The organism is Klebsiella terrigena (assembly GCF_006539725.1).
GTDB classification, from domain to species: Bacteria; Pseudomonadota; Gammaproteobacteria; order Enterobacterales; family Enterobacteriaceae; genus Klebsiella; species Klebsiella terrigena.
The window spans coordinates 1-115,343 of record NZ_BJNO01000005.1; the positions used below are offsets into that span (position 1 = coordinate 1).

Sequence of the window (115,343 nt, forward strand, 5' to 3'; positions counted from 1 at the left end):
ATACCATCGATACTATGAAAGTATCGTTACCACGGAGGCGCATTCTAGTGGTTTTCAGCTATTCGTCAATAGTTAATTGTGCTGGCGGAATTGATTGTTGCAAAAAGGCGCGGCGGGAGGCGGTAAAAGGCCGGCGACGCGCGGTGACGTCGCCGGACGGTAGCGAGGCGTTATTTCTTCGCCTGGCGGGTCATCACGGTACGGTAGACCTTAAAGCGGCCGGTCTGCGCGAGAACTTCGTGGAAGCCGAAGATTTCGTCAAGCACGTCCGGATAAGGCAGGAAGGCGTTAGCGACAATGCGCAGCTCGCCGCCGCTGCCGAGGTGGCGTACCGCCCCGCGAATCAGGGTTTGCGCCGCTTCCTGGCTGGTCTGCAGGCCGTCATGGAACGGCGGGTTGGAAATGATCATGTCAAACCGGCCGTTAACTTCGGAGAAGACGTTGCTGGCGAAGACTTCACCTTCAATGCCGTTGGCTGCGAGGGTGGCGCGGCTGGCTTCTACCGCTGGCGCGCTGACGTCACAGAGGGTTAAGCGGACCTTCGGCGAATGACTTGCCAGTACGGTCGCCAGCACGCCCGCGCCGCAGCCGACGTCGAGCACTTTGCCCTTGGTATGCGGCGTCAGCGTTGAGAGCAGCAGTTGGCTACCGACGTCCAGCCCGTCGCGGCTGAATACGCCCGGCAGGGTTTTAATCGTCAGGTTGTCGAGCGGATATTCGCCCCAGTACTGCTCAGGATCGAAGGTTGGCTGTTTTTCCAGACGACCGTGATACAGCCCACAGCGGCGGGCGCTGTCAATTTTGGTCAGCGGCGCGTAGTCGGCCAGCATCTGCTCGGCGCTGCGCACGCCGCTGCGGTTTTCACCGACCACGAAAATATCGATACCGGTCGGCAGCAGCGACAGCAGGTTCATCAGCTGGAACTGGGCTTCCGGCTTGTTCTTCGGCCAGTAGTAAATCAGCGTATCGCAATCGGCGACGTCGCTGGCCTGCGCCACCAGGCCAAAGCTGGCGCTCTCGCCCATCTGGCGGCTCAGCACCTGCCAGTGGTGAAACTGCTGGGTGTGAACGCGGCTGGCGGCGGTGTCCAGACGTGCGGGCAGGTCATCCTGCAGGTCACCGGCAAACAGAACGCGGGCGGACTCGAAATCATCACTGTGGCGCAGCAAGACTTCACTTGCCGGGGTAAAAGCAGACATGAAACACTCCTTCATTAAGACTGGCGCCGATTATACACGTTATCCTTAGCGCTGCCTCTTTGTTGGCTGTCCCTGCGAGCATCGCCGTATTCTGCCGCCGACAGGGGCGGAGTTTGTTGGCGCAAATACGACGGATTTGCTATATTGCGCGCTTGATTAACAGGAGTGTTTCGCTATGACATCCCGACGAGACTGGCAATTACAGCAGCTGGGCATTACCCAGTGGTCGCTGCGTCGCCCCGGGGCGTTGCAGGGCGAAATCGCTATCTCACTGGCTGGGCATATTCGTCTGGTAATGGTGGCGGAAAATCCGCCGTCGCTCAGCGAACCGCTAATCGGTGATGTTCTACGGGCGCTGGCGCTGACGCCGGATCAGGTGCTGCAGCTGACGCCAGACCGCGTGGCCATGCTGCCACAGAACGGCCGCTGTAACAGCTGGCGGTTAGGCACGGACGCACCGTTGCTGCTGGCGGGCGCACAGGTAACCTCGCCCGCTTTTGATGAACTCCAGACCAGCGCGCCTGCCCGTATGGCGCTCTGGCAACAAATCTGCGCACATGAACACGATTTCTACCCTCAACACGGCTGATTTGCCCCGAGCCTGGCAAATAGAATCCCGCGCCCACGCTTTTCCGTGGAGCGAGCAAACCTTCGCCAGCAATCAGGGAGAACGCTACCTGAATCTCCAGCTGGCGGTCGATGGTGAAATGGCGGCCTTTGCCATTACGCAAATTGTGCTGGACGAGGCGACCCTGTTTAACATCGCCGTCGATCCGGCCTTCCAGCGGCGCGGCCTCGGCCGAGAGCTGCTGGAGCGGGTGATTGATGAGGTCGAAAAACGCGGCGTCGCCACGCTGTGGCTGGAGGTTCGCGCCTCTAACGCTGCGGCCATTGCGCTGTATGAAAGCCTGGGCTTTAACGAGGCGACCATCCGCCGCAACTACTACCCCACCGCCGACGGCCGTGAGGATGCACTCATTATGGCTCTACCGCTAAGCATGTAAGACAAGGTGATACGATGAAGTGGGACTGGATTTTCTTTGATGCCGATGAAACGCTGTTTACGTTTGACTCCTTCACCGGTTTACAGCGGATGTTCCTCGACTATAGCGTGACGTTTACCGCTGAAGATTTTCAGGACTATCAGGCCGTGAATAAGCCGCTGTGGGTGGACTATCAAAACGGCGCCATCACTTCGCTTCAGCTGCAGCACCAGCGTTTTGATAGCTGGGCCAGCCGCCTTAGCGTGCCGCCGGGCGAGCTTAACGACGCGTTTATGAACGCCATGGCCGAGATTTGCTCGCCGCTTCCCGGGGCGGTATCGCTGCTGAACGCGCTGCAGGGTAAGGTGAAAATGGGGATTATTACCAACGGCTTCACCTCGCTGCAGCAGATCCGTCTGGAACGAACCGGTTTGCGCGATCACTTTGATTTATTGATTATTTCTGAACAAGTCGGCGTCGCAAAGCCGGATGCACGGATCTTTGACTACGCCCTGGCGCAGGCGGGCCTCCCGGATCGTTCCCGCGTGCTGATGGTAGGGGATACCGCAGAGTCTGATATTCGCGGCGGCGTCAACGCTGGCCTCGCGACCTGCTGGCTCAACGCCCATCAGCGCGAGCTGCCTGAGGATCTCCGCCCGGACTGGACGGTAACCTCGTTAAGCGAACTGGAGCAGCTCCTGTGTAAACACTGATTGCCTCCCCCCCGTTGATGGGTAAAATAGCCGCAATTTTTCGTATTTAACATGCGTGGCCGGTTGCCGCGTTTACTAAGAAGATTCCATTATGACGTTGTCTCCTTATCTGCAGGAGGTGGCCAAGCGCCGCACTTTTGCCATTATTTCTCACCCGGATGCCGGTAAAACTACCATCACCGAAAAGGTGCTGCTGTTCGGACAGGCGATTCAAACCGCCGGTACCGTTAAAGGCCGCGGCTCCAACCAGCACGCGAAGTCGGACTGGATGGAGATGGAAAAGCAGCGTGGTATCTCTATTACCACGTCGGTGATGCAGTTCCCGTATCACGGTAGCCTGGTTAACCTGCTGGATACCCCGGGCCACGAAGACTTCTCTGAAGATACCTATCGTACGCTGACGGCGGTGGACTGCTGCCTGATGGTTATCGATGCGGCCAAAGGCGTCGAAGATCGTACCCGTAAGCTGATGGAAGTGACCCGTCTGCGCGACACGCCGATCCTGACGTTCATGAACAAGCTCGATCGCGATATCCGCGATCCGATGGAGCTGCTGGACGAAGTTGAAAACGAGCTGCGCATCGCCTGCGCGCCGATCACCTGGCCGATTGGCTGCGGGAAGCTGTTTAAGGGCGTGTACCATCTCTATAAAGATGAAACGTATCTTTATCAGACCGGTAAGGGCCACACTATTCAGGAAGTCCGCATTATTAAGGGCCTGAATAACCCGGATCTCGACAGCGCGGTCGGTGAAGACCTCGCGCAGCAGCTGCGCGATGAGCTGGAGCTGGTGCAGGGCGCTTCCAACGAATTTGATAAAGAGCTGTTCCTGGCAGGGGAAATCACCCCGGTCTTCTTCGGGACGGCTTTAGGTAACTTCGGCGTCGATCATATGCTGGATGGCCTGGTGGATTGGGCGCCCGCGCCGATGCCGCGTAAGACCGATACGCGCGAAGTCCGCGCGGAAGAAGAGAAGTTCACCGGCTTTGTGTTTAAAATTCAGGCCAACATGGACCCGAAACACCGCGACCGCGTCGCCTTTATGCGCGTGGTTTCCGGGCAGTACGAAAAGGGCATGAAGCTGCGTCAGGTGCGTATTGGCAAAGACGTGGTGATTTCCGACGCGCTAACCTTTATGGCCGGCGATCGCTCGCACGTTGAAGAAGCCTACCCTGGCGATATTATCGGCTTACATAACCACGGCACCATTCAGATTGGCGATACCTTCACCCAGGGCGAGATGATGAAGTTCACCGGCATTCCGAACTTCGCGCCGGAGCTGTTCCGTCGTATTCGTCTGAAGGATCCGCTGAAGCAAAAACAGCTGCTCAAAGGGCTGGTTCAGCTCTCTGAAGAGGGCGCGGTACAGGTCTTCCGTCCGATCGCCAATAACGATCTGATCGTCGGGGCCGTTGGGGTGCTGCAGTTTGACGTGGTAGTTGCGCGCCTGAAGAGCGAATATAACGTGGAAGCGATTTACGAATCGGTCAACGTGGCGACCGCCCGCTGGGTCGAATCGACCGACGTGAAGAAATTCGAAGAGTTTAAACGTAAAAACGAAATTCAGCTGGCTCTCGATGGCGGCGATAATTTGACCTATATTGCGCCGACGATGGTGAACCTTAACCTGACTCAGGAGCGTTACCCTGAAGTGATGTTCCGCAAAACGCGCGAGCACTAATCCCTTCTGGAGCGCGGCCTGTGCCGCGCTCTGCTCGATTTTCCCGCCGTCCCCGCCGCTAAAGAAAGTTCTTAATTTTTTCCGTTCGCCCATTTTTTTATGCATATTTCCCTCCTTCCTTGCGACCTTCTACTATATTTAATAAGCAATTTTCAAAATGCTGGCTTAATAAACTACTTATTCAGCTTTACCGATATAGAAATAACGAGGAGATCATCATGACAAGACGAAAGAATACCAGCAAGATGCTGGCGCTCTTCTTGGGCTCGGCTATGATCAGCGCCTCGGCATATGCGGACAACTCAACGACGGACAGCGCAAAGTCCGTTGCCAACAGCGCCGGGCAGGCTGTCGATAGCTCGATGAATAAAGTCGGCGACTTTATGGACGACAGCACCATTACCGCCAGAGTTAAGGCGGCGCTGATCGATGATAAAAGCATCCACAGCACGGATATCTCGGTGAAAACCGAGAATAAAGCGGTCACCCTGAGCGGCTCGGTAGAGAGTACCGAGCAGAAAGAGCAGGCGGTCAGAATAGCGAAAGAGGTTAAGGGCGTCTCGACGGTCAACGACAAGCTGAGCGTCGCCAACGAGCAGCCTGCAAGCCTGAAGGGCTACGCGGGCGATACGGCGATTACCAGTGAAATCAAAGCGAAGCTGCTGGCCGACGATATTGTCCCTTCGCGGAAGGTGACGGTTGAAACCAGCGCCGGCACCGTGCGTCTGTCAGGGACGGTGGCGTCTCGTGAGCAGGCAGAACGCGCCGTTGAGATAGCTAAAGCCGTCACCGGCGTAAAAACCGTGAAAAATGACCTCAGCGTCCAATAACACCGTTCACTAAATAAATTTTTCGGCGACTGCCGTTTAATCAGAGCACGACAGGGTTGGTGCCTGCGCGACCTGAGCGCGTAGAAAAGCGACCGTTATCCACTATGGTAAGGAGAGCATTATGTTTCGATGGGGCATTATTTTTCTGGTCATCGCCTTAATTGCCGCCGCTTTAGGATTCGGTAGCCTGGCGGGTACGGCAGCCTGGGCGGCAAAAATTGTCTTTGTCGTCGGTATTATTCTGTTCCTGGTCAGCCTGTTTACCGGGCGCCGGCGCCCGTAGATGCTAAGGCCAGAGTGGCATTAAGCGTATTGATGAAATAGTGTTTTACATAAAGCCAGTCTATATGACTGGCTTTTGCTGTATCAGGGGGTTAAAAATTGCGTTACCTTGAGGCGATAGAATAAGCAAACAGGAAGACAGAGTGGGGCATCGAATTCCCGTCACGCTTGGCAACATTGCGCCATTATCGGTTAAACCTTTTCACCCGGGCAAGCTTGGCCTGGTGTGTGAGGGGGGAGGACAACGGGGGATTTTTACCGCCGGGGTGCTGGATGAGTTTATGCGCGCCGGATTCAACCCTTTTGACATTATGCTCGGCACCTCTGCCGGGGCGCAAAATCTGTCAGCCTATATGTGCAACCAGCAGGGCTACGCGCGCAAGGTCATCACGCGTTACACCACCGCCCGCGAGTTTTTTGACCCAATGCGCTTCGTGCGCGGCGGAAATCTTATCGACCTCGACTGGCTGGTGGGGACCACGGCGCAAAAAATGCCTCTGGCGATGAGCTACGCCGAAGATCGGTTTGCGCAGGGCAAAGAGCTGTGGATGTGCGCCTGCCGCGGCGATGACTATACCCCTAACTACTTTTCCCCGACGCAGTCCACGTGGCTCGATCAGATCCGCGCCTCCAGCGCGATCCCCGGTTTTTATCGCAGCGGCGTGATGCTTGACGGTATCAGCTATCTCGACGGCGGCGTCAGCGACGCGATCCCGGTGCAGGAGGCCGCAAAACGCGGCGCGCAGACGATTGTGGTGATCCGCACGGTTCCGTCGCAGATGTACTATACCCCGCAGTGGTTTAAACGTATGGAGCGCTGGCTCGGCGAAAGCAGCCTGCAGCCGTTTGTCAATCTGGTCCAGCACCATGAGGCCACCTACCGCGCCACCCAGCAGTTTATTGACAAGCCGCCGGATAAGCTGCGGATCCTCGAAATCTACCCGCAGAAGCCGTTAAAAAGTATGGCCCTGGGGAGCCGGCTGCCGGCGCTGCTTGAGGACTATAAAACCGGCCGTCAGTGCGGCCGCTATTTCCTGGCAACGGTGGGCAAGCTGCTGGCCGACCGTCCGCCGCTGCTGCGGCATATGCCGCGTCTCGCGGTGCCCGCGCCGGTGGTGGTGCCGCCGGCTTCCGTGGCCAACGATGCGCACCAGGCAACCCTGATTGACGCCGCGCAGGCCAACGATGCCAGCTTCGATAATGAGGATCTGGCGTGATGCGACAATTTATCGATACCCACTGTCATTTCGATTTCCCGCCGTTTGCCGATGATGAAACGGACAGCATCGCCCGGGCCGCGCGTGAAGGAGTGATGCGGATTATTGTTCCCGCCACCGAGGCGGACAATTTTCCCCGCGTGCTGGCCCTGGCTGCGCAGCATGATGCGCTGTATGCCGCGCTGGGCCTACATCCGATAGTGATTGAGCGTCATGATGAGAGCAGCCTTCAGCGGCTTGAAGTGTGCCTGCAGCAGCGCAGCGCAAAGCTGGTGGCGATTGGGGAAATTGGCCTCGATCTCTATCGCGAGGATCCGCAGTTTGATCGCCAGCAGGCGGTGCTTGAGGCGCAGCTGCGGCTGGCGAAGCGCTATGATTTGCCGGTTATCCTTCATTCGCGACGCACCCACGATAAGCTGGCGATGCTGCTGAAAAAGCACGCTCTGGCGCGTACCGGAGTGGTGCATGGCTTTGCCGGCAGCCTGCAGCAGGCGGAGCGTTTCGTGCAGGCAGGATACAAAATTGGCGTTGGCGGCACCATTACCTATCCCCGCGCCAGTAAAACGCGCGAGGTCATGTCGCGTCTGCCGCTGTCGGCGCTGCTGCTGGAAACGGACGCGCCGGATATGCCGCTAAACGGCTTTCAGGGCGAGCCAAACCGCCCGGAGCAGGCGGCTCGGGTCTTTACCTCCCTGTGCGAGCTGCGCCAGGAGCCGGCAGATGTTATCGCCCAGGCTCTCCTGAGCAACACCGAAGCGCTGTTCGGCACGCTATAACATCTCGCTTAACAAGCGAAACCCGCCCTCTCGGCCGTCGCGGCGGCAAAACTCACGCTACGGTTCCTGTGTTTGTTAGAATTCCATCATTTCCAGGTTTTGATTAAAATCGTTGTTTTTCAATCTATAATCACGTAACCCCTCTTTCTTTAGCACAATATGTGCGCGCTGGTGTCGAGTTTTAGGCTGCTTGTATGTTATAATAATAACATTGTCGCGCGATGAGGAATTCTGATTATGCTTAAAGAAAACTTGTCGCTGAGATGGTGGGTACTGGTATTTTTATGTGATTTACATCTCATTATGGTTATGCAAGTTAGTAATTAGTTTTCATTAACTGTGATGGATGTCGAAGTGTAGCGGCGAGGTGATGTTACAATAGTAACAGACTCGCAAGGTGACAAACTATTGAACCGGCAATACGCCGTCGGAGTATGAAATGACTGATTTATCTGCAAGCAGCCTGCGCGCATTGAAGCTGATGGACCTGACCACCCTGAATGACGACGACACCAATGAGAAGGTGATCGCGCTGTGTCATCAGGCGAAAACGCCGGTCGGTAACACGGCGGCAGTCTGCATCTACCCACGCTTTATCCCGATTGCTCGTAAAACCTTGAATGAGCAGGGCACGCCGGATATTCATATCGCCACGGTGACCAACTTCCCGCACGGTAATGACGATATCGATATCGCCCTGGCGGAAACCCGCGCCGCGATCGCCTACGGCGCCGATGAAGTTGACGTGGTATTCCCTTACCGCGCGCTGATTGCCGGCAACGAGCAGGTTGGATTCGACCTGGTTAAAGCCTGTAAAGAGGCCTGCGCGGCGGCTAACGTTCTGCTCAAAGTGATCATCGAAACCGGCGAGCTGAAAGAAGAAGCGCTGATCCGCAAAGCTTCCGAAATTTCCATCAAAGCGGGCGCGGATTTCATCAAGACCTCTACCGGTAAAGTGCCGGTAAACGCCACGCCGGAAAGCGCGCGCATCATGCTGGAAGTTATCCGCGATATGGGCGTTCAGGAAACCGTAGGCTTTAAGCCAGCGGGCGGCGTACGCAGCGCGGAAGACGCGCAGCAGTTCCTGGCGATTGCCGATGAGCTGTTCGGCGCAGAGTGGGCCGACTCGCGCCACTACCGCTTCGGCGCCTCCAGCCTGCTGGCTAGCCTGCTGAAAGCGCTGGGCCACGGCGACGGTAAGAGCGCCAGCAGCTACTAAGGCGTAACGGTGACATAACCGTATCCCGGACGAGGCGCGCTAGCGCCGAGGCCGGGAGATCCCCGGCGGCGCAACGTGCGGCCGGGCTTCAGGATTTTAGCACGGGCGCAGATAACGCCGCCCGTCGTGTTTGACCTTATTCCTCAGGGGGTTACCTTGTTTCTCGCACAAGAAATTATTCGTAAAAAACGTGATGGTCACGCGCTGAGCGATGATGAAATTCGCTTTTTCATCAACGGGATACGCGATAATACCGTCTCCGAAGGGCAGATAGCCGCGCTGGCGATGACCATTTTTTTCCACGATATGACTATGCCAGAACGCGTTTCGCTGACCATGGCGATGCGGGATTCAGGAACCGTACTGAACTGGAAAAGCCTCAATCTTAACGGGCCGATCGTGGATAAGCACTCCACCGGCGGCGTGGGCGATGTCACGTCGCTGATGCTTGGCCCGATGGTTGCCGCCTGCGGCGGCTACGTGCCGATGATCTCCGGTCGTGGACTGGGACATACCGGCGGAACGCTCGACAAGCTGGAAGCGATCCCCGGTTTTGATATTTTCCCGGACGACGGCCGTTTCCGCGACATCATTAAGGATGTTGGCGTGGCTATCATCGGGCAGACCAGCTCGCTGGCGCCTGCCGACAAGCGCTTCTACGCCACCCGCGATATTACCGCGACGGTGGACTCGATTCCGCTGATCACCGCCTCTATTCTGGCGAAAAAGCTGGCTGAAGGCCTGGATGCGCTGGTGATGGACGTGAAGGTGGGCAGCGGCGCCTTTATGCCGACCTACGAACTCTCTGCGGCGCTGGCCGAAGCGATCGTTGGCGTCTCCAACGGCGCAGGCGTGCGCACCACCGCGCTGCTGACCGATATGAATCAGGTGCTGGCCTCCAGCGCCGGTAACGCCGTCGAAGTCCGCGAAGCGGTGCAGTTCCTGACCGGCGAATATCGCAATCCTCGTCTGTTTGACGTGACCATGGCGCTGTGCGTCGAAATGCTGATTTCCGGCAGGCTGGCCCAGAACGATGCCGACGCGCGCGCGAAGCTGCAGGCGGTGCTGGATAACGGTAAAGCGGCCGAGGTCTTTGGCCGAATGGTGGCTGCGCAGAAAGGCCCGAACGATTTCGTTGAAAACTATGATAAATATCTGCCGACCGCGATGCTGAGCAAGGCGGTCTATGCCGACGGTGAAGGGTTTGTCGCTGAAATGGACACCCGCGCGCTGGGCATGGCGGTGGTGTCGATGGGCGGCGGTCGTCGTCAGGCATCCGACCCGATTGACTATAGCGTCGGCTTTACCGATATGGCCCGCCTGGGCGATAGCGTTGACGGGCAGCGGCCGCTGGCGGTGATTCACGCGAAAGATGAATCCAGCTGGCAGGAGGCCGCCAAAGCCGTGAAGGCGGCAATAAAACTGGACGATACCGCACCGAAAGAAACGCCGACGGTCTATCGTCGCATTACTGAATAGCTGTATACTGATCTGATCGCTTTTTTGCAGCGCAAAAGGTACGGAGAATAATATGAAACGTGCATTTATTATGGTGCTGGACTCCTTCGGCATCGGTGCGACTGAAGATGCTGCTCGCTTTGGCGACGTTGGCGCAGATACCCTCGGACACATTGCGCAAGCCTGTGCCAAAGGGGAAGCCGACATCGGCCGTAAAGGCCCGCTGAATTTGCCAAACCTGACCCGTCTCGGTCTGGTAAAAGCGCATGAAGGTTCTACGGGTTCCATCGCGGCTGGAATGGATGGAAATGCGGAAGTTGTCGGGGCCTATGCGTGGGCACACGAACTCTCTTCCGGTAAAGACACGCCGTCAGGCCACTGGGAAATCGCCGGCGTGCCGGTGCTGTTCGACTGGGGCTACTTCCCGGAACACGAGAACAGCTTCCCGCAGGAGCTGCTGGACAAGCTGGTTAAGCGCGCAAATCTGCCGGGCTACCTCGGCAACTGCCACTCTTCCGGTACCGTCATTCTGGATCAGCTCGGCGAAGAGCATATGAAAACCGGCAAGCCGATTTTCTACACCTCCGCTGACTCGGTGTTCCAGATTGCCTGTCACGAAGAGACCTACGGTCTCGATAAGCTGTATGAGCTGTGCGAAATCGCGCGCGAAGAGCTGACCGAAGGCGGCTACAACATCGGCCGCGTCATTGCGCGTCCGTTTATCGGCGACAAGGCGGGTAACTTCCAGCGCACCGGTAACCGCCATGACCTCGCCGTTGAGCCGCCTGCCGCCACCGTGCTGCAGAAGCTGGTGGATGAGAAAGACGGCCACGTGGTGTCGGTGGGTAAAATTGCCGATATCTACGCGAACTGCGGGATCACCAAAAAAGTGAAGGCGACCGGCCTGGACGCGCTGTTTGACGCGACCATCAAAGAGATGAAAGAGGCTGGCGACAAGACTATCGTCTTCACCAACTTCGTCGATTTCGACTCTTCATGGGGCCACCGTCGCGATATCGCCGGCTACGCCGCGGGTCTGGAGCTGTTCGACCGCCGCCTGCCTGAGCTGATGGCGCTGGTCGGGGAAGATGACATTCTGATCCTGACCGCCGATCACGGCTGTGACCCAAGCTGGCAGGGCACCGACCATACCCGGGAACATATTCCGGTACTGGTCTACGGTCCGAAGGTTAAACCCGGTTCGCTTGGCCACCGTGAAACCTTCGCGGACATCGGCCAAACGCTGGCGAGCTACTTCGGGACTTCCGCGATGGACTACGGCAAAGCCATGTTCTGATGGATTTGGGCGGGAATTTCCCGCCCTTCATGCATTCAAATATAAAAGGATAAAACGATGGCAACTCCACATATTAACGCCGAGATGGGTGATTTCGCTGATGTTGTTCTGATGCCGGGCGACCCGCTGCGCGCGAAGCACATTGCGGAAACTTTCCTTGAAGATGTGCGTGAAGTGAACAACGTGCGCGGCATGCTGGGCTTCACCGGGACCTACAAAGGTCGCAAAATCTCCGTTATGGGCCACGGTATGGGTATCCCATCCTGCTCCATCTATACCAAAGAGCTGATCACCGATTTCGGCGTGAAGAAAATCATTCGCGTCGGCTCCTGCGGCGCGGTGCGCGCTGACGTGAAGCTGCGTGACGTGGTTATTGGTATGGGTGCCTGCACCGATTCCAAAGTGAACCGTCTGCGTTTTAAAGACCATGACTTTGCCGCTATCGCCGACTTCGGCATGGTGCGCAACGCCGTTGATGCCGCAAAAGCGCTGGGCGTTGACGCGCGCGTCGGCAACATCTTCTCCGCCGACCTGTTCTATACGCCGGACCCGTCGATGTTTGACGTGATGGAAAAATACGGCATTCTGGGCGTGGAAATGGAAGCGGCCGGTATCTACGGCGTGGCGGCGGAGTTCGGTGCAAAAGCGCTGACCATCTGCACCGTCTCTGACCATATCCGTACGCACGAGCAGACCACCGCTGCCGAGCGTCAGACCACCTTCAACGATATGATCAAAATCGCGCTGGAATCCGTTCTGCTGGGCGATCAAGAGTAAGATGAACGGCTCTCCCCCGACGTGGGGAGGGCCGCAGTTTCCGGCTAAGGCGCGAACGCCGTGGCCGGATAGCTACCTCCCGCCATTAGCGTACCGCACCCGCTATCCATGCGGACAGCTCGCCTAGCTCCTGTTCCTGCTCGGGGAAATCGGCCCGTAACGCCTCGCACGCCTGCTGCAGCGCCTCGGCGCGATACGCGCAGCCCTGCAGCCGCGCGGCCAGTGCTTCCAGCGGCGCCGGGTTCAGGCTGTCGGTAAATACCTGCGTACGGGTGATATGCCCCTTCTCGACGTCAAAATGCAGCTCGACGCCTCCCCAGCGAAAGCGCTCATCCAGCAGGTGAGAGAAGGCCGGTGCCTGGCCAAAATTCCACTCCCAGCTGCTCTGACGGGCGAAGGTTTCGGCAAAATTAGGCAGATCGGGGGTTTTATCCGGCGAAATGACTTCGGCTTCCACCCGCTCGCCGTAGTGTTTGAAAAAAGCCTCTTCGATGGCGGCGCAAACCTGACGGTGGGTGATGCCCGGCAGCAGCTCCACCAGATTGGCCACCCGGCCGCGTACCGAGGTTATCCCCTTGGCCTGCAGCTTTTTTTGGTCCGGATTGAGGTAGTTGGCGAGACGGCTTAAATCGGCGTTCAGCAGCAGCGTGCCGTGGTGAAAACCGCGATCCATGGTTTCACGGTAGGCGGAGCCGGAGACCTTGCGGTCACCTTCGGCGGTTTTCACCACCAGATCGTTGCGCCCGGAGGCTTCCGCCGCGACGCCCAGCGCGTTAAGCGCCTCCAGGACGATCCGCGTGGAGACGGTTTTATCGTACTCGGGCTTGCCCGCCATAAAGGTAAAGCAGGTATTGCCCAGATCGTGAAAAACGGCGCCACCGCCGCTGCTGCGGCGGGCCAGACGCACGTTGTCCTCCTCCATCCGGCGGGTGTTGCACTCTTTCCACGGGTTTTGCGCCCGGCCAATAACCACCGTATCGGCGTTGCGCCACAGGAACAGCACCCGCTGGGTTGCCGGCATCTGGCGGAAAATAGACTCCTCAACCGCGAGGTTGAACCACGGATCGTAGGAGTCGGAGAGCAGCAGGCGTAGCGTCGGCATCAGGGGGTTCCTTTTTTATCATCGTCTTCATCTTCCACCGGCTTATTGGCGGTAAGCAGGAATGGCGACTGCTGCCAGCGGGTGCGTTTGCCCTGCAGGAGGGTGCGGGTCAGCACGACGCCGATAGCCAGCGACAGCAGCAGCATCAGGCGGAGAATATTGGTGGTATTATCCACCTGTTTCGCCTCGGTCGCTAACGTATGGGTATCCAGCGTCAGGCGCAGGTAGCCGAGCGGACCGTTTTTGCCCTGGATAGGTTCGACGATTTGCTGATTAAAGTAGCCGCCGGCCTTTTTGCCGTCGAGGGCGAGCCTGTCGCGCACGTTGACGCCTTCGCCGGAGCGCGCCACCAGATCGCCCTGGTCGTCATAGACCCCGGCATCCAGGATGCGGCTCTGTCGGGTCAGCTGCTCCAGCAGCTGGCCGATGCGCTTTTCATCGGGCGTCTCGCTGCGCATCAGCGGCGCAAGATTTAGCGAAACCTGCTGGGCAAGCGTGCGGGCCAGTTCTTCCAGCTGCGGGTTACGCTGCTTTTGGCTGTTCTGGCTGAACCACGAGGCTCCCTGCATCAGGGCGACAAGAAGCGCCAGACAGATCAGAACGATGACGGCGCGATGCAGTCGGAATTTCAGTTTTGCGCGTACCATATTCCACCTTTAATATTTGCAGCTTAATGTTGCCAGAAGCGCTGGTTACAAGGTAGCCTCATGCGTTATTTTCCTCGCCTGAATGAAGAAATCTGGAGCCGTAATGCCGAACAGTTTGACCTGGTGCGATCTGCCCGAAGATGTTTCCCTGTGGCCTGGATTACCGCTTTCGCTGAGCGGTGATGAGGTCATGCCGCTGGATTATCACGCCGGACGCAGCGGCTGGCTGCTCTATGGCCGGGGCCTTAATAAGCGCCGTTTAACCGACTGGCAGCGTGAGCTGGGCGCGGCGCTGGTTATCGTCGCCTCCTGGGTCGTTGAAGACTATCAGGTTATTCGTCTGGCCGGCTCTCTGACCCTGCGCGCGACCCGACTGGCGCACGAAGCCGGGCTGGACGTCGCACCGCTGGGTAAAATCCCGCACCTGCGCTCGCCGGGGCTGCTGGTAATGGATATGGACTCCACCGCCATTCAGATTGAGTGTATCGACGAAATAGCCAAGCTTGCGGGAACCGGCGAGCTGGTATCGGAAGTAACCGAACGCGCGATGCGCGGCGAGCTGGACTTTACCGCCAGCCTGCGCCAGCGGGTGGCGACGCTGAAAGATGCCGATGCGAATATTTTGCTGCAGGTGCGTGACGCGCTGCCGCTGATGCCGGGGCTGACTCAGCTGGTGCTGAAGCTGGAAGCGCTGGGCTGGAAGGTGGCTATCGCCTCCGGCGGCTTCACGTTCTTTGCGGAGTACCTGCGCGACAAGCTGCATCTCGACGCGGTGGTCGCCAATGAGCTGGAAATCATGGACGGCAAGCTAACCGGCAACGTGACGGGTGATATCGTCGACGCTAAATACAAAGCCGCGACGCTGCGCAAGCTGGCGGAAAAATATGAAATTCCGCCGGCGCAAACCGTGGCTATTGGCGACGGTGCCAACGATCTGCCGATGATCAAGGCCGCGGGCCTCGGTATCGCCTATCATGCAAAACCAAAAGTCAACGAGCTGGCGGAAGTGACAATCCGCCACGCTGACCTGATGGGGGTATTCTGTATTCTCTCGGGCAGCATGAACCAAAAGTAAGAGGTTAACGTGGCGAAAGCTCCAAAACGCGCATTTGTCTGTAATGAATGTGGTGCGGATTACCCCCGCTGGCAGGGGCAGTGCAGCGCCTGTCATGCCTGGAATACCATCACCGAGGTGCGTATTGCCGCTTCGCCGCAGGTGGCGAGAAACGAGCGTCTGACGGGCTACGCCGGTAATGCCGGCGTGTCGAAAGTGCAGAAACTTTCGGAGATCAGCCTTGAGGCGCTGCCGCGCTTTTCCACCGGCTTTAAGGAGTTTGATCGCGTGCTTGGCGGCGGCGTGGTGCCGGGGAGCGCCATTCTGATTGGCGGCAGCCCGGGCGCGGGGAAATCGACGCTGCTGCTCCAGACCCTGTGCCGGCTGGCGGAAGGCATGAAAACCCTGTACGTCACCGGGGAAGAGTCGCTGCAGCAGGTGGCGATGCGCGCGCATCGTTTGGGGCTGCCAACGGCCAATCTCAACATGCTCTCCGAAACCAGCATTGAGCAAATTTGCCAGATCGCCGACGAAGAGAAGCCTCAACTGATGGTCATCGACTCCATCCAGGTGATGCATATGGCCGACGTGCAGTCCTCGCCGGGCAGCGTGGCCCAGGTGCGTGAGACCGCCGCCTACCTGACGCGGTTTGCGAAAACCCGCGACGTGGCGATTATCATGGTGGGTCACGTCACCAAAGACGGCTCGCTGGCCGGACCGAAGGTACTCGAACACTGTATTGACTGCTCTGTGCTGCTGGACGGCGACGCCGATTCCCGCTTTCGCACCCTGCGCAGCCATAAGAACCGCTTCGGCGCGGTGAATGAGCTGGGCGTCTTCGCGATGACCGAGCAGGGGCTGCGCGAAATCAGCAACCCTTCGGCTATTTTCCTCAGCCGCGGCGATGAGGTCACTTCCGGTAGCTCGGTGATGGTGGTCTGGGAAGGCACCCGCCCGCTGCTGGTGGAGATTCAGGCGCTGGTCGATCACTCGATGATGTCCAACCCTCGCCGCGTGGCCGTGGGGCTGGAGCAGAACCGTCTGGCGATTTTGCTGGCGGTGCTGCACCGTCATGGCGGCCTGCAGATGGCCGACCAGGACGTGTTTGTTAACGTCGTTGGCGGGGTGAAGGTGGCGGAAACCAGCGCTGACCTCGCGCTGCTGCTGGCGATGGTGTCGAGCCTGCGCGATCGTCCGCTGCCGCACGATCTGGTGGTGTTTGGCGAAGTGGGGCTCTCCGGCGAGATCCGCCCGGTGCCCAGCGGCCAGGAGCGCATCTCCGAGGCGGCCAAGCACGGCTTCCGCCGCGCCATCGTCCCGGCGGCCAACGTGCCGAAAAAAGTACCGGAAGGGATGCAAATCTTTGGCGTGAAAAAGCTTGCGGATGCGCTAAGCGTTTTTGACGACTTATAATTAAATATCCGTCGTCTTTCCGGCGGCAGGTGTGTTGGCGGCGATCGCTTACCGCCTTCCTGCCACCAGAAACCCAGAGGATATTTTTCAGTATTGCTCAAGCAGGAGGCTCTTGTGTCATCGTTCGACTATCTCAAAACCGCGATTAAGCAAAAAGGCTGCACGCTGCAGCAGGTGGCTGAAGCCAGCGGGATGACCAAAGGCTATCTGAGCCAGCTGCTGAACGCGAAAATTAAAAGCCCGAGCGCGCAGAAGCTGGAAGCGCTGCACCGTTTTCTCGGCCTTGAGTTCCCGCGTCGGCAAAAAAGCGTCGGCGTGGTGTTTGGTAAGTTTTACCCGCTGCATACCGGCCATATCTATTTGATCCAGCGTGCCTGCAGCCAGGTCGACGAGCTGCATATCATCATGGGCTATGACGATACCCGCGACCGCGCGCTGTTTGAGGAGAGCGCCATGTCGCAGCAGCCGACGGTGCCCGACCGCCTGCGCTGGCTGCTGCAAACCTTCAAGTATCAGAAAAACATCCGCATTCACGCCTTTAATGAAGAGGGGATGGAGCCTTATCCGCACGGCTGGGACGTCTGGAGCCGAGGGATCCGCGCCTTTATGGATGAGAAGGGCATTCAGCCAAACTGGATCTATTCCTCTGAAGAGTCCGACGCCCCGCAGTATCTGGAGCAGCTGGGGATCGAAACGGTACTGATCGATCCTAAACGAACCTTTATGAGCATCAGCGGCGGGCAGATCCGCGAAAACCCGTTCCGCTACTGGGAATATATCCCCACCGAAGTGAAGCCGTTCTTCGTGCGTACGGTGGCGATCCTCGGCGGCGAATCGAGCGGTAAATCGACGCTGGTCAATAAGCTGGCCAACATCTTCAATACCACCAGCGCCTGGGAGTATGGCCGGGACTACGTCTTCTCCCATCTGGGCGGCGACGAGATGGCGCTGCAGTATTCTGACTATGATAAAATTGCGCTCGGGCACGCTCAGTACATTGATTTCGCAGTGAAATATGCCAATAAAGTGGCGTTCATCGATACCGATTTCGTCAGTACCCAGGCGTTCTGTCTGAAGTATGAAGGCCGCGAGCATCCCTTCGTCCAGGCGCTGATCGACGAGTACCGTTTTGACCTGGTTATCCTGCTGGAGAACAACACGCCGTGGGTGGCGGACGGTTTACGCAGTCTGGGAAGCTCGGTGGATCGGACGGAGTTCCAGACCCTGCTGGTGTCGTTGCTGAAAGAGAACGAAATAAACTTCGTGCACGTGAAAGAGGCGGACTACGATACGCGCTTTCTGCGCTGCGTCGAGCTGGTGAAGCAGCTGATGGGCGAGCCGGGCTAACGGGCGCGATGGCCGAATTATGCGGCGGCGGCGATGAACAGAAAAACGGGTGGCCTGGGCCACCCGTTTTTTATTACCTGTTCTTATTACTTGGCAATACGCTTGTACTTGATGCGCTTCGGCTCCAGCGCATCGGCGCCGAGGGTGCGCTTCTTGTACTCTTCGTATTCGGTAAAGTTACCTTCGAAGAACTCCACCTTGCCTTCATCCTGGTAATCCAGAATGTGGGTCGCGACGCGGTCAAGGAACCAGCGGTCGTGCGAGATAACCATCGCACAGCCCGGGAACTCCAGCAGGGCGTTTTCTAACGCGCGCAGGGTTTCGATATCCAGGTCGTTGGTTGGTTCATCGAGCAGCAGAACGTTACCGCCAACCTGCAGCAGCTTGGCGAGGTGCAGACGACCGCGCTCGCCGCCGGACAGTTCGCCGACGCGTTTGCCCTGATCGACGCCCTTGAAGTTAAAGCGGCCAACGTAGGCGCGGCTCGGCATCTCGGTGTTGCCGATCTTCATGATATCCAGCCCGCCGGAGACCTCTTCCCACACGGTTTTGCTGTTATCCATGGCGTCACGGAACTGATCGACGGAGGCCAGCTTGACGGTATCACCCAGGGTGATAGAACCGGCGTCAGGCTGTTCCTGACCGGACATCATGCGGAACAGGGTGGATTTACCCGCGCCGTTTGGCCCGATGATCCCGACGATGGCCCCTTTCGGTACCGAGAAGTTCAGGTCGTCAATCAGCAGGCGATCGCCGTAGGATTTACGCAGATTGGTGACCTCAACGACTTTATCCCCCAGACGTGCTCCAGGCGGAATAAACAGTTCGTTGGTTTCGTTACGTTTCTGGTATTCAACGCTGTTGAGCTCTTCGAAGCGCGCCAGACGGGCTTTGCCCTTAGACTGACGGCCTTTGGCGCCCTGGCGGACCCACTCCAGCTCTTTCTCAATGGACTTGCGGCGCGCCGCTTCCTGAGAGGCTTCCTGGGCCAGACGCTGATCTTTCTGCTCCAGCCAGGAGGAGTAGTTACCTTCCCATGGAATGCCTTCACCGCGGTCGAGCTCGAGGATCCAGCCAGCGACGTTATCGAGGAAGTAACGGTCGTGGGTAATGGCCACAACGGTGCCTTCGAAGTCGTGCAGGAAGCGTTCCAGCCAGGCCACGGATTCGGCATCCAGGTGGTTGGTTGGTTCGTCGAGCAGCAGCATGTCCGGTTTTTCAAGCAGCAGGCGGCACAGCGCCACGCGGCGGCGTTCACCACCGGAGAGATTAGCGATTTTGGCATCCCAGTCCGGCAGGCGCAGGGCGTCGGCCGCGCGCTCGAGCTGGACGTTCAGGTTATGGCCGTCGTGCGCCTGGATTATCTCCTCGAACTTGCCCTGCTGGGCGGCGAGCTTGTCGAAATCGGCATCCGGCTCGGCGTACTTAGCGTACACCTCATCGAGGCCTTTCAGGGCGTTAACCACTTCGGCAACCGCTTCTTCCACGGACTCGCGAACGGTCTGCTCCGGGTTAAGCTTCGGTTCCTGCGGCAGGTAGCCAATCTTAAGGCCCGGCTGCGGGCGGGCTTCGCCTTCGATATCGGTATCGATACCGGCCATAATGCGCAGCAGGGTGGACTTACCGGCGCCGTTCAGGCCGAGAACGCCGATCTTCGCGCCAGGGAAGAAGCTCAGGGAGATATTTTTCAAAATATGACGTTTCGGCGGAACCACTTTGCCGACACGATGCATGGTATAAACGAATTGAGCCACGTTGGACTTCGCCTCTTTTATATACTCTTCATCCTTCAGGCTGCATCAGCGAGAATGATTTTGAGTAGGGTAGTGAATAGTTTTCAAAGGCGAAGTGTAGCCTTTTTCGCGCTTTAATCCCAGAGAGGCGATGGGATTCACAGAAGAGTAAAAAAATGTTCAGGACGTGGCGCGTTTGGCGTTGTCTGGTTAGCATATCTAAAGCGATACCGGAATATTTTAAAAGCGGCACGATGCTGCTCTGATGGACTTCAATAGGGGAATAGCTTGTGGAAAAGGCCAAAACTACGGCATGGCATCTTCTGGCTGCCAGCGTAAGTCTGCTGACGCTTAGCCAGCTGGCGCATGCGGATTCACTGGATGAACAGCGCAGTCGCTATGCCCAAATTAAGCAGGCGTGGGATAGCCGGCAGATGTCGGTCGTCGACGAGCTGATGCCCACGCTGTCGACCTATCCGTTATACCCGTACCTCCAGTACCGGCAGATAACCGATGACCTGATGAACCAGCCGACGCTGGTGGTGAAGAATTTTATTGAGGCTAACCCCACGCTTCCGCCCGCGCGCTCCCTGAAATCACGCTTCGTCAATGAGCTGGCTCGCCGCAGCGACTGGCAAGGTCTGCTGGCGTTTAGCCCCGACAAGCCGGTCAGCACCGAAGCGCAGTGTAACTATTACTATGCGAAGCTGAGCGTTGGCCAGGCGCAGGAGGCCTGGGACGGTGCAAAAACGCTGTGGCTCACCGGTAAAAGCCAGCCCAACGCGTGCGACGCGCTGTTTAGCGCCTGGCGCGCCTCCGGCCAGCAGGACCCGCTGGCCTGGCTCGAACGCATCCGCCTGGCGATGAAGGCGGGCAACACCAGCCTGGTGCGATCGCTGGCGCAGCAGATGCCGCCTGAGTATCTGACCATCTCTTCGGCGATCGTGGCGCTGGCTAACGATCCGAATACCGTGATGAATTTTGCCCGCACCACCGGAGCCACCGATTTCACCCGCCAGATGGCGGCGGTGGCCTTTGAGAGCGTGGCGCGTCAGGACGTTGAAAACGCCCGGCTGATGATCCCTTCGCTGGTCCAGGCGCAGCAGCTCAATGACGATCAAACCCAGGCGCTGCGCGATATCGTGGCCTGGCGCCTGATGGGCACCGACGTGACCGACGAGCAGGCGGCCTGGCGCGATGACGCCATTATGCGCTCGCAGTCCACGCCGCTGGTGGAGCGCCGCGTGCGCATGGCGCTGGGGACCGGCGATCGTCACGGCCTGAACACCTGGCTGGCGCGGCTGCCGATGGAGGCCAAAGAGAAAGACGAGTGGCGCTACTGGCAGGCCGATTTGCTGCTGGAGCGCGGGCGTGATGATGAAGCGAAAGCCATCCTCCGTTCGCTGATGCAGCAGCGCGGTTTCTACCCGATGATTGCCGCCCAGCGGCTGGGCGAAGCGTTCACCTTCCGTATCGACAAGGCGCCCGCCACCCTTGATTCGGCGCTGACCTCGGGGCCGGAAATGGCCAGGGTGCGCGAGCTGATGTACTGGAATATGGACAACACCGCGCGCAGCGAGTGGGCCAACCTGGTGACCAGCCGAACCAAAGATCAGCAGGCGCAGCTGGCGCGCTATGCCTTCAACCAGCACTGGTGGGATCTGAGCGTTCAGGCCACCATCGCCGGGAAGCTGTGGGATCAGCTGGAAGAGCGTTTCCCGCTGGCCTGGAACGATCTTTTCTCCCGCTACATCAGCGGCAAAGACATTTCGCAAAGCTACGCCATGGCGATTGCCCGTCAGGAGAGCGCCTGGAACCCGAAGGTCCGCTCGCCGGTTGGCGCCAGCGGCCTGATGCAGATTATGCCGGGTACCGCTACCCATACGGTTGGGATGTTTAATATTGCCGGCTACGGCGGCCCGTCGCAGCTGCTGGATCCGGAGACCAATATTAATATTGGCACCAGCTATCTGCAGTACGTTTATCAGCAGTTCGGCAATAACCGCATTTACGCATCCGCCGCCTACAACGCCGGGCCTGGACGGGTGCGCACCTGGCGGAGCAATAGCGCCGGTCGGATCGACGCGGTGGCGTTTATCGAGAGCATTCCGTTCTCGGAAACGCGCGGCTACGTGAAGAACGTGCTCTCCTATGACGCCTACTATCGCTACTTCATGGGTGAGAAAGCGGGCATGCTCACCGATGCGGAGTGGCAGCAGCGTTACTAACGCCGACGGCCTGCGGGCGGTATAGCATTTTGCTATGCCGCCCGAAATCCATAGAGTATTGACCGGAGTATGCTATGCTTTGTACTCGTTAATGAGTACACACGCTCGGCGGCTCGAGCCGTCGGCCTTAACATGGCGGCGCAACATGACCCAACAATCCCCTTATTCAGCGGCGGTGGCCGAACAACGTCATCAGGAGTGGCTTCGTTTCGTGGCCCTGCTTCAGCAGGCGTACGCCGACGATCTGCACCTGCCGCTGCTGCAGCTGATGCTGACGCCCGATGAGCGCGAGGCGCTGGGCACCCGCGTGCGGATTATTGAAGAGCTGCTGCGCGGAGAGATGAGCCAGCGCGAGCTGAAAAGCGAGCTCGGCGCCGGGATTGCCACCATTACCCGCGGCTCAAATAGCCTGAAATCAGCGCCCCCCGAGCTGCGACAGTGGCTGGAGCAGGCGCTGCTGAACGTTAACGATAAATAGCGTTATGAAACGGGCTAAGCGCCAGCACTACCGCCTGATGATAAACGCTGCTGCGCGTCAGCTTACCGGCGGTAAAAATGCCGATAGCCCCCTCTTTACGGCCAATTTCATCGATGCCGGTATGCTGTGACATCACCGGCCCTAAGGCTTCGCCGGCGCGGACCTGTTCGAGGATTGCCGCCGGCAGCGGCAGCGTGGCCGAGCGCGCTTCGCCGCGCTGCAGGCTATTTTCGATAACGACCCAGCTAAACGTACTGCCGTCGTCGATCCCGGCCTCAATGGCGACCCAGAAATCGGCATCCGGGCGCGCAGCCCGCGCGTTTACGACCCGATTTCGTGCGCCAGCGCGCGTTTCGTCGTTGCCAAACGGCTGTTCCGGCACGCCGCTCTCGACGGAGACGGACTCAATGTGGCAGGATCCTTCGCCGAAGATCTCGTTAAAAGCCTGCAGAATTGCCTGAATTTTGGCGGGATTAGTGGTAGCTGAGACAACATGGTGCATAATCAAACAACTCAGAATAAATTAACGTCATCGCAGTATACTCCAAATCGTTTTCGCTGCAGGCCACCGGCCCGCTAGCCGAAATTGTGAAGAGCACAGAACGGATAAAAAGCATGTTACAGGTACACCTTGTTCGCCACGGTGAAACGCAGTGGAACGCCGAGCGACGTATTCAGGGCCAGTCCGACAGTCCGCTAACCGTCCACGGTGAGCGCCAGGCCTGGCAGGTTGGCGAACGCGCCAGAACGCTGAACATTACGCATATTATTGCCAGCGATTTAGGCCGTACGCGGCGAACGGCAGAAATTATCGCGGAAGCCTGCGGCTGCAGCGTCGTCCTCGACTCACGCCTGCGCGAGCTGGATATGGGGGTTCTTGAGAAACGCCATATCGATTCGCTGAGCGCGGAAGAGGAAGGCTGGCGTCGTCGGCTGGTTAACGGCACCCCGGACGGGCGTATTCCGCAAGGTGAGTCGATGCAGGAGCTCAGCCAGCGTATGCACGCGGCGCTGACCTCCTGTCTGGAGCTGCCTGAGGGGAGTCGGCCGCTGCTGGTAAGTCACGGCATGGCGTTGGGCTGTCTGGTGAGCACGATTCTTGGCCTGCCCGCGCACGCTGAACGTCGGCTGCGCCTGCGTAACTGTTCCATTTCGCGCGTTGACTATCAGCAAAGCCCGTGGCTGGCTTCAGGCTGGGTGGTGGAGACCGCGGGGGATATTTCGCATCTTGATGCCCCCGCGATGGACGAACTGCAGCGCTAGCGGCGGATCGGGATCAGGTACTCGCAGCGTAGCTGAATCGGCGTATCCTGATCCCGGCTTTCATCCTCAGGGAAGAAGCGTTCGATATCCAGGCCCTTGCGGCGAGTGAGGTTCAGCATCGGCATACAGGTGCCGTACACCGTCAGGATAAACTCCTGCAGCCCGGTCCCTAATCCTTCATAGGTGAACATCACGTACTCACCGCCTTCCAGGGCGATCGGATGCGAATTGTGCAGGTGACCGTTAGCCATCTCCGGCGTTACGGCCGTGGTATAGAAGACCTCCTGCTCGTCATCTTTCTCAAGACTTGGGCGCGGCTCATGCAGGCCGTAAAGGGTAGGCGGAATCGACGGCGAATTGCCGAGGAAATCCCGCCAGAACTGCACGCGCATCTGGCTACGGAAATCAGAGATCTCCTCCAGCTTACAGGTATAGCTCTGGGTTACGCCAATCAGTGGCGTATTGCTCAGGGTGATAAACTCATGCTGTGGCATGGTGAATTCACCCAGTCGCAGGGGAGGACGCATACCGTAAGAGCTCCAGTCAGGGGAGCGGCGGTAGAGCGCAGGCGTCAGGGAGAACTGCTTTTTAAACGCGCGGGTAAAGGTTTGCTGAGAGTCGAAGCGGTACTGTAGCGCAATGTCGAGGATCGGACGCGCGGTCAGGCGCAGAGCCACCGCCGATTTTGATAAACGGCGCGCGCGGATATAGGCACCTATGGCATGGCCTGTCACGTCTTTGAACATTCTTTGCAAATGCCACTTGGAATAACCAGCCTTCGCTGCCACATTGTCCAACGACAGCGGCTGATCCAGGTGACCTTCCAGCCAGCTAAGGAGATCGCGAATAATCCCTGCTTGATCCATAAAATGTCCTCATCCTTAAACTTAGGTGCCTGCTACTAAGGTAGCGGATAATAGCATTTTTTGATGTTTTAGCATTCAGTGTTTTTTTTGCTTTTAAATGCGATTTGTCAGCGAACATCCCCGCTATTTTTGTAAAGCTGTGATCTATAAACCTTTTCCATTGAGCAGATAATCATCGCTCGGGGAAATTCTAAAAAATGGTAACAATATGAAATACAAGAAGTTAATGATCGGACTGCTTTTACTGGCCGGCGGCCAGGCGGCTCAGGCGGAACAGATTGGCTCGGTGGATACCGTCTTCAAATTCTTCGGCCCGGACCATAAGATCGTCGTTGAAGCCTTTGACGATCCGGACGTGCAGAACGTGACCTGCTATATCAGCCGGGCGAAAACCGGCGGCATTAAGGGCGGTCTGGGACTGGCTGAAGATACCTCTGACGCGGCGATCTCCTGCCAGCAGGTCGGGCCGATTGAAGTGACCGATAAGATCAAAAACGGCAAGTCGCAGGGAGACGTTGTGTTCCAGAAACGCACCTCGCTGGTGTTTAAAAAGCTGCAGGTCGTCCGTTTTTACGATAGCAAGCGTAACGCCCTGATCTACATGAGCTATTCCGATAAGGTCGTTGACGGATCGCCGAAGAATGCGATCAGCGCCGTGCCGATCATGCCGTGGAATAAATAACAGGGAACGACGATGCAGCAGCCGCAGATCTGGTTGGTGGAGGATGAGCAGAGTATCGCCGACACGCTTGTCTACATGCTCCAGCAGGAAGGCTTTGTGGTGAGCGTTTTTGAGCGTGGTCTGCCCGCGCTCGATGCCGCCCGCCACCGGATGCCGGACCTGGCCATTCTGGACGTGGGCCTGCCCGACATCAGCGGCTTTGAGCTGTGCCGTCAGCTGCTGGGCCGCAATCCGACGCTGCCGGTTCTGTTCCTCACCGCCCGTAGCGAAGAGGTGGATAAGCTGCTGGGCCTTGAAATAGGCGCCGATGACTACATCGCGAAGCCCTTCTCGCCGCGTGAGGTGTGCGCCCGGGTGCGCACCGTTCTGCGGCGGGTGCAAAAGTTTGCGACCTCTGGCGCAGTGCTGCAGGTGGGCGAATTTCAGCTCAACGAGGCCGCGGCGCGGGTCACCTGGTGCGGCCAGCCGTTAACCCTGACGCGCTATGAATTCCTGCTGCTAAAAACGCTCCTGCGCTCGCCGGGGCGGGTCTTTTCCCGCCAGCAGCTGATGGACGCGGTGTGGGGAGATGCGCATGAAAGCTTCGACCGCACCGTTGATACCCATATCAAAACCCTGCGCGCAAAGCTGCGCGAGGTTAATCCTCACCTCTCACCGGTTAATACGCATCGCGGCATGGGATATAGCCTGGGAGGCGCCTGATGCGTATCGGCATGCGGCTGCTGCTGGGCTACTTTCTGATTGTCGCGATTGCGGCATGGTTCGTGCTTTTCATTTTCGTCCAGGAGATCAAACCCGGGGTACGCCGGGCGACGGAAGGTACGCTGATTGATACCGCCACGCTGCTGGCGGAGCTGGCGCGAGAAGATCTGCTTTCCGATCAGCCGCAGCAGGGAAGGCTGGCCAGGGCGTTTCAGGCGCTGCACCAGCGGCCGATCGAGGCGAATATCGCGGGCATCAGCAAAACGCGTAACGAGTATCGCGTCTACCTGACCGATGAGAAGGGCAAGGTGGTATTCGATTCGGCGGGAGAAGCGGTGGGGCAGGACTATTCCCGCTGGAATGACGTCTGGCTGACCCTGCGCGGCCAGTACGGTGCGCGCAGCACCCTGGCCGACCCCAACGACGCGGGCAGTTCGGTGATGTACGTCGCCGCGCCGGTCACCGATGGCGGCCGTATTATTGGGGTGCTGAGCGTCAGTAAACCCAACCAGGCGATGGCGCCGGTGATTAAGCGCAGCGAACGGCGAATGCTCTGGGCCGGCGGGGCGCTGCTGGGGATCGCGCTGCTGATAGGCTCGCTGATGGTCTGGTGGATCAACTTCTCGATCGGCAAGCTGGTGCGCTACGCCGATTCGGTGACGGCCGACCGGCCGCTTCCGCTGCCGGAAATTGGCAGCAGCGAGCTGCGCAAGCTGGCGCTGGCGCTGGAAAGCATGCGCGTCAAGCTGGAGGGTAAGAACACCATTGAAAACTACGTTCACGCCCTGACGCATGAGCTGAAAAGCCCGCTGGCCGCTATTCGAGGCGCCGCAGAGATCCTGCGTGAAGGCCCCCCGCCGGAGGTCGCCGCGCGTTTTACCGGCAATATCCTGACGCAGAATGCGCGGATGCAGTCGCTGGTTGAGAAGCTGTTACGCCAGGCGAGGCTGGAGAACCGGCTGGAGATCGCCCTTGAGCCGCTCGCAATTGATAGCCTTTTCCGTCGCTTAGCCGAGGAGCGCGAGGCGGTACTGGCGGTAAAGAAAATCCGCTTACGCTGGCAGGAGAGCGGCCTGACGGCGGAGGCCGACGGCGAGCTGCTGGCGCAGGCCCTGGGCAATCTGCTGGATAACGCCATCGATTTTACCCCTGCGCAAGGGGAGATCGTCATGAGCGCAGAGCAGCAGCAGGCGGGCCTGGCGCTGACCATCAGCGATAGCGGCAGCGGCATCCCGGATTATGCACTTGGACGCATCTTCGAACGTTTCTATTCGCTGCCGCGTGAAAACGGCCATAAAAGCAGCGGATTGGGGCTGGCTTTTGTCCGTGAAGTGGCGCGGCTGCATCAGGGCGATATTCAGCTCAGCAATCGCCCGCAGGGCGGCGTACGCGCTGTGCTGATACTTCACCGTCCCTTCACATAGCTTCAAACTCCCCCCACATAGCCCGGCTAAGGTGAGCGCTTCACTGAGGAGAACGCTATGTTGAAATCACCGCTATTCTGGAAAATGAGCACCCTGCTGGGGTGCATCCTGTTGTTATCTATTCCCCTGATGATGGTCCGGCAGCTGATTGTCGAGCGGGCGGACTATCGTAGCGACGTTGTTGATGCGCTGGAGAAAAGCACCAGCGGCGCGCAAAAGCTGACCGGGCCGCTGATCGCGATCCCGGTTACCGAGACGTTGACCCGTCTTGAGGATAAAAAAGAGGTCGAGTATCAGCGGACCTGGGTGCACTACTGGCTACCGGAATCGCTGGCGATAAGCGGCAAGCAGAACGTGGAATCCCGACAGATAGGCATTTATGAGGGCCAAATCTGGCACAATACGCTCGGGATCAGGGCGCAGTTTGATACCTCCCGCCTGGCTGAACTTAAAAAAGACAATATTACGCTGGGCAGGCTCTTTGTGGTGGTCGGCGTCAGCGATGCGCGCGGAATTGGCGCGATTAACGCGCCGGAGTTCGGCGGTGAGACGCTGCCCGTGGAGCCTGGGCTGGGCCTCAGCGGCAGCGGAGAGGGGATTCATATGCCGCTACCGCCGCTGTCGGCGCAGCAGAAAACGCTGGACCTTGCGTTCACTCTCAACCTGAACGGAACGGGAAGTTTCTCGGTGGTGCCCGTTGGGCGCACTAGCGAGCTGCAGCTGGCAAGCAACTGGGCGCACCCCGGTTTTCTTGGCGATTTTCTTCCCGTTAGCCGCGAGATCGGCGCCTCCGGCTATAGCGCCCGCTGGCAAAGCAGCTGGTTTGCCAACAACATGGCGAAGTTCTTCGTTGACGATCGGGAGGTTGAGTGGCACCAGCTGCCGGCTTTCAACGTCAACGTCACTACGCCAGCCGACCAATATCAGCTGACCGATCGGGCGACTAAATATGCCATTCTTTTGATTGCGCTAACCTTTATGGCTTTCTTTGTCTTCGAAAGTTTAACGATGTACCGCCTGCATCCGCTGCAGTATCTGCTGGTTGGCCTGTCGTTGGTGATGTTCTATCTGGTATTGCTGGCGCTCTCGGAACACGTTGGCTTTACGCCATCATGGATTGCCGCCAGCGTCATCGGCGCGCTGATCAACGCCGTGTATCTGCACGCCGTGCTGAAAGGATGGCGCAACAGCCTGCTCTTCGTCTGCGCGCTATTATTGCTGGATAGCGTTATGTGGATGCTGCTGCGTTCGGAAGATAGCGCGCTGCTGCTCGGGACCGGCGTGCTGCTGCTGGCGCTAAGCGCGCTGATGCTGCTAACCCGCCACGTTGACTGGTATGCGCTATCGTCTCAGAAGCCAAAAAAGGCGGAGCAGCCCGACGGTGGGGGCGACGATACGTTCAGGATCTGGAAATAAAAAAACGGCGCCTTGAGCGCCGTTTTACGTTGATGCTGCGGGAATAGTTGATTATTCCTGCAGATCGCCACAGAAGCGGTAACCTTCACCGTGAATGGTAGCGATGATTTCCGGCGTATCCGGAGTAGATTCAAAATGCTTACGAATGCGACGGATGGTCACGTCTACGGTACGGTCGTGCGGCTTAAGCTCACGGCCGGTCATTTTCTTCAGCAGTTCAGCGCGTGACTGGATTTTGCCCGGGTTTTCGCAGAAGTGCAGCATTGCGCGGAATTCACTGCGCGGCAGCTTGTACTGCTCACCGTTCGGGCTGACCAGAGAACGGCTGTTGATATCCAGTTCCCAGCCGTTGAACTTGTAGCTTTCTACGCTGCGACGTTCTTCGCTTACGGTACCCAGATTCATGGTACGGGAGAGCAGGTTGCGCGCGCGAATAGTCAGTTCACGGGGGTTGAATGGCTTGGTGATATAGTCATCTGCGCCAATTTCGAGGCCCAAAATCTTATCAACTTCATTATCGCGGCCGGTAAGGAACATCAGCGCGACGTCCGCCTGTTCGCGCAGTTCACGCGCCAGCAGGAGACCATTTTTACCCGGCAGGTTAATATCCATGATTACCAGGTTGATATCATTTTCAGACAGGATCTGATGCATTTCCGCGCCATCGGTCGCTTCGAACACATCATAACCTTCTGCTTCGAAAATACTTTTTAACGTGTTGCGTGTTACCAACTCGTCTTCAACGATAAGAATGTGCGGGGTCTGCATGTTTGCTACCTAAATTGCCAACTAAATCGAAACAGGAAGTACCAAAGTCCCTGACCTGCCTGGTACATGTCGCAAATTAACATGTCCGGCGTAACATGACTAAAGTACGTAATTGCGTTCTTGATGCACTTTCCATCAACGTCAACAACATCATTAGCTTGGTCGTGGGTACTTTCCCTCTGGACCCGACGGTGTCAAAAACGGCTGTCATCCTAACCATTTTAACAGCAATATAACAGGCTAAGAGAGGCTGAACACCCAATAAAACTACGCTTCGTTGACATATATCAAGTTCAATTGTAGCACGTTAACAGTCTTGTGAAATCATCGTATTGAAATGCTATTTGTAGTTACAAATCTTACACAGCTCAAATGGTTGCGTGGGGAAACTGATAAATATGCTGAATCCAACGCCTGAAACGGTATCCGGAGCGAAATATCATTGGCAAACATATGGATAAAAGCGTTCTGTTAACATACCTCGTGTCGCGGTTGGTTGGAAATAGTTTAGTTTTTTTTATGGGTGTTCAAACGCAATTTTAGTGATATTTGTTGCAAATTTGTAAATTTTCGCCGCGTAAAATGAGGGGTAACTTTCATTTTCGCCCCCTGAGAGAGCAGAAGAGAACCACAATGCGCGTATCTATTGTATTAGTATCCCCGGCTCGGGCAGAGAACGTTGGCGCGGCCGCGCGAGCGATGAAAACGATGGGCTTTAGCGATCTGCGGATCGTCGAAAGCGATGCCCATTTGCAGCCTGCCGCGCGCTGGGTCGCCCATGGATCCGGAGATATTCTCGATAATATAAGCACTTATTCAACGCTGGAGCAGGCGCTGCACGATGTCGATTTTACGGTCGCCACCACGGCCCGCAGCCGGGCGCGCTTCCACTACTACGCCACCCCGCAGCAGCTCCTGCCGCTGATGGAGGAAAAGGCGCAGTGGATGAACCACGCGGCGCTGGTATTTGGTCGGGAAGATTCCGGCCTGACCAACGAGGAGCTGGCCCTTGCCGACGTGTTGACCGGCGTGCCGATGGTCGCCGACTATCCGTCGCTCAACCTCGGCCAGTCGGTGATGGTTTACTGCTATCAGCTGACCTCCCTGGTTCAGCAGGCGCCGGCCGTTTGCGCGAGCGTCGATGAAAACCAGCTGCAGGCGCTGCGTTTGCGAACCCTCGAATTATTGACCCGGCTTGGCGTCGCTGAAGACGTCAAACTCACCGATTGGCTACAGCAGCGGATTGGACTTTTGCAGCAGCGAGATACGGCAATGCTCCATCGTTTGCTGCACGATATTGAAAAAAACCTCCCGGAGTAAAGTTCTGTCATAAGTTTTATGTATGGTTTTTTCTGCTGATTGATGGCGTGAGGCTGCGTGAACAGGGATGAATGACCGCTGCATTTTGGCGCATTGCCCAGGTGTGCCAAAACCGGCGAAAAACAGAAATTCATTGACTTACGTCGGCAGATACTTTAACCAATATAGGCACAGGACACAGACAGATAAAAATTACAGAGTACACAACATCCATGAAACGCATCGGCATGATTACAACGATTATCACCACCACTATTACCACAGGTAACGGTGCGGGCTGACGCGTACAGGAAACACAGAAAAAAGCCCGCACCTGAACAGTGCGGGCTTTTTTTTCGACAAAAAATCTAGGGGTAACAACCATGCGCGTGTTGAAGTTCGGCGGTACATCAGTGGCAAATGCAGAACGTTTTCTGCGTGTTGCCGATATTCTGGAGAGCAATGCCAGGCAGGGGCAGGTAGCGACCGTACTGTCTGCCCCGGCGAAAATTACCAACCATCTGGTCGCGATGATTGAAAAAACCATCGGCGGCCAGGATGCGCTCACCAATATCGCTGACGCTGAACGCATTTTTGCTGAACTGCTGCAGGGTCTCGCCGATGCTCAGCCGGGCTTTGCGCTGGCACAGCTGAAAACCTTCGTCGAGCAGGAGTTTTCCCAGATAAAGCACGTGCTGCACGGCATCAGCCTGCTTGGCCAGTGCCCGGATAGCGTGAACGCTGCGCTGATTTGCCGCGGAGAGAAGCTCTCCATCGCGGTCATGGCCGGCCTTCTTGAAGCGCGTGGCCATAAGGTCAGCGTGATTAACCCCGTCGAAAAACTGCTGGCCGTGGGTCACTACCTCGAATCCACCGTCGATATTGCCGAATCAACCCGCCGCATTGCCGCCAGCCAGATCCCAGCGGACCATATGGTGCTGATGGCCGGTTTTACTGCCGGTAACGAAAAGGGCGAGCTGGTGGTTCTGGGCCGTAACGGCTCCGACTATTCTGCCGCCGTACTCGCCGCCTGCCTGCGCGCCGACTGTTGTGAAATCTGGACCGACGTTGACGGCGTTTACACCTGCGATCCGCGTCAGGTACCTGACGCCCGCCTGCTGAAGTCGATGTCCTATCAGGAAGCGATGGAGCTCTCCTACTTCGGCGCTAAGGTTCTGCACCCGCGCACCATTGCGCCTATCGCTCAGTTCCAGATCCCCTGCCTGATCAAAAATACCGGCAATCCGCAGGCGCCAGGTACGCTTATCGGCGCCAGCCTTGATGAAGACGGCCTGCCGGTTAAGGGGATCTCCAACCTCAATAATATGGCGATGTTCAACGTCTCCGGTCCGGGGATGAAGGGAATGGTCGGCATGGCCGCCCGCGTTTTCGCTACCATGTCCCGCGCCGGTATTTCGGTGGTCCTGATCACCCAGTCCTCTTCTGAGTACAGCATCAGCTTCTGCGTGCCGCAAAGCGACTGCGCCCGGGCAAAACGGGTGATGGAAGAGGAGTTCTATCTGGAGCTGAAAGAGGGGCAGTTGGAGCCGCTCTCCATCATGGATCGCCTGGCTATCATTTCCGTCGTCGGCGACGGTATGCGCACCCTGCGCGGTATTTCGGCCAAGTTCTTTGCGGCGCTGGCGCGCGCCAATATCAATATCGTGGCGATTGCCCAGGGCTCTTCCGAACGCTCTATCTCCGTAGTGGTCAGCAATGACGACGCCACTACCGGGGTACGCGTCACCCACCAGATGCTGTTCAATACCGACCAGGTCATTGAGGTGTTCGTTATCGGCGTCGGCGGCGTTGGCGGCGCGCTGATTGAACAAATCAAGCGTCAGCAGGGCTGGCTGAAGAACAAGCATATCGACCTGCGCGTGTGCGGCGTCGCAAATTCTCAGGCTCTGCTGACCAACGTCCACGGTCTGAATCTGGAGAACTGGCGTGCTGAGCTGGCCGAAGCGAAAGAGTCGCTTAACCTCGGCCGCCTGATCCGCCTGGTGAAAGAGTACCATCTGCTGAACCCGGTGATCGTTGACTGTACCTCGAGCCAGGCGGTCGCCGATCAGTACGCTGATTTCCTGCGCGAAGGTTTCCACGTGGTGACGCCGAACAAAAAGGCCAACACCTCATCGCTGGATTACTACCATCAGCTGCGTCACGCGGCGAGCAGCTCCCGACGCAAATTCCTCTACGACACTAACGTCGGTGCCGGTCTGCCGGTTATCGAGAACCTGCAGAACCTGCTCAACGCCGGTGACGAACTGCTGCACTTCTCCGGCATCCTCTCCGGTTCGCTGTCGTTCATCTTCGGTAAGCTGGATGAGGGGATGACGCTCTCCGCAGCGACGACGCTGGCGCGAGATATGGGCTATACCGAACCGGATCCGCGTGACGATCTTTCCGGCGTCGACGTTGCCCGCAAGCTGCTGATCCTGGCCCGTGAGACCGGTCGTGAGCTGGAGCTGTCGGACATTATCGTTGAGTCGGCCCTGCCTGAAGCGTTTGATGCCAGCGGCGACGTCGAGAGCTTTATGGCGCGTCTGCCTGCGCTGGATAACGAATTTGCTTCGCGGGTGGCGAAAGCGCGCGATGAAGGTAAAGTCTTGCGTTACGTCGGTAACATCGAAGAGGATGGAACCTGCCGCGTGAAAATTGCCGCGGTTGACGGTAACGATCCGCTGTTTAAAGTCAAAAACGGTGAGAACGCGCTGGCCTTTTACAGCCACTATTATCAGCCGCTGCCGCTGGTGCTGCGCGGCTATGGCGCGGGTAACGATGTGACCGCGGCCGGCGTATTCGCCGACCTGCTGCGTACCCTGTCATGGAAGTTAGGAGTTTAAGATGGTCAAAGTATATGCCCCGGCTTCCAGTGCCAATATGAGCGTCGGGTTTGATGTCCTGGGCGCGGCGGTGACGCCGGTTGACGGTACGCTGCTGGGGGACAACGTCTCGGTTGAGGCGGCCGCAAGCTTTAGCCTGCAAAACGTCGGTCGCTTTGCCAGCAAGCTGCCGGCGGCGGCGCAGGAGAATATCGTTTATCAGTGCTGGGAGCGTTTCTGCGAAGAGATTGGCAGGAAGGTTCCGGTGGCGATGGTGCTGGAAAAAAACATGCCGATTGGCTCCGGCCTTGGCTCCAGCGCTTGTTCAGTGGTCGCGGCGCTGGTGGCGATGAATGAATTCTGCGGCAAGCCGCTGAACGAAACGCGGATGCTGGCGCTGATGGGCGAGATGGAAGGGCGCATCTCCGGCAGTATCCACTACGACAACGTCGCCCCGTGCTATCTGGGCGGCATGCAGCTGATGATCGAAGAGAACGACATCATCAGCCAGCAGGTGCCCGGCTTTGACGAGTGGCTGTGGGTGCTGGCGTACCCTGGAATTAAAGTTTCGACGGCGGAAGCGCGCGCCATCCTGCCGGCCCAGTATCGTCGGCAGGATTGTATTGCGCACGGCCGCCACCTGGCGGGCTTTATTCACGCCTGCTACACCCGCCAGCCGCAGCTGGCAGCGAAACTGATGAAAGATGTGATTGCCGAACCCTATCGCACCAAACTGCTGCCGGGCTTCAGCGAAGCGCGGCAGGCGGCGATGGAGATTGGCGCGCAGGCCTGCGGGATCTCCGGCTCTGGCCCGACGCTGTTTGCGCTGTGCGATAAGCCGGAAACCGCGCAGCGGGTTGCCGATTGGCTGGGTACGCATTATCTGCAGAATCATGAAGGCTTTGTTCATATTTGCCGGCTGGACACGGCGGGCGCACGAGTAGTGGGATAACCAATGAAACTCTATAACTTAAAAGATCATAACGAACAGGTCAGCTTTGCGCAGGCCGTCACGCAGGGGCTTGGCAAGCATCAGGGGCTGTTCTTCCCGCACGACCTGCCGGAATTTAGCCTGACTGAAATTGATGACATGCTGGCGCTGGATTTTGTCACCCGCAGCGCGAAGATCCTGTCGGCATTTATTGCCGAAGAGATCCCGCAGGCGGTCCTGCAGGAGCGCATCGGTGCGGCCTTCACCTTCCCGGCTCCGGTCAACAAGGTGCAGGATGACGTCGGCTGCCTCGAGCTGTTCCACGGCCCGACGCTGGCGTTTAAAGACTTCGGCGGCCGCTTCATGGCCCAGATGCTGACCCATATCGCGGGCGACAAGCCGGTGACTATCCTGACGGCAACCTCCGGCGATACCGGCGCGGCGGTAGCCCACGCGTTCTACGGCCTGCCAAACGTGAAGGTGGTGATTCTCTATCCGCGCGGCAAGATTAGCCCGCTGCAGGAGAAGCTGTTCTGCACCCTGGGCGGCAACATTGAAACCGTGGCTATCGACGGCGACTTCGACGCCTGCCAGGCGCTGGTTAAACAGGCCTTCGACGACGAAGAGCTGAAAGTCGCGCTGGGCCTGAACTCCGCGAACTCGATTAACATCAGCCGTCTTCTGGCACAGATTTGCTACTACTTTGAAGCGGTCGCGCAGCTGCCTCAGGAAGCGCGTAATCAGCTGGTGATTTCGGTGCCAAGCGGCAACTTCGGCGACCTCACCGCCGGCCTGCTGGCGAAGTCTTTGGGCCTGCCGGTTAAGCGCTTTATCGCCGCTACCAACGCCAACGATACCGTGCCTCGCTTCCTGCAGGATGGCAACTGGGCGCCGAAGGTCACCCAGGCGACGCTGTCCAACGCGATGGATGTCAGCCAGCCAAACAACTGGCCGCGCGTAGAAGAGCTGTTCCGCCGTAAAACCTGGCGTCTTAACGAGCTGGGCTACGCGACCGTAGACGACGAGACGACCAAAGAGGCGATGCGCGAGCTGAAAGCTATCGGCTACACCTCCGAGCCGCATGCGGCCATCGCGTGGCGCGCGCTGCGCGACCAGCTGCAGCCGGGAGAATACGGCCTGTTCCTTGGTACCGCGCATCCGGCGAAGTTCAAGGAGAGCGTTGAAGAGATCCTGCAGGAGACGCTGCCGCTGCCGAAAGAGCTGGCGGACCGCGCCGACCTGCCGCTGCTGTCGCATAACCTGCCTGCGGACTATGCGGCGCTGCGCGAGCTGATGATGGCGAAAGCGTAACGGCAGCAGCAGACGCCGTTTATTACGTAAACCGGGCCCGGGTGCCCGGTTTTTTTACGCCCAAAAAAGGAGAAATTATGCATGAATTATCAATAAATGCCGGAGGCTGAAGAATAGGATTGCGGAGAATAACAAGCGCCGTTGCGCAGGGCTAACCTTGGGCTATCGACCCATTGCGGGCACTGTTAACAAAGGGGAAACCTATGTCAAAGCTGAAATCTGTGATCCTTGCGCTTTCGATGCTGCTGGTGGCTCCTGCGGCCGTCCACGCCGCTGAAATTACGCTGGTTCCGGCCATAAAACTGCAGATCGGCGATCGCGATAACTCCGGCAACTATTGGGACGGCGGCCACTGGCGCGATCGCGAGTGGTGGGGACGCCATTACGACTGGCGCGACGATCGCTGGCATCCGCATGACGATCGCCGTTATCACCAGCGCGAACGCCATGACGACGATCGCGACCGCGGTCCGGATCGCGACTGGCATCACCGCTAGGCGACGCTCCCGGCCGGCAGGTTTGCGGCCGGGAAGCGGGTTAGCGTTCGTGGCGTTTAAAGACCATCTCGCCTTTATCGGAAGCATCGGCGTCAAAGAAGTACCCGTCGCTGTCGAAGCGCGTGAGCTGCTCCGGCCGGGTTAAGCGGTTCTCAATGATATAGCGGCTCATCAAGCCGCGCGCTTTCTTGGCGTAGAAGCTGATCACCTTGAACTTGCCGTTTTTCTCATCGAGGAACACCGGCTTAATAATCTGCCCCTGCAGCCGCTTCGTCTTGACCGACCGGAAGTATTCGTCGGAGGCGAGGTTAATCACCACGTCGTCGCCCTGGGCCTTCAGCGCCTGATTCAGCGTATCGGTAATGGTTTCATCCCAGAACTGGTAGAGATCCTTGCCCCTGGCGTTTTCCAGCTTAATTCCCATCTCCAGACGATAGGGCTGCATCAGATCCAGCGGGCGCAGCACGCCGTACAGGCCGGAGAGCATGCGCAGATGCTGCTGGGCGAAATCGAAATCCGCCTCGTCGAAGGTTTCCGCCTGCAGCCCGGTGTAGACGTCGCCCTTAAAGGCCAGAATGGCCTGGCGGGCGTTTTTCGGCGTGAACTCGGGATGCCAGTCGTGAAAACGGGTGGCGTTCAGATCCGCCAGCTTATCGCTGATGCCCATCAGCTTGCCTATCTGCGGCGCTGAAAGCTGGCGCGCCACGCCGATAAGCTGTTGGGAATACTCCAGCAGCTCGGGCTGGGTGTAGCGCGTCGTCGCCAGCGGGCTTTGATAATCGAGCGTTTTAGCAGGTGAAATCAGAATCAGCATATCCAGTCCTTGCAGGAGATTTTCGGCGATTTTACCAAAAAAAGACCGCGGGGGGATCGATAGCTGCGATTGCTGCGCTATTCGCGCGGCGGCCCGTCCCAGGTTCCCGGCGCCAGCTGCTGGCGAATTTCCGGATAGCGCGCGGCGTCAAACGTGGGCTGCACGCCGAGCCGTCGCTGGTGAAGATAGTCGCTGGCAAGCAGCCGCACCGTGGGGGACAGCAGGAGGATGGCCGTCAGGTTGGTAATGGCCATCAGCGCCATAATAATATCCGCCAGCCGCCAGACTACCGGGAGGCTCATCATCGTTCCCGTTAAGACCATCAGGATGGTGATAATCCGCAGCGTCCAGATGCAGCGAGGACTGTTAAGGCGCAGAAAAATCAGGTTATTTTCAGCATAAATGTAGTTCGCCACGATGGAGCTAAAGGCAAAGAGCAGCACGATGACGGCGACAAAGCCGGCGCCCCAGCCGCCGACAAGCCCGCTCATCGCATGCTGAATGGCCTGAATACCGTTAGCGGCATCCTCTTCTCCGCGTGCGCGCGGTGCCAGCATGATAATCACCGCGCTGGCGGTGCAGATAACAACGGTATCGATAAACACGCCAATCATCTGGACGATCCCCTGAGCCGCCGGGTGCGGAGGCCAGGAGGCGGCGGTCGCGGCGGCGTTAGGCGTTGAGCCCATCCCCGCTTCGTTAGAGAACATTCCGCGCTGAAAACCGCTGGTTAGCGCCTGGCTGATGGTATAGCCCACCGCGCCGGCGGCGGCTTCCTGCCAGCCGAACGCGCAGCGGAAAATGGTGTTAAAAATTGCCGGCAGGGCGGTGATGTGCCACAGGCCGATAAGCAGGCTGGCGGCAACCCACAGCCCCGCCATCAGCGGGACGAACCATTGCAGGATCTTTGCCACGTTGCGCAAGCCGCGCACGATAACCAGCAGGGTGAGCACCGCCAGCACGCCGCCGGTGATAACGCCGGGCAGATCGAAGGCATAGGTCATCGCATGCGCCACCGAGTTGGCCTGAACGGTGTTAAAAATAACGCCATAGGCGAGCAGCAGCAGGATTGAAAACAGCACCCCCATCCAGCGCATCCCTAAGCCTCGGGACATATACCATGCGGGACCGCCGCGAAATTGCCCCTGCGCATCGCGTTCTTTGTAGAGCTGGGCAAGGGAGCATTCGGCGAAGCTGCTGGCCATCCCGAGCAGCGCAGAGACCCACATCCAGAATACGGCGCCCGGCCCGCCGGCGGTGATAGCCAGCGCCACGCCGGCCAGGTTGCCGCTGCCGACGCGGGCGGCCAGGCTGGTGCACAGAGCCTGAAAAGAGGTTAAGCCGTCGGGCTGGGGCAGGAGGCTTTTGCGCAAACTTTTCCCAAACTGGCTAACATAACGGAACTGAATGCATTTCGTCCGCCAGGTAAACCATACGCCGGCGCCCAGTAATAGATAAATCATTACCGAACCCCAGAGTATTTCATTGATAAATGAGAAAAAGTCAGGCATTAAGCATCCTCTTGTCCATGTTGGTAAGCTCGTGTAAGCGTTACCATTTTAGTGACAATCCTTTAACATTCAGAGAATTAATTCGTCCAGTTTATCACACTCTGCGCTCTTGCATGGTCCGCAGTTGCGCTGACCCGGCAGCGTGTTATCATCTTGGCAGACCGGTTACATCCCCTTAACTGCTGTTTAAGAGAACCCTATCATGACGGATAAATTGACTTCTCTGCGTCAGTACACCACTGTCGTAGCTGATACCGGAGATATTGCGGCAATGAAGCTGTATCAGCCTCAGGACGCCACGACTAACCCTTCTTTGATTCTTGGCGCTGCTCAGATCCCTGAGTACCGTAAGCTGATTGATGACGCTATCGTCTGGGCCCGCGCTCAGAGCAGCGATCGCGCGCAGCAGGTTATCGACGCTTCCGATAAGCTGGCGGTGAACATTGGTCTCGAAATCCTTAAGCTGATTCCAGGCCGTATTTCTACCGAAGTTGATGCCCGTCTCTCCTATGACACCACGGCATCCATCGCTAAAGCTAAACGCATCATCAAGCTGTACAACGATGCGGGCATCGGCAACGATCGCATTCTGATCAAACTGGCTTCTACCTGGCAGGGCATCTGCGCCGCCGAGCAGCTGGAAAAAGAAGGCATCAACTGTAACCTGACCCTGCTGTTCTCCTTCGCTCAGGCTCGCGCCTGTGCGGAAGCGGGCGTATTCCTGATTTCGCCGTTCGTAGGCCGTATCCTCGACTGGTACAAAGCGAACACGGATAAGAAAGAGTATGCGCCGGCGGAAGATCCGGGCGTGGTTTCCGTCAGCGAAATCTACGAATACTACAAGCAGCACGGCTATGAAACCGTCGTAATGGGCGCAAGCTTCCGTAACGTCGGCGAAATCCTCGAGCTGGCCGGCTGTGACCGTCTGACCATCGCTCCGGCACTGCTGAAAGAGCTGGCAGAAAGCGAAGGCGCTATCGAACGTAAGCTGACCTTCAGCGGCGAAGTGAAAGCCCGTCCGGAACGCATCACCGAATCTCAGTTCCTGTGGCAGCACAACCAGGATCCGATGGCGGTAGATAAACTGGCGGAAGGTATCCGTAAGTTTGCTATCGACCAGGAAAAACTGGAAAAAATGATCGGCGATCTGCTGTAATCATTGCGCGTGGCCGGGCTCCCGGTCACGCTACTTCTTTTGAGCCCTGTCTGTATCTCCTCCCAGCGTGTATTATTCCGTCTAACTGCACTATTTGAACGGAATAACGATGAATACCTTACGAATCGGCTTAGTTTCCATCTCCGATCGCGCCTCCAGCGGCGTTTATCAGGATAAAGGCATCCCGGCACTTGAAGAGTGGCTGGCGCGTGCGCTGACGACCCCCTTTGAGCTCCAGACCCGCTTGATCCCCGATGAGCAGGTGATTATCGAGCAAACGCTGTGCGAGCTGGTTGACGAAATGGGCTGCCATCTGGTGTTAACCACCGGCGGTACCGGCCCTGCGCGACGAGACGTGACGCCGGATGCGACGCTGGCGGTTGCCGATCGCGTCATGCCGGGCTTTGGCGAGCAGATGCGTCAGGTCAGCCTGCACTTCGTCCCGACGGCCATTCTCTCCCGCCAGGTTGGGGTGATCCGTAAGCAGGCGCTGATCCTCAATCTGCCCGGTCAGCCGAAGGCGATTGAGGAAACCCTCGAAGGGGTCAAAGATGCCGATGGCCAGGTGCTGGTGCACGGCGTCTTTGCAAGTGTACCGTATTGTGTACAGTTGCTTGAGGGGCCTTATGTCGAGACTGCGCCGGAAGTGGTAGCGGCTTTTCGGCCAAAAAGCGCGAGACGCGAAAGTTTATCCTGAATTTGATGCTTTCCTGACATAACCTGTAATCCTGGTGGTGTGCTGTTTTATTTACGATATAGTGTTTTTTACTTTACACACTGCGTGATAACACCTACAAACCTCTGGATGAACAGCTCGTTATGTCACAACATACCCGACCTCTGAATCGACAAGACTATAAAACTCTGACGCTGGCCGCCCTTGGCGGGGCGCTGGAGTTTTACGACTTCATTATCTTCGTCTTCTTTGCCGCCGTTGTCGGCGAGCTCTTCTTCCCGGCCGATATTCCGGAGTGGCTGCGCCAGGTGCAGACCTTCGGCATTTTCGCTGCCGGCTATCTGGCGCGTCCTCTCGGCGGCATTATTATGGCCCACTTTGGCGATCTGGTCGGGCGCAAGAAAATGTTTACCTTGAGCATTTTACTGATGGCGCTGCCGACGCTGGCGATCGGCCTGCTGCCGACCTATGAATCGATGGGGATCGTTGCCCCGCTGCTGCTGCTGCTGATGCGCGTGCTGCAGGGCGCGGCGATTGGGGGGGAAGTCCCCGGCGCCTGGGTGTTTGTTGCGGAGCACGTGCCGGAGAAAAAAATCGGTATCGCCTGCGGCACGCTGACGGCGGGCTTAACGGTGGGGATCCTGCTGGGGTCGGTGGTGGCGACGCTGATTAATACCAGCCTGACGCCGCAGGGCATCCACGACGGCGGCTGGCGTATTCCTTTCCTGCTGGGCGGCGTGTTCGGCCTGGTGGCGATGTATTTACGCCGCTGGCTGCAGGAAACGCCGATATTCCTCGAGATGCAGCAGCGCAAAGCATTAGCCCAGGAGCTGCCGGTTAAATCGGTGGTGCTCAAGCATCAGAAGGCCGTCGTGGTTTCAATGCTGCTGACCTGGCTCCTGTCCGCGGGCGTGGTGGTGGTCATTTTGATGTCGCCGGTGTGGCTGCAAAAGCATTACGGCTTTGCCCCGGCGGTGACCCTGCAGGCGAACAGTATTGCGACGATTATGCTGTGTGTCGGCTGCCTGCTGGCAGGCCTGGCGGCCGATCGCTTTGGCGCCAGCCGGACTTTTATCGTCGGCAGCCTTTTGCTCGCGGTCTCCAGCTGGGCGTTCTACCACCTTTCCGGCACTTCGCCTGAACAGCTTTTCCTGCTGTACGGCACCGTTGGGCTGTGCGTTGGCGTGGTCGGGGCGGTGCCTTACGTGATGGTTCGCGCCTTCCCGGCGGAGGTGCGTTTTACCGGAATTTCATTCTCGTACAACGTCTCCTACGCCATTTTCGGCGGCCTGACGCCGATTGCCGTCACTATGCTGATGGGCGTGTCGCCGATGGCTCCGGCGTGGTACGTGCTGGCGCTGTCGCTGATGGGGCTGGGGTTGGGGATTTGGCTGCGTCAGGGGCTGGGGGGGAATAGCGCCGCCGCGGCTGGCGAACTGCAGCGCCTGCCTTAGCGCGACTGCTCAATACCCTCGCCGTAAGGCGAGGGTATCTTCTATCAATGAGGCGCGCCGATTGGCAGAACGGTGCGACCAAACTGCTCGTTGAGTACTTCACCCATCGCCAGATAAATCGCGCTACCGCCGCAGACTAAACCAATCCAGCCGGCGATTCTAACGATGCCTTCGTTATCGACCAGGTGACCAATTGCCAGCAGGGCAAACAGGACGGTCAGGCTGAGGAAGACGAACTGCAGCATCCGTGCGGCTTTCAGGGTACCGAAGAACATAAACAGCGTGAACACTCCCCACAGTCCGAGATACATGCCCAGGAAGTGCGCATTCGGCGCCTCTGCCAGGCCCATTTTCGGCATGAGAAGAATTGCGACCAACGTCAGCCAGAAGGCGCCGTAGGACGTAAAAGCGGTTAAACCAAAGGTGTTACCCTTTTTAAATTCCAGCAGGCCTGCGAAAATCTGCGCAATACCGCCGTAAAAAATGCCCATCGCCAGGATAGCTACATCAAACGCGAAAAGGCCGCTATTCGCCAGGTTAAGCAGAATAGTGGTCATGCCGAAGCCCATAAGGCCCAGCGGTGCCGGATTAGCCAACTTAGTGTTGCCCATAATTCCTCAAAATAATGATTAGAAAGGGAAGCATTACCCCGTCGCTCAGCGGTGGGGCGCGGCATAATAATGAGGAGTCGTCAGGCTGTCTATGATCTGGCGAGGTATTTTTCACCAATTTTACACACTCTCTAAACGATGTCGGGCATTTGCCTGAGGCCAGGCGGGCAAAGGCATTCGTAAGGCTATGATCCGTCGAGCTTCTGGTCTTTCAACGCGGAGGTAGACTCGCTAAGCAGAGTCATCGTCTCTTTACGGGGACCCCAGCGGATGAACGCCGTGAAGCGCGCTTTTTTGCCTCATATAGGCAAAACTTCCTCGCCGACGGCCGGCTTCGTGGGACGATGAAGATAAAATTTTTTTTGCCTTCCCCCTTGATGAAGCGGTGGACGACCCCATCTTGTAGTCAACCGCAGTGAATGAACCTGAAAAAAAAAGATGTTGGGCAGTTGAAACCGCACGTTTCGCCCTTATTACAGGTTCACAACCACATGTTGACTGAATTTTTAGTGGAGACGTTTAGATGGGTAAAATTATTGGTATCGACCTGGGTACTACCAACTCTTGTGTAGCGATTATGGATGGCACTACTGCTCGCGTGCTGGAAAACGCCGAAGGCGATCGCACCACGCCTTCTATCATTGCTTATACCCAGGATGGTGAAACTCTGGTTGGTCAGCCGGCTAAACGTCAGGCAGTGACAAACCCGCAAAACACCCTGTTTGCGATTAAACGCCTGATTGGTCGCCGCTTCCAGGATGAAGAAGTTCAGCGTGACGTTTCTATCATGCCGTACAAAATCGTTGCCGCAGACAATGGCGACGCATGGCTTGATGTGAAAGGTACCCGCACCGCACCGCCGCAGATCTCTGCTGAAGTGCTGAAGAAAATGAAAAAGACCGCGGAAGATTACCTGGGTGAGCCGGTAACTGAAGCCGTCATCACCGTACCTGCATACTTCAACGATGCTCAGCGTCAGGCGACGAAAGACGCCGGTCGTATCGCGGGTCTGGAAGTTAAGCGTATCATCAACGAACCAACCGCAGCCGCGCTGGCTTACGGTCTGGATAAAGAAGTCGGCAACCGTACTATCGCGGTTTACGACCTCGGCGGTGGTACCTTCGATATCTCTATTATCGAAATCGACGAAGTTGACGGCGAGAAAACCTTCGAAGTTCTGGCAACCAACGGTGATACCCACCTGGGTGGCGAAGACTTCGATAGCCGTATGATCAACTACCTCGTTGATGAGTTTAAGAAAGATCAGGGCATTGACCTGCGTAACGACCCGCTGGCCATGCAGCGCCTGAAAGAAGCGGCAGAAAAAGCGAAAATCGAGCTTTCTTCCGCTCAGCAGACCGACGTGAATCTGCCGTACATCACCGCAGATGCTACCGGTCCGAAACACATGAACATTAAAGTGACCCGTGCGAAGCTGGAAAGCCTGGTAGAAGACCTGGTTAACCGCTCTATCGAGCCGCTGAAAGTTGCGCTGCAGGATGCTGGCCTGTCCGTATCCGACGTTCAGGACGTTATCCTGGTCGGTGGTCAGACTCGTATGCCGATGGTGCAGAAGAAAGTTGCCGAGTTCTTTGGTAAAGAGCCGCGTAAAGACGTTAACCCGGATGAAGCTGTTGCTATCGGCGCAGCGGTTCAGGGCGGCGTACTGACTGGTGAAGTTAAAGACGTTCTGCTGCTCGACGTTACCCCGCTGTCGCTGGGTATCGAAACCATGGGCGGCGTGATGACTGCGCTGATCAACAAGAACACCACTATCCCGACCAAGCACAGCCAGGTGTTCTCGACGGCAGAAGATAACCAGTCTGCGGTAACTATCCACGTGATTCAGGGTGAGCGTAAACGCGCCTCCGATAACAAATCACTGGGTCAGTTTAACCTCGACGGCATCAACCCGGCACCGCGCGGCATGCCGCAGATCGAAGTGACCTTCGATATCGATGCCGATGGTATCCTGCACGTCTCCGCGAAAGATAAAAACAGCGGTAAAGAGCAGAAAATTACCATTAAAGCGTCTTCCGGTCTGAACGAAGAAGAAATCGCTAAAATGGTCCGTGAAGCAGAAGCGAACGCGGAATCTGACCGTAAGTTCGAAGAGCTGGTTCAGACCCGCAACCAGGGCGACCATCTGCTGCACAGCACGCGTAAGCAGGTTGAAGAAGCGGGCGACAAGCTGCCGGCTGACGATAAAACGGCTATCGAGTCTGCGCTGACCGCGCTGGAAACTTCCCTGAAAGGTGAAGACAAAGCCGATATCGAAGCGAAAATGCAGGCGCTGGCCCAGGCTTCCCAGAAGCTGATGGAGATTGCCCAGCAGCAGCATGCTCAGCAGCAGGCTGGCGGTGCTGAAGCTTCCGAAAGCAACGCGAAAGACGACGATGTCGTTGACGCTGAGTTTGAAGAAGTGAAAGACAAAAAATAATCGCCCTTTGAACGGGTAAAACACTGGCACGGGCGAAGAGGTTTCCTCTCCGCCCGTGCACGCATGTTAAGGGGCTGAAAAACACCAATGGCAAAGCAAGATTATTACGAGATTTTAGGCGTTTCCAAAACAGCGGAAGAGCGTGAAATCAAAAAGGCGTACAAGCGCCTGGCCATGAAATATCACCCGGACCGCAACCAGGGCGATAAAGAGGCCGAAGCTAAATTTAAAGAAATCAAAGAAGCCTACGAGATCCTGACGGATGCCCAGAAGCGTGCGGCCTACGATCAGTACGGCCACGCCGCGTTTGAGCAGGGCGGCATGGGCGGCGGCGGCGGTGGTTTCGGCGGCGGCGCGGATTTCAGCGATATCTTTGGCGATGTTTTTGGCGATATCTTCGGCGGTGGCCGCGGTCGTCAGCGCGCGTCGCGCGGGGCTGACCTGCGCTACAACATGGATCTGACGCTGGAAGAAGCGGTTCGCGGCGTAACGAAAGAGATCCGCATCCCGACGCTGGAAGAGTGCGACGTCTGCCACGGCAGCGGCGCGAAATCTGGCAGCAAGCCACAGACCTGTCCGACCTGTCACGGCGCCGGCCAGGTGCAGATGCGCCAGGGCTTCTTCGCCGTTCAGCAGACCTGTCCGCACTGTCAGGGACGCGGTACGCTGATCAAAGACCCGTGCAATAAATGCCACGGTCACGGTCGCGTAGAGAAAACTAAAACGCTGTCGGTTAAAATCCCGGCAGGCGTAGACACCGGCGATCGCATTCGTCTGTCTGGCGAAGGTGAAGCAGGCGAGCACGGCGCTCCGGCCGGCGATCTGTACGTTCAGGTCCAGGTGAAGCAGCACGCCATCTTTGAGCGCGAAGGCAATAACCTGTACTGCGAAGTGCCGATTAACTTCACCATGGCGGCGCTGGGCGGCGAGATTGAAGTCCCGACCCTGGACGGCCGCGTGAATCTGAAGGTGCCTGGCGAAACGCAGACCGGCAAGCTGTTCCGCATGCGTGGTAAAGGCGTCAAGTCCGTACGCGGCGGCGCGCAGGGCGATCTGCTGTGCCGCGTGGTGGTTGAGACGCCGGTTGGCCTCAACGACAAGCAGCGGCAGCTGTTGAAAGAACTTCAGGAAAGCTTCGGTGGCCCGACGGGTGAGAACAACAGCCCGCGCTCTAAAAGCTTCTTTGACGGCGTGAAGAAATTCTTCGATGATTTGACCCGCTAATCATCATGCCGTGTAAAAAGCCACTTTATCGCGAAGTGGCTTTTTTATTTCTCGCCGTCTCTCCGTTAATGCTGCCTGAATTTCTCGATCGGACCCTTTTCTGACCCTTCTCTTCTCATTTCGTAAAAACCGATCGACAGAGCAATAATAAACTTATTTTTTCGAGCTGTTATGGCGATTAGAATAGTTTAAACGATGAATAATCCTGATAGAGAGAATAAAAAGTGAAACATCTGCAGCGTTTTTTAAGTAGCGATGCTTCCGGGGGCATAATCCTCATTTTTGCCGCCGTGCTGGCGATGCTGTTGGCGAATACCGATGCCACCAGCGGTCTGTATCACTCCTTTTTGGAAACGCCCGTTCAGCTGCGCGTTGGCGCGCTGGAAATCAACAAGAACATGCTGCTGTGGATTAACGACGCGCTGATGGCCGTCTTCTTCCTGCTGATCGGCCTCGAAGTGAAGCGCGAGATGATGCAAGGGGCGCTGGCCAGCCGTCGCCAGGCGGTGTTCCCGGTGCTGGCCGCCCTGGGCGGGATGATCGTCCCGGCGCTTATCTACCTTGCGTTTAACGCCCAGGACCCGATTGCCAGAGGGGGCTGGGCGATCCCGGCGGCAACCGATATTGCGTTCGCGCTGGGCGTGCTGGCGCTGCTCGGCAGCCGCGTGCCTGTGGCGCTGAAGATTTTCCTGATGGCGCTGGCGATCATTGATGACCTGGGTGCGATCGTTATTATCGCGCTGTTCTACACCAACGACCTTTCCGTGCTGTCGCTCGCGGTGGCGGCGGGGGCCATTGGGGTGCTGGCGCTGCTGAACCTGAGCGGGGTGCGGCGCACCGGTATCTATATTCTGGTCGGCGCCGTGCTGTGGACCGCGGTGCTGAAGTCCGGGGTTCACGCCACCTTAGCGGGGGTCATTGTTGGCTTTATGATTCCGCTGAAGGAGCAGGATGGCAAATCGCCGGCGAAGGAGCTTGAGCACGTTCTGCACCCGTGGGTTGCCTGGCTTATCCTGCCGCTCTTCGCCTTTGCTAATGCGGGCGTCTCGCTGCAAGGGGTAACGCTGGAGGGACTGACGTCGCTGCTGCCGCTGGGGATTATTGCCGGGCTGTTTATTGGCAAGCCGCTGGGGATCGGCCTGTTCTGCTGGCTGGCGCTGAAGCTGAAGTGGGCTTCGCTGCCGGAAGGGACTCATTTCCCGCAGATTATGGCGGTCGGCGTGCTCTGCGGGATCGGTTTTACGATGTCGATTTTTATCGCCAGCCTGGCGTTTGCCAGCACTGACCCCGGCTTAATCAACTGGGCCAAGCTTGGCATTCTGATCGGCTCGGTGCTATCGGCCGTCAGCGGATATATGCTGCTGCGCAAGCGCATAACGGTTCCCGCCCGCTCGGCGTAATACTTTCGGAGAGCCTGCAGAGGCTCTCCAGGACATTATCAGGGAGAGAAGCATGTCGCATATTAACTACAACCATCTGTACTACTTCTGGCACGTCTACAAGGAAGGCTCCGTGGTCGGGGCGGCGGAAGCGCTGTTTCTGACGCCGCAGACCATCACCGGGCAAATTAAAGCGCTTGAAGAGCGCCTGCAGGGGAAGCTTTTTAAGCGTAAGGGCAGGGGGCTGGAGCCGAGCGAGCTGGGCGAGCTGGTGTTCCGCTATGCCGACCGCATGTTCACGCTAAGCCAGGAGATGCTGGATATCGTCAACTACCGCAAGGAGTCGAATTTACTGTTCGACGTTGGCGTGGCGGATGCGCTGTCGAAGCGGCTGGTGAGCGGCGTGCTGGATGCGGCGGTGGTTGAGGATGAGCAGATCCACCTGCGCTGCTTTGAATCGACCCACGAGATGCTGCTGGAGCAGCTGAGCCAGCATAAGCTCGATATGATTATCTCCGACTGCCCCATCGACTCAACCCAGCAGGAGGGGCTGTTTTCGGTGCGCATCGGCGAATGCAGCGTGAGCTTCTGGTGCATGAATCCACCGCCGGAGAAGCCGTTTCCCGCCTGCCTTGAGGAGCGTCGCCTGCTGATCCCCGGCCGGCGTTCGATGCTTGGCCGCAAGCTGCTGAACTGGTTTAATTCGCAGGGGCTCAAGGTTGAGATCCTCGGGGAGTTTGATGATGCGGCGCTGATGAAGGCGTTCGGCGCGGCGCACAACGCGATTTTTGTCGCGCCAACGCTCTACGCGCATGATTTCTACCACGACGAGTCGATTATTGAGATTGGCAGGATGGAGAACGTGATGGAGGAGTATCACGCCATCTTTGCCGAGCGCATGATCCAGCATCCGGCGGTACAGCGTATCTGCAACCGCGACTACTCGGCGCTCTTCACCTCGCCGCCGCGCTGACGGGCGGCAGATTTCAGGCATAAAAAAACCCGCTTTCGCGGGTTTTTCTACAAAGCGATAACAACCAGGCGATTAAGCCAGTTTGTTGATCTGAGCGGTCAGGTTTGCTTTATGACGCGCAGCTTTGTTTTTGTGGATCAGACCTTTAGCAGCCTGACGGTCCACGATCGGTTGCATTTCGTTAAATGCTTTCAGTGCAGTAGCTTTGTCGCCAGCTTCGATGGCTGCGTATACTTTCTTGATGAAAGTACGCATCATAGAGCGACGGCTAGCGTTGTGCTTGCGGGCCTTTTCAGACTGAACGGCGCGCTTCTTAGCTGATTTGATATTAGCCAAGGTCCAACTCCCAAATGTGTTCTATATGGACAATTCAAAGGCCGAGGAGAATGCCCGTTTAGCCTTCTTTTGTCAATGGATTTGTGCAAATAAGCGGCGCTTAAAACAACGACGCTTTATTACGTAGTGATGGCGCAAGATTCTACCAGCTTGTTGCGGGCGAATACAGCCTTTCCACCATAAAAATCGACGGGCTCGCGTAGTTTTCCCCGCGTTCCAGCGCTGAGTTGATGAATTCTCGGGATCTTTCAACGAAGAGGTGCAATCGCTGGTTAACGTCGCCAGTTGTACAAGGTATACTCGGACGATTTTCACTGTTTTGAGCCAGACATGAAGCTGATACGCGGCATACATAATCTCAGCCAGGCCCCGCACGGGTGCGTGCTGACCATTGGTAATTTTGACGGTGTGCACCGCGGGCATCAGGCGCTGCTGCAGCGCTTGCGCGCAGAGGGTCGCCAGCGTGGCTTACCGGTGGTAGTGATGATTTTCGAACCGCAGCCGCTGGAGCTGTTTGCCGCCGATAAGGCGCCTGCACGCCTGACGCGTCTGCGTGAAAAGCTGCGCTATTTGGCTGAAAGCGGCGTCGACTACGTGCTGTGCGTGCGGTTCGACCGACGCTTTGCCGCCCTGACCGCTCAGGACTTTATCAGCGAGCTGCTGGTCCGCCGCCTGGGCGTGCAGTTCCTCGCCGTGGGCGATGATTTCCGCTTTGGCGCTGGTCGTCAGGGGGATTTCTTGTTATTACAGAAAGCCGGGGTGGAGTTTGGGTTCGACATCACCAGCACCCAGACCTTCTGTGAAGGCGGCGTCCGCATCAGCAGCACCGCGGTGCGGCAGGCGCTGGCGGATGACGATCTTGTCCTTGCAGAAACGCTGCTGGGCCATCCGTTTACCATCTCCGGGCGCGTGGTGCACGGCGATGAGCTGGGGCGCACCATTGGCTTCCCGACGGCGAACTTACCGCTACGTCGTCAGGTTTCCCCGGTTAAAGGGGTCTATGCGGTAGAAGTAACGGGGCTTGGCGACAAACCTTTGCCGGGTGTCGCCAATATTGGCACTCGCCCAACGGTCGCCGGCGTCCGTCAACAGCTGGAAGTGCATCTGCTGGACGTTGTAATGGACCTCTACGGTCGCCATATAGATGTAATACTGCGTAAAAAAATACGTAACGAACAGCGGTTTGCGTCGCTCGATGAGCTGAAGGCGCAAATTGCACGTGATGAGTTAACGGCCCGCGAGCTTTTTGGGCTGACCAGGCAGGCCTAAACCTGTTGGTGTTTATCAAACCGAAATACGGAACCGAGAATCTGATGAGTGACTATAAATCCACCCTGAATTTGCCGGAAACAGGGTTCCCGATGCGTGGCGATCTCGCCAAACGCGAACCGGGAATGCTGGCGCGTTGGACCGATGATGATCTGTACGGCATCATCCGTGCGGCGAAAAAAGGCAAAAAAACCTTCATTCTGCATGATGGCCCTCCTTATGCGAATGGCAGCATTCATATTGGTCACTCGGTTAACAAGATTCTGAAAGACATTATCGTTAAGTCCAAAGGGCTGACGGGCTATGATTCTCCCTACGTGCCGGGCTGGGACTGCCACGGTCTGCCGATCGAGCTGAAAGTGGAGCAGGAGTTCGGCAAACCGGGTGAGAAGTTCACCGCGGCCGAGTTCCGTGCCAAGTGCCGCGAATACGCCGCGACCCAGGTTGAAGGCCAGCGTAAAGACTTTATCCGTCTTGGCGTGCTGGGCGACTGGTCGCGTCCGTACCTGACCATGGACTTCAAAACCGAAGCCAATATCATCCGCGCGCTGGGTAAAATCATCGGCAACGGCCACCTGCACAAAGGCGCGAAGCCGGTGCACTGGTGCGTAGACTGCCGCTCCGCGCTGGCGGAAGCGGAAGTTGAGTATTACGACAAAACCTCTCCGTCTATCGACGTGGCGTTCCACGCCGTCGATAAAGCGGCGGTGCTGGCGAAGTTCGGCGTTGCCGACGTCAGCGGCCCGGTCTCCCTGGTTATCTGGACCACCACCCCGTGGACCCTGCCGGCTAACCGCGCGATCTCCCTGTCGCCGGAGTTCGACTATGCGCTGGTGCAGGTTGACGGCCAGGCGCTGATCCTGGCGAAAGACCTGGTTGAAAGCGTCATGAAGCGTACGGGCGTTGCGGATTACACCATCCTCGCGGTGGTCAACGGCGCCGAGCTGGAGCTGATGCGCTTTAATCACCCGTTCCTCGACTTCGACGTTCCGGCGATCCTCGGCGACCACGTTACCCTCGATGCGGGTACCGGTGCGGTGCATACCGCTGGCGGCCACGGCCCTGACGACTACACCATCAGCCAGAAATATGGCCTGGAAATCGCCAATCCGGTCGGCCCTGACGGCGCCTACCTGCCGGGAACCTATCCGTCGCTGGACGGCATCAACGTCTTCAAAGCTAACGACATCATCGTTGAGCTGCTGCGTGAAAGCGGCGCGCTGCTGCACGTTGAAAAAATGCAGCATAGCTATCCGTGCTGCTGGCGCCACAAGTCGCCGATCATCTTCCGCGCCACGCCGCAGTGGTTCGTCAGCATGGATCAGAAAGGCCTGCGCGCGCAGTCGCTAAAAGAGATTAAAGGCGTGCAGTGGATCCCGGACTGGGGCCAGGCGCGTATCGAATCGATGGTGGCTAACCGCCCTGACTGGTGTATCTCCCGTCAGCGTACCTGGGGCGTTCCGATGTCCCTGTTCGTGCATAAAGAGACCCAGGAGCTGCATCCGCGCACCCTGGAGCTGATGGAAGAAGTGGCTAAGCGCGTTGAGGTTGACGGTATTCAGGCGTGGTGGGATCTCGACTCCCGCGATATCCTCGGTGCCGATGCCGACAGCTACGAGAAAGTGCCGGATACCCTCGACGTGTGGTTTGACTCCGGCTCTACCCACTCCTCGGTGGTAGACGTGCGTCCGGAGTTTTCCGGTCACGCCGCCGATATGTATCTGGAAGGTTCCGACCAGCACCGCGGTTGGTTCATGTCCTCGCTGATGATCTCCACGGCGATGAAGGGCAAAGCGCCGTATCGCCAGGTGCTGACCCACGGCTTTACCGTTGATGGCCAGGGCCGCAAGATGTCCAAATCCATCGGTAATACCGTCTCTCCGCAGGATGTAATGAACAAGCTGGGCGCGGATATCCTGCGCCTGTGGGTGGCTTCCACCGACTATACCGGCGAAATGGCGGTCTCCGATGAGATCCTCAAACGCGCCGCCGACAGCTATCGTCGTATCCGTAACACCGCGCGCTTCCTGCTGGCGAACCTTAACGGCTTCGACCCGCTGACCGACATGGTGAAACCGGAAGAGATGGTAGTGCTCGATCGCTGGGCGGTGAGCTGCGCGAAAGCGGCGCAGGACGATATCCTCAAAGCCTACGAGTCCTACGACTTCCATGAAGTGGTGCAGCGCCTGATGCGCTTCTGCTCCATCGAAATGGGGTCGTTCTACCTCGACATCATCAAAGACCGCCAGTACACCGCGAAGGCGGACAGCGTGGCGCGTCGCAGCTGCCAGACCGCGCTGTTCCACATCGTGGAAGCGCTGGTGCGCTGGATGGCGCCGATCATGTCCTTCACCGCCGACGAAATCTGGGGCTACCTGCCGGGTTCCCGCGAGAAATACGTCTTCACCGGTGAGTGGTATGAAGGCCTGTTCGGCCTGGCCGACGATGAAGCGATGAACGACGGCTTCTGGGATGAACTGCTGAAGGTGCGCGGTGAAGTGAACAAGGTTATCGAACAGGCTCGTGCTGACAAGCTGGTGGGCGGCTCTCTTGAGGCGGCGGTCACGCTGTATGCGGATAGCGAGCTGGCAACCAAGCTGAACGCGCTGGGCGACGAGCTGCGCTTTGTCCTGTTAACCTCAGGGGCGAAAGTGGCCGATTACGCACAGGCGCCGGCTGATGCCTGGCAGAGCGAACTGCTGAAAGGTCTGCGGGTTGTGCTGAGCAAAGCGGAAGGCGATAAGTGCCCACGCTGCTGGCACTACACCAGCGACGTCGGCAAGGTGGCGGAACACGCGGAAATCTGCGGTCGCTGTGTCAGCAATGTCGCCGGTGACGGCGAACAACGTAAGTTTGCCTGATGAGTAAATCTGTCTGTTCAACCGGGCTACGCTGGCTGTGGGTCGTCGTCGCCGTGCTGATTATCGATCTGGGCAGCAAATTCCTGATCCTCCAGAACTTTGCTCTGGGGGATACGGTAGCGCTGTTCCCATCGCTGAACCTGCACTACGCGCGCAACTACGGCGCGGCTTTTAGCTTCCTCGCCGATAGCGGCGGCTGGCAGCGCTGGTTCTTTGCGGGGATTGCCCTCGGCATCTGCGTGATTCTGACGGTACTGATGTACCGCTCGAAGGCGACGCAGAAGCTCAATAACATCGCCTACGCGCTGATTATTGGCGGGGCGTTAGGCAACCTGTTCGACCGGCTGTGGCACGGTTTTGTCGTCGATATGATTGATTTCTACGTCGGTGAGTGGCATTTCGCCACCTTCAACCTGGCCGATACCGCCATCTGTATCGGCGCGGCGCTGATTGTGCTGGAAGGCTTTTTGCCCGGCGCTGCGAAGAAAACCGCGTAATCCCTGCCGGGTGGCGTTTACGCCAGTCCGGCCTACATTATAAGCGTACCCCGCCAGCGGTCTTGCCGCCAGGCGGGGTAAACGCAGAACCAACTTAGAGCAAACCTGCATGTCAAACTCTGTACAGAGCAACAGCGGGGTGCTGGTGCACTTCACGCTGAAACTTGATGATGGCTCCACCGCGGAGTCTACGCGCAATAACGGCAAGCCGGCGCTGTTCCGTCTTGGTGACGCTTCGCTCACCGAGGGGCTGGAACAGCACCTGCTGGGGCTGAAGGCGGGGGATAAAACCAACTTCTCCCTCGAGCCTGATGCCGCGTTTGGCGTACCCAGCCCGGACCTGATTCAGTACTTCTCCCGCCGCGAGTTTATCGATGCGGGCGAGCCGGAAATTGGCGCAATTATGCTCTTTACCGCAATGGATGGCAGCGAAATGCCCGGCGTGATTCGGGAAGTTAACGGCGATTCGATCACCGTTGATTTCAACCATCCGCTGGCCGGGCGCACCGTTCATTTTGATATTGAAGTGCTGGAAGTCGATCCGGCGCTGGAGGAGTAAAATGCAGATCCTGTTGGCTAACCCGCGCGGCTTCTGCGCCGGCGTTGACCGCGCTATCAGCATTGTCGAAAACGCGCTGACGCTGTATGGCGCGCCGATCTATGTTCGTCATGAAGTGGTGCATAACCGCTATGTGGTCGATAGCCTGCGCAAACGCGGCGCTATTTTTATCGAGCAAATCAGCGAAGTGCCGGACGGCGCGATCCTGATTTTCTCCGCCCACGGCGTCTCTCAGGCGGTACGCAACGAGGCGAAAAGCCGCGATCTGACGGTTTTCGATGCCACCTGTCCGCTGGTGACCAAGGTCCATATGGAGGTGGCTCGCGCCAGCCGCCGCGGCGAAGAGTCGATTCTGATCGGTCACGCCGGTCACCCGGAAGTTGAGGGGACGATGGGCCAGTACAGCAACCCGCAGGGGGGCATGTACCTGGTGGAGTCGCCGGACGACGTCTGGACGCTGGAAGTGAAAAACGACGCCAGGCTGTCGTTTATGACTCAGACCACGCTCTCCGTTGATGACACCTCTGACGTCATTGACGCGCTGCGCCAGCGCTTCCCGAAAATCGTCGGGCCGCGTAAAGACGATATTTGCTACGCCACCACTAACCGTCAGGAAGCGGTACGCGCGCTGGCGGAGCAGGCGGACGTAGTGCTGGTGGTGGGGTCGAAGAACTCCTCCAACTCTAACCGTCTGGCCGAACTCGCGCAGCGCATGGGGAAAGCGGCGTATCTGATCGATGATGCGGCCGATATCCAGGAGCCGTGGGTCAAAGCGGCCCAATGCGTGGGCGTGACCGCCGGCGCATCGGCGCCGGATATCCTGGTGCAGAACGTGATTGCTCGCCTGCAGGAGCTGGGCGGCGGCGACGCGGTGCCGCTGGAAGGGCGCGAAGAGAACATCGTCTTTGAAGTGCCGAAAGAGCTGCGGGTTGACGTCCGTGAAGTAGAATAAGTTCTTTACGCCGTCAGTATGCGAAGATGCCAGACTTAACGTCTGGCATTTTTTTTGGAGAATTTATGCGCTTACCGATAGTTCTTGATACCGATCCCGGCATTGATGATGCGGCGGCAATCGCCGCGGCGCTGTTCGCGCCCGAGCTGGATCTGCAGCTGATGACCACGGTGGCCGGCAACGTGTCGGTGGAAAAAACCACCCGCAATGCGCTGCAGCTGCTGCATTTCTGGAACGCCGACGTGCCGCTGGCCCAGGGCGCCTCAATGCCCCTGCTGCGCCCGCTGCGCGATGCGGCCTCCGTTCACGGCGAGTCGGGGATGGAAGGGTATGAGTTTGTCGAGCATCGCTGCCAGCCGCTGCCGAAACCGGCGTTTCAGGCCATTCGCGATGCGCTGATGCATGCCCCGGAGCCGATGACGCTGGTGGCCATTGGCCCGCTGACCAACATTGCGCTGCTGCTGACGCAGTATCCGGAGTGCCGGTTTAACATTCGCCGCCTGGTCATTATGGGCGGATCCGCCGGGCGGGGTAACTTCACCCCCAACGCGGAGTTTAACATTGCCATCGACCCGGAAGCCGCGGCGAAAGTGTTTCAGAGCGGGCTGGAGATCGTGATGTGTGGGCTGGACGTCACCAATCAGGCAATACTCGCCCCGGAATATCTCGCCACGCTGCCGACGCTCAACAGGACCGGCAAAATGCTCCACGCGCTGTTCAGCCACTACCGCAGCGGCAGCATGGAGAGCGGGCTACGCATGCATGACCTGTGCGCCATCGCCTGGCTGGTTCGTCCCGAGCTGTTTACCCTTAAATCGTGCTTTGTGGCGGTCGAAACGCAGGGGAGCTGGACGGCGGGCACCACGGTCGTTGATATCGAAGGCCGCCTTGGCCAGCCGGCGAACGCCAGCGTGGCGCTGGATCTGGACGTCGCAGGCTTCCAGCGCTGGGTCGCGGAGGTTCTGGCGCTGGCGCCATAGGCCCTTTAGCGGCGATAAATTTTCTCGCTAAGATAGTCAATCATGGCCCGCATCCTGGCGGGCATATGCTTATTTCCCGCCCACAGCAGCCACAGCTCGCCGGAGTAGCTGCTGATAAACTCCCACTCTGCCAGCACCTGGACTATCTCCCCGCGCTCCAGCGCTTCGCGGGCGGTAAACAGCGGCAGGCTGCCAATGCCTAAATTCTGCTTCACCGCATCCAGCCGCACGGCGGTGTGGTTGGCGGCGTAGCGCCCTCGGGTCTGTACGATTTCCGTTTTTCCTTCGCGACGAAATTTCCAGCGCGCATCGGCGGGCGTTTCGCCGAGGCTGATGCAGCTATGGTCGCGCAGATCCTGCGGATTTTGCGGCGCGCCGTGCTGGCGTAAATAGTGCGGGGTAGCGCAGATTACGTGGCTGACCGGCATCAGCGGCTTGCCGTGCAGCCCCGGCGAGGGCGAATGGGTGATGCGCAGCGCCAGATCGATCCCGTCGTCAATCAGGTCAAGATAGCGATCTTCGAGACGCAGGCAGACGTCAACCTGCGGAAAGCGGGCCAAAAACTCGCTCATCAGCGGATGGATAACAAACCGCCCGACGGCCTTCGGCACGCTGAGCGTCAGCTTGCCCTGCGCCACCTGCTGGGCGCTGCCGGCCGCATCCATCGCCAGGCGCGCGGATTCCAGCATCTCCAGCGCGTGGGCGTAAACCGTCTTGCCGGCATCGCTCAGGCGGAGTTTGCGCGTGGATCGGTGCAGCAGCTTGCTGCCCATCTCCCGCTCAAGGCGCGAGACGCTGCGGCTGACCGCCGAAGGCGTGGTTCCCGTAAGCCGGGCGACCGCGGAAAAGCTGCCCTGCTCGACGATTTGCACGAAGAGGGCCAAATCGGGAAGTAAGCTTAAGTTCATTTGTGCTCTCTAAGCAAAGGTGCATTGACGCAAGACGGGATTATCGCTGTACGTATTATCAATATACTGTGCGTAACGAGAGGAGAACAACCATGACCGAACGTCTTTATTACACCAGCGATGCCACCGAAGGGCGCGCGCGGGTGGTGGGCTGCGTAGAGCAGGCCGATGGCCGCTACGCAATCGAGCTGGACCAAACGCTGTTTCATCCGCAGGGCGGCGGGCAGCCGGCGGATCGCGGCTGGATAGCGGAGATCGCCGTCGAAGGGGTAACGGCGTTTGGCGACAGCATTCTGCACTTTGTCCCGCAGCCGCTGGCCCCGGGCGAGGTGACGATCCGCATTGATGGCGCAGCGCGGCGGCAGCATGCCCGCCTGCACTCGGCGGGCCACCTGATTGGCCTCGCGGGAGAGCAGTGCGGCTGGCAGCCGACGAAGGCCCACCACTGGCCAGGAGAGGGGCGAATTACCTTCACCTCAGGCGCCAGTGCGTCATTGCCGGAGGCCAGCGTGCTGCAGGAAAAAGTGGCCGGCTGGCGGGCGGAAAACCTGCCTCGCCATATCTCCGTGGTTGACGGGCTGCGCAGGGTGGGATTTGGTTCCCTGCCTGATTATCCCTGCGGCGGGACCCACGTTGCCAGCCTTTCTGAGCTGGGCGAAGTGCTGATAACCCAGCTGAAAATGAAAAAGGGCCAGCTGATTGTGAGCTACACGCTGGCGTGAAGATACCTTTGCAGCGCCGGCTGTGACGTGCGCTACAAAGTCGTCCGCTCGCCCTTGGGTTAATCGATTAATCTGCTAAGCTGATTCTGCTGTTCTCCTTGGGCCGGAGACCAATATGAATCCTGTTTTTTTCCAGCCACCGCAGGTGGCGTGGGCCAGCGGCCTGTTTTCCGACGGCCCGCTGCTGCGCAAGTCGACGCGTATTACGGATCTGATCGGCGTTTTTGCCGATGAGCGAACCCGTCTGACCATGGCGGGCGACCGGGTGGTGTACGAGGTTGAAATGCTTGATACCTCCTCCGCACCGGGCGCGCTCTATACCGGCGTCACCCACCTCTATCCCGGCAAGGTCGGGGATGAATTTTTTATGACTCGCGGGCACTTTCACGCCCGCCGCGAGCAGGGCGAAGTCTACTTCGGTCTGCGCGGCAGCGGCCTGCTGCTGCTGCAAAACGAGCGCGGAGAAACCCGTCTGGAGCAGGTTTTCGCCGGCTCGGTGCACGTTATCCCCGGCTATAGCGCCCACCGCCTGATAAACACCGGGGCCGATACGCTGTCGGCGCTGGCGGTGTGGCCCGCCGCTGCGGGACATGATTACGCGGCGCTGGACGGCGGCTTCAGGCTGCGGGTCGTCGAGGAGAACCGGACTATTCAGGCAAAAGAGGTGCAGAATGGCTGATTCTGCCCGCGCTTACGGCCTGGATATGACGATCCACCACCATCCCCCTGGTTTTAGCTACGGCGCGGACGTGACCGGGCCGATGCCGGAGATCCGTCGTCTCGATCAGATCCGCGCCTCGCTGCGCGATCCCCACTGCGCAGGGCCGGACGAGGTCTACGCGATCGCCATGGACGTGGCGCGCATGCAGGATCGCTATGAGCTAAAAAAGCGCATGCTGCTGTTTGGCGTCGTGACCTACGCCGCCGGAAGGCTGGGGGAAGAACCGGTGCGCAGCCAGGGTCATATCCACCGCATCAGTCAGCACAGCGGCTGGTCGCCGCCGGAGCTGTATGAAATCTGGCAGGGAAAGGCGATTATCTATATGCAGGAGCGGGTGGAAGACGATCCCGGCCGCTGCTTTGCGGTGATTGCCGAACCCGGCGATAAGGTGCTGGTGCCGCCGGGCTGGGGGCACGCGACGATTTCCGCCGATCCCGAGGTGCCGCTCACCTTCGGCGCCTGGTGCGATCGGGAGTACGGCTTTGAGTATGATGCCGTGCGGGCGCATAAGGGGCTGGCGTGGTACCCGCTGCTGCAGGATAACCACGTTATCTGGCAGCATAATTCACGCTATCTTCCCGGTCGCCTGCAGGCGATTACGCCGCGCCGGTACGTCGAGTTTGGCCTCACCTCCGCGCCGATTTATCAGCAGTTTATCGACGATCCCGCCCGCCTGCAGTTTATCTCCAGCCCGGACAGGGCGGCGGATCTGTGGCACAACTTTCATCCATAAAAAAACCGGGGCGATGCCCCGGTTCAGATATTGGCGGTACAGGCGGCGACCCCGGCCTGCAAACCGGGGTCGCGTTCGCGGCTAGCCGGCAAACAGACCGCTGGCGACGCCTGCCGCAGCCAGCAGCAGCAGCATGACCATCGCCTTCACCGGCGAAACGCCGCGCTTCGCCATTAAATACCAGGTCCCCAGCACCACCACCAGCGGCAGGAGCTGCGGAAATATGCCGTCCAGCATCTGCTGGACGTGGATATTGACGCCATCGCGGGTAATGAACTCCAGCCCGGTTCCCAGCTTCACGTAGCTCGCCGCGACGCCGCCCATCACGAAGACGCCGAGCAGCGACAGGGCCTCGCGCAGGCGGGTGGAGCGGCTGCTGACCAGCATCTCCACCGAGCCGGAGCCCATTTTGTAGCCCTTTAAAAACAGGAACCACGAGCCGGGGATAATAATCGCCAGCCAGGCGACGATATAGAACAGCGGCCCAAGGACGTTGCCGCCTGCCGCCAGCGCCATACCGATGCTCAGCAGGATAGGGATCAGCATCCCCGGGATCATCGAGTCGCCGATCCCGGCGATCGGCCCCATCAGGCCAACCTTCAGGGTGTTGATCGTCTCACCGTCGATGGGCTCGCCGTTGGCCTTTTTCTCTTCCAGCCCGAGCACCATTCCGTTAACGATCGCGCCGATCTGCGGCTCGGTGTTGTAGAAGGAGGCGTGGCGGCGCAGCATTTCCATGCGCTGGGCCGCGTCGGGATAGAGCTTTTTCGCCACCGGCAGCATGCTCAGGCAGAAGCCGAACGACTCCAGGCGCTCAAAGCTCATCGACGAGAGGTTGTGCATCATCCACGCCCGCCAGCAGCGGCGCAGATCTTTACGGTTCAGGGTACGTTCTTCCATCAGAATTCATCCTCATCATCGACGGCCGGCCTGCTGCCCGCGGCCTGCTGCGGTTCCGGCTTATAGTTGTAGTGGATCAGCGCCAGCAGCGAGCCCACGATCACCAGCGCGACCATATTGAGCTTTAAAAAAACGATGCAGACGAACCCGACGAGAAAATAGATCAGCATGCTGTAGTTCTTGATGATCTGTTTAAGCAGAATCGCGATCCCCACCGCTGGCAGAATGCCGCCCAGCACGTTCATCGTGGAGAGCACGATTCTCGGCAGGCTGTCCATAAAGCCGCTGATGTACTGGGCGCCAAAATAGACCGCAATAAAGGTGGGAACAAAGCGCAGCACGAAGTTACTGACCTGCGGCCAGATCGCGCTGTTCAGGTAAAGGCCGCGCTCATCGCCACGATCCAGCGCCACGTCGGCCCGATGGTTCCAGAAGGAGTTCAGCACCATCATCGCATTGAATAAAATTGTGCCGGCGATACCGATAGTCGCCGCCAGCGCCACCGCGACCTCCGGTCCCTTACCCGACAATATCCCCAGCGCAATCGCCGGCCAGGCGACGAAGTTGAGGTCGGCGGGCATTGAGCCGCCCGGCGTCACCATGGCGATATACACCGCCTGGACCGCAACGCCTATCATGATACCGGTCTTCAGGTCGCCTAAAATCAGGCCGACCAGCATGCCGGAGACCAGCGGCCGGGTAATCAGATACCAGCCGCCGGTCAGGCCTAAAAGCCAGGGGCTGCTGAGAGCCCCCAGGTAGCAAAGAATGCCAATCAACGTCGCTTCGATAATCATCATCCGCTCCTTATTTCAGCTTCTGCCGCGCGTCCTGCCAGCTGTAGCAGCTCGCATCCGGCACCAGACGGAACTCAACGTGATGCCCGCGCTGCACCAGCCAGTCGAAGGCGGCGATCTCGTCGGCATTAACCGACTGATTTGGCCCAATGGTGGTGGTGTCGGCGCGGGCGCTCATCGGGCCAACGTTGATTTTGCCGTTGGCATTTTTCAGGCTGATCCCCGCCGCTTCCAGGCGCTGTAAGGTGACCGGGGATTTGCCTATCACGAAATAGCGTTTCTCGCTGGCAATGACTTTGGGTAATTTTTCAATGGCCGTGGCGGTGTCGAACAGCCAGACCTTGAGGTCCTGCACGGCGCCTTTCATCACCGATGAGAGGAGCGGGTCGGCCGCGACGGCGTCGTCAATCGCCACGATACCGTCGCAGGGCAGCTCTTTGGCCCAGCGCGTCACGAGCTGCCCATGAATCACCCGGTCGTCAATACGTACAAAAGAGATACTCATAAGCGTTTTCCTCTAAAAATCATCTGGCTGAACGGCTAAAACCGGGGTGGCTTTAATCAGGGTTGGTACGGTTAACGCCAGCAGCCGTTCGGCAGCGGCGTGGACATCCGTCAGGTCGAGAATCTCTTCACACTGCAGCAGCATCGGGAAATTCACTCCCGCCAGCACGGCGACGGGGGGCGCTGTCTGCGCAGAGAAGGCGTGCAGGCAGGCGACGTTCCACGGCGTTCCGCTTTGCATATCGCACAGCACCAGTACGCCGTCGGCCTGCTGTCCGGACCACTCCAGCGCGCGGGCAAAATCCTGCTTAAAGCCCTCAATACCCGCCTGCTCGTCGAGGGTGACGGTGGAGATATAGGGCAGCTCGCCGTACACCATCCGCCCGCTGGCCAGCAGGGCGTCAGCCAGCGGGCCGTGAGTGGCAACAATAACGTTAATCATTTCTTATCCTCTTACCCAGGCTTTGATGGTAGCCAGCTGCTGTCCGCTGCCCTGACCTGACGGCGAAATGCGGTACTCCCCGACGGCGGCCGGAATGATAAAGGTCTCGGCGTAGCGCACGCTGAAGGGGGCAAAGGCGCCGCTCGGGCTGTCGACCACGGCTTCCGCGCCTTCCACCAGGTTGAGAACGTTAACCCCGCCGTGGGTATGGTGCGTGACCGGCGCGCTAAACCAGTGGCGGCGGGTTTCAATAAACTCGCGCTCGTGCATGCCCGTGCGCTCCTCCCGCCAGCCTTCGCCTTCGGCAACGGGCTCAATGCGGTTAACCAGGTTGTCGTTGACCCATTGGGTATCGCGCTGCCAGTCGATGACCTGTTCGCCGTGCTGCAGATGCACCGGACGAGGCAGTCCGTCTAAACCTAAACGCCCCCAGTCCCAGAGCTTGAAGGTGAAGATATACGGGGTCGCGCTGATTTCGAGCACCATCGTGCCGCTTCCTGAGCAGTGCACCGTACCGGCAGGGATAAGAAAGTGATCGTGCTTACGCGCCGGGATTTGGTTAACGAAGCGCCGATCGTCAAAGGCCTTCTCGCCGCGGCCGGCGGCCTGCAGATCGGCGAGCATCTCCTGCGGTTCGATCCCCGTTTTTGTCCCCAGATAGACGACGGCTTCCGGCTCCGCCTCGAGGATGTAGTAGCTCTCATCCTGGGTGTAGTGCATGCCAAACTGCTGCTGGATATATTCGGTTACCGGATGAACCTGGAAACTCAGGTTTTGCCCGCCGATGGTGTCGAGAAAATCAAAACGGATCGGGAACTCGGCGCCGAAGCGGGCGTGGACTTTTTCACCCAGCAGCGCGCGAGGGTGCAGCAGCACCAGGTCCTGAGAGGGGATCTCGATCCGTACGTCACCAAAACGCAGTAACAGGCTGTTCTCCTCGGGCACGCAATCAAAACACCACGCGTAGTTGGCGGCCGTAGGATCGAGATCGAATCGTTGCTTCATCCACTGGCCACCCCAGATGCCGGGATCGAAGAAGGGGACGACGCGGAACGGTTGAGCGGTGGTCTGCTGCAGCCCGGCACGCAGCGCTTCGCCGCTGACCAGGGCCGGGGCCTCTTTTACCGTGGTATCGAGTAAAAAATCGGCGCGTTTGAGCAGCGGCACCTTATGGCGATCGAAGACGCGCCATTCAATGAAAAAGGCGCGCTTGTAGCGGCGGAGAATATCTTCATCCTGGTTATCCGCCCCCCAGTTCCCCAGCCCGCTATGGCGCATGCGCTGCTGGATCTCCCAGCGCGGCATGTCGGCGTACACCAGCAGGTCGCCGGGATGAACCAGCGCCGCGCCGGGCCCGTAGATGACCACCACGCCCTCGGCTTCGGCGATAACCTGTTGGCGCAGCTGCTCCAGCTTATTGGGGTCAAAAAATTCCTCAAGGTGGTGGCAGGAGAGCACGCCAAACACGCGGTCGTCGGTAAGATTGCGCGCCAGCAGAGTGTGGATGGCCTGCTCGTCGCGGCGAGCGGACTCAACGTTAAGGGTCAGCGCGGCGCCGAGCGCCGGCAGCAGATGCTGTTCCAGCTCTTCCAGCCGCACGCCCGGATAGCAGTCGATAACCAGCACGGTTTTCGCGGCCGTCGAGGCTCTGGCGCTAAGCGCGGTACGGATGGACTCCCAGCCCTGGCAGGCGTGGTCGTCATAGCCCCGAACCGCAACCTCAGGGTATTTGTTATAGGTGGTGTGCATTTTCATTCTCCATATTGGCTAAATGAAGATTAATCGATTAACCTTATTTTGACAGTGTGGTTAACGCGATTAACCCGCCATAATCGACAAGTCAGGGGGTGAAATGGCCTTTAATGTGAAGGCAGTCACAGGGAAAAAACCAAAATTTAGGTTATTCGATTAACCTCGGGCGAATAAACGGGAGGGATGATGACAACAGTGACGCTGGCGCAGGTGGCAGAGAGGGCAGGGGTATCAACGGCGACCGTCTCGATGGTGCTGCGTAACCGGGGACGGATTTCACAGGCCACGCGCGAAAGGGTACTGAAGGCGCTGGATGACGCGGGCTATGTCTACAATCAGACCGCCGCCAATCTGCGCAACCGCAGCAGCAATCAGGTCGGGCTGCTGCTGCACGATATTACCAACCCCTTTTACGGCGAGATGACGGCGGGGCTGAGCCATGAGATGGAGCGGCACGATCTGCTGCTGTTTCTGGCTAACAGTGAAGAGTCCGGCGAACGCCAGCAGAAATTTGTCGATTCGCTGATGCGTAATAACGCCTGCGGCATGGTGCTGTGCGCCGCGCGGGAGACGCCGGCCTCATTTTTTGAAGCCCTGAAGCGGCGCAATATTCCGGCCATTATGGTGGTTCGCCCGCTCAGCGATCCGGATTTTGATTTCGTCGGCACCGACAACTTCCTCGGTACCCAGATGGCGACGCGACATTTGCTAAAAATGGGCCATCAGAATATTGCCTTTATCGGCGGCAGCCCGAGCTCAGGCACCCGGGCGCAGCGTATTGGCGGCTTTACCAGTACGCTGCTGGAAAGCGGGATCTCGCCGAATCCGAAGTGGATTGTGACCGCGCAGGCCAGCCAGATCGACGGCGCAAAGGTGGCGGAAGCGCTGCTCTCCCGCTATCCGGAGATCACGGCGGCGGTCTGCTATCAGGATATCGTGGCGCTGGGGGTGATGCAGGCGCTGCGCAAAACGGGCCGAGAGCCGGGGCGGGATTTTGCGCTGGTGGGCTTCGATGATATTACCGAAGCGGCGCTGGTCCAGCCGGCGCTGACCACCGTATCGGTGGCGGCGAAAGAGATCGGCCGTAAAGCGGGGGAGCTGCTGTATAGCCGTATTCAGGGTAATGATGAGCCGCCGAAACGGATCATCCTGCCGCCGGCGCTGGTCATCCGTGAATCATGCGGATTTCGCCGGGAAGAATCAGCGATATCAGGCCATTAGCGGCGTTTCTTGCGCGCTATCTGCTGGGAGAACGGCGCTTTCGCCAGACGATATTTCTCCTTCGCGCGATGACAAACATATAGTTTTTACTGATATCGACCGCGGTTTGTCATAAATTTCTAATTATCGGCGTTTTTGAGTAGCGGCCCATCGATGGGCTGGTTACTCTGAAAACAATTTACGTAAAGTTAACAAAAGAGAATAGCTATGCATGATGCACAAATCCGCGTGGCCATCGCCGGCGCGGGCGGCCGGATGGGACGCCAGTTAATCCAGGCGGTACAGCAGATGGACGGCGTGGCGCTTGGCGCGGCGCTGGAGCGCGATGGCTCCTCCCTGATCGGCAGCGACGCCGGTGAGCTGGCGGGCGCGGGCAAGATGGGCGTCACGGTGCAAAGCAGCCTGACGGCGGTTAAAGAGAGTTTTGACGTGCTGATCGATTTCACCCGTCCGGAAGGGACGCTGGCCCACCTCGCATTCTGCCGCGAGCACGGTAAAGGGATGGTGATCGGTACCACCGGTTTTGATGACGCGGGAAAACAGGCCATTCGCGATGCGGCGCAGGAGATTGCTATCGTCTTCGCGGCCAATTTCAGCGTCGGCGTCAACGTGATGCTCAAGCTGCTGGAAAAGGCGGCGAAAGTTATGGGCGACTACACTGATATTGAAATCATCGAAGCGCATCACCGCCATAAAGTGGATGCCCCGTCGGGCACCGCCCTGGCGATGGGCGAGGCGATTGCCGGTGCGCTGAACAAAGATCTGAAAGATTGTGCGGTCTACAGTCGCGAAGGTTATACCGGCGAACGCGTTCCGGGAACGATTGGCTTTGCCACGGTACGCGCGGGGGATATCGTCGGCGAACATACGGCGATGTTCGCCGATATTGGCGAGCGAATTGAGATCAGCCATAAGGCTTCAAGCCGGATGACGTTTGCTAACGGCGCGGTTCGCTCGGCATTGTGGCTGAAAGGCAAGAAAAGTGGCCTCTTTGATATGCGTGATGTCCTTGAACTGAACGCTTTATAAGATTTATTACCCATCGTGATGTGGTTATGGCATTCAATAAGTAATTGATTGCAGAGGGCAATATTTTATTGCCCTTTTTATTTTTAGCCTGTTTTTATGTCTTTTTAATTAAGAACGCTATAATTAACGCTTATCCTTCCTGTTGCTGTTATTTTTATGTAAATTTTGACCATCTGGTCTACTTTTCCGAATGGCTATGCCATATTTTACAATCCCGACGCTGCGCAAGCGTTTTCTAACGCTAGTTTGTTGATCTTTTTAGCTGTTAAAGCAGCGCTGATAGGCCAGTGGCGCAAAATGATATTAAAAATATGCGCTTTAAGTTGACTTTTCCCCGACATCTCTCCAGAATGCCGCCGTTTGCCAGAAATCCATAGGTAAGCAAATTTGCATTGATTCATGCTACGCGAATGCATTAATATGCAAATAAAGTGAGTGAATATTCTCTGGAGGGTGTTTTGATTAAGTCAGCGCTATTGGTTCTGGAAGACGGAACCCAGTTTCACGGTCGGGCCATCGGGGCAACGGGCACGGCGGTTGGGGAAGTCGTTTTCAATACTTCAATGACCGGTTATCAAGAAATCCTCACTGATCCTTCCTATTCCCGCCAAATTGTCACTCTTACTTATCCCCATATCGGTAATGCCGGCACCAACGCCGCCGACGAAGAGTCTTCCCAGGTACATGCTCAGGGTCTGGTTATTCGCGACCTGCCGCTGATTGCCAGCAACTTCCGTAATACCGAAGACCTCTCTTCTTACCTGAAGCGCCATAACATCGTGGCGATTGCCGATATCGATACCCGTAAGCTGACCCGCCTGCTGCGCGAAAAAGGCGCTCAGAACGGCTGCATCATCGTTGGCGATAGCCTCGACGCGCAGCTGGCGCTGGAAAAGGCAAAAGCATTCCCGGGTCTCAACGGGATGGACCTGGCGAAGGAAGTCACCACCTCAGAAACCTACGGCTGGACGCAGGGTAGCTGGACTCTGGAGGGCGACCTGCCGGAAGCGAAGGCGGAAAGCGAGCTGCCGTTCCACGTGGTGGCCTATGATTTCGGCGCTAAGCGTAACATCCTGCGCATGCTGGTGGACCGCGGCTGCCGCCTGACGGTTGTGCCGGCAAAAACCTCTGCGGAAGAGGTGCTGAAAATGAATCCGGACGGTATCTTCCTCTCCAACGGCCCTGGTGACCCGGCACCGTGTGACTATGCGATTGAGGCCATTGAGCAATTCCTCACCACCGATATTCCGGTATTCGGCATCTGCCTCGGCCATCAGCTGCTGGCGCTGGCGAGCGGAGCGAAGACCGTGAAGATGAAGTTCGGCCACCACGGCGGCAACCACCCGGTTAAGGATATTGATAATAACGTGGTGATGATTACCGCGCAGAACCACGGTTTTGCGGTAGACGAAGCCTCCATGCCGGCTAACCTGCGGGTGACCCACAAGTCCCTGTTCGACGGCACGCTGCAGGGCATTCATCGTACCGATAAGCCGGCCTTCAGCTTCCAGGGACACCCGGAGGCGAGCCCAGGCCCGCACGATGCCGCGCCGTTGTTCGACCATTTCATCGAGTTAATTGAGCAGTACCGCCAGTCCGCGAAATAATCAGGAGAAAAAAGCCATGCCAAAACGTACAGACATAAAAAGCATCCTGATTCTTGGCGCTGGCCCGATCGTTATCGGCCAGGCTTGTGAATTTGACTACTCTGGCGCCCAGGCCTGTAAGGCCCTGCGCGAAGAGGGTTACCGCGTCATTCTGGTGAACTCTAACCCAGCCACCATCATGACCGACCCGGAAATGGCCGATGCCACCTATATTGAGCCGATCCACTGGGAAGTGGTACGCAAAATCATCGAAAAAGAGCGTCCGGACGCCGTACTGCCGACCATGGGTGGCCAGACCGCGCTGAACTGCGCGCTGGAGCTGGAACGTCAGGGCGTGCTGGCCGAATTCGGCGTGACCATGATTGGCGCCACCGCCGATGCGATTGATAAAGCGGAAGATCGCCGTCGCTTCGACGTGGCGATGAAAAAAATTGGCCTCGACACCGCGCGTTCCGGTATCGCGCACACCATGGAAGAAGCGCTGGCGGTTGCCGCTGACGTGGGCTATCCGTGCATCATCCGTCCCTCCTTCACCATGGGCGGAACCGGCGGCGGTATCGCCTATAACCGCGAAGAGTTTGAAGAAATCTGTACCCGCGGCCTCGATCTCTCTCCAACCAACGAACTGCTGATCGATGAATCGCTGATCGGCTGGAAAGAGTACGAGATGGAAGTGGTGCGCGATAAGAACGACAACTGCATCATCGTCTGCTCCATCGAAAACTTCGACGCGATGGGCATCCATACCGGCGACTCCATCACCGTGGCCCCGGCGCAGACCCTGACCGATAAAGAGTATCAGGTGATGCGTAACGCCTCGATGGCGGTGCTGCGCGAAATCGGCGTGGAAACCGGCGGTTCCAACGTTCAGTTCTCGGTGAACCCGAAAGACGGTCGCCTGATTGTTATCGAAATGAACCCGCGCGTATCGCGCTCGTCGGCGCTGGCCTCGAAAGCGACCGGCTTCCCGATTGCCAAAGTGGCGGCGAAGCTGGCGGTGGGCTACACCCTTGACGAGCTGATGAACGACATCACCGGCGGGCGTACCCCGGCATCGTTCGAACCCTCTATCGACTACGTCGTCACCAAGATCCCGCGCTTCAACTTTGAGAAGTTCGTCGGCGCTAACGACCGCCTGACCACGCAGATGAAATCGGTCGGCGAAGTGATGGCGATTGGCCGCACCCAGCAGGAGTCGCTGCAGAAAGCGCTGCGCGGCCTGGAAGTGGGCGCAACCGGCTTTGACCCTAAAGTGAGCCTCGACGACCCGGAAGCGCTGACCAAAATTCGCCGCGAGCTGAAAGACGCCGGCGCCGAGCGTATCTGGTACATCGCCGACGCCTTCCGCGCGGGCCTGTCCGTCGACGGCGTCTTCAACCTGACCAACATCGATCGCTGGTTCCTGGTGCAGATTGAAGAGCTGGTGCGTCTGGAAGAGAAAGTGGAAGAGGCCGGCATCAACGGCCTTGATGCTGACTTCCTGCGGATGCTGAAGCGTAAAGGCTTTGCCGACGCGCGTCTGGCTAAGCTGGCGGGCGTGCGCGAAGCGGAAATCCGCAAGCTGCGCGACCAGTACAACCTGCACCCGGTCTACAAGCGCGTGGATACCTGTGCGGCGGAGTTCTCAACGGATACCGCCTACATGTACTCCACCTATGAAGACGAGTGTGAAGCGAACCCGTCGGTTGACCGCGATAAAATTATGGTGCTTGGCGGCGGCCCGAACCGTATCGGCCAGGGTATCGAATTCGATTACTGCTGCGTGCACGCCTCGCTGGCGCTGCGCGAAGATGGTTACGAAACCATTATGGTTAACTGTAACCCGGAAACCGTCTCCACCGACTACGACACCTCCGACCGCCTGTACTTTGAGCCGGTGACCCTCGAAGACGTGCTGGAAATCGTGCGTATCGAGAAACCGAAGGGCGTTATCGTCCAGTACGGCGGCCAGACTCCGCTGAAGCTGGCGCGCGCGCTGGAAGCGGCCGGCGTGCCGGTTATCGGCACCAGCCCGGACGCGATTGACCGTGCGGAAGACCGCGAGCGTTTCCAGCAGGCGGTTGACCGTCTGAAGCTGAAACAGCCGGCGAACGCCACCGTAACCGCGATTGAAATGGCCGTTGAGAAGGCCAAAGAGATTGGCTACCCGCTGGTGGTGCGTCCGTCCTACGTTCTTGGCGGTCGGGCGATGGAAATCGTTTACGACGAAGTCGACCTGCGTCGCTACTTCCAGACCGCGGTAAGCGTCTCTAACGACGCGCCGGTGCTGCTGGACCGTTTCCTTGACGATGCGGTAGAAGTCGACGTTGACGCTATCTGCGACGGCGAGATGGTGCTGATTGGCGGCATTATGGAGCACATCGAGCAGGCCGGCGTTCACTCCGGCGACTCCGCATGCTCGCTGCCGGCCTACACCCTGAGCCAGGACATCCAGAACGTGATGCGCGAGCAGGTGCAGAAGCTGGCCTTCGAGCTGCAGGTTCGCGGCCTGATGAACGTGCAGTTCGCGGTCAAAAACAACGAAGTGTATCTGATTGAAGTGAACCCGCGCGCGGCGCGTACCGTACCTTTTGTCTCCAAGGCCACCGGCGTTCCGCTGGCGAAAGTGGCGGCACGCGTAATGGCCGGCCAAACGCTGGCTCAGCAGGGCGTGACCAAAGAGATTATCCCGCCGTATTACTCGGTAAAAGAAGTGGTGCTGCCGTTCAACAAGTTCCCGGGCGTTGACCCGCTGTTAGGGCCAGAAATGCGCTCTACCGGGGAAGTGATGGGCGTCGGCCGCACCTTTGCGGAAGCGTTCGCCAAGGCGCAGCTGGGCAGCAGCTCGACGATGAAAAAACAGGGTCGCGCGCTGCTCTCCGTTCGTGAAGGCGACAAAGAGCGCGTGGTGGACCTCGCGGCTAAGCTGTTGAAGTTTGGTTTCGAACTGGATGCTACCCACGGGACCGCGATTGTCCTCGGTGAAGCCGGGATCAACCCGCGTCTGGTGAACAAGGTGCATGAAGGTCGTCCGCATATTCAGGACCGTATCAAGAATGGCGAATACACCTACATCATCAACACCACCGAAGGTCGCCAGGCGATTGAAGACTCCAAGCTGATTCGCCGCAGCGCCCTGCAGTACAAGGTGCACTACGACACCACCCTGAACGGCGGCTTCGCCACGGCGATGGCGCTGAACGCCAACGCTATGGAGAAGGTGACCTCGGTTCAGGAAATGCACGCGCAAATCAAAAAATAAGCCGTGCCGGCGCTGCCGGATACGCAACAAAGCGGGCTGACGTTATCGTCGGCCCGTTTTTTTTATGTCGGTCATCTTCGGAGAGTTCTGCTTTTAACTTCCTCCCGGCTCGGGCTAACTATAATTAGCACGATAACAATACTCATTGATGGAAAAACAGGAGGATACAATGCGGAACAAAATTCTGGTGGCATCCGCGCTGGCAGCGACGGCGGTGTTGTTTGTGGCGGGGTGTTCATCGAACCAGTCGCTGAAAACCACCGATGGCAGAACCATCGTCACCGACGGCAAGCCGCAGGTGGATAGCGATACCGGCATGGTCTCGTACAAAAATGCCGCAACCGGCCGCACCGAACAGATCAATCGCGATCAGGTGAAATCGATGGACGAGCTGGATAACTAATCGTTATCCATGGCCCCGCGAGGGTGAGTGCGGGGCCGGTTATCGCGAATGGTTTTACAGCAGGGCGTGGTCTATTTTGACGATAATTTTACGCAGCGGCGCGCCGGCATCCATGGCGCCCATCGGCCGATGAAGCTCGTCGGGAAACAGAATCGCCAGCTCCTCAGGATGTAAGTGAATCAGCGTTTCGCTGCTAATTTCTGTGCAAAAGCCAATATCATGGGCGTCCTTAAACGGCCCATCCGCGGTGATGGTTAGCCCTTTATTTCCCGCCCCAATAATCTCAGTCCCTGCCAGCACGATATGAATATCGATGTACTGACGATGGTACTCCGGACGCTGTTCCGCCAGCGGGCGCGTCTGGCCTTCGACGACGGTGAAAAACAGGTTATCGCCATCGACCGTGTATTTCCCCGGCGGCAGGGAGTGCGGGTCCTGCTGGGCGACGGCCTGCAGCGCCTGGCGAATAACCGACGGATAGAACGTATTTTTGGCCGCGGCGGCTAAGGTATCAATAATCATGCCGGCATTCCCTGTAGTGATTGAGGCTCAAGTAAATTTAATGACTGCGCCACGATGCTGGCGACGTCGGGGGCAATATCAACGGCTAAAATATCGCGCTCGCTGGCGTCCGGCGCCTCCAGGGCGGCAAACTGGCTGCGCAGCAGCGCCTCCGGCATAAAGTGCCCCTTACGCTGCTGCATCCGCTGCAGAATGCATTCGTACTCTCCGGTCAGCCACAGAAAGCGCAGACTGCCGCTGCCTTCACGCAGCCGATCGCGGTAGCGCTTCTTCAGCGCCGAGCACACCAGCACGCCCGATTCATTCTTCTGCTCAAGGCTGAATATCACGTCCGCGATCCGCTCCAGCCACGGTCCCCGGTCTTCGTCATTGAGCGGCTGGCTGGCGGCCATTTTGACGATGTTCTGCCGCGGATGAAGATCGTCTCCGTCGATAAATTTTGCGCCGAGCGCCTGGGCTAACGCCTGGCCGACGGTGGTCTTTCCGGTGCCTGAGACACCCATCAAAATAATGCATTGCCCTGCCATAATGCGCTCCTTACTTAGACTGCAACCAGCATCCCGCCGTCGACGAACAGCAGATGACCGTTGACGAAATCAGAGGCTTTAGAGGACAGGAACACCGCGGCGCCAACCAGCTCCTGCGGATCGCCCCAGCGGGCGGCCGGCGTGCGCTTGCACAGCCAGTCGGTGAACGCTTTGTCATCAACCAGCGCCTGGGTCATGGCGGTTTTAAAGTAGCCCGGCGCGATGCCGTTGACCTGGACGTTATAGCGCGCCAGCTCGACGCACATGCCGCGGGTCAGCATTTTTACCGCGCCTTTGGCGGCGGCGTACGGCGTGATGGTGTCGCGACCAAGCTCGCTCTGCATTGAGCAGATATTGACGATTTTCCCGCGCTGGCGAGCGACCATCCGCTTCGCCACCGCCTGGGAGACGAGAAATACCGCGGTTTGGTTCACGGAAATAACATCGTTCCATTCCTGCACCGGAAACTCGGTAAACGGATGGCGTCGCTGAATGCCCGCATTATTAAATAATACGTCGATGGCGCCAATTTCTTCTTCGATTTTACCAATGGCCTGCTCGACGGAATCAGCATCGGTAACATTAAATACCGCCGCATGAGCGATGGCACCTTCATCACGTAATTTCATGACCGCATCATCTGCACGGGGGGCAGAAATATCGTTGATAATAATTTCTGCGCCATATTGTGCAAGGCCCTGGGCCATGACAAAACCAATACCTTGCCCGGCGCCAGTAATTAAAATGCGTTTGCCCTGTAAGCTGAAAAGATCTTTCATCTTGATATCCTGATTAACGGCTGAATATAAATGACGGTGTACGCTTTTATTCCTGATTCACGAAAAGGTGAAGCGGAAGAACCTGTGCTCTATCTCACGGATTTTTGCCGGGTAAAACCGTGATCGAGATCACTCAAAACGGTGTTACGAAAAGGGGTTACATTAAACGTGAAGCCGGGCGTAAATTCCCGTTACTCAAGGGGTTAACGAGAGTGAGGTTCGATTCTCTTTTTGTTCATCGGCAGGCATAATAACCTGATGCAGTGGACGTATTTGACGGGCAGGTAGATGAAAGCACAACGCATAACGCTCAATGATATTGCAGCGCTGGCTGGCGTAACCAAAATGACCGTCAGCCGCTATTTACGTACGCCGGATAAAGTTAAACCGGAGACGGCAGAGCGCATCGCCAGCGTAATTGCTGAAATTGGCTACGAGCCCGACCCCGACAACCCGGCGATGATCGGCGCCGTCGTGCCGCGCATTGGCGTACTGATCCCCTCCTTTCATAACCAAATCTTTGCTGACCTGCTGGCCGGTATCGAATCGGTTACCGCCGCGCACGGCTATCAGACGCTGGTGGTGAACTATGATTATGACCGCCAGCGCGAAGAGGAGCAGATAGCCGCCGTACTGGCCTTTAACGTCAAGGGCCTGCTGCTGACCGAATCGGCTCACACCCTGCGGGCCGATAAGTACCTCAATGCGGCGAAAATTCCCGTTGCGGAAGTGATGGGCCTGACCGACAACCCGGGGCGTATCAACGTGGGCTTTGACAACTTCAAGGCCGGTTTCGATATGACCAATATGCTGCTGGCGAGCGGCAAACGGCAGATCGTCTATTTTGGCGCGATGTCCGACGTGCGCGACGAGCAGCGCTACGCCGGCTACTGCGAGGCGATGGAAAATGCCGGGCTGACGGTGGGGCGCATCGCGCCGAATAAGGTGTCGTCGGTATCGATCGGTACCGGGATGATGACCCTGGCGCGCCAGATGTATGCCCGCATGGACGGCATTCTGTGCACCAATGACGATCTGGCTGTTGGCGTGTTACAGGAGTGCCTGGCATCAGGTATCAACGTGCCTGAAGAGCTGGCGATAGCCGGTTTTCATGGCCTGGAAATCGGCCAGATTATCTCCCCGCGTCTGGCGAGCGTCCTGACGCCGCGCTTTGAAATGGGTAAGGTCGCAACCGAGATATTAATCAAAAAAATCAAAGGGCTGCCGACCATTGAAAAGGTCGATCTGCACTATCGCCTGTCGATGGGAGAGACCATATAGCGCCGCCGGCATGGCGATGACGCCGTGTTAGCAGAAAGTTAACGTACTATCCGCTCGAGACCCGCAATCCGCGGGTTTTGTCTTATCGATCACGGACGGTGTAACAGCTATTTTTAACACGATTCAGCGTGATGCAGATCGCAAAACGCTGCGACAAAAACCCGTTTGATAGTGGCTACAGTCGTTATGAAACTTCAAACAGGTGATCCGATGAATAGTGCTATTACCCGATCCGTCCTTTTAGTAGCCCCCGTTATTGAGACCCTACAGGAGCAGCTGGCCGCCGAATTCCCGCTGCTGCGCCTGTATGAGCAGGACGATCCGATCGCCTTTTTGCGCGAGCAGGGGGAGAACGTGGCGGCCGTGGTGACCCGCGGGGACGTCGGCGTGCAGAACGGGGTGCTGGAGCTGCTGCCGCACGTTGGCCTGATCGCTATCTTCGGCGTCGGCACCGACGCGGTGGATTTAGAGTACGTCCGCTCCCGGCAGATTGCCGTCTCCATTACCTCCGGCGTGCTGACCAACGATGTCGCCGATCTGGCGATGGGGCTGCTGCTGGCCGGCTCGCGCCAGCTGTGTCAGGGGGACCGTTTTGTGCGTGAAGGCCGCTGGCTGAACGGCGGCCTGCCGCTGGCAACTCAGGTCAGCGGCAAGCGTATCGGCATTCTGGGGATGGGCAACATCGGCCAGGCCATTGCCCGCCGCGCCCGCGGTTTTGATATGCAGGTGCTTTATACCGACCGTAAGCAGGTTGGCGGACTCGATTATCAGTGGTGCGCCGACCTGCATACCCTGGCCCATGAAAGCGACTTTTTGGTGATCGCCGCCTCCGGCGGTGAAGCCAACCGCGGGATTATCGATGCCTCGGTCTTTAACGTGATGCCGAAACGGGCGTGGCTTATCAATATCGCCCGGGGGGCGCTGGTCGATGAAAAGGCGCTGATTCAGGCGTTACAGGACGGTGTTATCGCCGGGGCCGCTCTCGACGTCTTTGAGGATGAACCGCGGGTTCCCGCCGAGCTGATTGCGCTCGACAACGTGGTCCTGCAACCGCACGTCGCCAGCGCAACCCATGAAACCCGCCAGAAAATGAGCGACGTGGTTTTTGCTAACGTCGCCGCTTATTTTTCCGGTAAGCCGCTGCCTAACGCTATTCATTAATTAGCGCTCTTCTTTTTGTACCCAGCGCTAATGAGAACCTGGTGGGACAGGTTCTTAAATGACAACGATAACCTCTGCATAGAGAGTGCGAAATATGAATGATAAAATTCCCAGCACCCGCTGGCTGCGTATTATTACGCCGGTGTTGATCGCCTGTATTATTTCGTTTATGGATCGGGTTAATATTAGTTTTGCTTTGCCCGGCGGCATGGAAGAGGATTTAGGTATTACCAGCCAGATGGCCGGTGTTGCCAGCGGTATATTTTTTATTGGCTATTTATTCCTGCAAATACCCGGTGGGCGGATTGCGGTTAACGGCAGCGGAAAACGTTTTATTGCCTGGTCGCTGGTAGCCTGGGCGATCGTGTCGGTGGCGACCGGCTTTGTGACCCATGAATATCAGCTGCTGGTTCTGCGCTTTATTCTCGGCGTTTCCGAAGGCGGGATGCTGCCGGTGGTCCTGACAATGGTCAGCAACTGGTTCCCGGAAAAAGAGCTGGGCCGGGCCAACGCCTTCGTCATGATGTTTGCCCCGCTGGGCGGCATGCTGACCGCTCCGGTCTCCGGCGCTATTATTGCCGCGCTCGACTGGCGCTGGCTGTTTATTATCGAAGGGCTGCTGTCGCTGGTGGTGCTGGCGGTGTGGTGGTACATGATTAGCGACCGTCCGGAAGAGGCCCGCTGGCTGCCGGAGAAGGAGCGCGACTATCTGGTCACCACCCTCGCTGCCGAGCGGGCGGCAAAGCTTGCTGAAGATGCGGTGAGCAACGCGCCGGTAAAAGACGTGTTCCGCAATTCCGGACTGATGAAGCTGGTGATCCTCAACTTCTTCTACCAGACCGGCGATTACGGCTACACCCTGTGGCTGCCGACCATTCTTAAAGGGCTGACCGGCGGTAACATGGCCAGCGTTGGCCTGCTGGCGGTGCTGCCGTTCGTCGCCACCCTCGCCGGGATCTACGTGATTTCATTATTTAGCGATCGCAGCGGCAAGCGCCGACTGTGGGTTCGCTTCTCGCTCTACAGCTTTGCCGCCGCGCTGGTGGCGTCGGTGGTGCTGCGCGAACACGTGGTCGCCGCCTATATCGCGCTGGTGATTTGCGGCTTCTTCCTTAAATCGGCCACCAGTCCGTTCTGGTCGATGCCGGGGCGGATTGCCTCAGCGGAAGTGGCCGGCAGCGCGCGCGGGGTGATTAACGGCCTCGGGAATCTCGGCGGCTTCTGCGGCCCCTACCTGGTGGGCGTGATGATCTATCTCTACGGGCAAAACGTGGCGGTCTGCGCGCTTGCCGGATCGTTGCTCATTGCCGGAACCATGACCTTCCTGCTGCCGAAGCGCTGCGACCTTGCGGTCAGCGAGCCCGAGGTCAGCGTCAGCAAGCAGCCACGGAGCGCGTAAGCTAAGGCGACATAAATCACAGTTATCATTGTAAGCGCTTCGATTAACTGACTACACTCTTGCAGATTACAACAAGAGTTAACGCAGGCTAATCAATGATTCTGATAATTTATGCCCATCCCTATCCGCATCACTCGCATGCGAATAAGCGGATGCTTGAGCAGGCAGGGACGCTGGACGGCGTAGAAATACGCTCTCTTTATCAACTTTACCCCGATTTTAATATCGACGTCGCCGCCGAACAGGCGGCGCTGGCCCGCGCGGATCTGGTTATCTGGCAGCATCCCTTACAGTGGTACAGCGTCCCGCCACTGCTGAAGCTGTGGATGGACAAGGTGCTGTCGCACGGCTGGGCCTACGGTCATAACGGCATCGCGCTGCGCGGTAAATCGCTGATGTGGGCGGTCACCACCGGCGGCGGCGAAAGCCACTTCGATATTGGCTCCTTCCCCGGTTTTGAGGTGCTGGCCCAGCCGCTGCAGGCCACCGGCCTGTACTGCGGGATGAAGTGGCTGCCGCCGTTTGCGATGCACTGCACGTTTATCTGCGACGATGAAACCCTCCAGGCGCAGGCGCGCCACTATCGACAACGCTTAATCGAATGGCAGGAGGCGCACAATGGATAGCCATACGCTGATACAGGCGCTGATCTATCTCGGATCCGCCGCGCTTATCGTACCGATTGCCGTGCGTCTTGGCCTCGGCTCGGTGCTGGGGTATTTGATCGCCGGCTGTATTATCGGCCCTTGGGGCCTGAAGCTGGTGACCGACGCCGAGACGATCCTCCACTTTGCCGAAATCGGCGTGGTGCTGATGCTGTTCGTTATCGGCCTCGAGCTTGACCCGCAGCGCCTGTGGAAGCTGCGGGCCTCGGTATTTGGCGGCGGGGCGCTGCAGATGGTGGTTTGCGGGGCGCTGATTGGCCTGTTCTGCATGCTGCTGGGAATGCGCTGGCAGGTGGCAGAGCTTATCGGCATGACGCTGGCGCTGTCGTCTACGGCGATCGCGATGCAGGCCATGAATGAACGTAACCTGACGGTTTCGCAAATGGGGCGTAGCGCCTTTGCGGTGCTGCTGTTTCAGGATATCGCGGCCATCCCGCTGGTGGCGATGATCCCGCTGCTCGCCAGCAGCGGCGGCTCAACCACGCTGTGGGCATTCGCCCTGTCGGCGCTGAAGGTGGCGGGCGCGCTGGCGCTGGTGGTGGTGCTCGGTCGCTACCTGACCCGACCGGTGCTGCGCTTCGTTGCCCGTTCCGGCCTGCGGGAGGTGTTCAGCGCCGTAGCCCTGTTCCTGGTCTTTGGTTTTGGGCTGCTGCTGGAGGAGGTTGGGCTATCGATGGCGATGGGCGCCTTCCTGGCCGGGGTGCTGCTGGCCAGCTCTGAGTACCGTCACGCGCTGGAAAGCGATATTGAACCGTTCAAAGGCCTGCTGCTGGGGCTGTTCTTTATTGGCGTCGGGATGTCGGTAGATTTTGGCACCCTGGTGAGTCATCCCCTGCGCATTTTGATTCTGCTGGTCGGTTTCCTGGTTATTAAAGGCGTCATGCTGTGGCTGATTGCGAAACCTCTCGGCGTACCGCGCGCCCAGCGCCGCTGGTTTGCGGTGCTGCTGGGGCAGGGGAGCGAGTTTGCCTTCGTGGTATTCGGCGCCGCGCAAATGGCCGAGGTGCTGGATAGCGAGTGGGCCAAGGCGCTGACCCTGGCGGTGGCGCTGTCGATGGCGGCGACGCCGATTCTGCTGGTGCTGCTGACCCGGCTGGAAAAATCATCCTCCGGGCAGGAGCGCGAGGCCGATGAGATTGATGAGGAGCAGCCGCGGGTGATTGTCGCCGGCTTTGGCCGCTACGGACAGATTGCCGGCCGCGTGCTGCTCTCCGGCGGCGTGAAGATGGTCATCCTCGACCACGATCCAGACCACGTTGAGACGCTGCGTAAATTTGACATGAAGGTATTCTACGGCGACGCAACGCGGGCCGATCTGCTGGAGTCGGCGGGAGCGGCAAAAGCGGAAGTGCTGATCAACGCCATCGACGATCCGCAGGCCAGCCTGCAGCTGGTTGAGCTGGCGAAAGAGCACTTCCCGCATCTGCAAATTATCTCGCGGGCCCGCGATATCGATCACTATATTCAGCTGCGCCAGGCCGGGGTCGAGGCGCCCGAACGTGAAACCTTCGAGGCGGCGCTGAAATCCGGGCGCATGGCGCTGGAAGCCCTCGGTCTGGGTGCCTACGAGGCGCGCGAGCGCGCCGACCTGTTCCGCCGCTTCAATATCAAAATGGTGGAAGAGATGGTGGAGATGGCGGAAAACGATTCGGCTTCCCGCGTGGCGGTCTTTAAGCGCACCAGCGATATGCTGACCGGCATCATCAACGAAGACCGCACCCATCTGTCGCTTATCCAGCGCCACGGCTGGCAGGGTACGGAAGAGGGCAGGCACACGGGGGACATCGCCGATGAGCCGGAGAATAAACCTTCAGCGTAAGGCATCGCTTAGGGTATAGCGCGTCGTTCTAATCTGGCGGCTCACAAGGCTGACGTGGGCTCGCCAGCAAATCCGAAAATTTTCGTATTCTTTACCCTCCGTCCAGTCGACGAAGTATTATGCTTTCCGTATAGTGGCGGCAATTTTTTGTATTTGGGAAATATTCAATGATCAGTCTGATTGCGGCGTTAGCGGTGGATCGCGTCATTGGTATGGAAAACGCCATGCCATGGAACCTGCCTGCCGATCTCGCCTGGTTTAAACGTAATACGTTAAACAAGCCGGTGATTATGGGTCGTCTGACCTGGGAATCTATCGGTCGTCCGCTGCCTGGCCGTAAAAATATCGTCATCAGCAGCCAGCCAGGGAGTGACGATCGCGTGCAGTGGGTTAAATCGGTTGATGAAGCGATTGCCGCCTGCGGCGACGTTGAAGAGATGATGGTGATCGGCGGCGGCCGCGTGTACGAGCAGTTCCTGCCGAAAGCCCAGAAGCTCTATTTGACGCATATTGATGCTGAAGTGGAAGGCGATACCCACTTCCCGGATTACGACCCGGACCAGTGGGAGTCGGTATTCAGCGAATTCCACGACGCCGACGCGCAGAACTCGCACAGCTACTGTTTCGAAGTTCTCGAACGTCGCTAAGTCCGTCCCCGGTAGCGCCGAGCTTCCTGGAACAGGGCTTCTCAGATTACCCGGATAGCGTGCAGCTATCCGGGATCTTTCTCAGGAGGCAACCGCCTCACCTTCATGCAGATCCTTCTGCCGGTTCGACGGCTGGGTGAAGTACGCCTTGTCTTCCCAGCGCAGGCAGGTGAGATCTCCCCCCCAGCAGCAGCCGGTATCCAGGGCATAAATGCCGTCAGGCGTCCCGCGCCCCTCCAGCGAAGCCCAGTGGCCAAAGGCAATGCTGTACTCGTTCGCTACCGGTCCGGGGATGGCAAACCACGGCTTCAGGGGCGCCGGGGCGTCCTCCGGCGCTTCTTTGGTATACATATCCAGCTGCCCGTTCGGGAAGCAGTAGCGCATGCGGGTAAAGGCGTTGGAGATAAAACGCAGTCGCGCAAGGCCGCTCAGCTCGTTGCTCCAGTTGTTGGGCATGTCGCCATACATGGCATCGAGGAAGAACGGATAGGAGTCGCTGGAGAGCACCGCTTCAACATCGCGCGCGCACTGCAGCGCCGTTGGCAGATCCCACTGCGGCGTGATGCCGGCATGGGCCATCACCAGCTTTTTCTCTTCATCAATCTGCATCAGCGGCTGGCGGCGCAGCCAGTTGAGAAGCTCATCGGCATCCGGCGCTTCCAGCAGCGACTTGAGGCGATCTTTCGGCTTGTTGCGGCTAATGCCGGCGAAGACCGCCAGCAGATGGAGATCGTGATTGCCGAGGACAATACGCACGCTGTCGCCCAGGGATTTTACGTAGCGTAAAACCTCCAGCGAGCCCGGGCCGCGGGCGACCAAATCGCCGGTGAGCCACAGCGTATCGCTGCCGGGAGCAAAAGCAACCTGCTTTAATAATGCGATCAGTTCATCGTAGCAACCGTGAACGTCGCCAATAAGGTATGTAGACATGGTTTTAGTGAATGAGCGTTGGTACTGCGAGACGGAAAACAGGGATGTCGACGGAGAACGGCGCACCGTTCACGTCGATCATAGCGTAATGTCCCTGCATGGTGCCCAGCGGCGTTTCAATAACCGCGCCGCTGGTGTATTGAAACTCCCCGCCAGCGGGAATATGCGGCTGCTCGCCGACAACCCCTTCACCCTGAACCTCAGTCTCACGACCGTGACCGTTGGTGATAAGCCAGTAGCGGCCAAGTAGCTGAACCTGACTCCGCCCCAGGTTGCGGATGGTGACGGTATAAGCGAAGACGTAACGATCGTTTTCCGGAGAAGACTGCGATTCGATATAGACGCTTTGTACCTGTACACAAACTCGGGGCGAATTGATCATGGTTAGCTCTCCTTGGTGGGCGAGTTTTCAGTTAACCAGTTAGCTAGCTGACAATACTGCGCCACGGAAATATTCTCTGCACGTTTCGCCGGGTCGATGCCCAGCTCGGTCAGCACTTCAACGCTGAACAGATTGCCGAGGCTATTACGAATCGTTTTCCGGCGCTGGTTGAACGCTTCGGTGGTGATTCGGCTCAGTACGCGAACCTCTTTGACCGGATGCGGCAGCGTGCGATAGGGCACCAGGCGCACCACGGCGGAATCGACTTTAGGCGGCGGCGTAAAGGCGGTCGGCGGGACTTCAAGCACCGGGATTATCTGGCAGTAATACTGCGCCATGACGCTCAGTCGACCGTACGCCTTGCTGTTCGGACCGGCAACCAGGCGATTGACGACCTCTTTTTGCAGCATAAAGTGCATGTCGGCAATGGCATCAGTATAGCTGAACAGGTGGAACATCAGCGGCGTGGAGATGTTGTAAGGCAGGTTGCCGAACACGCGCAGCGGCTGACCCATGTTCTGCGACAGCTCGCCGAAGTTCATGGTCATGGCATCCTGCTGATAAATGGTCAGCTTTGGCCCTAAGAACGGGTGCGTTTTCAGGCGGGCGGCCAGGTCGCGGTCCAGCTCGATAACGGTGAGCTCGTCCAGACGTTCGCCTACCGGCTCGGTCAGCGCGGCCAGGCCCGGGCCGATTTCGACAATCGCCTGACCTTTCTGTGGATTAATGGCCGAGACAATACTGTCGATCACAAACCGATCGTTGAGAAAGTTTTGCCCGAAGCGTTTACGGGCTAAGTGGCCCTGATGGACTCGATTATTCATTGCGTATTAACAATCATTTTAATGGCGAGATTAAGCGCCGTGATAAAACTGCCGACATCCGCTTTCCCCAGGCCCGCCAGTTCCAGCGCGGTACCGTGGTCAACGGAGGTTCGAATAAAGGGTAAACCGAGCGTAATGTTCACGCCACGGCCGAAGCCCTGGTATTTTAGCACGGGAAGACCCTGATCGTGGTACATCGCGAGCACCGCATCGGCGTGGTCGAGATATTTGGGCTGAAAAAGGGTATCAGCCGGCAGCGGCCCGCTGAGATTCATCCCCAGGGCGCGCATCTCTTCCAGCACCGGAATGATGGTATCGATCTCTTCCGTGCCCATGTGGCCGCCTTCTCCCGCGTGCGGGTTCAGGCCGCAGACCAGCACGTGCGGATGGGCAATGCCAAACTTGTGCCGCAGATCGTGGTCAAGGATGGTGATGACTTCACGCAGCAGGTCGGGGGTAATGGCGTCACTGATCGCTTTCAGCGGCAGATGCGTGGTCGCCAGCGCGACGCGAAGCTCTTCCGTTGCCAGCATCATCACCACTTTACTGGCCTGTGCCCGCTCTTCAAAGAACTCGGTATGCCCGGTGAAGGCGATCCCGGCGTCGTTGATATTGCCTTTATGGACCGGCCCGGTAATTAATGCCGCAAACTCGCCGTTCAGGCAGCCGTCGCAGGCGCGCGCCAGGGTTTCCACCACGTAGCTGCCGTTGCGCACGTCCAGCACGCCGGGTGTTACCGGGGCGTTCAGCGTGACGGGAAGCAGGGTCAGGGTGCCGGCGCGCTGCGGGGCGGCGGGGCGGGACGGGTCGTAGGGCTGAAGCAATAAAGGAAGACCGAGCCGTTGGGCTCGGTCAGATAACAGTGCGCCATCGGCGCAAACCACCAGTTCAACCGGCCAGTCGCGCTGCGCAAGCTGCGCGACGAGGTCAGGGCCAATCCCGGCAGGTTCCCCGGGAGTGATGACAACACGATTCATACACTTCATCCTTCAGGCTATTTCCTGGTTGGCTACGCCGTTGGCGGTTCATCCATGAGCCTTGCCCGTTTGGGGCCGTCGCAGGCAACGTTAGGGAGCGGCATCGCCCCGCGGGCTCATCGGTCGGCCCGGGGGCGCTATGCGCTTGCCGCCCGATACGCGTGGAACGTCTGGCGTATCGGGCGGTAAATTAGTTACTCAGAACTTTGACGTAAGCGCTGGCGCGCTGTTCCTGCATCCAGGTCGCCGCTTCTTCCGAGAACTTACGGTTCATCAGCATCCGGTAGGCGCGATCTTTCTGCGCCGCGTCGGTTCTGTCAACCTGGCGGGTGTCCAGCAGCTCGATCAGGTGCCAGCCAAAGGAGGAGTGCACCGGAGCGCTGGTCTGGCCTTTGCTCATGTGCATCAGCGCATCGCGGAACGCCGGGTCGAAGATATCGGTGGTTGCCCAGCCCAAATCGCCGCCCTGGTTAGCAGAGCCCGGATCTTCAGAAAACTCTTTCGCTGCTTTAGCGAAGGTGGTTTTCCCGCTCTTAATGTCCGCTGCAATCTGCTCCAGCTTGGCCTTCGCCTGGGCATCGTTCATGATCGGCGACGACTTCAGTAGAATGTGGCGAGCGTGGACTTCGGTCACGGAGATATTCTTGCTTTCGCCGCGCATATCGTTGATTTTCAGGATATGGAAGCCAACGCCGGAGCGGATCGGGCCGACGATGTCGCCTTTCTTCGCGGTGCTCAGCGCCTGGGCGAAGATCCCCGGCAGCTCCTGAATACGACCCCAGCCCATCTGGCCGCCTTTCAGCGCCTGCTGGTCGGCAGAGTAGCTGATCGCCAGCTTGCCGAAGTCTGCGCCGCTGCGCGCCTGCTCAACGATAGAGTTCGCCTGCTCCTGCGCGGCAGCAACCTGGTCAGAGGTTGGGTTTTCCGACAGCGGAACCAGGATGTGGCTCAGGTTCAGCTCGGTGCTGGCATCGTTCTGATCGCCAATCTGTTTTGCCAGAGATTCAACTTCCTGCGGCAGCACGGTAATGCGGCGACGCACTTCGTTATTACGCACTTCTGAAATCAGCATCTCTTTGCGGATCTGATTACGGTAGGTGGCGTAGTTCAGACCGTCATAGGCCAGACGGCTGCGCATCTGATCCATGCTCATGTTGTTCTGCTTTGCGATGTTGGCAATCGCCTGATCGACCTGGTCGTCAGAGATTTTCACGCCCATCTTCTGGCCCATCTGCAAAACAATCTGGTCCATAATCAGTCTTTCGAGGATCTGATGACGTAGGGTGGCATCATCCGGCAGCTGCTGGCCGGCCTGGCCGGCATTAAGCTTAACCGATTGCATCAGGCCATTGACGTCGCTTTCAAGAACAACGCCATTATTGACGACAGCCGCTACTTTATCGACCACCTGTGGGGCAGCGAAACTGGTATTCGCGATCATGGCGATACCGAGAAGCAGCGTTTTCCAGTTCTTCATACTTTTTCCATTTCAATTAACCGCAAATGCGGATTACGTTTTAAACCAGCCACATCACAGGGAGTTCTGGTACGGTAAAATGTTCGAACGCAGCATCTGCTGGGTGCCGAGACCGTAGTTGGAGCTCAGGCCGCGTAGCTCAATGTTGATGCCAAAGGTGTTATCGTATTTGCTCTCGCCGTTGCCGTTGTTATCCCAGCCGTTGATCTTACGTTCATAGCCGAGACGAATCGCGTAGCAGCAGGAGTTATACTGCACCCCTAACATCTGGTTGGCGCTCTTTTTGGTATTGGTATCAAAGTAGTATGCGCCGACGACGGACCAGCGATCGACTACCGGCCAGCTGGCGGTCATACCCACCTGAGAAATACCGTTTTTGTACTGCTCAGCGGTTGAATACGAAGGCAGCGTGGCCTGAATGTATTCCGGGCTGGCGTAACGATAGTTAAGTTGGACTAAGCGGTTTTCGTCGCGACGGTATTCAACGGTGCCGTTACCGGTTGCGACGTTATCCAGACGTGTATCGTACTGAATTCCCCCGCGTAAACCCCAGTCATCGGCGATGCGCCAGTAAGTATCTCCGGCCCAAACCAGTGAACCCCTTGTGTCGTTATTCTCCCAGTTGATGTTGTCATCACCGGTACGTGACTCGGTGAAATAATAGATTTGACCAACGGAAATATTAAAACGTTCAACGGCGGCTGCATCATATACGCGAGACGTGACGCCGGTGGATACCTGGTTTGCGGATGCAATACGGTCCAGGCCGCTGTAGGAACGGTCGCGGAACAGGCCGCTGTAGTCCGATTGCAGCAGGGTGGAGTCGTAAGAACCGATGTTGCTCTGGTCGCGATACGGGATGTACAGGTACTGCACGCGCGGTTCGAGAGTCTGGGTAAAGCTCTCCTGCATATCGCGCTCGAAGACCATTTTGCCGTCGATTTTAAACTGCGGCATCACGCGGTTAACGGACTCTTTGTAGTCCGTATTGTTGGCTGCGTTGTAGTCGTCGAGGTTGCTCTGCTGATAGTGGGTCGCCAGCAGCTTGGCTTCGGTATTGATGCTGCCCCAGCCGTTAGACAGCGGCAGATTGATCGTCGGCTCAAAGTGGACGCGGGTCGCTTCCGGCATGTTGCCGTTAGTATTAACGAAGTGCACCGCCTGACCATAAAGATGGGTATCAAACGGACCGACATCGTTCTGGTAGTAGTTAACGTCCAGCTGCGGCTGAGCGGCATAAGAGTTGCTCGAATCGCGGTTAAAGACCTGGAACTGTTTGGTCGACACGGTGGCGTCGAAGTTCTGGTTGACGTAGCCGGCGCTGAATTTCTGCGTGGCGTAGCCGTCGGTACTGGAACCGTATTTCGAGCTGAAATCGTTAAAGTAGTCCGGATCGCTGACCTTGGTGTAGTCGGCGTTAAGGCGCCACACCTGGTCGATGACCCCGGAGTGGTTCCAGTAGAACAGCCAGCGGCGGCTGTTGCTGTCGCTGGAGTGATCGTCCTGGTAGACCTTATCGGACGGCAGGTAGTCAAACTCGAACAGGCCCGTGCCGGCTTTGGTCAGATAGCGGAATTCGTTTTCCCACATCACGCCGCCGCGCTTGTTCATATAGTGCGGCGTCAGGGTGGCGTCGAAGTTAGGCGCGATATTCCAGTAGTAAGGAAGCGAGAACTCGACGCCGTTTTTAGTGCTGTATTTGGCGTTCGGGATCAAGAAGCCGGAACGACGCTTATCCCCGACCGGCAGCTGCAGGTAAGGGCTGTAGAAAATAGGCACGGAGCCGAGCTTAAAGCGCGCGTTCCAGATCTCCGCCACCTGCTCTTCGCGGTCGTGGATAACTTCGCTTCCGACGACGCTCCAGGTGTCAGAACCCGGCAGACAGGAGGTAAAGCTGCCGTTTTCCAGAATGGTGTAGCGGTTTTCACCGCGCTGCTTCATCAGATCGGCCTTGCCGCGGCCCTGACGGCCGACCATCTGGTAGTCACCTTCCCAGACATTGGTATCTTTGGTGTTCAGGTTTGACCAGCCTTTCGGGCCTTTCAGGATCACCTGATTATCGTCATAGTGAACGTTGCCCAGTGCATCGACCGTGCGCACGGGCTGAGGCTGGCCCGCTGCCTGCTGCTGATGAAGCTGAACCTCATCCGCCTGAAGACGGCTATTCCCCTGATTAATGTCGACGTTACCCGTGAACGTGGCATTATCCGGATAGTTGCCCTTCGCATGATCGGCATCGATCGTCACCGGCAGCTCGTTAGTTTTACCTTCAACGAGGGGACGATTATAGCTTGGGACGCCAAGCATACACTGCGTGGCGAGATCGGCAGCGAGGCCCTGTTGGCTATACAAGGCGCTGGCAATCATGGTGGCCAGGAGGCTGGGAATACGTTTTTTCATACGTTGTATTTGTTGTTCCGTCATCTTGTGGCAGCGGCTTGCAAACGGTCAGAGCCTAACGTACTCATCTTCATCGCGCTAGTGTTAATCCTGCCCGTTTCAATCCCGAGCGTTAGGCACCGTGTAGAATGACGAGTATGATAAAGCAAATTATAGGCTATGTCCCACAATTGACCGAAGCGTCAGTGCTTTGTAACGTGCGGTCATATATAGCTTAACTGGCGGCATAAAGTTTGGGGAGTCTATGCAGTATTTGGGAAAAATAATTGGGGTTGCGGTTGCGCTGATGATGGGCGCGGGCTTCTGGGGCGTGGTGCTGGGCTTATTGGTCGGCCATATATTCGATCGCGCGCGCCGTCGGCGGATCAACGTTTTTGCTAACCAGCAGGAGCGACAGTCGCTGTTCTTTTCCACCACCTTTGAGGTGATGGGCCATCTGACCAAATCGAAAGGACGCGTGACCGAAGCCGATATTCACGTTGCCAGCATCCTGATGGATCGCATGAATCTGCACGGCGAGTCGCGCACGGCGGCACAGCAGGCGTTTCGCGTAGGGAAATCTGATGATTACCCGCTGCGCGAGAAAATGCGTCAGCTGCGCAGCGTCTGTTTCGGCCGTTTTGATTTGATTAGGATGTTTCTGGAAATTCAGCTGCAGGCGGCCTTCGCCGACGGCGAATTACACCCTAATGAACGTGAAGTTCTGTTCGTCATCGCTGACGAGCTGGGGATCTCGCGCGCCCAGTTTGAGCAGTTCCTGCGCATGATGCAGGGCGGAGCCCAGTTTGGCGGCGGCTCGCAGCAGCACTCCTCCAGCCAGGGCCGCGGTCAGGCCGGCTGGCAGCAGGCGCAGCGCGGGCCGACCCTTGAGGACGCCTGCAACGTGCTGGGCGTGAAGCCGACCGACGACGCGGCCACCGTCAAGCGCGCCTACCGCAAGCTGATGAGCGAGCACCATCCGGATAAGCTGGTGGCGAAGGGCCTGCCGCCGGAAATGATGGAGATGGCGAAGCAGAAGGCTCAGGATATTCAGAAGGCCTGGGAGCTGGTCAAAGAGCAGCGCGGCTTCTGATTTGCCGACCTCTCCCGCCGGGGAGAGGTTTCAGGACGGGCTCCTGGCGCGGCGGTACATCCGCCGCGGATGGCCAATTTTACCGTACAGCATTTCCACTTCCAGAAAGCCCGTTTCCACGCAGTGCTCCAGGTAGCGGCGGGCGGTCGTTTTACTCAGGCCGGCGTCGTTCACCACCTCATCGACCGAAAAGCAGTGCGCTTCCCGCCCGTTAAACAGGTTCTGCACCAGCGCCAGCGTTTTTTCCTCAATCCCTTTGCTACCGCTATCGGCGCGAAAGTTTTTCGCCTGCAGCTGGTACAGCGAATCAACGTTTTGCTGATCGACAATCTTCCACTCCCTCTGCTGGTCGTAAAACTGAACGAAGCGCTCGAGAGACTGGCTCAGCCGTTTCCAGGAGACCGGCTTCAGAATGTAGTCGAAGGCCCCGTTGCGAATGGCCAGGCTGCAGGTTTCCATGTCGCTGGCGGCGGTAATAAAGATAACCGAGCAGTTGGCGCTTGCCAGCAGCGGGTCGGTCATCAGCGTCACCCCTTTACCGTCGGGTAAATAGTTGTCGAGCAGCACCAGCTGCGGCGGGCTGGCGTTGAGCATCTGCCGCGCCTGGGTGAGCGAGGCGGCCATGCCTGCCAGCCGCATGCGCGGGTGTTTTTGAATCAGCTCGGCGTGCAGTCGCGCCAGCTCGCTCTCATCTTCGACGATCAGAACATCGACCAGGTCATGATGCATAGTGTGCCCCTTGTGGCGGGTGGGCCGGACCGTCGGCGGGAATAAACAGCGTAAAGATGGCCCCGCGCGGCGTGTTATCGGCAACCTCGATGGTGCCGCCAGCCTGAGTGACATAGTGTTCAATAAGATACAGGCCGATGCCGTGATCGCCACGGGTTTTAGTGGTGACGCCGCGTTCGAAAATTCGCTCGCGGATCTCCGGGCGGATGCCGACGCCGCGATCGGCCACTTCAATCATCAGCTCCCGGGCGTTGAGCTGAATCAGCACCTCTACCGGCTCGTGCGGCAGCTCGGCGCGCTGGGTGGCTTCGATGGCGTTATCCAGCAGGTTGCCGATAATCGAGATGAGCTCTGATTCGATTAACGACGGCAGCGGTCGGTCGATGTGGCAGGCGGGGTCGAAGCTCAGCTCGACGCCTTTCTCGCGCGCCCGGGCGGCTTTACCCAGCAGCAGGCCGCAGAGCGTCGGCGAGCTAAAGCGGGATGAAATAAAGTCCAGCAGCTCCTGGGCATGCTCCGACTGCGCCTGAATATAGCGAATGGCCTCGTCGTAGTGGCCCATGTGCAGCAGGCCGGAAAGCGTCGTCATGCGGTTCAGCTGCTCATGGCGCATGATGCGCAGGTTATCGACATAGCGTTTCACCTGGCTGAGCTGGGCGCTAAGGGAGTTGATTTCGTCCCGGTCGCGGAAGGTGATCACCCAGCCCTGCAGCGAGTTTTCCAGCATGATGCGCACCCGGCTGGCGAGGACGGTGAGCTGATTGAAGCGGCATAGCTCGTCGTGCGTGTCGCTTTCCAGCATCTCGCCGCTGGCGAAAAACGGCTGCGGTACGATGACGCTATCGATCGACTGCCCGCGCAGCCGGTGTGCGGGCTGGGTCAGGCCGAGCAGGCTGCGGGCGGCGTGGTTAATGACCTTGATGCGGCGGGTGTGGTCGATAACGATAACCCCTTCATAGATCGATTCCATCATCGCCTTTTGCTGGCGCACCAGCAGGCCGATTTCCCGCGGCTCGAGGGAGAAGATCTGCTTCTTGATGCTGCGGGTGAAGTACCAGGAGAAGATAAACAGCGCAACCAGCAGCAGCACGGCGGCGACGAAGATATTGATGACTTTTTGCAACGTAATGCTGTCGAGGTAGCTGGTCAGATAGCCAACGGAAACAATCCCCACCACCCGGCCCGCGTCGTCACGCACCGGCGCCTTGCTGCGCAGCGAAATCCCGAGCCCGCCTTTGCGGATGGTGGTAATGGTTTTCCCTTCCAGCACCGCCTGATTATCGCCGCCAACCAGCCGGGTGCCGACCCACTCCGGGTGCACGGAGTGGAACAGATGCACGCCCTGCGCGTCGCCAATAACAATAAAGCTGGCGTCGCTGTGGGCGGCGATTTCCTGCATAAAGGCGTTTATCGCCTGCGGATCTTTGCGGGCAACCTGCTGGCGTAAATTGGGCATCAGGGCGATCTCTTCGGCCTGTATTTTGGCGCGAGTGCTCATTTCCTGATAAAGCTGATGGCTGGCATCGAAATAGTAATACACGCCCAGCAGGGCAAAGAGGATCGAGAAAAATGCCACCAGGGAAATAAACAGCTTAAATTGAAAGGAAACTTTCATAGGCCTTGTACAGAGTCTCAGTAAGGCGGGCAAGTCACGAGCGGCCGCTTACGCCGGGGTCAGGGAACAGAATCGATCCGCGAAACCTATTTATAAATGATCTCCAGGGCTGCGACAAAAAACCATAAAAACCACGCTAATAAATCAGAGATATATCACGCCGGGAATAGAAACCATAAAAACCATAGTGCCCATTAAAACTTCATTTTTAATCTGGCGACCCTCACATTAAGTCGGCTTATTCCCCCCTAGTCTGAAGATGAATAATAACTAAAGGGCTAAACCTATGAGCACCACCGACGAAGCATTCTCTGCGACCCTCGACCCCATCGATACCCCAAAGGCCACGCTGAAGCAGCGCTGGTGGCACGTTATGGACAACCGTAAAGTCGGGATTATCCCGCTGCCGCTGTTCCTGCTGGCCGGGGGCTTAATTGCTCTGGACTGTCTGGGCGGCAAGCTGCCGAGCGACATTGTGGTCATGGTGGCGACGCTGGCCTTTTTTGGCTTTGCCTGCGGCGAGTTTGGCAAGCGCCTGCCGGTTCTCGGCAAGCTCGGCGCGGCGGCGATCTGCGCGACCTTTATTCCCTCGGCGCTGGTTCATTACGGCCTGCTGCCGGACGTGGTGGTGGAATCCACCACCAAATTCTACAAGTCGACCAATATTCTCTATCTCTACATCTGCTGCATTATCGTCGGCAGCATTATGAGCATGAACCGCACCACGCTGATTCAGGGGTTCCTGCGCATTTTCTTCCCGATGCTCTGCGGTGAAGTTGTCGGCATGCTGGTTGGCGTTGGCGTCGGGACCGCGCTGGGCCTGGAGCCGTTCCAGGTCTTCTTCTTTATCGTCCTGCCGATTATGGCCGGCGGCGTAGGGGAAGGGGCGATACCGCTGTCGATTGGCTACGCCGCGCTGATGCATATGGACCAGGGCGTTGCGCTGGGCCGCGTCCTGCCGATGGTCATGCTGGGCAGCCTGACGGCGATTGTTATCTCCGGTAGCCTGAATCAGCTGGGCAAGCGCTTCCCGCATCTGACCGGCGAAGGCCAGCTGATGCCGAACCGCAGCAACGAAACGCATCATGAAAGCGTCGGCGACGAAAGCGCTGACGGCAAAACGGACGTGGCGACGCTGGCATCCGGGGCACTGCTGGCGGTACTGCTCTATATGCTGGGGATGCTGGGGCAAAAGATGATTGGCCTGCCGGCGCCGGTGGGGATGCTGTTTCTGGCGGTGCTGCTGAAGCTGGCTAACGGCGTATCGCCGCGCCTGCAGGAGGGCTCGCAGGTGGTGTATAAGTTCTTCCGCACCGCGGTGACCTATCCGATTCTGTTTGCCGTTGGCGTCGCGATTACGCCGTGGCAGGAGCTGGTTAACGCCTTCACTGTCACCAATCTGCTGGTGATTATCAGCACCGTCTCCGCGCTGGTGGCGACCGGGTTCTTCGTCGGTAAAAAAATCGGTATGCATCCGATTGACGTGGCGATTGTCTCCTGCTGCCAGAGCGGCCAGGGTGGGACCGGCGACGTGGCGATCCTCACCTCCGGCAACCGCATGAACCTGATGCCGTTCGCCCAAATCGCCACCCGCATCGGCGGAGCGATCAATGTCTCTCTGGGCCTGCTGTTTCTGAGCCACTTTATGGCGTGATTTAGTTCTGTGCTAACAGGAAAAACTGCTATTTCCCACCACGGGACGAAGAAAATTTCTTTGTCCTGTATCCTAAATTCTGTGCATTTAGCGATACAATCAGCAGCGAAATCCGTTATCGCGACGGCCCCTGCCGCCGTTATTTTATTCAGTGAAGGAGAGGAATTAATGTCCGTGGATACTCCCGCCCGTGCGGGCGCCAGCGTTGAAAACCTGCTGGCGGTGAAAGCGCAGCGTGAAGCTCGTCAGAGCGAGTTGTTAACCCATTATCAGCAGCCGGTTATTTCGCTTACCCTGGTGACGCCGGGCGCGGAGAAAGACAGCATCCGCTATCGCAACATGATGGGCGTGGCGCTGCAGGCTTTCGATCAGCTGCTGTGGAAACACCGTTGGCAAACGCTGGACCGCCAGGTTAAGTGGCTGCCAACCGGGCCGGAAGCGCTGTGGTGCGTTGAGCACTCGGCCAGTGAAATTAACGCGCTTTGCACGGAGCTGACGCAATCCCATCCGCTGGGGCGTTTATGGAATATCGAAGTGATTTGCCCGACGGAGGGCCTGCAGGGCCGCTCGTCTGCCGCTGAGAGCAACGATCGCCACCCGCAGCAGTCGGCCGCTCACGTAGAGCAGATGATTGACGCGTGGTTTGCCCGCGACTAACGGATGATAGCGTGAGGAGCCCCGTTCCTGCTGCGCTTAGCGCAGGGGCGGGGAGGGTAGCCCGGGCAAGGCGTTTAAACCGTCGCCCGGGAAATCAGAAGTTAGCAACCCGTCGTCAGAAGTCGACCGGCGCGCGGAAGGTCATCGCGTTGCCGAAAGCGGGATGGGTGATAGTCAGCATCTCCGCGTGCAGCAGCAGGCGTGGGGCCATGGCCAGCGCTTCCGGCGTCGCATAAAAGCGGTCGCCGAGAATCGGATGACCGAGGGCCAGCATATGCACGCGCAGCTGGTGCGAGCGCCCGGTAATCGGCTTCAGGCGCACGCGGGCGCTGTTATCGTCCGCGTACTCCAGCACCTCATACTCGGTTTGCGCCGCCTTGCCGGTTTCGTAGCACACCTTCTGCTTAGGCCGGTTCGGCCAGTCGCAAATCAGCGGCAAATCCACCAGACCTTCTGCTTTCTGCGGGTGACCCCACACGCGGGCGACGTACTGCTTCTTCGGCTCACGCTCGCGAAACTGACGCTTCAGCTCGCGCTCTGCCGCTTTGGTCAGCGCCACCACAATCACGCCGCTGGTGGCCATATCCAGCCGGTGAACCGACTCGGCCTGCGGAAAGTCGCGCTGCACGCGCGTCATCACGCTGTCTTTATGCTCCTCCAGGCGCCCCGGCACGGACAACAGGCCGCTCGGCTTGTTGACCACCATAATGTGCTCATCCTGATAGAGAATGACCAGCCAGGGATCCTGCGGCGGATTGTAGTTTTCCATCGCCATATTCGCGTTCCGTTACTGGTGAGTGACGACGATTAAGCGCAGCGCATCGAGACGCCAGCCGGCCTGGGCCAGCGCATCCATCACCTGCTGACGGTTGCTCTCAATGGCCGACAGTTCGTCATCGCGGATGTTCGGGTTCACCGCCTTAAGCGCTTCCAGACGCGACAGCTCCGCCGACAGCTTGTCGTTAGCCTCATCGCGCGCCGCGTCGATCAGCGCCTGAGCGGCTTTCGCGACCTGCGCTTCGCCGAGCTGGAGGATCGCGTGAACGTCCTGCTGTACCGCGTTGACCAGCTTGCTGCCGGTATGGCGGTTAACGGCGCTCAGCTGGCGGTTGAAGCTCTCAAACTCCACCTGACCGGCGAGGTTGTTGCCGTTCTTATCCAGCAGCATGCGCACCGGCGTAGCCGGCAGGAAGCGATTAAGCTGCAGCTGCTTCGGCGCCTGCGCTTCGACGACATAAATCAGCTCGAGCAGCAGCGTGCCGACCGGCAGCGCCTTATTCTTCAGCAGCGAGATGGTGCTGCTGCCGGTATCGCCGGAGAGGATCAGGTCCAGACCGTTGATAATCAGCGGATGCTCCCAGGTGACGAACTGCGCGTCTTCGCGGGAGAGCGCGACGTCGCGCTCGAAGGTGATGGTGCAGCCGTCTTCTGGCAGGCCCGGGAAGTCCGGAACCAGCATATGATCGGACGGGGTCAGCACGATCAGGTTCTCGCCGCGATCGTCCTGGTTGACGCCGACGATATCAAACAGGTTCATGGCAAAGGCGATCAGGCTGGTGTCGTCATCCTGCTCTTCAATGCTTTCGGCGAGCGCCAGCGCCCCTTCGCCGCCGTTGGAGTGGATCTCCAGCAGGCGGTCGCGGCCCTGCTCCAGCTGCGCTTTCAGCGCGTCGTGCTGCTGGCGGCAGGATTTAATCAGCTCGTCGAAGCCGTCGGTGGTTTCCGGCGCGGCAAGATAGTTAATCAGCTGGTCATGGACGCTATCGTAAACGGTACGGCCGGTCGGGCAGGTGTGCTCGAAGGCATCAAGCCCTTCGTGATACCAGCGGACCAGCACCGACTGGGCGGTTCTTTCCAGGTACGGCACGTGGATCTGAATATCGTGCGCCTGGCCGATACGGTCCAGACGGCCAATACGCTGCTCCAGCAGATCCGGGTTAAACGGCAGATCGAACATCACCAGGTTGCTGGCGAACTGGAAGTTGCGGCCTTCGGAGCCAATTTCAGAACACAGCAGCACCTGCGCACCGGTGTCCTCTTCGGCAAACCACGCGGCGGCGCGGTCGCGTTCGATGATCGACATGCCTTCGTGGAAGACCGCGGCGCGAATACCTTCACGCTCGCGCAGCACCTGCTCCAGCTGCAGCGCGGTGGTGGCTTTCGCGCAGATCACCAGCACCTTCTGCGAACGGTGGCTGGTCAGGTGGCCCATCAGCCACTCGACGCGCGGGTCGAAGTTCCACCAGGTTCCGCTATCGCCTTCAAACTCCTGATAGATCTGCTCCGGATAGAGCATATCGCGAGCGCGCTCTTCGGCGGTTTTACGCGCGCCCATAATGCCGGAGACCTTGATGGCCGTCTGGTACTGCATCGGCAGCGGCAGGCGAATGGTGTGCAGCTCGCGTTTCGGGAAGCCTTTGACGCCGTTACGGGTGTTACGGAACAGAACGCGGCTGGTGCCGTGGCGGTCCATGAGCATGGAGACCAGCTCCTGACGCGCGGACTGGGCTCCGTCGCGATCGCTGTTGGCGGTCTGCAGCAGCGGCTCGATATCCTGCTCGCCGATCAGCTCGCCAAGCATGTTCAGATCGGCATCGCTCAGCCTGTTGCCTGCCAGCAGCAGAGCGACGGCGTCGGCGACCGGGCGGTAGTTCTGCTGCTCTTCAACGAACTGGGCGAAGTCGTGGAAACGGTTTGGATCCAGCAGGCGCAGACGGGCGAAATGGCTCTCCATCCCCAGCTGCTCCGGCGTGGCGGTCAGCAGCAGGATCCCCGGCACGCGCTCGGCCAGCTGTTCAATCGCCTGATATTCACGGCTCGGCGCCTCTTCGCTCCACACCAGGTGGTGCGCCTCATCGACGATCATCAGGTCCCATTCGGCATCGCACAGGTGCTCAAGGCGCTGCTTGCTGCGGCGAACAAAATCCAGCGAGCAGATAACCAGCTGCTCGGTTTCAAACGGGTTGTAGGCATCGTGCTGCGCTTCGGCATAGCGCTCGTCGTCAAACAGCGAGAAGCGCAGGTTGAAGCGGCGCAGCATTTCGACTAGCCACTGGTGCTGCAGGGTTTCCGGAACGACGATCAGCACGCGCTCGGCGGCGCCGGCAAGCAGCTGCTGATGCAGGATCATCCCGGCTTCGATGGTTTTACCGAGCCCGACTTCATCCGCCAGCAGCACGCGCGGGGCGTGGCGACGGCCAACGTCGTGGGCGATGTGCAACTGGTGCGGGATCAGGCTGGTGCGCTGGCCGCGCAGGCCGCTCCACGGCATCCGATACTGCTCGCTCTGATATTTACGCGCGCGGTAGCGCAGCGCAAAGCGGTCCATACGGTCGATCTGCCCGGCGAACAGGCGATCCTGCGGCTTGCTGAAAACCAGCTTGCTGTCGAGCAGCACTTCACGCAGGACCACGTTGGCTTCTTCGGTATCCAGACGGGTACCGGTATAGGCCAGCAGGCCGTTCTCTTCATTTACTTCGTCAACCTGGAGCTGCCAGCCTTCGTGGCTGGTGATGGTGTCGCCCGGATTAAACATCACGCGGGTGATCGGGGAGTCGTTGCGTGCGTACAGACGATTTTCGCCGATGGCGGGGAAAAGAAGGGTAACCATGCGCGCATCCAGCGCTACGACCGTCCCTAATCCCAGTTCGCTCTCTGTGTCGCTAATCCAGCGTTGACCAAGTGTAAAAGGCATATGTGTTCGGCTCTTTAGTTCTTAAATTGCAGGCAATAGTTGATCATCTCCGAATAGGCTGGAGAGGGATCAAGATTGGGTCCAGGAGTGGAAAGGGCGCTATGGTACTGGATGCCGCGGTGATAGTCACCTGTCAAAATAGCCCCAGCTGCCCTGTCACTATTGTAGCAAAATCATCGTCGACAAAGGGAAGAATTCCTTCCGCGACCGGCTGTAATTGTTTCGACAAATAGTGATCGTAATCGAGCGGCGACTGCTGATAATCGACCGGCTCCGGGCCGCCGGTGGTCCAGACATATTTGATGCTGCCGCGCTGCTGGTACTGCTGCGGCCTGCCCAGCCTGACGTTGTGCTCGTCGGCAAGCCTTGCCGCGCGGACGTGCGGCGGAACGTTGCGCTGATATTCCGCCAGCGGCCGGCGCAGCCGCTTGCGGTAGATAAGCCGATCGTCGAGCTCGCCGTTCATCAGCCGATTAATCGTCTCCAGAACGTAGTCGCGATAGGGCTGGTTGCGGAAAATGCGCAGATATAGCTCCTGCTGAAACTGCTGCGCCAGCGGCGTCCAGTCGGTTCGCACCGTCTCCAGCCCTTTAAAGACCATTCTCTGCTCCTGCGCCTCCTGAATCATCCCGGCGTAGCGCTTTTTGCTGCCGGTATCGGCGCCGCGGATAGTCGGCATTAAAAAGCGGCAGAAGTGGGTTTCAAACTCCAGCTCGAGGGTGCTGGTGAGGCGCGATTTCCCCAGCTCGGTGGCCCACCAGTCGTTGACGTAAGCCACCAGCGACCGGCCGATGTTCGCCGCCTCCTGTTCATCATGGGCGCGCCTGAGCCAGACAAAGGTGGAGTCGGTGTCGCCGTAGATAACGTCATAGCCCTGCGACTCAATCAGCGCTTTGGTCTGGCGCATGATGGCGTGGCCGCGCATGGTGATTGACGAGGCCAGGCGCGGGTCGAAAAAGCGGCAGGCGCTGGTACCGAGCACGCCGTAAAAGGCGTTCATAATGATCTTCAACGCCTGCGATAGCGGCTTGTTTTTATGCCGCTTGGCGTCGTCGCGCCCGTGCCAAATCTGGCCGACGATATCCGGCAGGCAGTGCTTCTCGCGGGAGAAGCGCGCGCCGAGAAAGCCTTCTGTGCTGTGCTCGTCATCGGGCTGGGCGCTGCCTTCGACGAGCCCCACCGGGTCAATCAGAAAGGTGCGGATAATCGAGGGGTACAGGCTTTTGTAGTCTAGGACCAGCACCGAATCGTACAGGCCGGGACGGGAGTCCATCACGTAACCGCCGGGGCTGGCCTGCGGCGGCACTTCGCCGAGATTGGGCGCAACGTAGCCCAGCCGGTGCATGCGCGGAAAATAGAGGTGGCTGAAGGCGGCCACCGACCCGCCGTGGCGGTCGGCGGGCAGGCCGTTAACCGTGGCGCGCTCCAGCAGAAAGGGCACGATCTCCGTTTTCTGGAAGATGCGCGTCACCAGCTCGCAGTCCTGCAGGTTGTAGGTTGCCAGCGCGGGCTTATCCTCGCTGAAGCGGCGGTCGATTTCGTCCATCCGATCCCAGGGATTATCAATCGCTTTGCCTTCACCCAGCAGCTCGCGCGCGACCGTCTCAAGCGAAAAAGAGGGGAAGTTCCAGAACGCCGATTTCAGCGCCTCAATGCCGTCGATAATCAGCCGCCCGCTGGCCTGGGCGAAGAATACGCCATTTTTAAAACCGTGCTCGCGCCACTCCAGCTCGCTGTTGCCGCGGCCGAGCAGCAGCGGAATACGGTAGCGCTCGGCGTGTTTTTGCAGCACGCGCAGGTCGAACTGGACGACGTTCCAGCCGATCAGGATGTCCGGGTCGTGGGCGGCAAACCAGGCGTTGAGCTTTTCCAGCAGCTGTGGGCGGCTGGCGACATACTCCAGCTGAAAATCGACCGCGGGAGCGGCCGCCGGCTCTGGCCCGAGCATGTAGACAACCCGCTGGCCGCAGCCCTCCAGGCCGATGCAGTACAGCTCGCCGTGGCGGCTGGTTTCGATATCCAGCGAGACCCATTTCAGCGGCGGCCGGTAGAGCGGGCTGGCCTTCATGCGGGCGTTGATCAGCCGCGCGCCGCGCGCTTCGCCTTCGACCCAAACCGGCGCGGTAATAAAGCGCTCCATCAGATAGCGTTCCGGGGGGCGGACATCGCCTTCGTAGACGGTCACGCCCTGTTCGCGCAGCTTCTTTTCCAGGCGCATCAGCTGGCGATGGGCGCGGCAGTAAAGGCCGAAAACCGGCTGGCGGTGAAAGTCTTTCAGGGTGAGCGGGGCGAGGCGCAGGCCATTTTCGCCCTGCAGCAGGCGCTCAGCCTGGGCGCGCTGCGCTTCGGGGATAAAGGCCACGGACTCCTGCGGCGGCAGGGTGACCTGAAGGGGACCGTCGTCGGTTGCCAGCCAAAAGGTCAGCTCCGTGCCCTGGGGGGTATCCCGCCAGTGACGGGTCAATAAAAAACCTTCTCGTGGCTGAGTCACGCCGCGCTCTCATCAAGTCAAACCAGGCCTGAGTATAGCCTGGTTGATGACAAGGTGCTGGGGTTTTATACAGTCATTTGACGCTACTGCCCGTAATAGGCCTTCGCGCCGTGCTTGCGTAAATAGTGCTTATCCAGCAGGGTTTGCTGCATCTCCGGCAGCTGCGGCGCCAGCTGGCGGCAGAAAATTCCCATATAGGCGATCTCTTCCAGCACGATGGCGTTATGCACCGCATCTTCCGCGTTTTTGCCCCACGCGAACGGGCCGTGGGAGTGCACCAGCACGCCGGGCATTTGCGCCGGGTCGATGGCGTTCTCGCGGAAGGTTTCGACGATAACGCGCCCGGTTTCCCACTCATACTCGCCGTTGATTTCGCTGTCGGTCATCAGGCGGGTACAGGGAACCGCGCCGTAGAAGTAGTCGGCATGGGTAGTGCCGGTTGCCGGGATGGACTGGCCCGCCTGCGCCCAGATGGTCGCATGGCGCGAATGGGTATGGACGATACCGCCGAGGGTCGGGAAGGCCTGGTACAGCAGGCGATGGGTTGGGGTATCCGACGAGGGTTTCTTTTTCCCTTCCACCACTTCGCCGGTTTCGAGGCTCACCACCACCATATCCTCAGCGCTCATCGCGCTATAGTCGACGCCCGACGGCTTGATCACCAGCAGGCCCCGCTCGCGGTCGACGGCGCTGACGTTGCCCCAGGTTAAGGTCACCAGGTTGTGCCTGGGCAGCGCGAGGTTTGCTTCCAGCACCTGACGTTTCAGATCTTCTAACATTGTGTACTCCGAATTGCGGGTCAGCGCGGTTTCCCCTTTTCTCCTCTTTGCCGCGGCGCAGAGGGTGAAAAGGGGACGACCTTTTAACGTTTACCGGCGTAATAAACTTCGTTCCAGCGCAGCGCGTCTTTGAAAGAAGGCAGGCGGGTTTCGCTATCAATCACGGTCAGCTCGATATCATGCAGCTCCGCAAACTGGCGCATATCGTCGAGCGTCAGGGAGTGGCTGAAGACCGTATGGTGCGCGCCGCCGGCAATGATCCAGGCTTCGGACGCGGTGCGGAGATCCGGCTGCGCTTTCCACAGCGCGTTGGCCACCGGCAGCTTCGGCAGTTCGTGCGGGGTCGGCACCGTTTCAACGGTGTTAACCAGCAGGCGATAGCGATCGCCGAGATCGATCAGGCTGGCGACGATCGCCGGGCCGGTCTGGGTGTTGAAGATCAGGCGCGCAGGGTCGGCTTTACCGCCAATGCCCAGCGGCTGGACGTCGAGGATCGGTTTTTCCGCCGTGGAGATGGTTGGGCAGACCTCCAGCATATGCGAGCCGAGCACCAGATCGTTGCCGTTGTCGAAGTGGTAGGTGTAATCCTCCATAAAGGAGGTGCCGCCCTGCAGACCGGTTGACATCACCTTCATGATGCGAAGCAGGGCGGCGGTTTTCCAGTCGCCTTCGCCCGCAAAGCCGTAGCCCTGCTGCATCAGACGCTGCACGGCGAGGCCCGGAAGCTGCTTCAGGCCGTGTAAATCTTCAAAGGTGGTGGTGAAGGCGTGGAAGCCGCCCTGCTGCAGGAAGCGTTGCATGCCCAGCTCGATACGCGCGGCATCGAGAACGTTCTGCCGCTTATCGCCGTGCACCTGCGCTGCCGCGGTCAGGCGGTAGCTGCTTTCATACTCATCAACCAGGGCGCTGATCTCGCCTTCGCTGATGTCGTTGACCACCTGCACCAGATCGCCCACCGGCCAGGTATTGACCGAGAAGCCGAATTTGATCTGCGCGGCGACCTTATCGCCATCGGTGACCGCCACTTCGCGCATGTTATCGCCAAAGCGGCAGACTTTCAGATGACGGGTATCCTGCTTCGAAACCGCCTGGCGCATCCACGAGCCGATGCGCTGATGGGCGTCGCGATCCTGCCAGTGGCCGGTCACCACGCTATGCTGCTGGCGCATACGGGCGCCAATAAAGCCAAACTCGCGGCCGCCGTGCGCGGTCTGGTTGAGGTTCATAAAGTCCATATCGATGCTGTCCCACGGCAGCGAGGCGTTGTACTGGGTGTGGAACTGCAGCAGCGGTTTATTGAGGATGGTCAGGCCGTTAATCCACATCTTGGCCGGAGAGAAGGTGTGCAGCCACACCACCATGCCGGCGCATTTATCATCGTAGTTAGCGTCGCGGCAGATGTGGGTGATTTCGTCCGGCGTGGTGCCCAGCGGCTTTAATACCAGCCGGCACGGCAGTTTTGCCTCGGCGTTCAGGCTGTTCACCACGTGCTCGGCATGCTTCGTAACCTGACGCAGCGCTTCCGCGCCGTACAGATGCTGGCTGCCAATCACGAACCAGACTTCATAGTTATCAAAAATCGTCATTTTGGTGTCCTTAATGGGTGAGAGCTGGCTGAGATTGCGAGGCTTTTTCCGCCTGTGCAGCCGAAGGGAGATACTGTTGTTCAGCGCTGACTGACCATTGCTGGTAGCGCTGATAGAGCTGTTCGAAGCGCTGGGCCTGGGCCGGGCGCGGCTGCAGGGTGCTTTCGACCCGGCTTGCCATATGCTGCTGGGCCGTTGGAATATCGCGATACACGCCGGCGGAGACGGCGGCAAAGATGGCCGCACCCAGCGCACAGCACTGATCGGAGGCGACAATCTGCAGCGGTCGGTTCAGCACGTCGCAGCAGGCCTGCATGATGACCGGGTTTTTGCGCGCGATGCCGCCCAGCGCCATCACGTTGTTGACCGGGATCCCCTGGTCGGTGAAGCACTCCATAATGGCGCGCGCGCCGAAGGCGGTGGCCGCCACCAGGCCGCCAAACAGCGCCGGCGCATCGGTGGCGAGATTCAGATCGGTGATGACCCCTTTCAGGCGCTGGTTAGCGTTTGGAGTACGCCGTCCGTTGAACCAGTCCAGCACCACCGGCAGATGGTCGAGGGAGGGATTTTTCGCCCACGCCTCGGTCAGCGCCGGCAGCAGCTGCTTCTGGCTGGCGCGGATCGGCTCTTTCAGCTCCGGATGGGCAAGCGCCAGCTGCTCCAGCGGCCAGCCGAGAATGCGGCCAAACCAGGCGTAGATATCGCCAAAAGCCGACTGCCCGGCTTCCAGACCGATAAAGTCAGGCACTACGCTGCCGTCGACCTGGCCGCAGATGCCTTTCACCGTGCGGGAGCCAACGCTGTGCTTATCGGCAATGAGGATGTCGCAGGTGGAGGTGCCGATAACCTTAACCAGCGTATTCGGCTGTGCGCCGGCGCCTACCGCGCCCATATGGCAGTCGAAGGCGCCGCCGGAGATGGTCACCGTTTCCGCCAGGCCCAGGCGCTGCGCCCATTCGGCGCTGAGCGTGCCGACCGGCACGTCGGCGGTCCAGGTGTCGCTAAACATCGGCCAGCTGAGGTGCTGATTGATAACCGGGTCGAGTTCGTCGAAGAAGCTGGCCGGCGGCAGGCCGCCCCAGTCGGCGTGCCACAGGGATTTGTGCCCGGCGCTGCAGCGGCCGCGGCGTATATCCTGCGGGCGGGTGGTCGCGGAGAGCAGCGCTGGAACCCAGTCGCACAGCTCGATCCATGAGGCTGCTGCCTGCGCAACGGCGCTATCCTGACGGGTGACGTGAAGGATCTTGGCCCAGAACCATTCGCTGGAGTAGATGCCGCCGATATAGCGGGAGTAGTCCTCTTTGCCCGGCTGGTGGCACAGGCGGGTGATAGCCTCCGCCTCTTCCACCGCGGTATGGTCTTTCCACAGCACGAACATCGCATTCGGGTTGTTGGCGAACTCTTCCCGCAGGGCCAGCACGTTGCCGTCGGCGTCAATCGGCGCCGGCGTCGAGCCGGTGCTGTCAACGCCGATACCGACGACGGCGGCGCGCTGCTCGGGGCTCAGCAGCGCCAGCACGCTTTTCAGCGCGGCTTCCATTGATTCAATGTAATCACGCGGGTGGTGGCGAAACTGATTATTCGGGGCGTCGCAAAACAGCCCCTCCTGCCAGCGCGGGTACCACTCTACGCTGGAGGCGAGCTCTTCGCCGGTGGCGCATTCCACCGCCAGAGCGCGAACTGAATCACTACCAAAATCGAGGCCAATCGCAATTGCCATGCTGTTACTCCATGCTGAAAACCATTCATGGTGAAACAGTAGATATCCTCAGGAAAAACCGTCAGGCCGTATTCGCTAATCTTATGGATTATATTGCTATGCCATCGCAAAGTGTGACGCCGTGCAAATATTCAATGTGGACTTTCCTGCCGTATTTATAGACACTTTTGTTATGCGCTGGAATGGCTTACATTGAGCGTTGTTGTCGATTTTTGCTGAAATCAGGCGGGTTTTAATTCGAATTTCAACCCGCATCCCATTACGGGAAGCGCGCTTAGCGATAAAATAACGAATATGGACAATTGGTGTCCAGTACCTCTCCGGGAGAGCTGAGTTTATGGCTGAAACACAAAACGATCCTTTGCTACCGGGCTACTCTTTTAACGCCCACCTGGTGACGGGGCTGACGCCGATTGATGCGGAAGGCTATCTGGATTTCTTTATTGACCGCCCGCTCGGCATGAAAGGCTTCATCCTCAATCTGACGATCCGCGGTGAAGGGGTGATCAACAACCAGGACGAGCAGTTTGTCTGCCGGCCTGGCGATATTTTACTCTTCCCGCCGGGGGAGATTCATCACTACGGCCGCCATCCTGATGCCCGCGAGTGGTATCACCAGTGGGTCTACTTCCGTCCGCGGGCCTACTGGCATGAGTGGCTGAACTGGCCGACGATTTTCGCCCACACCGGCTTTTTCCGTCCCGATGAGCAGTGGCAGACGCGCTTTGGCGAGCTTTTCGGCCAGATCGTTGACGCCGGACAGGGGGCCGGGCGCTACTCTGAGCTGCTGGCGATCAACCTGCTGGAACAGCTGCTGCTGCGCCGCATGGAGGCCATTAACGAATCCCTCTATCCGCCGCTGGATAACCGGGTCCGCGACGCCTGCCAGTACATTAGCGATCACCTGGCGGACAGCCATTTTGATATTGCCAGCGTCGCCCAGCACGTCTGCCTGTCGCCGTCGCGGCTGTCGCACCTGTTCCGCCAGCAGCTGGGCATTAGCGTGCTGGGGTGGCGGGAAGATCAGCGGATCAGCCAGGCCAAGCTGCTGCTGAGCACCACGCGAATGCCCATCGCGACGGTGGGACGCAACGTTGGCTTTGAAGATCAGCTCTATTTCTCGCGGGTATTTAAAAAATGCACCGGCGCCAGCCCGAGCGAATTCCGTGCGGGATGTGAATAAAACGTAAATAAAGTGAAATGATGCCCCGGAAAATTGTCACAACCAGTAAACTATTCAGACAATTGATGGCTTGACGAAGGCGCGACGGCTCTGGAGAATCCGTGCTTCGTTTTTAAACCGGGCACACTATGCAAGCATTGCTGGAACATTTTATCACCCAATCCACGGTCTACTCGCTGATAGCCGTGATGCTGGTCGCCTTTCTTGAATCGCTGGCGCTGGTCGGGCTGATACTGCCGGGCACGGTGATGATGGCCGGGCTGGGCGCGCTGATCGGCAGCGGTGAGGTTAACTTCTGGCAGGCGTGGCTGGCGGGTATCGTCGGCTGTTTATTCGGCGACTGGATCTCATTCTGGCTCGGCTGGCGGTTTAAAAAACCGCTGCATCGCTGGTCGTTTATGAAGAAAAACAAGGCGCTGCTTGATAAGACCGAGCACGCGCTGCATCAGCACAGCATGGTCACGATCCTGATCGGGCGCTTCGTTGGGCCGACGCGGCCGCTGGTGCCGATGGTTGCCGGGATGCTCGACCTGCCGGTGGCGAAATTTATTCTGCCGAATATTATCGGCTGCCTGCTGTGGCCGCCGCTCTACTTTTTACCGGGCATTCTTGCCGGCGCGGCCATTGATATCCCCGCCGATGAGAACAGCGCCAGCTTTAAGTGGCTGCTGCTGGGTGCCGCGCTGCTGGCGTGGCTGGCAGGCTGGCTCTGCTGGCGCCTGTGGCGTAGCGCGAAAACAAGCGATCGCTTGACCCGGCTGCTGCCGCGCGCGCGCCTGCTGTGGCTGTCACCCCTGGCGCTGGTGCTGGCGGGCGTGGCGTTAACTCTGGTGGTTCGCCACCCGCTAATGCCGGTCTATCTCAATATTCTGCACCACGTTATCGCGCGCTGATCCCGAGCAGATGCGAGGCGCTGCTGTTGCCGCTTAAGAGCGCATCGGTGGCGCCATCCCAGGCGATGCGCCCGTCGGCCACCACCAGCGACCGAGGGGCGATGCGGGCGGCATCCTCCACGCTATGCGACACCATCAGCAGCGTCAAACTGCGGCGCTGGCACACCTCCGCAACCAAAATCAGCATCTCCTGGCGCAGCGCCGGATCGAGCGCGGAAAACGGCTCATCCAGCAGCAGTACCGGCTGCTCGCGCACCAGACAGCGCGCCAGCGCCGCGCGCTGGCGCTGGCCGCCGGAGAGCTCGCCGGGAAGCCTCTCCAGCAGGGAATCGATGCCCATCTGTTCGGCAATGGCCAGCAGGCTGGCGTTTTGCCCGGCGCTCAGCTTGAGGCCAGGGTGCATGCCGAGGCCGATGTTCTGCCGAATGGTGAGATGGTTGAAGAGGTTATTTTCCTGAAACAGCATTGATACCGGGCGACGGGCGGGCGGCGTCGCGGTATGCGGCTCGCCGTCAATGACGATGCTGCCGCTCGCCGGCGGCAAAAAGCCGGCGATCAGGTTCAGCAGCGTGCTTTTTCCCGCCCCGCTGGGGCCGAGCACCGCAATGCGTTCGCCCCGCTGCACGGAAAGGGTGAAACGCATTGGCAGGTGCTGGTACAGCCAGGTTACATCATTCAGTTTTAACATCACGCCCCGGTAGCTTCTCAATCACGGTAAAGAGGACAAAGCACAGCGCCAGCAGCAGCAGGGCGGTTACGGCACCGTCCTGGCTACGATAGGCGCCAATCTGCTGATACAGATAGAACGGCAGGGTGCGGAAATCGTCGTTGCCGAACAGCGCCACCACGCCGAAATCACCGATCGACAGCACGCAGGCAAAGGCCAGCGCCTGGGCCAGCGGGCGCTTCAGGGCGCGCAGCTCAACGACCCTCAGGCGGGTAAAGCCGCTTATTCCCAGCGAATTGCAGAGCATGCCGTAGCGCACGGCAACGTCGCGCATCGGGTTTTCCAGCACCTTCAGCGCATAGGGGATGGCCATCAGCGCATTGGTGAAGATAACGATGCCGTCGGCGGAGTCGGGCAGGCCAACGCTATTATTGAGCAGTAAAAAGAAGCCGGTCGCGAGCACAATCCCCGGCATGGCGAGGATCAGCATCCCGCTGAGCTCCAGCGCCTGGCCGGCCAGCGGGCGGCTGCGGATACGCAGCTCGCGGCTGCTCCACAGCAGCATCATCGTTAGAATCACGCTGAGTATCCCGGCGGCCAGCGCGATGCGCAGGGAGGTCGACAGGGCTTGCCATAGCTCAGGCTGGGCCAGTACCCGCGCCAGATTGTTATTCAGGCCATCAATGATGACCGCCAGCAGAGGCGGCAGCAGCAGCAGCAGCGCGACGGCAATCAGCACGAAGTCGGTGAGGCGGCTGTGCAGGCGATCGTCGGGGTCGCGCCAGCCGCGAACGTGGGTCACGCCGATCGCCACGGCCTTGCTCAGGCGCTGGCTGAGCAGCACCAGCCCGAGGCAGCAGCTCATCTGGATCAGCGCCAGCATCGCCGCGCGGGCCGGATCGTAATCAAAGCTTAGCGCCTGATAGATTGCCAGCTCAATGGTGGTGGCCCGCGGGCCGCCGCCAAGAGAGAGGACGGTCGCGAAGCTGGCGAAGCAGAGCATAAAGATCAGCGCCGCCACCGGAGGAATTTGCCGCCGCAGCCACGGCCACTCGACGAAGCGGAAAAAGTGAAAGCCGCGCATGCCAAGCTGGGCCGCAATTTGCCGCTGTTCGCCGGGGATATTCTCCAGCGCCTGCAGCAGCAGGCGGGTCGCCATCGGCATATTGAAGAAGACGTGCGCCAGCAGGATCCCCTGCAGCCCGTAGGGCGAGAAATCCCACTGCCATCCCAGCGCGTTAAATGCCGCCGCCAGCCAGCCCTGGCGTCCGTAAACGCTCAGGATGCCAAATACCGCCACCAGTACCGGCAGGATGAGCGTCATCGCGCACAGGCGCAGCAGCAGCGTGCGGCCGGGAAAGCGGCGCCGGTAGAGGGCGCGGGCAAGAAATATGGCCGGCACCACCGAGAGCAGCGCCGAAAGAAACGCCTGCCAGAAGGAGAAGCGAACGACGTGCCAGAGATAGCTATCGCCGACGATAGTCATCCAGGCCGCCTCCGGCGCGCTGCTCCAGAGCGCCAGAAAAGCGGCCAGCGCCACCACGACCAGCACGGTGGCGGCCGTCAGGCCCGGCAGCAGCCAGCCGATGGTTAGCGGCTGACGGCGCGTTGCCATGCGTTAATCCAGTTCTGCCGTTCGCCAGCGACCTGCTGCGGAGTGAACTCCAGGGTGGTCTGCGGTTTGATCAGCGTGTCAAAGCCGGCAGGGAGCGTCACCTGAGTGACCGGGTACATCCAGTTGCCCGCCGGAATCGCATTCTGGAACCCCGGAGAGACCATAAACTTAAGGAACTTCTCCGCCAGCTCCGGCTGCTTGCTGGCCGCGGTGCGGGCCGCCACTTCGACCTGCAGGTAGTGGCCTTCGCTGAAGCCGGCCGCCGCGTAGTTATCTTTTTTCTCTTCGATGATGTGATAGGCCGGAGAGGTGGTATAGCTCAGCACCAGATCGCTTTCCCCCTTCAGGAACAGGCCGTAGGCCTCGCTCCAGCCCTTGGTGACGGTGACGGTTTTCGCCGCCAGCTTCTCCCACGCCTGCGGGGATTTATCGCCGTACACCTTCTGCATCCACAGCAGCAGGCCGAGGCCCGGCGTGCTGGTGCGCGGATCTTCGTAGATCACCCGCCATTTCTGGTCGCTCTCAACCAGCTCCTTCAGGCTTTTAGGCGGATTTTTGAGCTTGTTTTTATCGTAGACGAAGGCGAAATAGCCGTAATCAAAGGGGACGAAGGTATCGTTGTTCCAGCCGCCGGGTACCCTGAGCGCGTCGGTCGGCACGTTGCTTTTGGCGAATAGCTTGCTTTGCGCCGCCGCTTCCAGCAGGTTGTTGTCCAGTCCGAGCACCACATCGGCTTTGCTGTTTTTGCCTTCCATGCGCAGGCGATTCAGCAGCGAAACGCCGTCTTCCAGCGCCACGAACTTCAGCTCGCAGCCGCAGTCGGCTTCAAAGGCCTTTTTGACGGCCGGACCCGGGCCCCAGTCCGCAGAAAAGGAGTCGTAGGTATAGACGGTGAGAACGGGTTTAGCCAACGCGGGAGCGGCGACCAGCACCAGCAGCGGGAGTAATTTTTTCAACACTTTGCACCTCACAAAAAAGGGGTGGCAAAGGATTTTGAGTGAGCCTCAAATCCCTTCGCCGGCGTTATCCGGATCAGGTTCGACGGGTATTTTCTCAGCCCATACGCTGCATCCTGCAGGCTGTCACGATGCAACCTGAATGAAGCGGCGTATGTTTATTAGCACCCCGTTGAGAACGGCGACTAGTGTAATGATTTTGTTAGCGGACCGAAAGTGCTTAAGCGCCCGCTGGGGAAGGCGCTAGGGTTCCGGCGGCGCAAACCACGCCGATTTAAAATCAAACCAGCCGAGGGTATTCATCCTCACGCCGCGCATGCTGCGCTGGCCCTGGATCATCAGCCAGTGGTGGATCAACGGGACGATCGTCTGGTTGGCCAGCAGCTGCTGGCTCCAGGTCGCAGGGTTTAACTCGCCCGCATGCCAGCGGCCAGCGTCCTCCTCCCAGTCAATCGGGATGCAGTGGCGAATGAGCGGGACTTCATACAGCCAGGCGAAGAGGGAGAAGTCGATCGGCAGGGTAAAGTTGGCGCTGTTTAGCCAGATGTCGCTGACCACCTCGCCGCGGTGCCACTCCGCGTATTCCAGCTCGCGGATCTCCAGCCTGACCTGATGCTCGGCTAACAGCGTCGCCATAATGCCGCCGATCGCGCGATGCTCAATGTGGTCCTGATAATAGGTCAGCGTCACCGACTCGAGGCCCGCGGGCTTCTCGCAGGCGTGGCTGCGCGCGTGGTGCCAGCGCGGCAGCAGGCCGTAGGCCGGGAACCAGTTGCCCTGGTAATGTTCGCCCGCGTGGTAGAGCAGGTTCGCCGGCTGGAACAGATAGCTCAGCCACTGGCGGACGGCGGCATTGGCGCCAAGCGGGCTGCGGGAATCAAACAGCAGGTAGTAGCAGCCCTCTTCCAGGCGGCTTTCGACGGCTTTCTCGCTCTGGGTGGTGCCCTGCAGGGTTAAGCCGCCGTTCGACTCCTCGCCAATCTCCGGCAGCACCCAGACGTTGACCTCGTCAATTAATGCCCGATAGCCGAAGTAGTCGTCGAAGGCGTGGATCTTAAGCTGGTTTTGGTTATTGCGCGCGACGGCATAGGGGCCGGTGCCGATCGGCATCGAGGAGTAGTTCTCCATCGACTGCCATTCGCGCGGCAGTATCACCGCTGAAACCTGGCCCAGCAGCCACGGCAGCCAGCGATCCGGCTGCGTCAGATGGATATCCAGCGTCCAGGCGGTCGGCGAGACGATGCGCTCAATATGGGCGTACAGCGGCAGGGCGTTGCTGCGCTGCAAAGAGGCGATCACGTCCTCCATTTCCAGCTCGCGTCCGTGGTGAAAGTGGATGCCGGGACGCAAAAAAAAGCGCCAGTGGGTGGCCGATAGCTGCTGCCAGTGGTGGGCAATATCGGCTTCCAGTTCCCCGTTTTCCTCATTTACCCGCGTCAGGGCGCTGAAGATTTGCCGGGCGATATGGTTTTCCGAACGGCGCAGCGCGCTGCCGGGGAGCAGATTTTTCATCGGCCGATAGTAGAGCACGCGCAGAATATGCCGCCCCTGGCGAAAGCTCCGTCCGAGGTGGGAGACCAGCATCTGGCGCACGGCGGCCTTATCGCCGACCAGCTGCACCAGCTGATCGATGCGATCCTGCTCCAGCAGATCTTCCGCCCGCTGCTGCTGCAGCGCTAGGCCGGTGTAGAGGAAAGCCAGCTTTGAGCGCTTACCGCGTCCCGCTTCCGCCTCCCAGGTTAGCCAGCCGCGCTCTTCCATCATGTTCAGCAGGGTTCGCATATGACGGCGCGAGCAGCTTAGCATCTCAGCCAGCTCGTTGAGCGTCGTCTCCTGCGACCTCCCTTCGCAGCATTGCCACAGGCGGATGAACTGTTGTTGCAGACGGGCAGAAGACATAAAAGGGGAACTCCTGATGAAAACTCAGCAATTTATTAATCCTCATATTAGGCCAATAATGGATTTCGATGAAGCGAGGAGATGAATATGACGAGGTCAACCGCTAAACAGTTCTACCAACGCTACTTTTCTGCGACGCAGGATGCGTCATGGCTAGCCCGCCTGATGGCAGGACGACGGCAGGAAATACTCGGCGAGCTGATGCAGTGGGGAGTTACGTCGCCGACCTCCGATCGTTAACTTGCCGATATCATGTGTGACTGAGTATTGGTGCGTACCTGTCCACTTTCGCGTTCCCGGCATTAGCGCGGCCTGCTTGTAGCGGCCGTCGGCCTGTAACCTGAAGCAGATAGAGTATAAAATCACCCGCCAGCAGATGACTTCTGCTGGCTTTTTTCGTTTTCTTCGCGTGCTAAGGACATGACATGCTGTGGTTAATGACGATGGGACGGCGGCTTAACGGCGTCTATGCGGCTTTTATGCTGGTCGCTTTTATGATGGGGATTGCCGGTGCGCTGCAGGCCCCGACGCTCAGCCTGTTTCTCAGCCGTGAGGTGGGCGCGCAGCCTTTCTGGGTCGGTCTGTTTTACACCGTTAACGCCATTGCCGGGATCGCGGTCAGCCTGGCGCTGGCGAAGCGCTCCGATAGCCAGGGCGACCGCCGCCGGCTGATTATGTTCTGCTGCCTGATGGCCGTGGGCAACGCGCTGCTGTTTGCCTTCAATCGCCACTACTTAACCCTGATTACCTGCGGCGTGATGCTGGCATCTATCGCCAATGCCGCGATGCCGCAGCTGTTCGCCCTGGCGCGGGAGTATGCCGACAGCTCGGCGCGGGAAGTGGTGATGTTCAGTTCGATCATGCGCGCCCAGCTGTCGCTGGCGTGGGTTATCGGCCCGCCGCTGGCCTTTATGCTGGCGCTGAACTACGGCTTTACCACCATGTTCTCCATTGCGGCCGCTATTTTTGTGATTAGCCTGGTACTGATCGCCTGCAAGCTGCCGTCGGTGGCGCGGGTGGAGCAGCCTTCCGAGGCGGCAGGCGCGGTGGCGCAGGCCGGCGGCTGGCAGGATAAAAACGTGCGCATGCTGTTTATCGCCTCGACGCTGATGTGGACCTGCAACACCATGTACATCATCGATATGCCGCTGTGGATCAGCAGCGATCTCGGCCTGCCGGATAGCCTGGCCGGGATCCTGATGGGCACCGCGGCCGGGCTGGAGATCCCGGCGATGATTCTGGCGGGCTACTACGTCAAACGCTGGGGCAAGCGTCGCATGATGGTCGCCGCCGTAGCCGCCGGGGTGCTGTTCTACGCCGGGCTGATCCTGTTCCACGACCGCACGGCGCTGCTGGCGCTGCAGCTGTTTAACGCGATTTTTATCGGTATTGTCGCCGGGATCGGCATGCTGTGGTTCCAGGACCTGATGCCGGGACGCGCGGGAGCGGCCACCACGCTGTTTACCAACAGTATTTCCACCGGCGTGATCCTCGCCGGCGTGCTGCAGGGGGCGCTGTCGCAGAGCTACGGCCACGCCAGCGTTTACTGGGCGATCGCGGCGATTTCGCTGGTGACCCTGTTTTTAACCGGCAAAGTGAAAGATATCTAGCCCGCCCGTTACCCGCCCGCGGATCGCCGCGGGCGGGCGAGTTCAGGAGAGGATATCGATCGTTTCCCGCAGCTGGCGGATGGCGATTTGCCCCGGCGCAGAGGCCTGGCCCGCGCTGCCGAACGTCATCGCTGAACCAAACAGTCGCCCGGTAACCCGGCTGATGCCGCCCATTTTGCCCATCGACATAGTGACGATCGGGCCGGTAGCGTGCTTCTCCTTCATCGCCAGCGTGGCGGAGAGGAGCGTCAGCACATCCTGCGGAGACTGCGGCATGACCGCTATTTTCGGCAGGTCGGCACCCAGCTCCTGCATGCGGCAGAGGCGGCGAATAATCTCCTCTTCGGGCGGCGTTTTCTGGAAATCATGATTGCTGACGATCGTCTTAACGCCGGCGGCGTGGGCATCATCGATCAGGGTGCGGATCTGCGTCTCATCGTTGAAGAGCTCGATATCAATCACCTCGACCAGCCCGCTGAGCGCGACCTGACGGTTAAGCGCAAAATAGTCCGCCTCGTCGAGCTGCGCCTCGCCGCCCTCCTTTTGGCTGCGGAAGGTGAACAGCAGCGGCGTATCGGCGAGGATCTGGCGAACTTCAGCCAGCGCCAGCAGTACCTGTTCGGTCCTGCCGACCTGGGCAAAGCCGTCGGCGCGCCATTCGATAATATCGGCATCGACTTCTACCAGCGCCCGAGCGCGAGCCTTCAGCTCATCGAGGGTTTGGCCCATCAGCGGGACGCAGATTCGGGTGGTACCTTGCTGGAAGGTGAGGTTCTTAACCGTTACGGTTGTCGTCATATCGAGGCCTGTGCGAATTTCCTGAGGCCTTCTCAGCTCAGAAGGCATAAAAAAATGCCCGGTCATGGACCGGGCAGGGGAGCCGCTGGCGGCTTTAGTTCATAAAGGCCGGCTGCTTGTTCTCGTAGGCGGAGATCGCCCCTTCGTGCTGCAGCGTCAGGCCGATGCTATCGAGGCCGTTCAGCATGCAGTGGCGGCGGAAGGCGTCGATTTTAAAGCTGTACGACTTGTCGCCTGCTTTCACCACTTCGGCTTCCAGATCCACCTCGAACGTAATGCCAGGGTTGGCCTGCACCAGCTTAAACATCTCGTCGACCTGCTCGTCGCTCAGGGTCACCGGCAGCAGCTGGTTGTTGAAGCTGTTGCCGTAGAAGATGTCGGCGAAGCTTGGCGCGATCACCACCTTAAAGCCGTAGTCGGTTAAAGCCCAGGGCGCGTGTTCGCGCGATGAGCCGCAGCCAAAGTTCTCCCGCGCCAGCAGAATCGAGGCGCCTTTGTACTCCGGGAAGTTGAGAATGAACTCCGGATTCGGCTGCTGCCCCTGGTCATCGAGGAAGCGCCAGTCGTTGAACAGGTGCGCGCCAAAACCGGTGCGGGTGACTTTCTGCAGGAACTGCTTGGGAATGATCGCATCGGTATCGACGTTTGCGGCATCCAGCGGAACCACCAGGCCAGTATGTTGGGTAAATTTCTCTGCCATGATGGTCTCCTTATTTAATGTCGCGAATGTCGGCGAAATGGCCGCTGACGGCCGCCGCTGCGGCCATGGCCGGGCTGACTAAGTGGGTACGTCCGCCGCGGCCCTGACGGCCTTCAAAGTTACGGTTGCTGGTGGATGCGCAGCGCTCGCCGGGGTTCAGGCGGTCGTTGTTCATCGCCAGGCACATGGAGCAGCCCGGCAGACGCCATTCAAAGCCAGCTTCGATAAAGATCTTATCCAGGCCTTCCGCTTCCGCCTGCGCCTTCACCGGGCCGGAGCCTGGGACAACCAGCGCCTGCACGCCCGGCGCGACTTTACGCCCTTTGGCAATTTCGGCCGCCGCGCGTAAGTCTTCAATGCGCGAGTTGGTACAGGAGCCGATAAAGACTTTATCAATCGCGACGTCGGTCAGCGGGATGCCCGGCTTCAGGCCCATATAGGCCAGCGCTTTTTCCGCGCTTGCGCGCTCTACCGGATCGGCGAAAGAGGCCGGGTCGGGGATCAGGTCGGTGACGGAGATAACCTGGCCCGGGTTGGTTCCCCAGGTGACCTGCGGAGCAATCTCTGCGGCCTGTAAGGTGACGACGCTGTCAAAGGTGGCGTCGGCGTCGGTGGTCAGGGTTTCCCAGTAGGCGACCGCATCGCTAAAGTCCTGGCCTTTAGGCGCGTGCAGACGGCCCTTCACGTAATCAAAGGTGGTTGCGTCCGGTGCCACCAGGCCCGCTTTCGCGCCCATCTCGATGGCCATGTTGCACAGGGTCATGCGACCTTCCATGCTCAGGTTGCGAATGGCTTCGCCGCAGAATTCGACCACGTGGCCGGTACCGCCGGCGCTGCCGGTTTTGCCGATGATCGCCAGCACGATATCTTTCGCGGTGATGCCGGGTGCCGCCTGGCCCTGAACTTCAATCTTCATCGTTTTGGCGCGGCCCTGCTTCAGGGTCTGGGTGGCCAGCACGTGCTCGACTTCGGAGGTCCCGATGCCGAAAGCCAGCGCGCCGAATGCGCCGTGGGTCGCGGTATGGGAGTCGCCGCAGACGATGGTCATCCCCGGCAGGGTTACGCCCTGCTCGGGGCCCATGACGTGAACGATCCCCTGATACGGATGGTTCAGGTCATACAGCTCAACGCCGAATTCGTTACAGTTCTTAATCAGCTCCTGCATCTGGATACGCGCCATTTCGCCGGACGCGTTGATGTCTTTGGTCTGAGTCGAAACGTTATGATCCATGGTGGCGAAGGTTTTTCCCGGCTGGCGCACCTGGCGGTTGTGCGCGCGCAGGCCGTCAAACGCCTGCGGGGAGGTTACTTCGTGTACCAGATGACGGTCGATGTACAGCAGCGGGGTTTCGTTTTGCGCTTCATAAACCACGTGAGCATCAAACAATTTTTCATACAACGTCTTCGCCATGATTACACCCCTTCAGCGACATAGCGGGCAATGATGTCGCCCATTTCATCGGTACTGACCGCCGCCGCACCGCGCGCTAAATCGCCGGTACGGATGCCTTCTTCTAATGCGCGGTTGATCGCGCTTTCGATAGCCGTTGCCGCCGCGTCCGCATCGAGGCTGTAGCGCAGCAGCAGCGCCAGCGACAGGATTTGGGCGATCGGGTTAGCGATGTTCTTGCCGGCGATATCCGGCGCCGAGCCGCCTGCCGGCTCGTACAGGCCAAAGCCTTGTTCATTGAGGCTGGCGGAGGGCAGCATGCCCATTGAGCCGGTGATCATCGCGCATTCGTCGGACAGGATGTCGCCGAACAGGTTGGAGCACAGCAGCACGTCGAACTGGGACGGGTCTTTAATCAGCTGCATGGTGGCGTTGTCGATGTACATGTGCGCCAGCTCAACGTCCGGGTACTCTTTGGCGATTTCGCCGACGATTTCGCGCCACAGAATGGAGGACTGCAGCACGTTGGCTTTGTCGATAGAGGTCACTTTGCTCCGGCGCTTGCGGGCCGATTCAAACGCGATGTGCGCAATGCGCTCGATCTCAAAGCGGTGGTAAACCTCGGTATCAAACGCTTTCTCGTGATGGCCGCTGCCTTCACGACCCTTCGGCTGGCCGAAGTAGATGCCGCCGGTCAGTTCACGGACGCACAGGATATCGAAGCCGTTGGCGGCGATATCCGCGCGCAGCGGGCA

At 58.7% G+C, this 115,343-nt stretch carries 105 protein-coding genes, 1 riboswitch and 1 other annotated feature (1 of these 107 running past the window's edge); of the genes, 63 read left to right on the forward strand and 42 right to left on the reverse strand.

The genetic code is table 11. The annotated features are described in order from the left end of the window. Positions 1-170 precede the first annotated feature (170 nt). Complete coding sequence (gene rsmC, locus RTE01_RS08115) at positions 171-1,199, reverse strand: 16S rRNA (guanine(1207)-N(2))-methyltransferase RsmC (RefSeq protein WP_041143939.1); 1,029 nt, start codon at positions 1,197-1,199, stop codon at positions 171-173. 175 nt (positions 1,200-1,374) lie between these two features. Between rsmC and RTE01_RS08120 the strand changes: the two genes are divergently transcribed. The 12 genes from RTE01_RS08120 (at position 1,375) to deoD (ending at position 12,432) form a co-directional block, all read left to right on the forward strand. Further along, positions 1,375-1,788 carry a DNA polymerase III subunit psi gene (locus RTE01_RS08120; protein WP_041143940.1) on the forward strand — a complete coding sequence of 138 codons (414 nt, stop codon included), beginning with the start codon at positions 1,375-1,377 and terminating at the stop codon, positions 1,786-1,788. Then, positions 1,757-2,203 carry a ribosomal protein S18-alanine N-acetyltransferase gene (gene rimI, locus RTE01_RS08125; protein WP_041143941.1) on the forward strand — a complete coding sequence of 149 codons (447 nt, stop codon included), beginning with the start codon at positions 1,757-1,759 and terminating at the stop codon, positions 2,201-2,203. The genes RTE01_RS08120 and rimI overlap by 32 nt, the downstream gene beginning before the upstream one ends. Positions 2,204-2,217: 14 nt before the next feature. Next, positions 2,218-2,895 (forward strand): pyrimidine 5'-nucleotidase, encoded by a 678-nt coding sequence (gene yjjG, locus RTE01_RS08130; RefSeq protein WP_076946448.1) that lies wholly within the window; start codon positions 2,218-2,220, stop codon positions 2,893-2,895. Positions 2,896-2,986: 91 nt separating this feature from the next. Beyond that, positions 2,987-4,576, forward strand: a complete 1,590-nt coding sequence (prfC, locus tag RTE01_RS08135; RefSeq protein WP_041143943.1) for a peptide chain release factor 3 — start codon at positions 2,987-2,989, stop codon at positions 4,574-4,576. A gap of 218 nt (positions 4,577-4,794) precedes the next feature. Beyond that, a complete protein-coding gene (gene osmY, locus RTE01_RS08140; protein ID WP_134525226.1) occupies positions 4,795-5,406 on the forward strand; it encodes a molecular chaperone OsmY in 612 nt (203 codons plus the stop codon). A 121-nt stretch (positions 5,407-5,527) separates the two neighbouring features. Further along, positions 5,528-5,689 (forward strand): DUF1328 domain-containing protein, encoded by a 162-nt coding sequence (locus RTE01_RS08145; protein ID WP_004857650.1) that lies wholly within the window; start codon positions 5,528-5,530, stop codon positions 5,687-5,689. 142 nt (positions 5,690-5,831) lie between these two features. After that, entirely contained in the window at positions 5,832-6,905 is a 1,074-nt protein-coding gene (locus RTE01_RS08150; protein ID WP_041143945.1) for a patatin-like phospholipase family protein, read from the forward strand. After that, on the forward strand, positions 6,902-7,681 hold the full coding sequence (locus RTE01_RS08155) for a TatD family hydrolase (protein WP_134525227.1): 780 nt from the start codon (positions 6,902-6,904) through the stop codon (positions 7,679-7,681). Before RTE01_RS08150 ends, RTE01_RS08155 begins: the two co-directional genes overlap by 4 nt. Positions 7,682-8,120: 439 nt before the next feature. Next, positions 8,121-8,900, forward strand: coding sequence for a deoxyribose-phosphate aldolase (gene deoC / locus RTE01_RS08160; protein WP_041143947.1), 780 nt, complete (start codon positions 8,121-8,123; stop codon positions 8,898-8,900). Between the two features lie 156 nt (positions 8,901-9,056). Beyond that, a complete protein-coding gene (gene deoA / locus RTE01_RS08165; RefSeq protein WP_041143948.1) occupies positions 9,057-10,379 on the forward strand; it encodes a thymidine phosphorylase in 1,323 nt (440 codons plus the stop codon). A 52-nt stretch (positions 10,380-10,431) separates the two neighbouring features. Further along, positions 10,432-11,655: a phosphopentomutase gene (deoB, locus tag RTE01_RS08170; RefSeq protein ID WP_076946445.1), complete on the forward strand. Its 1,224-nt coding sequence runs from the start codon at positions 10,432-10,434 to the stop codon at positions 11,653-11,655. A 57-nt stretch (positions 11,656-11,712) separates the two neighbouring features. After that, positions 11,713-12,432: a purine-nucleoside phosphorylase gene (gene deoD / locus RTE01_RS08175; RefSeq protein ID WP_041143950.1), complete on the forward strand. Its 720-nt coding sequence runs from the start codon at positions 11,713-11,715 to the stop codon at positions 12,430-12,432. Positions 12,433-12,517: 85 nt separating this feature from the next. Here deoD and lplA read toward each other — a convergent pair whose 3' ends face one another. Further along, entirely contained in the window at positions 12,518-13,534 is a 1,017-nt protein-coding gene (gene lplA, locus RTE01_RS08180; protein ID WP_041143951.1) for a lipoate--protein ligase LplA, read from the reverse strand. After that, positions 13,534-14,181 (reverse strand): YtjB family periplasmic protein, encoded by a 648-nt coding sequence (locus RTE01_RS08185; protein ID WP_041143952.1) that lies wholly within the window; start codon positions 14,179-14,181, stop codon positions 13,534-13,536. Before RTE01_RS08185 ends, lplA begins: the two co-directional genes overlap by 1 nt. Positions 14,182-14,284: 103 nt before the next feature. Here RTE01_RS08185 and serB point away from each other — a divergent pair, with 103 nt between their 5' ends. From serB to nadR, 3 genes are all read left to right on the forward strand, one after another. Continuing rightward, positions 14,285-15,256, forward strand: coding sequence for a phosphoserine phosphatase (serB, locus tag RTE01_RS08190; RefSeq protein ID WP_041143953.1), 972 nt, complete (start codon positions 14,285-14,287; stop codon positions 15,254-15,256). Positions 15,257-15,265: 9 nt separating this feature from the next. Continuing rightward, a complete protein-coding gene (radA, locus tag RTE01_RS08195) occupies positions 15,266-16,648 on the forward strand; it encodes a DNA repair protein RadA (protein ID WP_041143954.1) in 1,383 nt (460 codons plus the stop codon). A gap of 114 nt (positions 16,649-16,762) precedes the next feature. Continuing rightward, positions 16,763-17,995, forward strand: a complete 1,233-nt coding sequence (nadR, locus tag RTE01_RS08200) for a multifunctional transcriptional regulator/nicotinamide-nucleotide adenylyltransferase/ribosylnicotinamide kinase NadR (protein ID WP_041143955.1) — start codon at positions 16,763-16,765, stop codon at positions 17,993-17,995. 86 nt (positions 17,996-18,081) lie between these two features. On the opposite strand, the gene ettA is transcribed toward nadR, so the two are convergent. Then, entirely contained in the window at positions 18,082-19,749 is a 1,668-nt protein-coding gene (gene ettA, locus RTE01_RS08205; RefSeq protein WP_041143956.1) for an energy-dependent translational throttle protein EttA, read from the reverse strand. 269 nt (positions 19,750-20,018) lie between these two features. On the opposite strand from ettA, the gene sltY reads away from it, so the two are divergent. Next, positions 20,019-21,956, forward strand: coding sequence for a murein transglycosylase (gene sltY, locus RTE01_RS08210; RefSeq protein WP_041143957.1), 1,938 nt, complete (start codon positions 20,019-20,021; stop codon positions 21,954-21,956). Positions 21,957-22,101: 145 nt separating this feature from the next. Further along, positions 22,102-22,434 (forward strand): trp operon repressor, encoded by a 333-nt coding sequence (gene trpR, locus RTE01_RS08215; RefSeq protein ID WP_041143958.1) that lies wholly within the window; start codon positions 22,102-22,104, stop codon positions 22,432-22,434. Here the strand turns inward: trpR and yjjX are convergent. Next, positions 22,421-22,936, reverse strand: a complete 516-nt coding sequence (yjjX, locus tag RTE01_RS08220) for an inosine/xanthosine triphosphatase (RefSeq protein ID WP_041143959.1) — start codon at positions 22,934-22,936, stop codon at positions 22,421-22,423. The two genes, trpR and yjjX, sit on opposite strands and share 14 nt — an antisense overlap. 113 nt (positions 22,937-23,049) lie before the next feature. On the opposite strand from yjjX, the gene gpmB reads away from it, so the two are divergent. Then, positions 23,050-23,697, forward strand: a complete 648-nt coding sequence (gpmB, locus tag RTE01_RS08225) for a 2,3-diphosphoglycerate-dependent phosphoglycerate mutase GpmB (protein ID WP_134525228.1) — start codon at positions 23,050-23,052, stop codon at positions 23,695-23,697. Here gpmB and robA read toward each other — a convergent pair. Next, positions 23,694-24,563: an MDR efflux pump AcrAB transcriptional activator RobA gene (gene robA, locus RTE01_RS08230; protein ID WP_041143961.1), complete on the reverse strand. Its 870-nt coding sequence runs from the start codon at positions 24,561-24,563 to the stop codon at positions 23,694-23,696. The two genes, gpmB and robA, sit on opposite strands and share 4 nt — an antisense overlap. A 208-nt stretch (positions 24,564-24,771) precedes the next feature. Here robA and creA point away from each other — a divergent pair, with 208 nt between their 5' ends. From creA to creD, 4 genes are read left to right on the forward strand one after another with little or no spacing between them, the layout of a single operon-like run. Then, positions 24,772-25,245: a protein CreA gene (creA, locus tag RTE01_RS08235; RefSeq protein WP_041143962.1), complete on the forward strand. Its 474-nt coding sequence runs from the start codon at positions 24,772-24,774 to the stop codon at positions 25,243-25,245. Between the two features lie 12 nt (positions 25,246-25,257). Continuing rightward, positions 25,258-25,947, forward strand: coding sequence for a two-component system response regulator CreB (gene creB, locus RTE01_RS08240; protein WP_134525229.1), 690 nt, complete (start codon positions 25,258-25,260; stop codon positions 25,945-25,947). Next, positions 25,947-27,371, forward strand: coding sequence for a two-component system sensor histidine kinase CreC (creC, locus tag RTE01_RS08245; RefSeq protein ID WP_134525230.1), 1,425 nt, complete (start codon positions 25,947-25,949; stop codon positions 27,369-27,371). The genes creB and creC overlap by 1 nt, the downstream gene beginning before the upstream one ends. A gap of 57 nt (positions 27,372-27,428) precedes the next feature. Continuing rightward, a complete protein-coding gene (creD, locus tag RTE01_RS08250) occupies positions 27,429-28,787 on the forward strand; it encodes a cell envelope integrity protein CreD (RefSeq protein ID WP_166793706.1) in 1,359 nt (452 codons plus the stop codon). Positions 28,788-28,838: 51 nt separating this feature from the next. On the opposite strand, the gene arcA is transcribed toward creD, so the two are convergent. Next, positions 28,839-29,555, reverse strand: coding sequence for a two-component system response regulator ArcA (gene arcA / locus RTE01_RS08255; RefSeq protein WP_002887843.1), 717 nt, complete (start codon positions 29,553-29,555; stop codon positions 28,839-28,841). 95 nt (positions 29,556-29,650) lie between these two features. Here arcA and yjjY point away from each other — a divergent pair, with 95 nt between their 5' ends. The 7 genes from yjjY to RTE01_RS08290 all read left to right on the forward strand — a co-directional run bounded on the left by yjjY (position 29,651) and on the right by RTE01_RS08290 (position 36,418). Then, positions 29,651-29,791 (forward strand): YjjY family protein, encoded by a 141-nt coding sequence (yjjY, locus tag RTE01_RS08260; protein WP_049268126.1) that lies wholly within the window; start codon positions 29,651-29,653, stop codon positions 29,789-29,791. 397 nt (positions 29,792-30,188) lie between these two features. Next, positions 30,189-30,875: a tRNA/rRNA methyltransferase gene (locus RTE01_RS08265; protein ID WP_076946437.1), complete on the forward strand. Its 687-nt coding sequence runs from the start codon at positions 30,189-30,191 to the stop codon at positions 30,873-30,875. A gap of 212 nt (positions 30,876-31,087) precedes the next feature. Next, positions 31,088-31,156, forward strand: coding sequence for a thr operon leader peptide (gene thrL / locus RTE01_RS08270; RefSeq protein WP_071845000.1), 69 nt, complete (start codon positions 31,088-31,090; stop codon positions 31,154-31,156). Further along, positions 31,095-31,212 (forward strand) — a sequence feature (Thr leader region). It overlaps the preceding gene by 62 nt. Positions 31,213-31,237: 25 nt before the next feature. After that, positions 31,238-33,700 (forward strand): bifunctional aspartate kinase/homoserine dehydrogenase I, encoded by a 2,463-nt coding sequence (gene thrA / locus RTE01_RS08275; protein ID WP_141334903.1) that lies wholly within the window; start codon positions 31,238-31,240, stop codon positions 33,698-33,700. 1 nt (position 33,701) lies between these two features. Beyond that, positions 33,702-34,631, forward strand: coding sequence for a homoserine kinase (gene thrB, locus RTE01_RS08280; protein WP_041143968.1), 930 nt, complete (start codon positions 33,702-33,704; stop codon positions 34,629-34,631). Between the two features lie 3 nt (positions 34,632-34,634). Further along, on the forward strand, positions 34,635-35,921 hold the full coding sequence (gene thrC / locus RTE01_RS08285; RefSeq protein ID WP_115193597.1) for a threonine synthase: 1,287 nt from the start codon (positions 34,635-34,637) through the stop codon (positions 35,919-35,921). Positions 35,922-36,124: 203 nt separating this feature from the next. Then, positions 36,125-36,418, forward strand: coding sequence for a DUF2502 domain-containing protein (locus RTE01_RS08290; protein ID WP_041143970.1), 294 nt, complete (start codon positions 36,125-36,127; stop codon positions 36,416-36,418). A 40-nt stretch (positions 36,419-36,458) separates the two neighbouring features. On the opposite strand, the gene yaaA is transcribed toward RTE01_RS08290, so the two are convergent. After that, complete coding sequence (yaaA, locus tag RTE01_RS08295; protein ID WP_041143971.1) at positions 36,459-37,232, reverse strand: peroxide stress protein YaaA; 774 nt, start codon at positions 37,230-37,232, stop codon at positions 36,459-36,461. A 77-nt stretch (positions 37,233-37,309) separates the two neighbouring features. Then, positions 37,310-38,743 (reverse strand): alanine/glycine:cation symporter family protein, encoded by a 1,434-nt coding sequence (locus RTE01_RS08300; RefSeq protein WP_041143972.1) that lies wholly within the window; start codon positions 38,741-38,743, stop codon positions 37,310-37,312. Between the two features lie 202 nt (positions 38,744-38,945). Here RTE01_RS08300 and tal point away from each other — a divergent pair, with 202 nt between their 5' ends. The 3 genes from tal to RTE01_RS08315 all read left to right on the forward strand — a co-directional run bounded on the left by tal (position 38,946) and on the right by RTE01_RS08315 (position 42,029). Beyond that, complete coding sequence (gene tal, locus RTE01_RS08305) at positions 38,946-39,899, forward strand: transaldolase (RefSeq protein WP_045860032.1); 954 nt, start codon at positions 38,946-38,948, stop codon at positions 39,897-39,899. A 109-nt stretch (positions 39,900-40,008) separates the two neighbouring features. Continuing rightward, positions 40,009-40,596 carry a molybdopterin adenylyltransferase gene (gene mog / locus RTE01_RS08310; protein WP_041143974.1) on the forward strand — a complete coding sequence of 196 codons (588 nt, stop codon included), beginning with the start codon at positions 40,009-40,011 and terminating at the stop codon, positions 40,594-40,596. 122 nt (positions 40,597-40,718) lie between these two features. Further along, positions 40,719-42,029, forward strand: a complete 1,311-nt coding sequence (locus RTE01_RS08315) for an MFS transporter (protein ID WP_041143975.1) — start codon at positions 40,719-40,721, stop codon at positions 42,027-42,029. Positions 42,030-42,073: 44 nt separating this feature from the next. Here RTE01_RS08315 and satP read toward each other — a convergent pair whose 3' ends face one another. Then, entirely contained in the window at positions 42,074-42,640 is a 567-nt protein-coding gene (gene satP, locus RTE01_RS08320) for an acetate uptake transporter (RefSeq protein WP_041143976.1), read from the reverse strand. A 523-nt stretch (positions 42,641-43,163) separates the two neighbouring features. On the opposite strand from satP, the gene dnaK reads away from it, so the two are divergent. The 4 genes from dnaK to nhaR all read left to right on the forward strand — a co-directional run bounded on the left by dnaK (position 43,164) and on the right by nhaR (position 48,656). Next, positions 43,164-45,080, forward strand: coding sequence for a molecular chaperone DnaK (gene dnaK / locus RTE01_RS08325; RefSeq protein WP_041143977.1), 1,917 nt, complete (start codon positions 43,164-43,166; stop codon positions 45,078-45,080). An 87-nt stretch (positions 45,081-45,167) separates the two neighbouring features. Beyond that, positions 45,168-46,304: a molecular chaperone DnaJ gene (dnaJ, locus tag RTE01_RS08330; RefSeq protein ID WP_041143978.1), complete on the forward strand. Its 1,137-nt coding sequence runs from the start codon at positions 45,168-45,170 to the stop codon at positions 46,302-46,304. Between the two features lie 224 nt (positions 46,305-46,528). Beyond that, positions 46,529-47,704 carry a Na+/H+ antiporter NhaA gene (nhaA, locus tag RTE01_RS08335; RefSeq protein WP_076946430.1) on the forward strand — a complete coding sequence of 392 codons (1,176 nt, stop codon included), beginning with the start codon at positions 46,529-46,531 and terminating at the stop codon, positions 47,702-47,704. A gap of 52 nt (positions 47,705-47,756) precedes the next feature. Then, positions 47,757-48,656: a transcriptional activator NhaR gene (gene nhaR / locus RTE01_RS08340; protein WP_041143980.1), complete on the forward strand. Its 900-nt coding sequence runs from the start codon at positions 47,757-47,759 to the stop codon at positions 48,654-48,656. A gap of 72 nt (positions 48,657-48,728) precedes the next feature. Here nhaR and rpsT read toward each other — a convergent pair whose 3' ends face one another. Next, positions 48,729-48,992, reverse strand: a complete 264-nt coding sequence (rpsT, locus tag RTE01_RS08345; protein ID WP_003018940.1) for a 30S ribosomal protein S20 — start codon at positions 48,990-48,992, stop codon at positions 48,729-48,731. Positions 48,993-49,322: 330 nt separating this feature from the next. Between rpsT and ribF the strand changes: the two genes are divergently transcribed. From ribF to rihC, 6 genes are all read left to right on the forward strand, one after another. Next, on the forward strand, positions 49,323-50,261 hold the full coding sequence (ribF, locus tag RTE01_RS08355; RefSeq protein WP_041143981.1) for a bifunctional riboflavin kinase/FAD synthetase: 939 nt from the start codon (positions 49,323-49,325) through the stop codon (positions 50,259-50,261). Positions 50,262-50,305: 44 nt separating this feature from the next. Continuing rightward, positions 50,306-53,122, forward strand: coding sequence for an isoleucine--tRNA ligase (gene ileS / locus RTE01_RS08360; RefSeq protein ID WP_115194025.1), 2,817 nt, complete (start codon positions 50,306-50,308; stop codon positions 53,120-53,122). Then, complete coding sequence (gene lspA, locus RTE01_RS08365; protein ID WP_041143982.1) at positions 53,122-53,619, forward strand: signal peptidase II; 498 nt, start codon at positions 53,122-53,124, stop codon at positions 53,617-53,619. The genes ileS and lspA overlap by 1 nt, the downstream gene beginning before the upstream one ends. Before the next feature lie 109 nt (positions 53,620-53,728). Next, positions 53,729-54,178, forward strand: a complete 450-nt coding sequence (gene fkpB / locus RTE01_RS08370; protein ID WP_041143983.1) for an FKBP-type peptidyl-prolyl cis-trans isomerase — start codon at positions 53,729-53,731, stop codon at positions 54,176-54,178. A 1-nt stretch (position 54,179) separates the two neighbouring features. After that, positions 54,180-55,130 carry a 4-hydroxy-3-methylbut-2-enyl diphosphate reductase gene (gene ispH / locus RTE01_RS08375; protein ID WP_115193594.1) on the forward strand — a complete coding sequence of 317 codons (951 nt, stop codon included), beginning with the start codon at positions 54,180-54,182 and terminating at the stop codon, positions 55,128-55,130. Between the two features lie 65 nt (positions 55,131-55,195). After that, positions 55,196-56,110, forward strand: coding sequence for a ribonucleoside hydrolase RihC (gene rihC, locus RTE01_RS08380; RefSeq protein ID WP_041143985.1), 915 nt, complete (start codon positions 55,196-55,198; stop codon positions 56,108-56,110). Between the two features lie 5 nt (positions 56,111-56,115). On the opposite strand, the gene RTE01_RS08385 is transcribed toward rihC, so the two are convergent. Then, positions 56,116-57,018: a LysR family transcriptional regulator gene (locus RTE01_RS08385; protein WP_134525231.1), complete on the reverse strand. Its 903-nt coding sequence runs from the start codon at positions 57,016-57,018 to the stop codon at positions 56,116-56,118. A gap of 92 nt (positions 57,019-57,110) precedes the next feature. On the opposite strand from RTE01_RS08385, the gene RTE01_RS08390 reads away from it, so the two are divergent. The 3 genes from RTE01_RS08390 to RTE01_RS08400 all read left to right on the forward strand — a co-directional run bounded on the left by RTE01_RS08390 (position 57,111) and on the right by RTE01_RS08400 (position 59,194). Further along, entirely contained in the window at positions 57,111-57,740 is a 630-nt protein-coding gene (locus tag RTE01_RS08390; protein ID WP_134525232.1) for an alanyl-tRNA editing protein, read from the forward strand. Positions 57,741-57,855: 115 nt separating this feature from the next. Beyond that, on the forward strand, positions 57,856-58,419 hold the full coding sequence (locus tag RTE01_RS08395) for a glucose-6-phosphate isomerase family protein (protein ID WP_115193590.1): 564 nt from the start codon (positions 57,856-57,858) through the stop codon (positions 58,417-58,419). After that, a complete protein-coding gene (locus RTE01_RS08400; RefSeq protein ID WP_134525233.1) occupies positions 58,412-59,194 on the forward strand; it encodes a glucose-6-phosphate isomerase family protein in 783 nt (260 codons plus the stop codon). The genes RTE01_RS08395 and RTE01_RS08400 overlap by 8 nt, the downstream gene beginning before the upstream one ends. A gap of 81 nt (positions 59,195-59,275) precedes the next feature. On the opposite strand, the gene RTE01_RS08405 is transcribed toward RTE01_RS08400, so the two are convergent. Genes RTE01_RS08405 through RTE01_RS08425 form a run of 5 tightly spaced genes read right to left on the reverse strand, consistent with a single transcriptional unit; the run spans position 59,276 to position 63,586 of the window. After that, a complete protein-coding gene (locus RTE01_RS08405) occupies positions 59,276-60,094 on the reverse strand; it encodes a PTS system mannose/fructose/sorbose family transporter subunit IID (RefSeq protein WP_041143990.1) in 819 nt (272 codons plus the stop codon). Continuing rightward, positions 60,094-60,891 carry a PTS mannose/fructose/sorbose/N-acetylgalactosamine transporter subunit IIC gene (locus tag RTE01_RS08410; RefSeq protein WP_115193589.1) on the reverse strand — a complete coding sequence of 266 codons (798 nt, stop codon included), beginning with the start codon at positions 60,889-60,891 and terminating at the stop codon, positions 60,094-60,096. The genes RTE01_RS08405 and RTE01_RS08410 overlap by 1 nt, the downstream gene beginning before the upstream one ends. 10 nt (positions 60,892-60,901) lie before the next feature. Beyond that, on the reverse strand, positions 60,902-61,396 hold the full coding sequence (locus tag RTE01_RS08415; RefSeq protein WP_041143992.1) for a PTS system mannose/fructose/N-acetylgalactosamine-transporter subunit IIB: 495 nt from the start codon (positions 61,394-61,396) through the stop codon (positions 60,902-60,904). 12 nt (positions 61,397-61,408) lie between these two features. Further along, positions 61,409-61,837, reverse strand: coding sequence for a PTS sugar transporter subunit IIA (locus RTE01_RS08420; RefSeq protein ID WP_041143993.1), 429 nt, complete (start codon positions 61,835-61,837; stop codon positions 61,409-61,411). 3 nt (positions 61,838-61,840) lie between these two features. Next, a complete protein-coding gene (locus tag RTE01_RS08425; RefSeq protein WP_134525234.1) occupies positions 61,841-63,586 on the reverse strand; it encodes a class I mannose-6-phosphate isomerase in 1,746 nt (581 codons plus the stop codon). Between the two features lie 189 nt (positions 63,587-63,775). On the opposite strand from RTE01_RS08425, the gene RTE01_RS08430 reads away from it, so the two are divergent. The 5 genes from RTE01_RS08430 to RTE01_RS08455 all read left to right on the forward strand — a co-directional run bounded on the left by RTE01_RS08430 (position 63,776) and on the right by RTE01_RS08455 (position 71,090). Further along, a complete protein-coding gene (locus RTE01_RS08430) occupies positions 63,776-64,810 on the forward strand; it encodes a LacI family DNA-binding transcriptional regulator (protein WP_134528383.1) in 1,035 nt (344 codons plus the stop codon). Positions 64,811-65,017: 207 nt separating this feature from the next. Further along, a complete protein-coding gene (gene dapB / locus RTE01_RS08435) occupies positions 65,018-65,839 on the forward strand; it encodes a 4-hydroxy-tetrahydrodipicolinate reductase (protein WP_115193586.1) in 822 nt (273 codons plus the stop codon). Between the two features lie 458 nt (positions 65,840-66,297). Next, positions 66,298-67,446: a glutamine-hydrolyzing carbamoyl-phosphate synthase small subunit gene (carA, locus tag RTE01_RS08445; RefSeq protein ID WP_134525235.1), complete on the forward strand. Its 1,149-nt coding sequence runs from the start codon at positions 66,298-66,300 to the stop codon at positions 67,444-67,446. Positions 67,447-67,462: 16 nt separating this feature from the next. Beyond that, positions 67,463-70,687 carry a carbamoyl-phosphate synthase large subunit gene (gene carB, locus RTE01_RS08450; RefSeq protein WP_041143998.1) on the forward strand — a complete coding sequence of 1,075 codons (3,225 nt, stop codon included), beginning with the start codon at positions 67,463-67,465 and terminating at the stop codon, positions 70,685-70,687. Between the two features lie 169 nt (positions 70,688-70,856). Continuing rightward, positions 70,857-71,090 carry a YgdI/YgdR family lipoprotein gene (locus RTE01_RS08455; protein ID WP_041143999.1) on the forward strand — a complete coding sequence of 78 codons (234 nt, stop codon included), beginning with the start codon at positions 70,857-70,859 and terminating at the stop codon, positions 71,088-71,090. 54 nt (positions 71,091-71,144) lie between these two features. Here the strand turns inward: RTE01_RS08455 and RTE01_RS08460 are convergent, their stop codons facing one another. Genes RTE01_RS08460 through idnO form a run of 3 tightly spaced genes read right to left on the reverse strand, consistent with a single transcriptional unit; the run spans position 71,145 to position 72,918 of the window. After that, the gene (locus RTE01_RS08460) at positions 71,145-71,612 is read right to left on the reverse strand and encodes a YhcH/YjgK/YiaL family protein (RefSeq protein WP_134525236.1); all 468 of its coding nucleotides are present in this window, start codon (positions 71,610-71,612) and stop codon (positions 71,145-71,147) included. Next, positions 71,609-72,139, reverse strand: coding sequence for a gluconokinase (locus tag RTE01_RS08465; protein WP_041144001.1), 531 nt, complete (start codon positions 72,137-72,139; stop codon positions 71,609-71,611). The genes RTE01_RS08460 and RTE01_RS08465 overlap by 4 nt, the downstream gene beginning before the upstream one ends. Before the next feature lie 14 nt (positions 72,140-72,153). Next, the gene (idnO, locus tag RTE01_RS08470) at positions 72,154-72,918 is read right to left on the reverse strand and encodes a gluconate 5-dehydrogenase (protein WP_123552706.1); all 765 of its coding nucleotides are present in this window, start codon (positions 72,916-72,918) and stop codon (positions 72,154-72,156) included. Positions 72,919-73,206: 288 nt separating this feature from the next. Here idnO and RTE01_RS08475 point away from each other — a divergent pair, with 288 nt between their 5' ends. The 6 genes from RTE01_RS08475 (at position 73,207) to folA (ending at position 79,890) form a co-directional block, all read left to right on the forward strand. Next, complete coding sequence (locus tag RTE01_RS08475; protein ID WP_123552709.1) at positions 73,207-74,199, forward strand: LacI family DNA-binding transcriptional regulator; 993 nt, start codon at positions 73,207-73,209, stop codon at positions 74,197-74,199. 210 nt (positions 74,200-74,409) lie between these two features. After that, positions 74,410-75,360 carry a 2-hydroxyacid dehydrogenase gene (locus RTE01_RS08480; protein WP_141334905.1) on the forward strand — a complete coding sequence of 317 codons (951 nt, stop codon included), beginning with the start codon at positions 74,410-74,412 and terminating at the stop codon, positions 75,358-75,360. Between the two features lie 94 nt (positions 75,361-75,454). Next, entirely contained in the window at positions 75,455-76,759 is a 1,305-nt protein-coding gene (locus RTE01_RS08485; RefSeq protein WP_134525238.1) for an MFS transporter, read from the forward strand. Between the two features lie 95 nt (positions 76,760-76,854). Further along, the gene (gene kefF / locus RTE01_RS08490; protein WP_041144006.1) at positions 76,855-77,385 is read left to right on the forward strand and encodes a glutathione-regulated potassium-efflux system oxidoreductase KefF; all 531 of its coding nucleotides are present in this window, start codon (positions 76,855-76,857) and stop codon (positions 77,383-77,385) included. Then, the gene (kefC, locus tag RTE01_RS08495; RefSeq protein WP_041144007.1) at positions 77,378-79,243 is read left to right on the forward strand and encodes a glutathione-regulated potassium-efflux system protein KefC; all 1,866 of its coding nucleotides are present in this window, start codon (positions 77,378-77,380) and stop codon (positions 79,241-79,243) included. The genes kefF and kefC overlap by 8 nt, the downstream gene beginning before the upstream one ends. Positions 79,244-79,410: 167 nt before the next feature. Beyond that, the gene (folA, locus tag RTE01_RS08500; protein ID WP_041144008.1) at positions 79,411-79,890 is read left to right on the forward strand and encodes a type 3 dihydrofolate reductase; all 480 of its coding nucleotides are present in this window, start codon (positions 79,411-79,413) and stop codon (positions 79,888-79,890) included. A gap of 81 nt (positions 79,891-79,971) precedes the next feature. On the opposite strand, the gene apaH is transcribed toward folA, so the two are convergent. The 6 genes from apaH to lptD form a co-directional block, all read right to left on the reverse strand. After that, positions 79,972-80,820 carry a bis(5'-nucleosyl)-tetraphosphatase (symmetrical) ApaH gene (gene apaH / locus RTE01_RS08505; RefSeq protein WP_041144009.1) on the reverse strand — a complete coding sequence of 283 codons (849 nt, stop codon included), beginning with the start codon at positions 80,818-80,820 and terminating at the stop codon, positions 79,972-79,974. 4 nt (positions 80,821-80,824) lie between these two features. Then, a complete protein-coding gene (apaG, locus tag RTE01_RS08510) occupies positions 80,825-81,202 on the reverse strand; it encodes a Co2+/Mg2+ efflux protein ApaG (protein WP_041144010.1) in 378 nt (125 codons plus the stop codon). Positions 81,203-81,204: 2 nt separating this feature from the next. Next, positions 81,205-82,026 carry a 16S rRNA (adenine(1518)-N(6)/adenine(1519)-N(6))-dimethyltransferase RsmA gene (gene rsmA / locus RTE01_RS08515; protein ID WP_041144011.1) on the reverse strand — a complete coding sequence of 274 codons (822 nt, stop codon included), beginning with the start codon at positions 82,024-82,026 and terminating at the stop codon, positions 81,205-81,207. Then, positions 82,023-83,012: a 4-hydroxythreonine-4-phosphate dehydrogenase PdxA gene (gene pdxA / locus RTE01_RS08520; protein WP_041144012.1), complete on the reverse strand. Its 990-nt coding sequence runs from the start codon at positions 83,010-83,012 to the stop codon at positions 82,023-82,025. Before pdxA ends, rsmA begins: the two co-directional genes overlap by 4 nt. Before the next feature lie 181 nt (positions 83,013-83,193). Continuing rightward, the gene (gene surA / locus RTE01_RS08525; RefSeq protein ID WP_041144013.1) at positions 83,194-84,480 is read right to left on the reverse strand and encodes a peptidylprolyl isomerase SurA; all 1,287 of its coding nucleotides are present in this window, start codon (positions 84,478-84,480) and stop codon (positions 83,194-83,196) included. A 54-nt stretch (positions 84,481-84,534) separates the two neighbouring features. Further along, positions 84,535-86,880, reverse strand: a complete 2,346-nt coding sequence (gene lptD / locus RTE01_RS08530) for an LPS assembly protein LptD (protein ID WP_041144014.1) — start codon at positions 86,878-86,880, stop codon at positions 84,535-84,537. A 244-nt stretch (positions 86,881-87,124) separates the two neighbouring features. On the opposite strand from lptD, the gene djlA reads away from it, so the two are divergent. Next, complete coding sequence (gene djlA, locus RTE01_RS08535) at positions 87,125-87,952, forward strand: co-chaperone DjlA (protein WP_041144015.1); 828 nt, start codon at positions 87,125-87,127, stop codon at positions 87,950-87,952. A 30-nt stretch (positions 87,953-87,982) separates the two neighbouring features. On the opposite strand, the gene RTE01_RS08540 is transcribed toward djlA, so the two are convergent. Both RTE01_RS08540 and RTE01_RS08545 read right to left on the reverse strand, forming a co-directional pair. Continuing rightward, positions 87,983-88,681 (reverse strand): response regulator, encoded by a 699-nt coding sequence (locus RTE01_RS08540; RefSeq protein WP_041144016.1) that lies wholly within the window; start codon positions 88,679-88,681, stop codon positions 87,983-87,985. Then, positions 88,671-90,296 (reverse strand): ATP-binding protein, encoded by a 1,626-nt coding sequence (locus RTE01_RS08545; protein ID WP_123552716.1) that lies wholly within the window; start codon positions 90,294-90,296, stop codon positions 88,671-88,673. Before RTE01_RS08545 ends, RTE01_RS08540 begins: the two co-directional genes overlap by 11 nt. Before the next feature lie 286 nt (positions 90,297-90,582). On the opposite strand from RTE01_RS08545, the gene RTE01_RS08550 reads away from it, so the two are divergent. Together RTE01_RS08550 and citX are read left to right on the forward strand one after the other, a co-directional pair. After that, positions 90,583-91,950, forward strand: a complete 1,368-nt coding sequence (locus tag RTE01_RS08550; protein WP_134525239.1) for a 2-hydroxycarboxylate transporter family protein — start codon at positions 90,583-90,585, stop codon at positions 91,948-91,950. Between the two features lie 168 nt (positions 91,951-92,118). Continuing rightward, on the forward strand, positions 92,119-92,607 hold the full coding sequence (gene citX / locus RTE01_RS08555) for a citrate lyase holo-[acyl-carrier protein] synthase (RefSeq protein WP_041144019.1): 489 nt from the start codon (positions 92,119-92,121) through the stop codon (positions 92,605-92,607). Between the two features lie 115 nt (positions 92,608-92,722). On the opposite strand, the gene rluA is transcribed toward citX, so the two are convergent. The 6 genes from rluA to araB form a co-directional block, all read right to left on the reverse strand. After that, positions 92,723-93,382, reverse strand: coding sequence for a bifunctional tRNA pseudouridine(32) synthase/23S rRNA pseudouridine(746) synthase RluA (gene rluA / locus RTE01_RS08560; RefSeq protein WP_041144020.1), 660 nt, complete (start codon positions 93,380-93,382; stop codon positions 92,723-92,725). Positions 93,383-93,394: 12 nt separating this feature from the next. Next, complete coding sequence (rapA, locus tag RTE01_RS08565; protein ID WP_115193578.1) at positions 93,395-96,301, reverse strand: RNA polymerase-associated protein RapA; 2,907 nt, start codon at positions 96,299-96,301, stop codon at positions 93,395-93,397. Positions 96,302-96,434: 133 nt separating this feature from the next. Continuing rightward, positions 96,435-98,792, reverse strand: coding sequence for a DNA polymerase II (gene polB / locus RTE01_RS08570; RefSeq protein ID WP_141334907.1), 2,358 nt, complete (start codon positions 98,790-98,792; stop codon positions 96,435-96,437). An 83-nt stretch (positions 98,793-98,875) separates the two neighbouring features. Next, positions 98,876-99,571, reverse strand: a complete 696-nt coding sequence (araD, locus tag RTE01_RS08575) for an L-ribulose-5-phosphate 4-epimerase (RefSeq protein ID WP_123552719.1) — start codon at positions 99,569-99,571, stop codon at positions 98,876-98,878. 83 nt (positions 99,572-99,654) lie between these two features. Further along, entirely contained in the window at positions 99,655-101,157 is a 1,503-nt protein-coding gene (gene araA / locus RTE01_RS08580; RefSeq protein WP_041144024.1) for an L-arabinose isomerase, read from the reverse strand. Positions 101,158-101,167: 10 nt separating this feature from the next. Then, positions 101,168-102,877, reverse strand: coding sequence for a ribulokinase (araB, locus tag RTE01_RS08585; protein ID WP_115193576.1), 1,710 nt, complete (start codon positions 102,875-102,877; stop codon positions 101,168-101,170). A gap of 337 nt (positions 102,878-103,214) precedes the next feature. Between araB and araC the strand changes: the two genes are divergently transcribed. Beyond that, the gene (gene araC, locus RTE01_RS08590) at positions 103,215-104,060 is read left to right on the forward strand and encodes an arabinose operon transcriptional regulator AraC (RefSeq protein WP_041144026.1); all 846 of its coding nucleotides are present in this window, start codon (positions 103,215-103,217) and stop codon (positions 104,058-104,060) included. Positions 104,061-104,188: 128 nt separating this feature from the next. Beyond that, positions 104,189-104,953 carry a DedA family protein gene (locus RTE01_RS08595; protein WP_115193575.1) on the forward strand — a complete coding sequence of 255 codons (765 nt, stop codon included), beginning with the start codon at positions 104,189-104,191 and terminating at the stop codon, positions 104,951-104,953. Here RTE01_RS08595 and thiQ read toward each other — a convergent pair. The 4 genes from thiQ to sgrR all read right to left on the reverse strand — a co-directional run bounded on the left by thiQ (position 104,940) and on the right by sgrR (position 110,090). Beyond that, complete coding sequence (gene thiQ, locus RTE01_RS08600; RefSeq protein WP_041144028.1) at positions 104,940-105,641, reverse strand: thiamine ABC transporter ATP-binding protein ThiQ; 702 nt, start codon at positions 105,639-105,641, stop codon at positions 104,940-104,942. The genes RTE01_RS08595 and thiQ overlap by 14 nt on opposite strands. After that, positions 105,625-107,235 (reverse strand): thiamine/thiamine pyrophosphate ABC transporter permease ThiP, encoded by a 1,611-nt coding sequence (thiP, locus tag RTE01_RS08605; RefSeq protein ID WP_115193574.1) that lies wholly within the window; start codon positions 107,233-107,235, stop codon positions 105,625-105,627. The genes thiQ and thiP overlap by 17 nt, the downstream gene beginning before the upstream one ends. After that, entirely contained in the window at positions 107,211-108,194 is a 984-nt protein-coding gene (gene thiB, locus RTE01_RS08610) for a thiamine ABC transporter substrate binding subunit (RefSeq protein ID WP_041144030.1), read from the reverse strand. Before thiB ends, thiP begins: the two co-directional genes overlap by 25 nt. A gap of 32 nt (positions 108,195-108,226) precedes the next feature. Beyond that, a riboswitch (TPP riboswitch) is annotated at positions 108,227-108,373 on the reverse strand. Positions 108,374-108,434: 61 nt separating this feature from the next. Continuing rightward, entirely contained in the window at positions 108,435-110,090 is a 1,656-nt protein-coding gene (sgrR, locus tag RTE01_RS08615) for an HTH-type transcriptional regulator SgrR (protein WP_041144031.1), read from the reverse strand. A gap of 87 nt (positions 110,091-110,177) precedes the next feature. Here sgrR and sgrT point away from each other — a divergent pair, with 87 nt between their 5' ends. Both sgrT and RTE01_RS08625 read left to right on the forward strand, forming a co-directional pair. Then, a complete protein-coding gene (sgrT, locus tag RTE01_RS08620; RefSeq protein WP_071844885.1) occupies positions 110,178-110,330 on the forward strand; it encodes a glucose uptake inhibitor SgrT in 153 nt (50 codons plus the stop codon). Between the two features lie 185 nt (positions 110,331-110,515). Further along, on the forward strand, positions 110,516-111,700 hold the full coding sequence (locus tag RTE01_RS08625; RefSeq protein ID WP_134525242.1) for a sugar efflux transporter: 1,185 nt from the start codon (positions 110,516-110,518) through the stop codon (positions 111,698-111,700). A gap of 42 nt (positions 111,701-111,742) precedes the next feature. Here RTE01_RS08625 and aroD read toward each other — a convergent pair whose 3' ends face one another. The 4 genes from aroD to leuB all read right to left on the reverse strand — a co-directional run. Further along, positions 111,743-112,498 carry a type I 3-dehydroquinate dehydratase gene (gene aroD, locus RTE01_RS08630; protein ID WP_141334909.1) on the reverse strand — a complete coding sequence of 252 codons (756 nt, stop codon included), beginning with the start codon at positions 112,496-112,498 and terminating at the stop codon, positions 111,743-111,745. Positions 112,499-112,592: 94 nt separating this feature from the next. Further along, positions 112,593-113,198: a 3-isopropylmalate dehydratase small subunit gene (gene leuD, locus RTE01_RS08635; protein WP_041144034.1), complete on the reverse strand. Its 606-nt coding sequence runs from the start codon at positions 113,196-113,198 to the stop codon at positions 112,593-112,595. Positions 113,199-113,208: 10 nt separating this feature from the next. Continuing rightward, a complete protein-coding gene (gene leuC / locus RTE01_RS08640) occupies positions 113,209-114,609 on the reverse strand; it encodes a 3-isopropylmalate dehydratase large subunit (protein ID WP_041144035.1) in 1,401 nt (466 codons plus the stop codon). Between the two features lie 2 nt (positions 114,610-114,611). Beyond that, positions 114,612-115,343: the 3' portion of a 3-isopropylmalate dehydrogenase gene (gene leuB / locus RTE01_RS08645; protein WP_041144036.1), read on the reverse strand. 360 nt of this gene lie beyond the right edge of the window; only the last 732 of its 1,092 coding nucleotides appear in the window; its start codon lies off the right edge, out of view — the gene reads right to left on this strand; its stop codon occupies positions 114,612-114,614.

Bases quoted from the DNA above. Each gene is read 5' to 3' on its own strand.
- rsmC (WP_041143939.1), bottom strand. From the start codon at position 1,199: ATGTCTGCTTTTACCCCGGCAAGTGAAGTCTTGCTGCGCCACAGTGAT.
- RTE01_RS08120 (WP_041143940.1), top strand. From the start codon at position 1,375: ATGACATCCCGACGAGACTGGCAATTACAGCAGCTGGGCATTACCCAG.
- rimI (WP_041143941.1), top strand. From the start codon at position 1,757: ATGAACACGATTTCTACCCTCAACACGGCTGATTTGCCCCGAGCCTGG.
- yjjG (WP_076946448.1), top strand. From the start codon at position 2,218: ATGAAGTGGGACTGGATTTTCTTTGATGCCGATGAAACGCTGTTTACG.
- prfC (WP_041143943.1), top strand. From the start codon at position 2,987: ATGACGTTGTCTCCTTATCTGCAGGAGGTGGCCAAGCGCCGCACTTTT.
- osmY (WP_134525226.1), top strand. From the start codon at position 4,795: ATGACAAGACGAAAGAATACCAGCAAGATGCTGGCGCTCTTCTTGGGC.
- RTE01_RS08145 (WP_004857650.1), top strand. From the start codon at position 5,528: ATGTTTCGATGGGGCATTATTTTTCTGGTCATCGCCTTAATTGCCGCC.
- deoC (WP_041143947.1), top strand. From the start codon at position 8,121: ATGACTGATTTATCTGCAAGCAGCCTGCGCGCATTGAAGCTGATGGAC.
- deoB (WP_076946445.1), top strand. From the start codon at position 10,432: ATGAAACGTGCATTTATTATGGTGCTGGACTCCTTCGGCATCGGTGCG.
- deoD (WP_041143950.1), top strand. From the start codon at position 11,713: ATGGCAACTCCACATATTAACGCCGAGATGGGTGATTTCGCTGATGTT.
- lplA (WP_041143951.1), bottom strand. From the start codon at position 13,534: ATGCCGACGCTACGCCTGCTGCTCTCCGACTCCTACGATCCGTGGTTC.
- RTE01_RS08185 (WP_041143952.1), bottom strand. From the start codon at position 14,181: ATGGTACGCGCAAAACTGAAATTCCGACTGCATCGCGCCGTCATCGTT.
- serB (WP_041143953.1), top strand. From the start codon at position 14,285: ATGCCGAACAGTTTGACCTGGTGCGATCTGCCCGAAGATGTTTCCCTG.
- trpR (WP_041143958.1), top strand. From the start codon at position 22,102: ATGACCCAACAATCCCCTTATTCAGCGGCGGTGGCCGAACAACGTCAT.
- yjjX (WP_041143959.1), bottom strand. From the start codon at position 22,936: ATGCACCATGTTGTCTCAGCTACCACTAATCCCGCCAAAATTCAGGCA.
- gpmB (WP_134525228.1), top strand. From the start codon at position 23,050: ATGTTACAGGTACACCTTGTTCGCCACGGTGAAACGCAGTGGAACGCC.
- robA (WP_041143961.1), bottom strand. From the start codon at position 24,563: ATGGATCAAGCAGGGATTATTCGCGATCTCCTTAGCTGGCTGGAAGGT.
- creA (WP_041143962.1), top strand. From the start codon at position 24,772: ATGAAATACAAGAAGTTAATGATCGGACTGCTTTTACTGGCCGGCGGC.
- creB (WP_134525229.1), top strand. From the start codon at position 25,258: ATGCAGCAGCCGCAGATCTGGTTGGTGGAGGATGAGCAGAGTATCGCC.
- creC (WP_134525230.1), top strand. From the start codon at position 25,947: ATGCGTATCGGCATGCGGCTGCTGCTGGGCTACTTTCTGATTGTCGCG.
- creD (WP_166793706.1), top strand. From the start codon at position 27,429: ATGTTGAAATCACCGCTATTCTGGAAAATGAGCACCCTGCTGGGGTGC.
- arcA (WP_002887843.1), bottom strand. From the start codon at position 29,555: ATGCAGACCCCGCACATTCTTATCGTTGAAGACGAGTTGGTAACACGC.
- yjjY (WP_049268126.1), top strand. From the start codon at position 29,651: ATGACTAAAGTACGTAATTGCGTTCTTGATGCACTTTCCATCAACGTC.
- RTE01_RS08265 (WP_076946437.1), top strand. From the start codon at position 30,189: ATGCGCGTATCTATTGTATTAGTATCCCCGGCTCGGGCAGAGAACGTT.
- thrA (WP_141334903.1), top strand. From the start codon at position 31,238: ATGCGCGTGTTGAAGTTCGGCGGTACATCAGTGGCAAATGCAGAACGT.
- thrB (WP_041143968.1), top strand. From the start codon at position 33,702: ATGGTCAAAGTATATGCCCCGGCTTCCAGTGCCAATATGAGCGTCGGG.
- thrC (WP_115193597.1), top strand. From the start codon at position 34,635: ATGAAACTCTATAACTTAAAAGATCATAACGAACAGGTCAGCTTTGCG.
- RTE01_RS08290 (WP_041143970.1), top strand. From the start codon at position 36,125: ATGTCAAAGCTGAAATCTGTGATCCTTGCGCTTTCGATGCTGCTGGTG.
- yaaA (WP_041143971.1), bottom strand. From the start codon at position 37,232: ATGCTGATTCTGATTTCACCTGCTAAAACGCTCGATTATCAAAGCCCG.
- RTE01_RS08300 (WP_041143972.1), bottom strand. From the start codon at position 38,743: ATGCCTGACTTTTTCTCATTTATCAATGAAATACTCTGGGGTTCGGTA.
- tal (WP_045860032.1), top strand. From the start codon at position 38,946: ATGACGGATAAATTGACTTCTCTGCGTCAGTACACCACTGTCGTAGCT.
- mog (WP_041143974.1), top strand. From the start codon at position 40,009: ATGAATACCTTACGAATCGGCTTAGTTTCCATCTCCGATCGCGCCTCC.
- RTE01_RS08315 (WP_041143975.1), top strand. From the start codon at position 40,719: ATGTCACAACATACCCGACCTCTGAATCGACAAGACTATAAAACTCTG.
- satP (WP_041143976.1), bottom strand. From the start codon at position 42,640: ATGGGCAACACTAAGTTGGCTAATCCGGCACCGCTGGGCCTTATGGGC.
- dnaK (WP_041143977.1), top strand. From the start codon at position 43,164: ATGGGTAAAATTATTGGTATCGACCTGGGTACTACCAACTCTTGTGTA.
- dnaJ (WP_041143978.1), top strand. From the start codon at position 45,168: ATGGCAAAGCAAGATTATTACGAGATTTTAGGCGTTTCCAAAACAGCG.
- nhaR (WP_041143980.1), top strand. From the start codon at position 47,757: ATGTCGCATATTAACTACAACCATCTGTACTACTTCTGGCACGTCTAC.
- ribF (WP_041143981.1), top strand. From the start codon at position 49,323: ATGAAGCTGATACGCGGCATACATAATCTCAGCCAGGCCCCGCACGGG.
- ileS (WP_115194025.1), top strand. From the start codon at position 50,306: ATGAGTGACTATAAATCCACCCTGAATTTGCCGGAAACAGGGTTCCCG.
- lspA (WP_041143982.1), top strand. From the start codon at position 53,122: ATGAGTAAATCTGTCTGTTCAACCGGGCTACGCTGGCTGTGGGTCGTC.
- fkpB (WP_041143983.1), top strand. From the start codon at position 53,729: ATGTCAAACTCTGTACAGAGCAACAGCGGGGTGCTGGTGCACTTCACG.
- ispH (WP_115193594.1), top strand. From the start codon at position 54,180: ATGCAGATCCTGTTGGCTAACCCGCGCGGCTTCTGCGCCGGCGTTGAC.
- rihC (WP_041143985.1), top strand. From the start codon at position 55,196: ATGCGCTTACCGATAGTTCTTGATACCGATCCCGGCATTGATGATGCG.
- RTE01_RS08385 (WP_134525231.1), bottom strand. From the start codon at position 57,018: ATGAACTTAAGCTTACTTCCCGATTTGGCCCTCTTCGTGCAAATCGTC.
- RTE01_RS08390 (WP_134525232.1), top strand. From the start codon at position 57,111: ATGACCGAACGTCTTTATTACACCAGCGATGCCACCGAAGGGCGCGCG.
- RTE01_RS08395 (WP_115193590.1), top strand. From the start codon at position 57,856: ATGAATCCTGTTTTTTTCCAGCCACCGCAGGTGGCGTGGGCCAGCGGC.
- RTE01_RS08400 (WP_134525233.1), top strand. From the start codon at position 58,412: ATGGCTGATTCTGCCCGCGCTTACGGCCTGGATATGACGATCCACCAC.
- RTE01_RS08405 (WP_041143990.1), bottom strand. From the start codon at position 60,094: ATGGAAGAACGTACCCTGAACCGTAAAGATCTGCGCCGCTGCTGGCGG.
- RTE01_RS08410 (WP_115193589.1), bottom strand. From the start codon at position 60,891: ATGATTATCGAAGCGACGTTGATTGGCATTCTTTGCTACCTGGGGGCT.
- RTE01_RS08415 (WP_041143992.1), bottom strand. From the start codon at position 61,396: ATGAGTATCTCTTTTGTACGTATTGACGACCGGGTGATTCATGGGCAG.
- RTE01_RS08420 (WP_041143993.1), bottom strand. From the start codon at position 61,837: ATGATTAACGTTATTGTTGCCACTCACGGCCCGCTGGCTGACGCCCTG.
- RTE01_RS08425 (WP_134525234.1), bottom strand. From the start codon at position 63,586: ATGCACACCACCTATAACAAATACCCTGAGGTTGCGGTTCGGGGCTAT.
- RTE01_RS08430 (WP_134528383.1), top strand. From the start codon at position 63,776: ATGACAACAGTGACGCTGGCGCAGGTGGCAGAGAGGGCAGGGGTATCA.
- dapB (WP_115193586.1), top strand. From the start codon at position 65,018: ATGCATGATGCACAAATCCGCGTGGCCATCGCCGGCGCGGGCGGCCGG.
- carB (WP_041143998.1), top strand. From the start codon at position 67,463: ATGCCAAAACGTACAGACATAAAAAGCATCCTGATTCTTGGCGCTGGC.
- RTE01_RS08455 (WP_041143999.1), top strand. From the start codon at position 70,857: ATGCGGAACAAAATTCTGGTGGCATCCGCGCTGGCAGCGACGGCGGTG.
- RTE01_RS08460 (WP_134525236.1), bottom strand. From the start codon at position 71,612: ATGATTATTGATACCTTAGCCGCCGCGGCCAAAAATACGTTCTATCCG.
- RTE01_RS08465 (WP_041144001.1), bottom strand. From the start codon at position 72,139: ATGGCAGGGCAATGCATTATTTTGATGGGTGTCTCAGGCACCGGAAAG.
- idnO (WP_123552706.1), bottom strand. From the start codon at position 72,918: ATGAAAGATCTTTTCAGCTTACAGGGCAAACGCATTTTAATTACTGGC.
- RTE01_RS08475 (WP_123552709.1), top strand. From the start codon at position 73,207: ATGAAAGCACAACGCATAACGCTCAATGATATTGCAGCGCTGGCTGGC.
- RTE01_RS08480 (WP_141334905.1), top strand. From the start codon at position 74,410: ATGAATAGTGCTATTACCCGATCCGTCCTTTTAGTAGCCCCCGTTATT.
- RTE01_RS08485 (WP_134525238.1), top strand. From the start codon at position 75,455: ATGAATGATAAAATTCCCAGCACCCGCTGGCTGCGTATTATTACGCCG.
- kefF (WP_041144006.1), top strand. From the start codon at position 76,855: ATGATTCTGATAATTTATGCCCATCCCTATCCGCATCACTCGCATGCG.
- kefC (WP_041144007.1), top strand. From the start codon at position 77,378: ATGGATAGCCATACGCTGATACAGGCGCTGATCTATCTCGGATCCGCC.
- folA (WP_041144008.1), top strand. From the start codon at position 79,411: ATGATCAGTCTGATTGCGGCGTTAGCGGTGGATCGCGTCATTGGTATG.
- apaH (WP_041144009.1), bottom strand. From the start codon at position 80,820: ATGTCTACATACCTTATTGGCGACGTTCACGGTTGCTACGATGAACTG.
- apaG (WP_041144010.1), bottom strand. From the start codon at position 81,202: ATGATCAATTCGCCCCGAGTTTGTGTACAGGTACAAAGCGTCTATATC.
- rsmA (WP_041144011.1), bottom strand. From the start codon at position 82,026: ATGAATAATCGAGTCCATCAGGGCCACTTAGCCCGTAAACGCTTCGGG.
- pdxA (WP_041144012.1), bottom strand. From the start codon at position 83,012: ATGAAGTGTATGAATCGTGTTGTCATCACTCCCGGGGAACCTGCCGGG.
- surA (WP_041144013.1), bottom strand. From the start codon at position 84,480: ATGAAGAACTGGAAAACGCTGCTTCTCGGTATCGCCATGATCGCGAAT.
- lptD (WP_041144014.1), bottom strand. From the start codon at position 86,880: ATGAAAAAACGTATTCCCAGCCTCCTGGCCACCATGATTGCCAGCGCC.
- djlA (WP_041144015.1), top strand. From the start codon at position 87,125: ATGCAGTATTTGGGAAAAATAATTGGGGTTGCGGTTGCGCTGATGATG.
- RTE01_RS08540 (WP_041144016.1), bottom strand. From the start codon at position 88,681: ATGCATCATGACCTGGTCGATGTTCTGATCGTCGAAGATGAGAGCGAG.
- RTE01_RS08545 (WP_123552716.1), bottom strand. From the start codon at position 90,296: ATGAAAGTTTCCTTTCAATTTAAGCTGTTTATTTCCCTGGTGGCATTT.
- RTE01_RS08550 (WP_134525239.1), top strand. From the start codon at position 90,583: ATGAGCACCACCGACGAAGCATTCTCTGCGACCCTCGACCCCATCGAT.
- citX (WP_041144019.1), top strand. From the start codon at position 92,119: ATGTCCGTGGATACTCCCGCCCGTGCGGGCGCCAGCGTTGAAAACCTG.
- rluA (WP_041144020.1), bottom strand. From the start codon at position 93,382: ATGGCGATGGAAAACTACAATCCGCCGCAGGATCCCTGGCTGGTCATT.
- rapA (WP_115193578.1), bottom strand. From the start codon at position 96,301: ATGCCTTTTACACTTGGTCAACGCTGGATTAGCGACACAGAGAGCGAA.
- araD (WP_123552719.1), bottom strand. From the start codon at position 99,571: ATGTTAGAAGATCTGAAACGTCAGGTGCTGGAAGCAAACCTCGCGCTG.
- araA (WP_041144024.1), bottom strand. From the start codon at position 101,157: ATGACGATTTTTGATAACTATGAAGTCTGGTTCGTGATTGGCAGCCAG.
- araB (WP_115193576.1), bottom strand. From the start codon at position 102,877: ATGGCAATTGCGATTGGCCTCGATTTTGGTAGTGATTCAGTTCGCGCT.
- araC (WP_041144026.1), top strand. From the start codon at position 103,215: ATGGCTGAAACACAAAACGATCCTTTGCTACCGGGCTACTCTTTTAAC.
- RTE01_RS08595 (WP_115193575.1), top strand. From the start codon at position 104,189: ATGCAAGCATTGCTGGAACATTTTATCACCCAATCCACGGTCTACTCG.
- thiQ (WP_041144028.1), bottom strand. From the start codon at position 105,641: ATGTTAAAACTGAATGATGTAACCTGGCTGTACCAGCACCTGCCAATG.
- thiP (WP_115193574.1), bottom strand. From the start codon at position 107,235: ATGGCAACGCGCCGTCAGCCGCTAACCATCGGCTGGCTGCTGCCGGGC.
- sgrR (WP_041144031.1), bottom strand. From the start codon at position 110,090: ATGTCTTCTGCCCGTCTGCAACAACAGTTCATCCGCCTGTGGCAATGC.
- sgrT (WP_071844885.1), top strand. From the start codon at position 110,178: ATGACGAGGTCAACCGCTAAACAGTTCTACCAACGCTACTTTTCTGCG.
- RTE01_RS08625 (WP_134525242.1), top strand. From the start codon at position 110,516: ATGCTGTGGTTAATGACGATGGGACGGCGGCTTAACGGCGTCTATGCG.
- aroD (WP_141334909.1), bottom strand. From the start codon at position 112,498: ATGACGACAACCGTAACGGTTAAGAACCTCACCTTCCAGCAAGGTACC.
- leuD (WP_041144034.1), bottom strand. From the start codon at position 113,198: ATGGCAGAGAAATTTACCCAACATACTGGCCTGGTGGTTCCGCTGGAT.
- leuC (WP_041144035.1), bottom strand. From the start codon at position 114,609: ATGGCGAAGACGTTGTATGAAAAATTGTTTGATGCTCACGTGGTTTAT.